The 101503-nt window shown below is 42.3% G+C and carries 113 protein-coding genes, 1 tRNA gene and 1 pseudogene; 86 read left to right on the forward strand and 29 right to left on the reverse strand.

Features of this window, described 5'->3' with window-relative positions; all coding sequences use genetic code 11:
* The 9 genes and pseudogenes from C7B70_RS09685 to C7B70_RS09720 all read left to right on the forward strand — a co-directional run.
* The coding region (locus C7B70_RS09685; RefSeq protein ID WP_106368851.1) for an efflux RND transporter periplasmic adaptor subunit at nucleotides 1–1453 on the forward strand (1453 nt) is incomplete at its 5' end.
* A gap of 2 nt (nucleotides 1454–1455) precedes the next feature.
* On the forward strand, nucleotides 1456–4587 hold the full coding sequence (locus C7B70_RS09690; RefSeq protein ID WP_106368852.1) for an efflux RND transporter permease subunit: 3132 nt from the start codon (nucleotides 1456–1458) through the stop codon (nucleotides 4585–4587).
* A 110-nt stretch (nucleotides 4588–4697) separates the two neighbouring features.
* Nucleotides 4698–5174 carry a hypothetical protein gene (locus C7B70_RS09695; protein WP_106368853.1) on the forward strand — a complete coding sequence of 159 codons (477 nt, stop codon included), beginning with the start codon at nucleotides 4698–4700 and terminating at the stop codon, nucleotides 5172–5174.
* Between the two features lie 26 nt (nucleotides 5175–5200).
* Complete coding sequence (gene rppA, locus C7B70_RS09700; protein WP_106368854.1) at nucleotides 5201–5953, forward strand: two-component system response regulator RppA; 753 nt, start codon at nucleotides 5201–5203, stop codon at nucleotides 5951–5953.
* Nucleotides 5940–7298 carry a two-component system sensor histidine kinase RppB gene (gene rppB, locus C7B70_RS09705; RefSeq protein ID WP_106368855.1) on the forward strand — a complete coding sequence of 453 codons (1359 nt, stop codon included), beginning with the start codon at nucleotides 5940–5942 and terminating at the stop codon, nucleotides 7296–7298. Before rppA ends, rppB begins: the two co-directional genes overlap by 14 nt.
* A 159-nt stretch (nucleotides 7299–7457) precedes the next feature.
* Entirely contained in the window at nucleotides 7458–7733 is a 276-nt protein-coding gene (locus C7B70_RS09710) for a hypothetical protein (protein WP_199192167.1), read from the forward strand.
* A gap of 115 nt (nucleotides 7734–7848) precedes the next feature.
* Nucleotides 7849–8037, forward strand: a pseudogene (locus C7B70_RS27660) (hypothetical protein); the annotation flags it as partial.
* A 116-nt stretch (nucleotides 8038–8153) separates the two neighbouring features.
* Nucleotides 8154–8357 carry an ABC transporter permease subunit gene (locus C7B70_RS28730; RefSeq protein ID WP_369831847.1) on the forward strand — a complete coding sequence of 68 codons (204 nt, stop codon included), beginning with the start codon at nucleotides 8154–8156 and terminating at the stop codon, nucleotides 8355–8357.
* Between the two features lie 8 nt (nucleotides 8358–8365).
* Nucleotides 8366–8698, forward strand: a complete 333-nt coding sequence (locus C7B70_RS09720; protein WP_199192168.1) for an amino acid ABC transporter ATP-binding protein — start codon at nucleotides 8366–8368, stop codon at nucleotides 8696–8698.
* Here C7B70_RS09720 and C7B70_RS09725 read toward each other — a convergent pair whose 3' ends face one another.
* The 4 genes from C7B70_RS09725 to glpX form a co-directional block, all read right to left on the reverse strand.
* Nucleotides 8699–9691, reverse strand: coding sequence for a pentapeptide repeat-containing protein (locus C7B70_RS09725; protein ID WP_106368856.1), 993 nt, complete (start codon nucleotides 9689–9691; stop codon nucleotides 8699–8701).
* A gap of 217 nt (nucleotides 9692–9908) precedes the next feature.
* Complete coding sequence (locus tag C7B70_RS09730; RefSeq protein WP_106368857.1) at nucleotides 9909–10577, reverse strand: hypothetical protein; 669 nt, start codon at nucleotides 10575–10577, stop codon at nucleotides 9909–9911.
* A gap of 153 nt (nucleotides 10578–10730) precedes the next feature.
* On the reverse strand, nucleotides 10731–12014 hold the full coding sequence (locus C7B70_RS09735; protein WP_106368858.1) for a glutamyl-tRNA reductase: 1284 nt from the start codon (nucleotides 12012–12014) through the stop codon (nucleotides 10731–10733).
* 62 nt (nucleotides 12015–12076) lie between these two features.
* On the reverse strand, nucleotides 12077–13114 hold the full coding sequence (gene glpX, locus C7B70_RS09740; RefSeq protein WP_106368859.1) for a class II fructose-bisphosphatase: 1038 nt from the start codon (nucleotides 13112–13114) through the stop codon (nucleotides 12077–12079).
* A gap of 200 nt (nucleotides 13115–13314) precedes the next feature.
* On the opposite strand from glpX, the gene grxC reads away from it, so the two are divergent.
* From grxC to grxD, 6 genes are all read left to right on the forward strand, one after another.
* The gene (grxC, locus tag C7B70_RS09745; RefSeq protein WP_106368860.1) at nucleotides 13315–13626 is read left to right on the forward strand and encodes a glutaredoxin 3; all 312 of its coding nucleotides are present in this window, start codon (nucleotides 13315–13317) and stop codon (nucleotides 13624–13626) included.
* Between the two features lie 5 nt (nucleotides 13627–13631).
* Nucleotides 13632–14117: a tRNA adenosine(34) deaminase TadA gene (tadA, locus tag C7B70_RS09750; protein ID WP_255409322.1), complete on the forward strand. Its 486-nt coding sequence runs from the start codon at nucleotides 13632–13634 to the stop codon at nucleotides 14115–14117.
* Between the two features lie 118 nt (nucleotides 14118–14235).
* A complete protein-coding gene (locus C7B70_RS09755) occupies nucleotides 14236–14955 on the forward strand; it encodes a 1-acyl-sn-glycerol-3-phosphate acyltransferase (RefSeq protein WP_106368861.1) in 720 nt (239 codons plus the stop codon).
* Between the two features lie 151 nt (nucleotides 14956–15106).
* Nucleotides 15107–15751 carry a hypothetical protein gene (locus tag C7B70_RS09760; RefSeq protein WP_106368862.1) on the forward strand — a complete coding sequence of 215 codons (645 nt, stop codon included), beginning with the start codon at nucleotides 15107–15109 and terminating at the stop codon, nucleotides 15749–15751.
* Between the two features lie 45 nt (nucleotides 15752–15796).
* Nucleotides 15797–16033: a BolA family protein gene (locus C7B70_RS09765; protein WP_106368863.1), complete on the forward strand. Its 237-nt coding sequence runs from the start codon at nucleotides 15797–15799 to the stop codon at nucleotides 16031–16033.
* 40 nt (nucleotides 16034–16073) lie between these two features.
* Nucleotides 16074–16397 (forward strand): Grx4 family monothiol glutaredoxin, encoded by a 324-nt coding sequence (gene grxD / locus C7B70_RS09770; protein ID WP_106368864.1) that lies wholly within the window; start codon nucleotides 16074–16076, stop codon nucleotides 16395–16397.
* Between the two features lie 198 nt (nucleotides 16398–16595).
* Here grxD and C7B70_RS09775 read toward each other — a convergent pair whose 3' ends face one another.
* The 3 genes from C7B70_RS09775 to C7B70_RS09780 all read right to left on the reverse strand — a co-directional run bounded on the left by C7B70_RS09775 (nucleotide 16596) and on the right by C7B70_RS09780 (nucleotide 18172).
* Nucleotides 16596–16850 carry a DUF6761 family protein gene (locus C7B70_RS09775; protein WP_106368865.1) on the reverse strand — a complete coding sequence of 85 codons (255 nt, stop codon included), beginning with the start codon at nucleotides 16848–16850 and terminating at the stop codon, nucleotides 16596–16598.
* Nucleotides 16851–16908: 58 nt separating this feature from the next.
* A complete protein-coding gene (locus C7B70_RS28305) occupies nucleotides 16909–17043 on the reverse strand; it encodes a hypothetical protein (RefSeq protein WP_255409323.1) in 135 nt (44 codons plus the stop codon).
* Between the two features lie 196 nt (nucleotides 17044–17239).
* Complete coding sequence (locus tag C7B70_RS09780; RefSeq protein WP_106368866.1) at nucleotides 17240–18172, reverse strand: LysR family transcriptional regulator; 933 nt, start codon at nucleotides 18170–18172, stop codon at nucleotides 17240–17242.
* A gap of 355 nt (nucleotides 18173–18527) precedes the next feature.
* Here C7B70_RS09780 and C7B70_RS09785 point away from each other — a divergent pair, with 355 nt between their 5' ends.
* The 4 genes from C7B70_RS09785 (at nucleotide 18528) to C7B70_RS09800 (ending at nucleotide 23751) form a co-directional block, all read left to right on the forward strand.
* Nucleotides 18528–19880, forward strand: a complete 1353-nt coding sequence (locus C7B70_RS09785; protein WP_199192176.1) for a CmpA/NrtA family ABC transporter substrate-binding protein — start codon at nucleotides 18528–18530, stop codon at nucleotides 19878–19880.
* Between the two features lie 66 nt (nucleotides 19881–19946).
* The gene (gene ntrB / locus C7B70_RS09790) at nucleotides 19947–20783 is read left to right on the forward strand and encodes a nitrate ABC transporter permease (protein ID WP_106368868.1); all 837 of its coding nucleotides are present in this window, start codon (nucleotides 19947–19949) and stop codon (nucleotides 20781–20783) included.
* Nucleotides 20784–20820: 37 nt separating this feature from the next.
* Nucleotides 20821–22830, forward strand: coding sequence for a nitrate ABC transporter ATP-binding protein (locus tag C7B70_RS09795; RefSeq protein WP_106368869.1), 2010 nt, complete (start codon nucleotides 20821–20823; stop codon nucleotides 22828–22830).
* A gap of 63 nt (nucleotides 22831–22893) precedes the next feature.
* Nucleotides 22894–23751 (forward strand): nitrate ABC transporter ATP-binding protein, encoded by an 858-nt coding sequence (locus C7B70_RS09800; RefSeq protein WP_199192169.1) that lies wholly within the window; start codon nucleotides 22894–22896, stop codon nucleotides 23749–23751.
* A 79-nt stretch (nucleotides 23752–23830) separates the two neighbouring features.
* Here C7B70_RS09800 and rsmH read toward each other — a convergent pair whose 3' ends face one another.
* Nucleotides 23831–24724: a 16S rRNA (cytosine(1402)-N(4))-methyltransferase RsmH gene (gene rsmH, locus C7B70_RS09805; RefSeq protein WP_106368870.1), complete on the reverse strand. Its 894-nt coding sequence runs from the start codon at nucleotides 24722–24724 to the stop codon at nucleotides 23831–23833.
* A gap of 139 nt (nucleotides 24725–24863) precedes the next feature.
* Here rsmH and C7B70_RS09810 point away from each other — a divergent pair, with 139 nt between their 5' ends.
* From C7B70_RS09810 to C7B70_RS09825, 4 genes are all read left to right on the forward strand, one after another.
* Nucleotides 24864–26048: an NAD(P)H-quinone oxidoreductase subunit H gene (locus C7B70_RS09810; RefSeq protein WP_106368871.1), complete on the forward strand. Its 1185-nt coding sequence runs from the start codon at nucleotides 24864–24866 to the stop codon at nucleotides 26046–26048.
* Nucleotides 26049–26207: 159 nt separating this feature from the next.
* On the forward strand, nucleotides 26208–27269 hold the full coding sequence (locus C7B70_RS09815; RefSeq protein WP_106368944.1) for a class I SAM-dependent methyltransferase: 1062 nt from the start codon (nucleotides 26208–26210) through the stop codon (nucleotides 27267–27269).
* A gap of 236 nt (nucleotides 27270–27505) precedes the next feature.
* Nucleotides 27506–28498, forward strand: a complete 993-nt coding sequence (locus tag C7B70_RS09820) for a 2-hydroxyacid dehydrogenase (RefSeq protein ID WP_106368872.1) — start codon at nucleotides 27506–27508, stop codon at nucleotides 28496–28498.
* 211 nt (nucleotides 28499–28709) lie between these two features.
* On the forward strand, nucleotides 28710–29129 hold the full coding sequence (locus C7B70_RS09825; protein WP_106368873.1) for a CAAD domain-containing protein: 420 nt from the start codon (nucleotides 28710–28712) through the stop codon (nucleotides 29127–29129).
* 61 nt (nucleotides 29130–29190) lie between these two features.
* Here C7B70_RS09825 and C7B70_RS09830 read toward each other — a convergent pair whose 3' ends face one another.
* The 3 genes from C7B70_RS09830 to petH all read right to left on the reverse strand — a co-directional run bounded on the left by C7B70_RS09830 (nucleotide 29191) and on the right by petH (nucleotide 32873).
* Complete coding sequence (locus C7B70_RS09830; protein WP_106368874.1) at nucleotides 29191–30135, reverse strand: S-layer homology domain-containing protein; 945 nt, start codon at nucleotides 30133–30135, stop codon at nucleotides 29191–29193.
* Nucleotides 30136–30210: 75 nt separating this feature from the next.
* Complete coding sequence (locus tag C7B70_RS09835; RefSeq protein WP_106368875.1) at nucleotides 30211–31497, reverse strand: homoserine dehydrogenase; 1287 nt, start codon at nucleotides 31495–31497, stop codon at nucleotides 30211–30213.
* Nucleotides 31498–31577: 80 nt separating this feature from the next.
* Nucleotides 31578–32873, reverse strand: a complete 1296-nt coding sequence (petH, locus tag C7B70_RS09840; protein WP_106368876.1) for a ferredoxin--NADP reductase — start codon at nucleotides 32871–32873, stop codon at nucleotides 31578–31580.
* 523 nt (nucleotides 32874–33396) lie between these two features.
* On the opposite strand from petH, the gene C7B70_RS09845 reads away from it, so the two are divergent.
* The 3 genes from C7B70_RS09845 to C7B70_RS09855 all read left to right on the forward strand — a co-directional run bounded on the left by C7B70_RS09845 (nucleotide 33397) and on the right by C7B70_RS09855 (nucleotide 37873).
* Nucleotides 33397–34401, forward strand: coding sequence for a phosphoribulokinase (locus tag C7B70_RS09845; protein ID WP_106368877.1), 1005 nt, complete (start codon nucleotides 33397–33399; stop codon nucleotides 34399–34401).
* 273 nt (nucleotides 34402–34674) lie between these two features.
* Nucleotides 34675–37404: a valine--tRNA ligase gene (locus C7B70_RS09850; protein ID WP_106368878.1), complete on the forward strand. Its 2730-nt coding sequence runs from the start codon at nucleotides 34675–34677 to the stop codon at nucleotides 37402–37404.
* Nucleotides 37405–37438: 34 nt separating this feature from the next.
* The gene (locus C7B70_RS09855; protein WP_106368879.1) at nucleotides 37439–37873 is read left to right on the forward strand and encodes a hypothetical protein; all 435 of its coding nucleotides are present in this window, start codon (nucleotides 37439–37441) and stop codon (nucleotides 37871–37873) included.
* Between the two features lie 62 nt (nucleotides 37874–37935).
* Here the strand turns inward: C7B70_RS09855 and C7B70_RS09860 are convergent, their stop codons facing one another.
* Nucleotides 37936–39930, reverse strand: a complete 1995-nt coding sequence (locus C7B70_RS09860; protein ID WP_106368880.1) for an AarF/ABC1/UbiB kinase family protein — start codon at nucleotides 39928–39930, stop codon at nucleotides 37936–37938.
* 216 nt (nucleotides 39931–40146) lie between these two features.
* Between C7B70_RS09860 and mnmG the strand changes: the two genes are divergently transcribed.
* Nucleotides 40147–42048 carry a tRNA uridine-5-carboxymethylaminomethyl(34) synthesis enzyme MnmG gene (gene mnmG, locus C7B70_RS09865; RefSeq protein WP_106368881.1) on the forward strand — a complete coding sequence of 634 codons (1902 nt, stop codon included), beginning with the start codon at nucleotides 40147–40149 and terminating at the stop codon, nucleotides 42046–42048.
* A gap of 23 nt (nucleotides 42049–42071) precedes the next feature.
* On the opposite strand, the gene C7B70_RS09870 is transcribed toward mnmG, so the two are convergent.
* On the reverse strand, nucleotides 42072–42536 hold the full coding sequence (locus C7B70_RS09870) for a hypothetical protein (RefSeq protein WP_106368882.1): 465 nt from the start codon (nucleotides 42534–42536) through the stop codon (nucleotides 42072–42074).
* A gap of 170 nt (nucleotides 42537–42706) precedes the next feature.
* Between C7B70_RS09870 and C7B70_RS09875 the strand changes: the two genes are divergently transcribed.
* Nucleotides 42707–43279 (forward strand): TIGR04376 family protein, encoded by a 573-nt coding sequence (locus tag C7B70_RS09875; protein ID WP_106368945.1) that lies wholly within the window; start codon nucleotides 42707–42709, stop codon nucleotides 43277–43279.
* Nucleotides 43280–43282: 3 nt separating this feature from the next.
* On the opposite strand, the gene C7B70_RS09880 is transcribed toward C7B70_RS09875, so the two are convergent.
* The 4 genes from C7B70_RS09880 to C7B70_RS09895 form a co-directional block, all read right to left on the reverse strand.
* Nucleotides 43283–43504 (reverse strand): hypothetical protein, encoded by a 222-nt coding sequence (locus C7B70_RS09880; RefSeq protein ID WP_106368883.1) that lies wholly within the window; start codon nucleotides 43502–43504, stop codon nucleotides 43283–43285.
* Between the two features lie 84 nt (nucleotides 43505–43588).
* Nucleotides 43589–44797: a glycerophosphodiester phosphodiesterase gene (locus tag C7B70_RS09885; RefSeq protein WP_106368884.1), complete on the reverse strand. Its 1209-nt coding sequence runs from the start codon at nucleotides 44795–44797 to the stop codon at nucleotides 43589–43591.
* A gap of 346 nt (nucleotides 44798–45143) precedes the next feature.
* On the reverse strand, nucleotides 45144–45668 hold the full coding sequence (locus tag C7B70_RS09890) for a DUF732 domain-containing protein (RefSeq protein WP_106368885.1): 525 nt from the start codon (nucleotides 45666–45668) through the stop codon (nucleotides 45144–45146).
* Between the two features lie 202 nt (nucleotides 45669–45870).
* Nucleotides 45871–46731, reverse strand: coding sequence for a hypothetical protein (locus C7B70_RS09895; protein WP_106368886.1), 861 nt, complete (start codon nucleotides 46729–46731; stop codon nucleotides 45871–45873).
* A 902-nt stretch (nucleotides 46732–47633) separates the two neighbouring features.
* Here C7B70_RS09895 and ligA point away from each other — a divergent pair.
* Genes ligA through C7B70_RS09910 form a run of 3 tightly spaced genes read left to right on the forward strand, consistent with a single transcriptional unit; the run spans nucleotide 47634 to nucleotide 52245 of the window.
* Nucleotides 47634–49655: an NAD-dependent DNA ligase LigA gene (gene ligA, locus C7B70_RS09900; protein ID WP_106368887.1), complete on the forward strand. Its 2022-nt coding sequence runs from the start codon at nucleotides 47634–47636 to the stop codon at nucleotides 49653–49655.
* A 23-nt stretch (nucleotides 49656–49678) separates the two neighbouring features.
* Nucleotides 49679–50620: a DMT family transporter gene (locus C7B70_RS09905; protein ID WP_106368888.1), complete on the forward strand. Its 942-nt coding sequence runs from the start codon at nucleotides 49679–49681 to the stop codon at nucleotides 50618–50620.
* A 2-nt stretch (nucleotides 50621–50622) separates the two neighbouring features.
* Nucleotides 50623–52245 carry an alpha/beta hydrolase gene (locus C7B70_RS09910; RefSeq protein WP_106368889.1) on the forward strand — a complete coding sequence of 541 codons (1623 nt, stop codon included), beginning with the start codon at nucleotides 50623–50625 and terminating at the stop codon, nucleotides 52243–52245.
* A 7-nt stretch (nucleotides 52246–52252) separates the two neighbouring features.
* On the opposite strand, the gene ndhN is transcribed toward C7B70_RS09910, so the two are convergent.
* Nucleotides 52253–52720, reverse strand: coding sequence for an NAD(P)H-quinone oxidoreductase subunit N (gene ndhN / locus C7B70_RS09915; protein WP_106368890.1), 468 nt, complete (start codon nucleotides 52718–52720; stop codon nucleotides 52253–52255).
* A gap of 551 nt (nucleotides 52721–53271) precedes the next feature.
* Between ndhN and rplC the strand changes: the two genes are divergently transcribed.
* The 33 genes from rplC to panB all read left to right on the forward strand — a co-directional run bounded on the left by rplC (nucleotide 53272) and on the right by panB (nucleotide 71804).
* On the forward strand, nucleotides 53272–53913 hold the full coding sequence (gene rplC, locus C7B70_RS09925) for a 50S ribosomal protein L3 (protein WP_106368892.1): 642 nt from the start codon (nucleotides 53272–53274) through the stop codon (nucleotides 53911–53913).
* 61 nt (nucleotides 53914–53974) lie between these two features.
* Entirely contained in the window at nucleotides 53975–54613 is a 639-nt protein-coding gene (gene rplD, locus C7B70_RS09930) for a 50S ribosomal protein L4 (protein WP_106368893.1), read from the forward strand.
* Complete coding sequence (locus C7B70_RS09935; protein WP_009634254.1) at nucleotides 54600–54914, forward strand: 50S ribosomal protein L23; 315 nt, start codon at nucleotides 54600–54602, stop codon at nucleotides 54912–54914. Before rplD ends, C7B70_RS09935 begins: the two co-directional genes overlap by 14 nt.
* A gap of 44 nt (nucleotides 54915–54958) precedes the next feature.
* The gene (gene rplB / locus C7B70_RS09940; RefSeq protein ID WP_106368894.1) at nucleotides 54959–55822 is read left to right on the forward strand and encodes a 50S ribosomal protein L2; all 864 of its coding nucleotides are present in this window, start codon (nucleotides 54959–54961) and stop codon (nucleotides 55820–55822) included.
* 57 nt (nucleotides 55823–55879) lie between these two features.
* On the forward strand, nucleotides 55880–56158 hold the full coding sequence (gene rpsS / locus C7B70_RS09945; protein ID WP_009634252.1) for a 30S ribosomal protein S19: 279 nt from the start codon (nucleotides 55880–55882) through the stop codon (nucleotides 56156–56158).
* Nucleotides 56159–56192: 34 nt separating this feature from the next.
* A complete protein-coding gene (rplV, locus tag C7B70_RS09950) occupies nucleotides 56193–56552 on the forward strand; it encodes a 50S ribosomal protein L22 (RefSeq protein WP_106368895.1) in 360 nt (119 codons plus the stop codon).
* 24 nt (nucleotides 56553–56576) lie between these two features.
* On the forward strand, nucleotides 56577–57329 hold the full coding sequence (gene rpsC / locus C7B70_RS09955; protein WP_106368896.1) for a 30S ribosomal protein S3: 753 nt from the start codon (nucleotides 56577–56579) through the stop codon (nucleotides 57327–57329).
* Between the two features lie 48 nt (nucleotides 57330–57377).
* The gene (gene rplP, locus C7B70_RS09960) at nucleotides 57378–57800 is read left to right on the forward strand and encodes a 50S ribosomal protein L16 (RefSeq protein ID WP_106368897.1); all 423 of its coding nucleotides are present in this window, start codon (nucleotides 57378–57380) and stop codon (nucleotides 57798–57800) included.
* A gap of 3 nt (nucleotides 57801–57803) precedes the next feature.
* Nucleotides 57804–58028, forward strand: a complete 225-nt coding sequence (gene rpmC, locus C7B70_RS09965; RefSeq protein WP_106368898.1) for a 50S ribosomal protein L29 — start codon at nucleotides 57804–57806, stop codon at nucleotides 58026–58028.
* A 6-nt stretch (nucleotides 58029–58034) separates the two neighbouring features.
* Nucleotides 58035–58313: a 30S ribosomal protein S17 gene (rpsQ, locus tag C7B70_RS09970; RefSeq protein ID WP_106368899.1), complete on the forward strand. Its 279-nt coding sequence runs from the start codon at nucleotides 58035–58037 to the stop codon at nucleotides 58311–58313.
* Nucleotides 58310–58684 carry a 50S ribosomal protein L14 gene (rplN, locus tag C7B70_RS09975; RefSeq protein WP_009634246.1) on the forward strand — a complete coding sequence of 125 codons (375 nt, stop codon included), beginning with the start codon at nucleotides 58310–58312 and terminating at the stop codon, nucleotides 58682–58684. The genes rpsQ and rplN overlap by 4 nt, the downstream gene beginning before the upstream one ends.
* Nucleotides 58684–59043: a 50S ribosomal protein L24 gene (gene rplX / locus C7B70_RS09980; protein WP_106368900.1), complete on the forward strand. Its 360-nt coding sequence runs from the start codon at nucleotides 58684–58686 to the stop codon at nucleotides 59041–59043. Before rplN ends, rplX begins: the two co-directional genes overlap by 1 nt.
* A 75-nt stretch (nucleotides 59044–59118) precedes the next feature.
* Nucleotides 59119–59664 (forward strand): 50S ribosomal protein L5, encoded by a 546-nt coding sequence (gene rplE / locus C7B70_RS09985; protein WP_106368901.1) that lies wholly within the window; start codon nucleotides 59119–59121, stop codon nucleotides 59662–59664.
* Nucleotides 59665–59682: 18 nt separating this feature from the next.
* The gene (gene rpsH, locus C7B70_RS09990) at nucleotides 59683–60084 is read left to right on the forward strand and encodes a 30S ribosomal protein S8 (RefSeq protein ID WP_106368902.1); all 402 of its coding nucleotides are present in this window, start codon (nucleotides 59683–59685) and stop codon (nucleotides 60082–60084) included.
* A gap of 46 nt (nucleotides 60085–60130) precedes the next feature.
* Entirely contained in the window at nucleotides 60131–60670 is a 540-nt protein-coding gene (gene rplF, locus C7B70_RS09995) for a 50S ribosomal protein L6 (protein WP_106368903.1), read from the forward strand.
* 2 nt (nucleotides 60671–60672) lie between these two features.
* Nucleotides 60673–61032, forward strand: coding sequence for a 50S ribosomal protein L18 (gene rplR / locus C7B70_RS10000; protein ID WP_106368904.1), 360 nt, complete (start codon nucleotides 60673–60675; stop codon nucleotides 61030–61032).
* Nucleotides 61033–61060: 28 nt separating this feature from the next.
* A complete protein-coding gene (rpsE, locus tag C7B70_RS10005; protein WP_106368905.1) occupies nucleotides 61061–61588 on the forward strand; it encodes a 30S ribosomal protein S5 in 528 nt (175 codons plus the stop codon).
* Nucleotides 61589–61594: 6 nt separating this feature from the next.
* The gene (rplO, locus tag C7B70_RS10010) at nucleotides 61595–62038 is read left to right on the forward strand and encodes a 50S ribosomal protein L15 (RefSeq protein ID WP_106368906.1); all 444 of its coding nucleotides are present in this window, start codon (nucleotides 61595–61597) and stop codon (nucleotides 62036–62038) included.
* 68 nt (nucleotides 62039–62106) lie between these two features.
* Complete coding sequence (gene secY / locus C7B70_RS10015; protein WP_106368907.1) at nucleotides 62107–63420, forward strand: preprotein translocase subunit SecY; 1314 nt, start codon at nucleotides 62107–62109, stop codon at nucleotides 63418–63420.
* Nucleotides 63420–63974: an adenylate kinase gene (locus C7B70_RS10020; RefSeq protein WP_106368908.1), complete on the forward strand. Its 555-nt coding sequence runs from the start codon at nucleotides 63420–63422 to the stop codon at nucleotides 63972–63974. The genes secY and C7B70_RS10020 overlap by 1 nt, the downstream gene beginning before the upstream one ends.
* Nucleotides 63975–64118: 144 nt before the next feature.
* Entirely contained in the window at nucleotides 64119–64343 is a 225-nt protein-coding gene (gene infA, locus C7B70_RS10025) for a translation initiation factor IF-1 (RefSeq protein WP_028954055.1), read from the forward strand.
* A 71-nt stretch (nucleotides 64344–64414) separates the two neighbouring features.
* The gene (gene rpmJ / locus C7B70_RS10030) at nucleotides 64415–64528 is read left to right on the forward strand and encodes a 50S ribosomal protein L36 (RefSeq protein WP_106368909.1); all 114 of its coding nucleotides are present in this window, start codon (nucleotides 64415–64417) and stop codon (nucleotides 64526–64528) included.
* 63 nt (nucleotides 64529–64591) lie between these two features.
* Nucleotides 64592–64972 carry a 30S ribosomal protein S13 gene (gene rpsM, locus C7B70_RS10035; RefSeq protein WP_106368910.1) on the forward strand — a complete coding sequence of 127 codons (381 nt, stop codon included), beginning with the start codon at nucleotides 64592–64594 and terminating at the stop codon, nucleotides 64970–64972.
* A 45-nt stretch (nucleotides 64973–65017) separates the two neighbouring features.
* Nucleotides 65018–65413: a 30S ribosomal protein S11 gene (gene rpsK, locus C7B70_RS10040; protein WP_009634234.1), complete on the forward strand. Its 396-nt coding sequence runs from the start codon at nucleotides 65018–65020 to the stop codon at nucleotides 65411–65413.
* An 85-nt stretch (nucleotides 65414–65498) separates the two neighbouring features.
* Entirely contained in the window at nucleotides 65499–66446 is a 948-nt protein-coding gene (locus C7B70_RS10045) for a DNA-directed RNA polymerase subunit alpha (RefSeq protein WP_106368911.1), read from the forward strand.
* A gap of 37 nt (nucleotides 66447–66483) precedes the next feature.
* Entirely contained in the window at nucleotides 66484–66834 is a 351-nt protein-coding gene (gene rplQ, locus C7B70_RS10050) for a 50S ribosomal protein L17 (protein ID WP_106368912.1), read from the forward strand.
* A gap of 8 nt (nucleotides 66835–66842) precedes the next feature.
* Nucleotides 66843–67673 (forward strand): tRNA pseudouridine(38-40) synthase TruA, encoded by an 831-nt coding sequence (truA, locus tag C7B70_RS10055; RefSeq protein WP_106368913.1) that lies wholly within the window; start codon nucleotides 66843–66845, stop codon nucleotides 67671–67673.
* Nucleotides 67674–67712: 39 nt separating this feature from the next.
* The gene (gene rplM, locus C7B70_RS10060) at nucleotides 67713–68168 is read left to right on the forward strand and encodes a 50S ribosomal protein L13 (protein ID WP_009634230.1); all 456 of its coding nucleotides are present in this window, start codon (nucleotides 67713–67715) and stop codon (nucleotides 68166–68168) included.
* Entirely contained in the window at nucleotides 68168–68584 is a 417-nt protein-coding gene (gene rpsI, locus C7B70_RS10065) for a 30S ribosomal protein S9 (protein ID WP_106368914.1), read from the forward strand. The genes rplM and rpsI overlap by 1 nt, the downstream gene beginning before the upstream one ends.
* 155 nt (nucleotides 68585–68739) lie before the next feature.
* Entirely contained in the window at nucleotides 68740–68982 is a 243-nt protein-coding gene (gene rpmE / locus C7B70_RS10070) for a 50S ribosomal protein L31 (RefSeq protein WP_106368946.1), read from the forward strand.
* 68 nt (nucleotides 68983–69050) lie between these two features.
* The gene (gene prfA / locus C7B70_RS10075; RefSeq protein ID WP_106368915.1) at nucleotides 69051–70151 is read left to right on the forward strand and encodes a peptide chain release factor 1; all 1101 of its coding nucleotides are present in this window, start codon (nucleotides 69051–69053) and stop codon (nucleotides 70149–70151) included.
* 44 nt (nucleotides 70152–70195) lie between these two features.
* Complete coding sequence (locus C7B70_RS10080) at nucleotides 70196–70981, forward strand: Rpn family recombination-promoting nuclease/putative transposase (RefSeq protein WP_106368916.1); 786 nt, start codon at nucleotides 70196–70198, stop codon at nucleotides 70979–70981.
* A 52-nt stretch (nucleotides 70982–71033) separates the two neighbouring features.
* Nucleotides 71034–71804, forward strand: coding sequence for a 3-methyl-2-oxobutanoate hydroxymethyltransferase (gene panB, locus C7B70_RS10085; RefSeq protein WP_106368917.1), 771 nt, complete (start codon nucleotides 71034–71036; stop codon nucleotides 71802–71804).
* 53 nt (nucleotides 71805–71857) lie between these two features.
* Here panB and C7B70_RS10090 read toward each other — a convergent pair whose 3' ends face one another.
* Nucleotides 71858–72130, reverse strand: a complete 273-nt coding sequence (locus C7B70_RS10090; RefSeq protein WP_009634224.1) for a helix-turn-helix transcriptional regulator — start codon at nucleotides 72128–72130, stop codon at nucleotides 71858–71860.
* A gap of 96 nt (nucleotides 72131–72226) precedes the next feature.
* Between C7B70_RS10090 and C7B70_RS10095 the strand changes: the two genes are divergently transcribed.
* Both C7B70_RS10095 and C7B70_RS10100 read left to right on the forward strand, forming a co-directional pair.
* On the forward strand, nucleotides 72227–72670 hold the full coding sequence (locus C7B70_RS10095) for a DUF4168 domain-containing protein (protein WP_199192170.1): 444 nt from the start codon (nucleotides 72227–72229) through the stop codon (nucleotides 72668–72670).
* Nucleotides 72671–72866: 196 nt separating this feature from the next.
* Nucleotides 72867–73838 carry a carbohydrate kinase gene (locus C7B70_RS10100; protein ID WP_106368919.1) on the forward strand — a complete coding sequence of 324 codons (972 nt, stop codon included), beginning with the start codon at nucleotides 72867–72869 and terminating at the stop codon, nucleotides 73836–73838.
* Between the two features lie 136 nt (nucleotides 73839–73974).
* Here C7B70_RS10100 and C7B70_RS10105 read toward each other — a convergent pair whose 3' ends face one another.
* Together C7B70_RS10105 and C7B70_RS10110 are read right to left on the reverse strand one after the other, a co-directional pair.
* Nucleotides 73975–74298 carry an MgPME-cyclase complex family protein gene (locus C7B70_RS10105; protein WP_106368920.1) on the reverse strand — a complete coding sequence of 108 codons (324 nt, stop codon included), beginning with the start codon at nucleotides 74296–74298 and terminating at the stop codon, nucleotides 73975–73977.
* Between the two features lie 32 nt (nucleotides 74299–74330).
* Entirely contained in the window at nucleotides 74331–75050 is a 720-nt protein-coding gene (locus C7B70_RS10110) for a pyridoxine 5'-phosphate synthase (RefSeq protein ID WP_106368921.1), read from the reverse strand.
* Between the two features lie 75 nt (nucleotides 75051–75125).
* Here C7B70_RS10110 and C7B70_RS10115 point away from each other — a divergent pair, with 75 nt between their 5' ends.
* Nucleotides 75126–75455 carry an S-layer protein gene (locus tag C7B70_RS10115; RefSeq protein ID WP_106368922.1) on the forward strand — a complete coding sequence of 110 codons (330 nt, stop codon included), beginning with the start codon at nucleotides 75126–75128 and terminating at the stop codon, nucleotides 75453–75455.
* Here C7B70_RS10115 and C7B70_RS10120 read toward each other — a convergent pair.
* Nucleotides 75441–76187 (reverse strand): ferritin-like domain-containing protein, encoded by a 747-nt coding sequence (locus tag C7B70_RS10120; protein WP_106368923.1) that lies wholly within the window; start codon nucleotides 76185–76187, stop codon nucleotides 75441–75443. The two genes, C7B70_RS10115 and C7B70_RS10120, sit on opposite strands and share 15 nt — an antisense overlap.
* A 90-nt stretch (nucleotides 76188–76277) precedes the next feature.
* On the opposite strand from C7B70_RS10120, the gene C7B70_RS10125 reads away from it, so the two are divergent.
* A complete protein-coding gene (locus tag C7B70_RS10125) occupies nucleotides 76278–76835 on the forward strand; it encodes a thermonuclease family protein (RefSeq protein ID WP_106368947.1) in 558 nt (185 codons plus the stop codon).
* A 1-nt stretch (nucleotide 76836) separates the two neighbouring features.
* On the opposite strand, the gene C7B70_RS10130 is transcribed toward C7B70_RS10125, so the two are convergent.
* Nucleotides 76837–78372 (reverse strand): ABC transporter permease subunit, encoded by a 1536-nt coding sequence (locus C7B70_RS10130; RefSeq protein WP_106368924.1) that lies wholly within the window; start codon nucleotides 78370–78372, stop codon nucleotides 76837–76839.
* A gap of 355 nt (nucleotides 78373–78727) precedes the next feature.
* Between C7B70_RS10130 and C7B70_RS10135 the strand changes: the two genes are divergently transcribed.
* The 5 genes from C7B70_RS10135 to C7B70_RS27670 all read left to right on the forward strand — a co-directional run bounded on the left by C7B70_RS10135 (nucleotide 78728) and on the right by C7B70_RS27670 (nucleotide 83135).
* Nucleotides 78728–80446, forward strand: a complete 1719-nt coding sequence (locus C7B70_RS10135; RefSeq protein WP_106368925.1) for an ATP-binding protein — start codon at nucleotides 78728–78730, stop codon at nucleotides 80444–80446.
* 374 nt (nucleotides 80447–80820) lie between these two features.
* Nucleotides 80821–81798, forward strand: coding sequence for an RNA polymerase sigma factor, RpoD/SigA family (locus tag C7B70_RS10140; RefSeq protein ID WP_106368926.1), 978 nt, complete (start codon nucleotides 80821–80823; stop codon nucleotides 81796–81798).
* A 242-nt stretch (nucleotides 81799–82040) separates the two neighbouring features.
* On the forward strand, nucleotides 82041–82643 hold the full coding sequence (locus tag C7B70_RS10145) for a hypothetical protein (RefSeq protein ID WP_146134027.1): 603 nt from the start codon (nucleotides 82041–82043) through the stop codon (nucleotides 82641–82643).
* Complete coding sequence (locus C7B70_RS27665) at nucleotides 82640–82873, forward strand: NAD-binding protein (protein ID WP_233220878.1); 234 nt, start codon at nucleotides 82640–82642, stop codon at nucleotides 82871–82873. The genes C7B70_RS10145 and C7B70_RS27665 overlap by 4 nt, the downstream gene beginning before the upstream one ends.
* A gap of 46 nt (nucleotides 82874–82919) precedes the next feature.
* Nucleotides 82920–83135 carry a hypothetical protein gene (locus C7B70_RS27670; RefSeq protein WP_233220879.1) on the forward strand — a complete coding sequence of 72 codons (216 nt, stop codon included), beginning with the start codon at nucleotides 82920–82922 and terminating at the stop codon, nucleotides 83133–83135.
* A 188-nt stretch (nucleotides 83136–83323) separates the two neighbouring features.
* On the opposite strand, the gene C7B70_RS10155 is transcribed toward C7B70_RS27670, so the two are convergent.
* Together C7B70_RS10155 and C7B70_RS10160 are read right to left on the reverse strand one after the other, a co-directional pair.
* Nucleotides 83324–84469, reverse strand: coding sequence for a site-specific integrase (locus C7B70_RS10155; RefSeq protein ID WP_106368928.1), 1146 nt, complete (start codon nucleotides 84467–84469; stop codon nucleotides 83324–83326).
* A gap of 136 nt (nucleotides 84470–84605) precedes the next feature.
* Nucleotides 84606–84677, reverse strand: a tRNA-Thr gene (locus C7B70_RS10160).
* Nucleotides 84678–84879: 202 nt separating this feature from the next.
* Between C7B70_RS10160 and argF the strand changes: the two genes are divergently transcribed.
* The 6 genes from argF to C7B70_RS10185 all read left to right on the forward strand — a co-directional run bounded on the left by argF (nucleotide 84880) and on the right by C7B70_RS10185 (nucleotide 91080).
* The gene (gene argF / locus C7B70_RS10165) at nucleotides 84880–85800 is read left to right on the forward strand and encodes an ornithine carbamoyltransferase (RefSeq protein ID WP_106368929.1); all 921 of its coding nucleotides are present in this window, start codon (nucleotides 84880–84882) and stop codon (nucleotides 85798–85800) included.
* Nucleotides 85801–86049: 249 nt separating this feature from the next.
* Nucleotides 86050–86655, forward strand: a complete 606-nt coding sequence (gene lexA, locus C7B70_RS10170; RefSeq protein WP_106368930.1) for a transcriptional repressor LexA — start codon at nucleotides 86050–86052, stop codon at nucleotides 86653–86655.
* A gap of 45 nt (nucleotides 86656–86700) precedes the next feature.
* On the forward strand, nucleotides 86701–88155 hold the full coding sequence (locus tag C7B70_RS10175) for a DNA phosphorothioation system restriction enzyme (protein ID WP_106368931.1): 1455 nt from the start codon (nucleotides 86701–86703) through the stop codon (nucleotides 88153–88155).
* A 54-nt stretch (nucleotides 88156–88209) separates the two neighbouring features.
* Nucleotides 88210–88383 (forward strand): hypothetical protein, encoded by a 174-nt coding sequence (locus C7B70_RS26950; RefSeq protein WP_199192171.1) that lies wholly within the window; start codon nucleotides 88210–88212, stop codon nucleotides 88381–88383.
* Nucleotides 88380–90455 carry an AAA family ATPase gene (locus C7B70_RS10180; RefSeq protein ID WP_106368932.1) on the forward strand — a complete coding sequence of 692 codons (2076 nt, stop codon included), beginning with the start codon at nucleotides 88380–88382 and terminating at the stop codon, nucleotides 90453–90455. The genes C7B70_RS26950 and C7B70_RS10180 overlap by 4 nt, the downstream gene beginning before the upstream one ends.
* Nucleotides 90439–91080, forward strand: coding sequence for a Uma2 family endonuclease (locus C7B70_RS10185; protein ID WP_106368933.1), 642 nt, complete (start codon nucleotides 90439–90441; stop codon nucleotides 91078–91080). The genes C7B70_RS10180 and C7B70_RS10185 overlap by 17 nt, the downstream gene beginning before the upstream one ends.
* A gap of 2 nt (nucleotides 91081–91082) precedes the next feature.
* On the opposite strand, the gene C7B70_RS10190 is transcribed toward C7B70_RS10185, so the two are convergent.
* The 3 genes from C7B70_RS10190 to C7B70_RS10200 all read right to left on the reverse strand — a co-directional run bounded on the left by C7B70_RS10190 (nucleotide 91083) and on the right by C7B70_RS10200 (nucleotide 93745).
* Nucleotides 91083–91898, reverse strand: coding sequence for a sulfite exporter TauE/SafE family protein (locus tag C7B70_RS10190; RefSeq protein WP_233220881.1), 816 nt, complete (start codon nucleotides 91896–91898; stop codon nucleotides 91083–91085).
* 80 nt (nucleotides 91899–91978) lie between these two features.
* The gene (locus C7B70_RS10195; RefSeq protein ID WP_106368934.1) at nucleotides 91979–92494 is read right to left on the reverse strand and encodes a VOC family protein; all 516 of its coding nucleotides are present in this window, start codon (nucleotides 92492–92494) and stop codon (nucleotides 91979–91981) included.
* Between the two features lie 411 nt (nucleotides 92495–92905).
* The gene (locus tag C7B70_RS10200; protein ID WP_106368935.1) at nucleotides 92906–93745 is read right to left on the reverse strand and encodes a fatty acid desaturase; all 840 of its coding nucleotides are present in this window, start codon (nucleotides 93743–93745) and stop codon (nucleotides 92906–92908) included.
* A 124-nt stretch (nucleotides 93746–93869) separates the two neighbouring features.
* On the opposite strand from C7B70_RS10200, the gene C7B70_RS10205 reads away from it, so the two are divergent.
* The 6 genes from C7B70_RS10205 (at nucleotide 93870) to C7B70_RS10230 (ending at nucleotide 101021) form a co-directional block, all read left to right on the forward strand.
* A complete protein-coding gene (locus C7B70_RS10205; protein ID WP_106368936.1) occupies nucleotides 93870–95027 on the forward strand; it encodes a TetR family transcriptional regulator in 1158 nt (385 codons plus the stop codon).
* A 15-nt stretch (nucleotides 95028–95042) separates the two neighbouring features.
* The gene (locus tag C7B70_RS10210) at nucleotides 95043–95897 is read left to right on the forward strand and encodes an HpsJ family protein (RefSeq protein WP_106368937.1); all 855 of its coding nucleotides are present in this window, start codon (nucleotides 95043–95045) and stop codon (nucleotides 95895–95897) included.
* Nucleotides 95898–96093: 196 nt separating this feature from the next.
* Complete coding sequence (locus C7B70_RS10215; RefSeq protein WP_199192172.1) at nucleotides 96094–96786, forward strand: DUF502 domain-containing protein; 693 nt, start codon at nucleotides 96094–96096, stop codon at nucleotides 96784–96786.
* Between the two features lie 38 nt (nucleotides 96787–96824).
* Entirely contained in the window at nucleotides 96825–97466 is a 642-nt protein-coding gene (nusB, locus tag C7B70_RS10220) for a transcription antitermination factor NusB (protein WP_106368939.1), read from the forward strand.
* Nucleotides 97467–97511: 45 nt separating this feature from the next.
* Nucleotides 97512–99107: a signal recognition particle-docking protein FtsY gene (gene ftsY / locus C7B70_RS10225; RefSeq protein WP_106368940.1), complete on the forward strand. Its 1596-nt coding sequence runs from the start codon at nucleotides 97512–97514 to the stop codon at nucleotides 99105–99107.
* Nucleotides 99108–99212: 105 nt separating this feature from the next.
* Nucleotides 99213–101021 carry a proline--tRNA ligase gene (locus tag C7B70_RS10230; protein ID WP_106368949.1) on the forward strand — a complete coding sequence of 603 codons (1809 nt, stop codon included), beginning with the start codon at nucleotides 99213–99215 and terminating at the stop codon, nucleotides 101019–101021.
* On the opposite strand, the gene C7B70_RS26310 is transcribed toward C7B70_RS10230, so the two are convergent.
* A complete protein-coding gene (locus C7B70_RS26310) occupies nucleotides 101018–101161 on the reverse strand; it encodes a hypothetical protein (protein ID WP_158260480.1) in 144 nt (47 codons plus the stop codon). The genes C7B70_RS10230 and C7B70_RS26310 overlap by 4 nt on opposite strands.
* Nucleotides 101162–101171: 10 nt before the next feature.
* Between C7B70_RS26310 and C7B70_RS10235 the strand changes: the two genes are divergently transcribed.
* Complete coding sequence (locus C7B70_RS10235; protein ID WP_106368941.1) at nucleotides 101172–101471, forward strand: hypothetical protein; 300 nt, start codon at nucleotides 101172–101174, stop codon at nucleotides 101469–101471.
* The last annotated feature ends 32 nt before the right edge of the window (nucleotides 101472–101503 follow it).

Here is a 101503-nt window from a genome sequence, read left to right on the forward strand (position 1 = left end):
AGATGTGTATAAGAGACAGAAAGTAGAGCCTGTAAAACAAACTACGCTATTAGTAGGAATCAAAACCACCGGACAGATTGAAACTCTACCTAGCAAAAAGGTAGAAGTTACTGCACCAATTCCGGGGACAGTTGTTGAATTGCTGGTAGAACCTGGGGCAGCCGTCAAAAAAGGTCAGCCCGTTGCGGTTTTATCCAGTCCCGAATTAGTAGAATTGCGCGTACAATCCCAGGAAAAACAAGCCGAAGCCAAAGCCGATTTGCAGCAAGCGCAAGCCGATTTAAACCTAGCAAAGCAAAATCTCCAACGTCAGCGTCAAATAGCTATTGCAGAAATTGAACAAACTCGCACCGAACTTAAAGTAGCTCAAGAACAATACGATCGCGATCGCGATTTAGTTAACGTAGGAGCGCTCCCCCGTCGGGAAATGCTCGAATCCCAAGCTCATTTAGCCGAAGGTAAGGCACAACTATCTAAAGCGAATAGCCGCCGGGAAGTATTAGAAGCTGAAGCCCAACTAAAACGCGCCCAATCGTCGGTAGAAGTTGCTAATTCTCGCATCAGTCTAAGTCATGCTGCCTACCAAATGCGGCTCAAGCAGCTAGGAAACCGTGCGAACGAGAAAGGATTAGTTGTAGTATCTGCTGCCATATCTGGCATAGTTAGCGATCGCACAGTTAGCCTCGGACAGTCGTTTCAAGATGCGGGGGGCAAGCTAATGACAGTTGTTAATGATAACCAGGTTTTTGCGACGGCGAATATCTATGAAAAAGATTTAAACCAAATTGCTCTAGGTCAAAAGGTAAATGTAAAAGTTGATAGTTTACGCGATAGCGCAAGCGCGCCCGGTAACGGGCTTCGCACTTTTAGCGGACAAATTACCCGCATTGGCTCAGTTGTAGAAAGTGAAACCAGAATTATCCCCGTCCAAGCGCAATTAGATAACTCTGATCGTCAGCTAAAGCCGGGAATGTTTGCCCAATTAGAAGTTTTAACAAACCAAACGCCCACAGCTATTTTGGCAATTCCTAGCAATGCAGTAGTGGAAGCTAAGGGTAAACAACTTATCTACATTCAAAATGGCGATGCTTACCAAAGCGCCGAAGTTAGGTTAGGGCAAACTTCGGGAAACATGGTTGAAGTAAAAAGCGGTTTATTTGAGGGCGATCGCATTGTTACCCAGGGCGGCAATTTGCTTTACTCCCAATCCTTACGCAGCGACAATAAAACCCCCACCGTTCATCCTGAAACTACCGTTAAAAAAGATGCAACGATTCCTTGGTGGTTGGTGATTCCGGCTAGTGGTGCGATCGCATCTGCTGCTTTTTGGGTAGGTCGTCGTACCTCACCCCAATTGATGCCAGTTATCGAAATTTCTGCCAATAAATCGCCCCTATGGAATGACAATCATCGCGTTACAGAAGCTCATGAATCAACCAAAAATCAAAAGTAATCATGCTCAGTACCATCATCAAATGGTCAATTGCTCGACGTTGGTTAGTTATTATAGCTGCGGCTTTAATCACCGTTTGGATTGTGCGCGTCGCTTCGCAAATGCCTGTAGATGTTTTCCCTAACTTTGCACCTCCCCAAGTCGAAATTCAAACAGAAGCGCCAGGACTTGCACCCGAAGAAGTTGAATCTCTGGTAACTTTGCCCATAGAAAGCGCGATTAATGGTACTCCTGGCGTTACAACGGTAAGGTCTTCTTCTGCTGTGAGTATTTCTGTAGTCAAGGTTATTTTTAATTGGGGAACAGATATTTATCAAGCCAGACAATTAGTAACGGAACGATTGCAACTTGCTGTAAATAAGCTACCCCAAGGAGTTGAACCGCCCCAGATTTCCCCAATTAGTTCTCCCATTGGGACAGTAATTAAGTACGCTTTTACGGTGGATGGAGAAACGCCAAATAGTTTAATGGAAGTGCGCCGAATTGTAGATTGGCAAGTTACGAATCGCCTTTTAGCAGTACCAGGAGTTAGTCAAATAGTAGTATTTGGTGGAGATGTCCGCCAGTATCAAGTATTGATCGATCCGGCAAAACTTAGCGCCTTTGATATTTCTTGGCAACAAGTGACCGAAGCTGCACAATCGGCTAATATTAACGCTCCTGGAGGCTATTTAACTAACTCCGACACCGAATTATTAGTACGGGGTATAGGACGCATTAGCTCGATTGAAGACTTGAAGCAATCAGTAATTACTGCTCGTGATGGTATCCCCATTAAGTTAGAAGATATAGCAGATGTGCAAATAGGGGCGGCTACTAAGCGCGGCGATGCTAGTTTAAACGGGCAAAAAGCAATTATCATAATTGTGAATAAACAGCCCCTTGCAGACACGCCAACGGTAACTCGTGCGATTGAAGATGCGATCACCGAGCTTAAATTAGGTTTACCCAAAAACATTAAAGTTACTGTTACTTTCCGTCAAGAAGACTTTATCGAAGCATCAATCGATAATGTCAGATCAGCGCTAATTGAAGGGAGCATTATTGTTGCTTTAATTCTTATCCCGTTTTTGATGGATTGGCGGACTTTAGTTGTAAGTCTTACCGCCCTTCCCCTATCGTTGTTATTGGGTTTACTAGCGCTGAACTGGTTGGGACAAGGACTTAATACAATGACCCTGGGAGGACTTGCAGTAGCTATTGGTTCGGCGGTTGACGATGCGATTGTCGATGCTGAAAATGTCCATCGTTCTTTGCGGGAAAACAAGTTTTCATCCCAAAAGCGATCGCCTTTACAAGTTGTCTTTACTGGCTGTCAGGAGGTGCGAGACTCTTTATTTGGCGCAACTTTAATTACTGTTGTGGTCTTTTCGCCAATTTTTGCCTTAGCTGGTGTAGAAGGGCGCATTTTTACACCGATGGGAATTGCTTATTTAGTCGCCGTTTTAGCTTCTAGTTTGACAGCACTTACCGTTACTCCGGCTTTGTGTGCGATTTTACTACCTTCTGGTCGCTTGCTGGAAAGAGAACCTTTTGTAGCAAGATTTTTTAAAGGGTTTTATCGTCCGCTTTTAAATTTTTCGATGCGTAACTCTAAAGTAATTTTAGCGATCGCTTTAGGAAGTTTAGTAGCTGCGATCGCTATCGTCCCCTCCCTAGGACGAGTTTTTTTACCACCATTTCAAGAAAAATCGCTGATTAATTCTGTAAATCTCTATCCTGGCGTGTCTTTGGAAGCTACTAACCGCGCTGGTTTTGCCATTCAAGATGCGCTAAAAGGCGATCGCGCTTTTGAGCAAATCGCTTTACGTTCTGGACGCGCACCGGGAGATAGTGATGTTGGCGGTGTCAATTTTGGCGAATTAGATGTTGAATTGAGCAAATTAGGGATAAAAAACCGGGAAGCAAGTATCGAAAAATTGCGCGCAGAATTTGCAAAATTGCCAGGAGTTGCAGCCAATGTTGGCGGATTTATTTCTCACCGCTTAGATGAAGTGCTGTCAGGAGTTAGAAGTGCGATCGCTGTTAAAATTTACGGTACTGATTTAGAACAACTCCGAACTATTGGTAGCCAAGTTGAAGAAGTAATGAAAACTGTTACCGGGGTTGTAGATTTGCAACTTGAGCCGCAAGTCCCTATTAGACAAATGCAAATTCAGTTTGACAGAGTGGCGGCGGCTCGTTATGGTTTAACAATTAAAGAACTAGCAGAAACTATCGAAACGGCTCTTAATGGGCGAGTAGTTTCAACAGTGTTAGAGCAGCAACAAACCTTTGATTTAGTAGTGTGGTTAAAAAAATCAGATCGCGGCAATTTGGAAGCGATTGGTAACTTGTTAATTAATACTCCGACCGATCAACAAATTCCTTTAGCTCAAGTTGCCAAAATTAGTTACGGTACTGGCCCAAATACAATTAATCGGGAAAATGTTTCGCGGCTAATTATAGTATCCGCCAATGCTACCGGGCGAGATTTGCGCTCGATAGTTGATGAAATTAGCGTAAAAGTCAAGCAACAAGTACAGTTACCTGCGGGTTACTTTATTCAGTACGGCGGTCAATTTGAATCGGAACAACGAGCCACGCAGAATATATTAGCTTTTAGTGCGATCGCCTTTGTTTTAATTACTGTATTAATGTATCTAACAGTAAAGTCTATTCCTTCAACTTTAATGATTATGATTAACTTACCTTTAGCATTAGTCGGAGGTGTAATTTCTGTCGCTTTAACGGGTGGGGTTATTTCTGTTGCTTCGCTAGTTGGGTTTATTACATTATTTGGCGTAGCAACTCGAAACGGCTTGTTGTTAGTTGATAATTACAATGCCAAATTTGTCGAGGGGATGGTTTTTAAAGAAGCAATAATTCAAGGCTCAATGGAGCGTCTAAATGCTATTTTGATGACAGCTTTCACCTCGGCTTTAGGTTTAGCCCCTTTAGTAGTCGGGAGTGGCGCAGGTAAAGAAATTCTCCAACCTTTAGCAGTTGTGGTGCTAGGAGGTTTATTTACTTCTACAGCTTTAACTTTATTAGTTTTACCAGCTTTGTACGCTCAATTTGGGAAAACATTAGTACCTCAAACAAAGCCAATTCAATCAGAAGATTTTACACTGCAAGATTTACCTATTCATTAAAAAGCAGAGTGAGAATTTATATAGTTTATAAAAGGAAAAAATCTCACCAAATTGCAAGTTACAGACCGTTTGAAACATTCTTCAATCATCAAAAAAATAAAGAGAAGCAAATGAACATTAAAACCAGATTAATTATTCTCAACAGTATCGGATTAATCTTTTTAGGATCTTGTAGCAAGAATATACCATCTACCTCTACAAGTAGCCCAAGTTCTTCCCCCGTAGAAGTTGTACAAAGTCCTTCTGTATCCCCGGAAACCAAACAATCCCAAGCATCTAAAGGAGGTCAAGTTGTAGAATCCAGTGGTTATCATTTAGAGTTTGTATCTGAAGTAGAAAATAATGGCACTCACCTAGATTTCTATCTGCAAAAAAGCGACAATCACGAAGCAATTTCTAATGCTAAAGTAACAGCGCAAATTCAGTTACCTGATGGTACGCAAAAATCCCTTCATCTCCCTTATGATGCTGGAGGTAAACACTATGCAGCTTTGCTCCCGGAAAAAGCATCGGGAGAATATAATATAGCAATTCTTTCGGACATTAGCGGCGAAAAAGTGAACGGTCGCTTTACCTTTAAACGCTAAATACTACTTTCAATTTGCTAGTTTTTATGAAAGTTCTTTTAGTCGAAGATGAGCCAGATTTGGGTGCAGCAATCAAACGTACCTTAAACCAAGAAAAGTATATCGTTGACTGGGTTTTAGATGGCAATGAAGCTTGGTATTGTTTAGAAAATCAGTGGACTGAATATACCTTAGCGATCTTTGACTGGTTGCTACCGGGGTTATCAGGATTAGAACTTTGTAAAAAACTGCGAAGCCCGGTAACGGGCGCGCTTGCGCTATCGTACAAACAAACTCTCCCGGTTTTGATGTTGACAGCTAAAGACAGAATGGAGGATAAAGTTGCAGGCTTAGACGCAGGTGCAGATGATTATTTAGTAAAACCTTTTGGGATGGTAGAATTGCTGGCGCGGTTACGAGCATTACAAAGACGATCGCCATCTTTTCAATCCCAACAACTACAAATCGGTAATTTAACTTTAGACTACGCTACTTATACTGTTTATATTCAAAATTCAACGGGCGATCGCCAATTTGTTACCTTAACTAGCAAAGAATTTCAGCTACTAGAATACTTTATGAAGCACCCCAATCGAATTGTTACCCGCGATCAAATTCAAAATCAGCTTTGGGAAATGAGCAATGAACCCCTAAGTAATGTTGTGGCGGCGCAAATGCGGTTACTAAGACGTAAACTCTCCCAAATAGAAAACGTTAGCTCTGATCGGGGGCTTGTACCCCATCGCCTAATTGAGACTATACACGGTATCGGCTATCGTCTCAATCATGAACCAAAATAGGCTTTTTCACCTCACTCGCTGGCGCTTGGCGGCTTGGTACGCCGTTGTTATGGGGTTTATCCTCGGATTGTGTGGTTTGGGGGTATATCAGGCTATAGTCCATGCTCATTGGCAAACTTTAGATCGAGAATTGGAGTCCGTCGCGGGAACTCTCCATGACAGTATTGAAAACACTTTGAAGCAACCGGGACGCTTAGAACCAACTACTCAGCAACTTTTACCAGAAGAAAGGGAAAAGCGCCATATTTTAGGAGCCATTCACCAAGGCGATTATTATGTAAGATTATTAGATAATTCAAATCAAATTGTTACGTTGGCAGGTTTTCAGCCTCAAGAATTGCGGTTAATTTCAAAAAAAGGTACTTGGCAAACCCTAAAAGATGCCCAAGGAAGCCGCTATCATCAAATTTCTTTAAGTCTGCACACTCAAAACAATATCTCTTGGGGATCTATGCAGATGGGACGAAGTCTCCAAGATATTGACAATTATTTAGCTAATGTCAAACTAATTTTGCTGTTAGGATTACCCATTGCGATGATTTTGGTAGGCGCTTCTAGCTGGTGGTTGTCAGGGTTAGCAATGCAACCAATTTATCAATCTTATCAACAAATTCAGCAATTTACTGCCGATGCTGCTCACGAATTGCGGACACCTTTAGCAGCTACCCAAGCAACGATAGAATCAGCTTTAAGACTTTACTCTTTTACATCCGAAACTCAAGATATATTCAGCGCCATAGAACGGCAAAATCGACGTTTAACTCAATTAGTTACAGATTTACTATTGCTGGCGCGGATGGAAAAGCAACCATTGTCAGTACAAAATCGATGTTGCTTAAACGATCTTGTCAGCGATTTAGTTGAAGAATTGGCAAGTTTAGCGATGCCTGCGGCGGGCTGCGCCTACGCCTCCCACATACAATTAACCTCTAAGTTCAAGCTAGACAAACCTTTGACTGTTTTAGGAAATGAATCGCAACTTTATCAAGTAGTTTCTAATTTAATTATTAATGCTATCCAATCTACTCCTAAAGGTGGTCGGGTGACAGTAACCTTAGAACGCAACCATAACTATGCTGTAATTAATATTCAAGATACAGGTATAGGGATTGACGCATCGGAGCAAAAGCGGATTTTTGAGAGATTTTATCGTGTAAATAGTGATCGCTCTCGTAATACTGGTGGTTCTGGATTAGGACTTGCGATCGCATCAGTGATTGTTCAAGCTCACAAAGGTAGTTTACAAGTACAAAGTCAATTGGGTAAAGGTAGCACTTTTACGGTGCGTCTACCTCTAGCAACCAATATCTTTCACAAGGATGATAACAAAGGCGAAGCCCGGTAACGGGCGCGCTTGCGCTATCGCTCGTTGCAGGATGAAAAGTAAGCAAATATGACAACTATAGACAATATTTTTTCTGACTATCAAGAACCATCCGCAGTTTTGACGGCTTTATTGCTAGAAATAGGCGAAGCTTTGCAATGCGATCGCATTTTTCTGTAATTGCGTAATCCTCAAACAAAATTTGGTAAGGTTGTAAACTGCTGGCGACGCACTCTAGAAATTCCCGATGTCAATGACTACCAGTGGAAACAAGAACCCGAATCTTTACACCATAAAGATCCCTTATTTGCGGCGGCTTTGCAGACCAAACCATCAGTTTATGTTAACTATGTTAACACCGCAAGTATTAACATAGTTAACAAAGATGTTGAGCAAAAAATCTTTAAACACTGGGCATTAGTTCATGCTCACTTGTGCAAAGATGGTCAATTATAGGTAATTTTGCAACCTTTGTTAGTTTAAAAAGTAGCAATTTAAAAACACCAGAAGATTTAGTGGAAAAGAAGTAGGCTTACAACTAGGCTCAACTCAACAAACAGCAGCCAAAAAATTTAAAAATGTCAAACTCAAATCCTTAAATAAAACTTCAGAAATTATCCAAGAAGTGAAAGCAAAAAGGATAGATGGAGCAGTTATTGAAGATACGAGCGCTAAAGGTTTTATCAACAATAATCCAGACTTAGAATTTACGACTATTACCAATGCTGGTAAAGATGAAATAAAGCGGCGAAATCGATAATTTAGTCAAATAATGGTAAACCTGTTGTTGCAACAGAAACTCTTAGCAATTCTGGCTTTAGTTTTGGCAAAATAGCTGCTAGTATTCCTTACATTATTGACGGTATCCGAGTAACACTGTTATTCACTCTACTAGCAGCGTTTCTAGGATTCCTTTGGGGGGGGGTAATACTGTCGTTATGCAAAATTTTGACCCTCAAGCCTTTACAGTGGTTTGTAAACGCTTACACATCGATTTTTAGAGGTACGCCGCTACTATTACAAATTACCTTAGTCTATTATGCAACACCTCAATTAACTCGAAAAAGTAGGTTTGAGTGAAAAAGCTGATGTCTACCCCTCTAAGCTATCAGGAGGACAAAAACAGCGCGACCGCCGTCGCCCGATCTTTGGCAATGACACCAGAAGTAATGTTATTTGACGAGCCAACTTCTGCCCTCGATCCTGAGATAGTAAAGGAAGTATTGCAAGTAATGAAAGACTTAACGCAAAGGGGGATTATAATGGCGATCGTTACTCACGAAATGGGCTTTGCTAGAGAAGTAAGCGATCGCATATTATTTCTAGATCAAGAAAGATTAGCTAAAGATGCGACACCTAAAGAGTTTTTCCACAACCCCCAATGCGATCAGGCTAAACAGTTTCTCGAAAAGATGTTGTAATCAATCACTTATCCTGCCATCCGGCATCGTAGCACCTTTTAAGTTGGCATTTGTTAAGGTAGCGCTGCTCAATTCTGCTCTAACTAAATTGGCATTACTCAAGTTAGCATTAGTAAAATTAGTTCTAGCTACAAAAGCATCAATTAAATAAGCATCGCTCAAATCGGCGTAACTTAAATTTGCTCTACTTAAGTCGATTCTATTTAAACTAGCCTTACTTAAATTCGCTCCTGTCAAATTAGCCCGGTTCAATTTGCCATCAGGAATTGCCGCCCCACTAAGATTGACATCCGTTAAATTTGTATCGATCATTGATACTCTTTCGCATCGAGCATTACTTAAATTTGCTTCATAAAGTATTGCTCCGTCTAAATTGGCATCATTGAGCAAGGCATAACTTAGATCAGCATTACTCAAGTCAGCGCAGCTAAGATCGGCTCCGCGCAAGTTAACTTCGTTAAAATTGGCATAGCGTAAATCAGCCCGTGATAAATTTGCCCCAGCTAAGTTTGCCCCGCGTACATCGGCTTTATAAAGTGTCGCTCCGCATAAATTAGCAACATAGTTATTTTTTTCTTGGCGGAGATTTGCCCCACGCAAACATACACCCGTCAAATTTGCCCCACTCAAATTGACATTACGCAAATCTGTATCAAGCATATTTGCATCTAACAAGTTTGCCAAACTCATATCAGCACTACGCAAATCTGCACCTTGTAAAACCGCGCCATGAAGATCAGCATCATGCAATTTAGCCGCCCGTAAGTCAGCTTGAGTGAGATTTGCACCGCTTAACTTTGCCCCAGTTAAATTAGCTTTGAATAGTTGCGCCCGATTGAGGAAAGCAAAAATCAAGTTTGCACCGTGTAAATCGGCTTGAATGAGGATAATACTAATTAAATCAGCAGCAAATAAATTAGCACCTCTCAAATTAGTACCGCTAAAATCTATCTCTCCGGCAGCATAACGCTTAAGAAGCTCATCAACATTCATAGTCCTGCACCTTTTGACGACCTACTTAGTATTCCCAAATTTGTTGAGAATGCAGGAAAAAATATTAAAAACTTTGACGTTGGTAATGGGTAATGGGTAATAATGAGCGGTTCCCAATGAGGAGGAGATAAAAGAGTAGAGACAGGGAAAAATCATCACACTTTCAGTAACGCCAAAACTTTTACTTGCTAGGCAACCTTTACGTTTAGGCATAAATTTATAGATAAAAAGGTTTCAAAGACTGGCTAATGACTTTAGCTACTTGAAGATTCTCATCAACTTCTTGCAAAATCCCCGCCGTAAGCTCTAGTTCATGCACAAGTTTGGTGAATGTTGGACAAAGATGTATTAAGCCAGAGATTAATTCATCAAGCTGCTGCGATTTGAGGCTTGCCCAGTCTTGGCTACTAAAAGTAAATTGCTCGTTTAGTGCAGAAAATAACAGAATTTTTGCTCTTAGTGGGTTGATGTTACTGATAATTTCTGCCCTGATTTTGTAGAGATCGTCAGGCTTAGTAGTTTCTTGTTGATTAAATTTTTGAGGTGCTGTCTCCTCTTGAAACTTAGCTAAACAAGCTTGGGTTTCATCTTCCTCAACAAAATATATTTTTTCTAGCTGACTAATAAGCACATCGGCTACTACCAAGTATTTCTTGGGCTTAGTAGTGGTTTCAGCCATGCCATAAATATACTTAGTTAGACTTGCAAAAGTTGGTTTTTTATTAAGTAATTCTTTGATCGAGCTTTGCCAGTCGACATCATCTATTTTACTTTGCTCGTTTTCCCAAACTTGCTGACAAAGGTAAAATATTAGTTTTTTCAGCCGTAGAGAATCTTCGTGTTGTTTTAAGTATTGAATAACTTGAGTTAATAAATCTAATTTCATCACACTAAAACATCGCCTGTCGCCTCGATTGTATCAGCGGCTACTTGATATTAGGTGTAGGAAGTATGAAGATTTGGGTGTTAAATGCGATCGCACCATAAATAATCCGTGCTGCAAATAGCAACACGGATTAAATTAATCTATTTTCAAGTGCTATGTAGCTTCGCGGACATCTAAGTTAAACAGCATTTGTAGCGATTGCATACACCGCCGTCTAGCTTCAATATCTTGCTCCGCTCGTAATTGCACCATCGGATCATGAAGAATTTTATTGACAATTCCGCGTGTCAAAGCTTCTACTACTTCTTGGTGCTTCTCGGCAAACTCCGAACCTAAACGAGACAAGGCTTTTTCTAACTCTTGTTCGCGAATAGCCTCCGCTTTGTCCCACAAGCATCGGATAGTTGAAACTGTTTCTAAACTACGCCACCAACTATCAAAAATTAAGACTTCTTCATCTAACAGCTTCTCTGCTTCCATCGCCATCTTGCGACGGCTGGCGTGATTTTGGGCGACTACAGCCTTCAAATCGTCCACGTTGAACGCTTGGACGTTTTCTAACTCTTTCGCGTCTCCATGGACGTTGCGCGGTACAGAAATATCAAACAACATCAACAAACGATTGGGTTCTAAAGCCGCCTCTAATTTGGCACGATCTAGCAGTGGCTCTGTTGCGGCGGTACTTGTAAATACTAAGTCTGACATCGCAACTTGCGCCATCATTTCGGACATCGGTTGAATTTGTAAAGTAACTTGACTAAATTGCTTGGCTAATTCTTCCGCCCGTGCGCGCGATCGATTTAAAATTGTGATTTCTACCGCACCTTTTGCCAACAAGTGCTGCACCAGTAGCCGCGACATTTTCCCTGCACCGATAATCGTTACTCGACAAGCTGCCAAGTTTTGAACTTTCATCTGGGCAAGTTCTACCGCCGCCGAACTGATAGATACCGCACCCGTGCCAATATTGGTTTCAGTACGAACGCGCTTACCCGCCGTAATTGCTTGTTTAAATAGCTTATTAAGAATAGATTTGATGCCGTTGTATTGCTGCCCTAGTTTGTGAGTTTGTTTGATTTGAGAAAGAATTTGCCCTTCTCCTAAAACCAAGCTATCCAAACCCGCCGAGACACGCATCAAGTGCATAACAGCATCTTCGTGGAGTAAGACAAATAAGTGTTGTCGCAACGCCAACAAGGGCAATTTGCTATGTTCTGACAAAAATTGATTGACTTCTCTAATTCCTTGCTCGGTTTCGCGAGTAACGATATATATCTCTAAACGATTGCAAGTGCTAAGTATTGCTACTTCCTCAACATGAGGATAACTACAGAGGTGAGCGATCGCGCTTTCCATCTGTGATTCAGGAATACTTAACTTTTCTCGAACTTCCACTGGAGCAGTCTTGTGACTAAGCCCCACGACAGCAATATTCATGTCTCCTCCAAGTATCGGCTAAGAGCAGATAGACAAACTATCTCCTCTTAGCCTTGTGCCTCTTACCGTAGTTGCAGCGACTTGACGTTATCGAATAGATGAATCGTATCGACAAAGCGTGCTGTTTGGGATTGGTTGGAAATGACTAGGCTTTGAGTTCTAGCGCCGCCACCAAAGAAGCGAACGCCTTCCATCAAACTACCAGGAGTAATACCGCAAGCGGCGAACAATATAGTATTGCCCGACGCTAGTTCATCAGCGTTATATACTTTATCAGCGTCATGAATATTCATTTCCTTTAAGCGATTTAGGTTGCCTTCCCTGCTTTCACCAATCAAACCAGTTTGGACTACTTCTGGATCGTAGATCAATTGACCCTGGAAGTGTCCACCCAAACAACGCATTGCTGCGGCGGAAATTACACCTTCAGGGGCGGCTCCAATACCCATAAGGGCATGAATATTAGTCCCAGAGAAGGCGCAGCAGATAGCCGCAGAAACGTCACCGTCACTAATTAGCCTAACTCTAGCTCCAGCCTTGCGAATTTCTTGAATTAAATCTGTATGGCGGGGGCGATCCATCACTACTACGACTAATTCCTCTATCGAACGGTTCAAACATTCGGAAAGAATTTTCAGGTTCTCAGTGGCGGATTTATTGATATCTACATGACCTTTAGCTGCTGGAGGTGCAGCCAATTTTCGCATATAAAAATCTGGCGCGGCAAATAAGCCACCTTTTTCGGCAATAGCCAAAACTGCCATGGAACCATTTTGACCGTAGGCAACTAAGTTAGTTCCTTCGCAGGGGTCAACGGCAATGTCAATTTCAATCAATTCGTCTGGGTTGCAGAATGCTTTGGCATCTTCGCGGGTACAAATACCCACTTCTTCGCCGATGTACAGCATGGGAGCATTATCGCGTTCGCCTTCACCGATGACAATGCGACCCCGCATATAGATTTTGTTCATCCGTTCGCGCATAGCCTCTACAGCCACTTGGTCGGCAATATCTTTTTCCCCTTTACCCATCCATCGAGCGCTAGCGATCGCTGCTTGCTCTACTACCTCGATAATCTCTAGCCCTAATGTATTTTCCACGAAGTCTGTCCTCTAAATTGCCGATGAAGTTTGGCGATTTCAGTTCTCAAGTCTACCAAAGCGCGGATACCACTTATAAAAAGTATTAACTAATCCTGTGTTAAGTTTTACTGCTAACTTTATTTACATCGGGTAAAAGGCGATCGCGCTTCTACCTATTTAGAATTTAGATGTAGACATCTTGCAGCCCCTAAAACACAATGTTAGATTTTCTTAACCCCGTCCTCAACCGCCACCCTGAGCGCATCAAAGCCAACGTAGAAATCTATACTTGGCAAACTTGCCCTTACTGCATCCGTGCCAAATTGCTGTTGTGGTGGAAAGGTGTAAATTTTACGGAGTACAAAATCGATGGCAATGAAGCGGCTAGAACCGCAATGGCGGCACGATCTAACGGTAAACGCAGCGTTCCCCAGATATTCATCAATAACCAACATACCGGGGGCTGTGACGACCTCCATAAGCTAAATTCTCAAGGTCAGTTAGATACATTACTTGCTCAAAGTGCCTAAACAAAGTGGATATTCAAATCGCCCCACCTTACAAGCAACATAGCTATTGGATGCAACAGGCGGTTTCTCTTGCCCAACTAGCAGGAGAAGCAGGAGAAGTACCTGTAGGGGCGATCGTGGTCGATGGTAATAACAATGCGATTTCCGCCGCCCAAAACTATCGAGAACGTCACCACGACCCTACAGCCCACGCTGAAGTTATAGCTTTGCGTTTGGCTGGTCAATACTTGCATTCTTGGCATCTAAATAATTGCACGCTTTACGTTACTTTAGAGCCTTGCCCCATGTGTGCGGGTGCTATTATCCAAGCACGGATTAAATTGCTAGTTTATGGTGCAGACGACCCTAAAAGTGGCGCTGTGCGTACTGTTTGCAATATTCCTGATAGTGATTGCTCTTACCATCGCTTAGAGGTGCTAGGAGGCATCTTAGAATCTAATTGTCGCCAACAATTGCAATCATGGTTTGCTCAAAAAAGAAAGTGTAGGTAATTACCCATTCCCAATTCCCAATTACCCATTCCCAATTCTTAAAGTGTCCTCATCAATCGAGACAATTACGATTAGAAAATTTAGGTTTAAATTAATCTAGTTTAAGCCCGCAGCCATCATGATGACGCAAATGGAACCCCAATCTCTAAACACTCCCAAAACTAGCCCCGATGAAGAAGTTGCCCTTTCTGCGCCGATTAGTTCTAGAGTTTCGCCTTGGTTAGCACCATTGGCGTATTTTTTCGGGTGTCGGGTTATTTTACCGTTGTATTTTGGCAAAGTTGCAATTTCTGGACAAGAAAATTTGCCGACTACAGGCCCGGTTATTTTGGCTCCTACTCATCGCTCTCGTTGGGATGCGGTAGTTGTACCGGGGGTAAGTGGTCGCCCAGTGACGGGTCGAGATTTAACTTTTATGGTGTCAGAAAACGAGGCTTCGGGGCTTCAAGGTTGGTTTGTCTGCCGTTTGGGTGGTTTTCCTGTCAATACTGACCGTCCATCAATTCGCACTTTGCGCTATGGCGTTGAGGTACTTTTGCAACAAGAAATGCTAGTAATTTTTCCTGAAGGTAATATTTTTCGTGATGGCTCTGTTCATCCCCTCAAGCCAGGACTTGCTCGTTTAGCAGTTAGCGCCGAAACTACTCATCCCGGCTTAGGGGTGCAAGTTGTACCTATGGGGATTAAATACAGCCAAGAGTATCCTCAGTCGGGAAGTGATGTTTCTATTTGCATCGGCGCTCCCCTAAAAGTGGCAACTTACAATCAGGGTTCGGTAAAGCAAAGGGCTAAACAATTAACCACCGATTTAGAAAATGCCCTTAAAGCTTTGATTTGAAATTTGGTTACAATAGGAACTAATAAAGTATTAATTAAGTCTTCTTTTGGGAAACTTTGACAGATAAAGCAGATTTGGTAAAAGCACCAATGAGAGTTAAGATACCCAAAGTTTTAATTGGTTCGATGTTCTCTCTGTACTTAGTTACGCTATGATATCTGCTGGAACTGTTCGCTTTTCGCCCCGTTATGCCTGTTTAACTTTTTTATCGTCGGTATTAGTTTTAATTATGCTAGTACCAGCTAATGCTCAAAGTGCGAAACCACAGCAACCGAAAAACTCTAATCAAACTCAACCAATCAATCCAACTAGCCCAAATGTACTTAGTCCCGATGCCCAAAATAACAGCGCATTGAGCGTACAAGGCGGACAACGTTTGATGAGCGAAGCAAGTTCTGCGGTTTCTGCTCAAGACTATCCTTTGGCTACTAAAAAGCTTCAAGATGCCCGTCAGGTCTTTAACCAAGTATCGAATTTTTATCAAGAATTAGCTACTAGCTTTTCAGGCATTGATAATCGCCTCGCGGATAGCCAGCGCAAAAAAGCCTTAGACACTGCTCAAATGCGCGATGATGCTACTTACCAACTAGCATTGGTACATCGGGCGCAAAATCAACCCGAACTTGCCGTACCTCTATTAGTTCAAATTATCCGCAGTCAAAACCCGACACGAGACTTGGGCAAAAAAGCTTATCAACAATTATTTGAGTTGGGATTTGTCGATGCTCCTTTTCCTGCTAGTAGTGGTGCTAGCAATCCAAGTAGCGATCGCCCAGCAAATCAACCCAATAAGTAGTTAAATTAGAAAGTAATTGAGCCGCAATATATTATAGGAACTGTGATGATTAGCCCGCAGCAAGTTGAGGAAATGATTAAAATGCGTCTTCCCGATGCTCAAATACAAGTTCAAGACTTGAAAGGCAGTGGCGATCACTATCAAGTTACAGTGGTTTCATCCCAATTTGTGGGGAAAGGACTTGTACAACAACACCAACTAATTTATCAGGCGTTGAATCAAGCCATGTCCTCAGAAGCTATCCATGCTTTGGCAATAAAAACTTCTATTCCTCAAGCTTAATTTCCTAGCACCAAGCCCTTTACAAAATAACAACAAAATTATGACCCCCCAAGTGCAAACACAAATTGATAATTTGCTCAAAGACAACAAAATTGTTGTCTTTATGAAAGGTTCTAAATTGATGCCTCAATGTGGATTCTCCAATAATGTCGTTCAAATATTGAGTACGCTCGGAGTACCCTTTGAAACCGTTGATATTTTGGCAGATAATGAAATACGTCAAGGAATAAAAGAGTATTCCAACTGGCCCACAATTCCCCAAGTTTACGTCAATGGTGAATTTATCGGCGGTTCAGACATCTTAATTGAAATGTACCAAAAAGGCGATTTACAGCAAATGGTGGAAGTTGCTTTAGCTTCTTAAAAGATGTTTTAGAAAATAGGATTCGTCGGGAAGCCCCCTAACTCACGTTAAAAAAGCGGGTATCGCTACTCTTCCCGCTTTTTTACTTCCCTCAAAAGACAAGTCTTTGCTGCCAATTAAAAATCCTCAAGATTATAAAAACCTTGAGGATTTTTTAGTGAGTTAAAAAGTTATCTTAAGTTTTGCTCAAAAACGCATTTAATAATAGTCCGCTTCAGTTTGCGTTTGAGGGAGTGGGGTTTCAAAGTTGAAGGGATCGTAAAGAAATCGCGTTGATTCTTCTTCTAGACGATGAATTAGATAAGCCTCAAGTACGTTAGTTTGGCGTAAAGCAGCTAAGTAACCATCTAGAAACAAGCGCAAGTCGTCAGAGCGATAACCTCGTTGCCATAACTCAACTAAAGCATCGGTTACTCTTTGATATAAACGGATAGTTTGAGTGTCTTGAAGCATAATTAAAAACTGAGTAGGAGAATATTAAATAGTGCATGGTGAAAATTTAATCACTTTTTTAGTTGATTGTTTCACATTGGCGGCAATTAATAGAGGCAATTACCTCTATTAACAACCCTTCAAGCCTAGGAATATAGCTAACCCCAGTAGCTAAGTAGAGCGATCGCAAGCGGTATAAGTCTATTGTAGTCAAATACTTGTGGTTATAAAATGTATCTATCGGGTTAGTCTTAAAGACGACTTATCAAAAATAGGTATAAAAACATTTAGCAGTAAATTTATATTGAAATTTCTGCCTAGCTGGGTACTTTCTAAGGGGAGATAAGGCAACAATTTTTTGAGTGTAAATTGGGAAATTTAACCCTCTAGAGCTACTAAAAAACTTGTTGTTAGCTCTGGGTAAGCTCTAAATCGATCTTTGCTATCATTTGCTTACCTTCGTTTAAAAGATACTCAAGAAAAGTGCTGGCAACTACAGACAATTGTTTGGTGGATGGGTAAACGATATACCAATGGCGTTGAATAGGAAAACCCTCAACATCCAAAATAGTTAATGGCCCTTTTGTACCTTCAAGGGCTAAAACATGGCGAGACAATACCGAAATTCCTAAGCCGCCGACGATCGCGTGTTTGATTGCCTCATTACTGCCAATCTCCATTTCTACATTCATTTCTACTCGGTTTTCGGCGAAAAACTGCTCTACAGCCATTCGCGTCCCCGATCCTGCTTCCCGGATAATAAAAGGCTCTTGGGCAAGGCGCTGTAAGGGAATATTTTTCTCGCCAGCTAGGGGATGATCCGAGGGTGCGATCGCAACTAAAGCATTTTCCAAAATTGGTCGCAGATTAATATCCAGTCCTTCAGGTGGTTGTCCGAGAATATAAAGATCGTCCACATTTTCACTCAAGCGATCTAGTACCTGTTTGCGGTTAGTGACTTGCAACGCGATTTTGATGCCGGGATAACGATGGCGAAACTGTCCTAGCAAACGTGGCACAAAATATTTAGCAGTCGTAATTACAGCTAGGCGTAGATTTCCCTGTTTTAGTCCCTTCAAATCTGCCAAAGTCATTTCTAACTGAGACATTTTTTCTGAGATATCTTTACAGACGCTTAAAACCTCCTTACCTGCATCTGTAAGGTAAATGCGCTTGCCTATTTGCTCAAACAACGGTATTCCTACCGCTTTTGTTAATTGCTTAATTTGCTGCGAAACGGTAGGTTGACTCAAAAACATTTCCTCTGCTGCTTTTGTAAAACTACCGGATCTGGCGACTTCTTCAAATACCTTTAACTGATGCAACGTTGCGTGTTTTAACATCCATTTTCCTGCCCATACTAAGTATTGACAGATTCTATCATCAAATCTAAATATAAACTTTTATCTATTGATCTCTAAGCGATACATCTCCATTTTTACTGCTTTAACTTATTTTCTATCTATATCTACGACTGATATAGCCACTATTTAGTTGATAAAGACAACTTATTCTACATAGGGTTTATCTATGGCAACGATAAAAAAAACAGTTCATGCCTATGTACATTTCGGGATATTGTCTATTTAATCGCCAAAAAAAAAGCCTAAAAGTTGCTTTTAGCAAGAGTTAGGACTCGCTGCCGAAATACCAGCAGAGGCGATCGCATTTACAGGAGGGGATTTTATGAATGACTTAATAAATCAATTTTCTCGGCGCAAATTTCTTTTAACTGCTGGAGCCTCGGCGGTAGGGTCGGTATTGCTCAACGGCTGCTTGGGAAATCCCCCCGATTCATCTGGCAATACTCAAGCACAACAGGTTTCGGCAGTTAATATTAGCCCCGAACAAGCACCGGAAACTACCAAGGTAAAGTTGGGCTATATACCCATTGTGGAAGCGGCTCCCTTGATTATTGCCCAGGAAAAAGGCTTTTTTGCTAAGTACGGCATGACCGGAGTTGAGCTTGCTAAACAAGCCTCGTGGGGGGCAATGCGTGACAATACAGAGATAGGCTCAAGCGGCGGTGGCGTTGATGGCGGTCAATATCAAATGCCAATGCCTCATCTAATAACTGAAGGAATTATTACTAAAGGCAATCAAAAAATTCCCATGTATCTCCTGGCGCAGTTAATTACGCATGGAAATGGAATTGCTGTTGCTAATAAGCATAAGGGGCAAGGGATGGGTTTAGACCTAAGCAAGAGTGGTAAACCAGTTGTTGACCAACTTAAATCAACAAAAAATCCTTTTTCCGCCGCTTATACTTTTGCCCAGGTCAATCAAGATTTTTGGCTCCGCTACTGGTTAGCCGCCGGGGGCATTAATCCCGATACTGATGTCAAACTAATTCCCGTCCCCGCAGCCCAAACTGTCGCCAATATGAAAACAGGGACGATGGACGCTTTTAGTACAGGAGATCCCTGGCCTTATCGGATTGTTAAGGACAAAATTGGGTTTATGGCAGTATTGACCGCCGAAATGTGGAAAAATCACCCCGAAGAATATTTTGCCATGCGCGCAGACTGGGCTGACAAAAATCCCAAGGCAACTAAAGCAATCTTGAAAGGCATTATGGAAGCGCAGCAATGGTTAGATAATTTTGACAACCGCGCCGAAGCTGCGACCATCCTTAGCGGACGAAATTATTTTAATCTTCCGACCGAAATTTTGGCAGAGCCATTTCAAGGCAAGTATGACATGGGCGATGGTCGGGTAATTGATGATAAATCGATGGCGGCGTATTACTGGAAAGATGAAAGAGGTAGCGTTTCTTATCCTTACAAGAGTCACGATCTTTGGTTTTTGACGGAAAGCGTGCGCTGGGGCTTTTTGCCTCCAGATACTTTGACAAATGCTAAGGCGCTAATTGATAAAGTCAACCGCGAAGATATTTGGAAACAAGCAGCGACGGAAGCAGGTATTGCTGCGGCAGATATTCCTACAAGTACATCTCGTGGCATTGAAACGTTTTTTGATGGTGTCAAGTTCGACCCAGAAAATCCAACAGCATATTTGCAGAGTTTGAAGATTAAAAAAGTAGCTTTGTAGAGACATTGCAATGCAACGCCTTGTTGCCAAAATTCATACTTATACAACTAGAGGAAAATACAGCCAATGACCACACTTCAAAGCCGACGACCTGCCAGAAATACCAAAGGTTGGGGTTCCCGCCTGAGCAAGCAACTTCCCGACCTGATACCGCCAATTATTGCGATCGCTATTTTTCTCGCCCTATGGCAGTTATTTTCTTGGACTCCAGGGGCAACTTTACCAGGGCCTATACAAGTTGTTCAAGATACTTGGGTATTAATTTTCTGGCCTTTTTATGATCGCGGTGGTACAGATAAGGGCTTATTTTGGCAGATTCTCGCTAGTTTGCAAAGAGTAGCGATAAGTTACACCCTAGCGGCAATTGTGGGCATTGGCCTGGGCATATTGATCGGCACAAATAAAATGATGTCCAAAGCTTTAGATCCAATCTTCCAACTATTGCGAACTGTACCACCTTTAGCGTGGGTTCCGATTGCTTTAGCTGCCTTGCGTCAAAACGAACCCGCCGCTTTATTCGTAATTTTTATTACCGCAATTTGGCCCATCTTAATTAATACAGCAGTGGGAGTAAAGCAAATTCCCACTGATTATAACAACGTTGCTAAAGTTCTCCAGCTTAATCGCAAAGAGTATTTCTTTAATATTTTGATTCCGGCGGCGCTGCCCTACATTTTTACAGGCTTGAGAATTGCGATTGGATTAGCTTGGTTGGCAATTATCGCCGCAGAGATTGTAATGTCGGGGATTGTGGGCATTGGCTTTTTTATCTGGGAAGCCTACCAAAATAACAACGTTAGTGAAGTGATATTAGCCTTAATCTACATCGGCGTTGTTGGTTTCTTGCTAGACAAAGCTATGGGTTGGATCGAAAACCGGATTTTGCCCGCAGAACCAAAGTAGATACAAAAGAAATTGTCCTCTAACTCCCTAATAACCTATGTCTGTTTTCGTTGCTGTCGATCAAATTGATAAAGTTTTTCCATTAACTGGCGGTGGTAGCTACATTGCCCTCAAAGGAATCAATCTCCAAATTAAAAAAGGAGAATTTGTCTCGCTTATCGGTCACTCTGGTTGTGGCAAATCTACTCTGTTGAATATGGTAGCAGGTTTGGATTTGCCTAGTGAAGGCGTTGTAACCCTAGAAGGACAAAAAATTACGAAACCTGGCCCCGACCGGATGGTAGTATTCCAGAATTATTCCTTGTTACCTTGGCGGACTGTCCGAGAAAATATTGCCTTAGCGGTGGACTCTGTAATGAGCGATTTGCCAGCAGGCGAGCGCAAAAGCATCATCGAGCAACATATAGATATGGTAGGTTTGCGTCAAGCCGCCGACAAGCAACCAGGACAGTTGTCGGGAGGAATGAAACAACGAGTTGCGATCGCGCGCGCCTTGGCTATTCGCCCTAAACTCCTGCTTCTAGACGAACCGTTTGGGGCTTTGGATGCCTTAACGCGGGGTAACTTGCAAGAGCAATTGATGAAAATTTGCGAAGAAAATCAAGTTACCGCCGTCATGGTTACCCACGATGTTGATGAAGCAGTGCTGTTGTCGGACAGGATTGTGATGCTGACAAACGGGCCAGAATCAAAAATTGGTCAGATTTTAGAAGTAGATATTCCCCGCCCTCGCAAGCGCATGGAAGTAGTAGAACATCCCAGCTATTACAGCTTGCGAAGTGAAATGATTTACTTTCTCAATCAGCAAAAGCGGATTAAAAAAATTCGGGCAAGAAAGACTGGTGCGATCGCCCGTCATGGTTTAGAAAAAGTTAATTTAGAACTTGGTTTTTTACCCTTAACCGCCTGTGCGCCCCTGGCTATAGCCAAAGAAAAAGGCTTTTTTGCCAAGCATGGCTTAGATGAAGTAACTTTAGTCCGCGAATCGAACTGGCGAGGAATTACCGACGGCATAGTTGGCGGTTATTTAGATGCAGCGCAAATGCCTTCCGGGATGCCCATGTGGTTGACTTTGGGCGGTCATGAAAACAAACCCGTCCCCATCGTTACGTCCTTAACTATGACCCGTAACGGCAACGCCATCACCCTAGCAAAGCGCTTTTACGACCAAGGGGTATATAGCTTGTCAGACTTTAAGGAAATGCTGCATAAAACTCCTCAAGGTCAACATCGTATGGGTATGGTGCATCCTTCTTCAATGCACAATTTACTATTGCGTTACTGGCTGGCGGCGGGAGGCATTGATCCAGACCGAGATGTAAAGCTATCAACCATTCCTCCGGCGCAGATGGTAGCTGACTTGCAAAATGGAAGTATCGACGGTTATTGTGTTGGGGAACCTTGGAACCTCCGCGCCGCCGATGAAAACATTGGCTTTACGATCGCAACAGATTTAGAAATTTGGCTAGGACATCCCGGCAAAGTTCTCGGTGTGCGCGAAGATTGGGCTGCGACTTATCCTAATACCCATATTGCCTTAGTTAAAGCTCTTTTAGAAGCCTGTCATTACTGTTCTCAGCCAGAACACGGTCAAGAAATCCGCGAGATATTAGCCGGAAGAGAGTATGTAAGTACGGATATAGCTTATATCCAAATGGGAGAGACAAATACATCTACTACTTGTAGCTTGGATCATCCGATGCGAGATTATGCCCACCATCAGTTTTATGGAGACTCAGGGGTCAATCGTCCCAGTCGTACAGAACAACTATGGATTATGACCCAACTCGCGCGTTGGGGTGATACTCCTTTCCCTAGAAACTGGGTAGAAATTCTTGAACGTATTTGTAAAGTAGGTGTATTTAGCACCGCCGCGCGCGAACTTGGTCTGGGCGATATTACTTACACTCGCAAAGCGATTCAATTGTTCGATGGTACGGTGTTTAACGCTGATGACCCGATCGCCTATCTCAACAGTCTAGCCATTAAACAAGATTTCTCCATCGCCGAAGTTGTCATCGACTCCCGCCCTACGGTGGCTGCTTAATTACAAAGTACAATTTTAAAACTAATACAAAAGACGTTCCGGTGGAACGTCTCTACTAAACCAATGCACAACCGTACTCTTGCTTATATCGATCCCAGCGCCAATACTTCCGCTCCAAAAACGACTCAAAACCAACCTTTTTTAGTAATTGAAGATGTCTCTAAGGTCTATCCCACGCCCAAAGGTACTTATACGGTACTAGAAGGAGTCAATCTCACCGTCAATGAGGGCGAGTTTATCTGCGTTATCGGTCACTCTGGTTGTGGCAAATCAACGCTGCTAAATATGGTTTCGGGCTTTACTACCCCTAGTAGCGGTAGGGTTGAACTTAATTCTGTAGCGATTACAAAACCAGGCCCCGATCGCATGGTAGTGTTTCAAAACTACGCTTTGCTACCTTGGAAGACTGCTTTTGAAAATGTCTACATTGCTGTTAATGCCGTGTACCCCAACAAACCAGAAGCAGAGAAAAGAGCGATCGTACGGGAACATTTGGCAATGGTAGGACTAACAGAATCCGCCGATAAAAAGCCGCCACAACTTTCTGGAGGAATGAAACAGCGCGTTTCTATTGCCCGTGCTTTAGCGATTCGTCCTCAAGTTTTGATTTTAGATGAGCCTTTTGGGGCATTAGATGCGATTACTAAAGAAGAATTGCAAGAAGAATTACTAAAAATTTGGAACGATCATCGCTGTACGGTGCTGATGATTACTCACGATATTGATGAAGCTTTGTTTCTTGCCGATCGCTTAGTAATGATGACCAATGGCCCGGCTGCTAGTATTGGGGAAGTAATGGATATTCCTTTTTCTCGTCCGCGCGATCGCACTCGGATTATGGAAGATCCCCAATACTACAAGTTGCGAAACTACGCCTTAGACTTTCTGTATCATCGGTTTGCCCATGATGATACTGATTAGAAGTACTCTACTAAATAGCTGTTTGTGACGAGTTAAAACTCGTCACTTTGAATAACTAATACAACGTATTGCTTTGGAATTAATCAATCTGTAATGCCTCTGCTACTCTTAATTTAGCCGAACGCGATCGCACATTATTTTCTAATTCCTCAGCTTGGGCAGTAATGGGCTTTTTAGTAATTACCTTCACTATTGTTGATTCGCGTAAACTGTGCTTGACGATTCGGTCTTCTAAGCTATGAAAGCTAATTACAACAATTCTCCCCCCCGGTACAAGAGAAATAGGAGCGCGAATTAGAAAATTCTCTATAGCTGTTAATTCTTCATTAATAACAATTCGCAGAGCCTGAAATACGCGGGTTGCGGGGTGAATCCTACCATAACGATACTGTTTTGGTACAGAATAGGTGATCGCCTCTGCGAGTTCTGTAGTAGTTGTAAAGGGGCGTTTTTCTACTATTCTTCTGGCGATGCGCCGCGATAGTCTTTCCTCGCCGTACTTAAAGAAAATATTTGCCAGATCGTTTTCATCCCAATCATTAATCACCTCTGCGGCGGTCAAATCTCGTCGTCTATCCATCCGCATATCTAAGGGTGCGGTATTGCGAAAACTAAAGCCTCGCTCTGCTGTATCAAGGTGGTAAGAGCTAACGCCCAAATCTGCAATTATTCCATCAAAAGAGGCGATTTTATATTCAAAGTCGGCAAAACTGCTTAAAACAAATTCAATGCGACTGCCATATTCCCCAAGACGTTGATTAGCTGCACTAATTGCCTGTTCGTCCCAATCTAAAGCTGTAACTTTAACATCGGGATAAGTCTGTAAAATTGCCTCACTATGACCGCCACCGCCTACGGTAGCATCTAAATAATGCCCCCCAGGACGAATAGCTAAAGCAGAAATTACCTCTTGACTTAAAACAGGTATATGAAAAAATGCCTGTAACTCGTTTTCCTCAACACCAAGCTCCATATAATTAAATAAGCGCTTACAAAATTAAACATCAAGCACTTAATATCTATAGTGCCTACTTACTTCAACTTACCGCTAATTCATAAGTATTTTTGGCGGAATCATCTAAATAAGCACTCCAACAGTAAATTAACCACCTATGGCAAGAATAGAAACTAGAACAGAACCCATGGTGCTAAACATGGGGCCTCACCACCCCTCAATGCACGGAGTGATGAGACTAATCGTCACTTTGGATGGGGAAGACGTAGTAGATTGTGAGCCTGTAATGGGCTATCTGCATCGCGGGATGGAGAAAATAGCCGAAAACCGCACAAATATCATGTACGTCCCTTACGTAAGTCGCTGGGACTACGCAGCCGGGATGTTTAATGAAGCGGTGAGCGTCAACGCGCCAGAAAAATTAGCAAATATTCCCGTTCCCAAACGCGCCAGCTACATTCGCGTAATTATGCTGGAATTAAACCGGATTGCTAATCATTTGCTATGGTTAGGGCCATTTATGGCGGATGTAGGCGCTCAAACTCCATTTTTCTACATTTTCCGCGAACGGGAGATGATTTACGATTTGTGGGAAGCTGCTACAGGCTACCGAATGGTAAATAACAATTACTTCCGTATTGGTGGAGTTGCGGTAGATTTACCTTACGGTTGGGTAGATAAATGCGTAGAATTTATTGAGTATTTTTACCCCAAAGTTGATGAGTACGAGCGCTTAATTACTAACAATCCCATTTTTAGAAGACGGGTTGAAGGTATTGGGACAATTGGCCGCGAAGATGCGATTAATTGGGGGCTATCAGGCCCGATGTTACGTGCTTCGGGGGTGAAGTGGGACTTAAGGAAAGTTGACCACTACGAATGTTATGACGATTTTGATTGGGATGTACAGTGGGAAACGGCAGGAGATTGTTTTGCGCGGTATTTAGTGCGGATTCGAGAAATGCGCGAATCGGTCAAAATTCTCCGTCAAGCAATTAAAGCGCTTCCCGGTGGCCCTTTTGAAAACCTAGAGGCTAAACGCCTAGCTGAAGGCGCAAAATCTGAATGGAATGGTTTTGACTACCAGTACATTAGTAAAAAAGTTGCGCCTACTTTTAAAATTCCCAAAGGCGAACATTACGCGCGCATTGAAAGCGGTAAAGGTGAGTTAGGAATTTACCTTGTTGGTGATGATAATGTGTTTCCTTGGCGGTGGAAGATTCGCGCTGCGGATTTTAATAACTTGCAAATTTTTCCTCACATTGTCCGAGGTGTAAAAGTTGCGGATATTGTGACAATTTTGGGTAGCATTGACATCATTATGGGATCTGTAGATCGTTAGAACCTTTGGGGCGTAATACTTGCGCCCCATTACAATTGTTTTTGTATTTCTGGTAGACCGTTGAGACTTGACTTAGAAAATAATTCTAATTTGTTGTTAACTGACATTATTGCTAATTGCATTAAGGTAAACGGCGGCGCTATTACCTTTGCCGAATTTATGGAGTTGGCGCTATACCATCCCCAGTATGGCTATTACACTACAAAAGCTGTAGATATTGGGGCGCAAGGTGATTTTTTTACGTCTCCACATTTAGGAAAAGATTTTGGCGAACTCTTAGCGGTGCAATTTGCCCAGATGTGGGACATTATGGGACAACCCGCAACTTTTACCCTGGTAGAAATGGGCGCAGGACAAGGTATTTTGGCTGTTGATCTTTTTAAATATTTGTACAAGCATTACCGCGAGTTTTTTAACTGCTTACAGTACATTATTGTTGAAGTATCCCCAGGCTTAAAACAGCAACAACAGCAGCTATTACAAGGTGTAGCTGATAAAGTTAAATGGTGCAGCTTAGAAGAAATACCTACTGATTCAATTATTGGCTGTGCTTTTTCTAATGAACTTATCGATGCGATGCCTATTAATTTATTTTCGCTGCAAGATGGGCAATTAGGAGAAATATATGTAACGTCCGAAAACAATACTTTTATAGAAGTAGTAAGCGCTCCCTCTACGCCAAAAATAGCTCAGTATTTCGACTTGGTAGGAATAAACTTAGGGCAATTAGCAAGTAACTACCGTAGTGAAATTAATTTAGCGGCTTTGGAATGGCTGACTACAATAAGCCAGAAATTGCAGCAAGGGTATTTGTTAACTATCGATTATGGCTACACGGCGGCGCGTTATTATAACCCCATGCGATCGCAGGGAACTTTGCAATGCTACTATCGCCACGGATACCATAACAACCCGTATATAAACATCGGCGAGCAAGATATCACGGCTCATGTAGATTTTACGGCTTTAGAGCGCTGGGGCGAACAGTGCGGCTTACAAAAGGTAGGATTTACTCAGCAAGGATTATTTTTGATGGCGTTGGGATTGGGAGAGCGAATTGCAGCAAATTCGACCGAAAACGCCAATAATTTAGAGCAACTACTTCAACGCCGCGAAACCTTGCATCAGTTAATAAATCCTCAAGGATTAGGTGGTTTTGGCGTTTTAGTCCAATCTAAAGGATTGTTGCCTAATATTCCTTTAAAAGGTATGATGGCTTAAAAAATTCTATTATCGTCTCACTGTACGAGCTTTTTTTGCTTTAAAGTCATTAAATTAAAACTGATACCGTTACAAAAAAGCCAATTATGACTCCCCACGATTTGTTTATGCTAGTGCTGCTGCTTTCTCCTGGACTCTTGCTCTCAGTGATAATTATGGTAGCTTTTGCAGCAGGTGGTTAATTTCAGTACAGATACTTTTATCTAAAATATCCAAAATAAGCTGGAGGTATACAAGTGAAAGTTGCTGTCTTCAGCACCAAGTCTTATGATCGCACTTTTTTAGAAGCTGCTAATACGCAAAGTAAGCACGAGTTAGTTTTTTTTGAACCCCGCTTAACTTGCGAAACCAGCGTATTAGCTACAGGGTCGCAAGCAGTTTGTGCTTTTGTCAATGATGAACTAAATGCTCAAACTCTTACCAAATTGGCAAACTTGGGCATAAAATTAATTGCGTTGCGATCGGCGGGTTTCAACAATGTAGATTTAATAAAAGCTGAGGAGTTAGAACTAACTGTTGTCCGCGTACCCGCCTATTCTCCCTATGCTGTTGCTGAACATACTATTGGCTTAATTCTTGCTCTCAATCGGCGCATACCTCGCGCTTACAACCGCGTCCGCGAAGGTAATTTTTCTTTAGAAGGGCTTTTAGGTTTCGATCTTAATGGTAAAACGGCGGGGATCGTTGGTACAGGCAGAATTGGCACGATTACAGCCCAAATACTCCAAGGTTTTGGGTGCAACGTATTGGCTTACGACAATACGCCTCCAGATAATCAAAACCTCGAATATGTATCGTTTCCGCAACTTTTGGCGGCGGCGGATATTGTTAGTTTGCATTGTCCTTTAACTCCTGAAACTCATCACCTAATCAACGCTCAAACAGTAGCGCAAATGAAAACAGGTGCTATGCTAATCAACACGAGTCGCGGGGCTTTAATTGACACCAAAGCGGTAGTTACTGGCTTAAAATCCGGTAAAATCGGCTATCTTGGCTTAGATGTGTACGAAAAGGAGGGAAATTTATTTTTTGAAGACTTGTCAAGTGCAGTCATTCAAGACGATCTTTTTGAACGTCTGCTTACTTTTCCCAATGTCTTAATTACCGGACATCAATCTTTTTTCACTATTGAAGCTGTGAAAAGTATTGCCGAAACTACTTTGTCAAATATCTCTGACTTTGAACAGGGTAATTGCTCTAATCAAGTGAAGCCAAGTCAACACCACTGAGGTATATACATCAACTATAGGAATAGAAACTAAAGTTTCAATTGCTAATGCTATCTACCTTGAAGTCGATGAATCATTTTTTGAGAGCTAGTAAGGTTAGACAATAGTTAAAACCGTTTTCTCTCTTTCCGAGGCGGTGCTGATAACCAAGATATTGCCTAGCAAACGATCTGGGCGTTGTCATTTCCAAAAATCAACACACTAAAAAATTATGGAATCCCAACTGCAACAAGAATACACCGATACCCAAAATATTAAGGTATCAGCCCCAGGAACTATGGTTACTATAGAGCCAAGTACAGATGATCAGTGGACGCGCGTAGGTTCTCAAGTTTCAGGGTTTTTAGCTCAATTACCCGAAATAATCGGCAATTTTTGGGAAAGTTACAAGCAGCCAATTACTAGCCTGGGATTAATTTTTGCCGCAATTATCACAGTTAAAGTCGTATTTGCAGTAATTGCTGCTTTAAACGATATTCCACTTTTAGCACCAACTTTTGAATTAGTTGGAATTGCTTACTCAGCTTGGTTTGTCAACCGCTACTTGCTTCAAGCCTCCCACCGTCAAGAATTGGCGCAAGAAATTGAAAAGTTGAAAGGAAAAGTAGTTGGTAGTCAACAACTGTCATAACTACCATAATCTTTCAAAATAAATAAGCGATCGCACTTATGGGATGTGCGATCGCTTATTTTTATTTAGTATTACCTACATAGGGCGAATCTATTGGCTGTAATTTACCTTGTTGTACCATCGCCTGATAAACTATTGCCGCTACTTCAGCGCGGGTAGCATTGCGGTTAGGTGCTAGGATATTGCGATCGGGATAATTGGCTATAAGCCCTGCATTTGTTGCTGCGGCTACTTTATCTTTAGCATAGTTGGGAATTTCGTTAGCATCCCCGTAAGATTGCAAAACTGATTGAGTCGCAGAAGCCGGAAGTTTTAAGCCGCTAGCAATTGCCACCAAAACTTGCACTCTGGGAATTTCTTGAGTTGGGCGAAAAACATCGCCGGGATAGCCTTGTAAAAATCCGGTGGTTGTAGCACTGTTAATTGCCGGAATACCCCAAAAATTAGTCTCAATATCCTTATATTTTGTTGTTCCGTCTACAGATTGATTATCGAAAGCATCTTGCAACAATGCAGCAAATTCCGCACGAGTTATTGTTTGATTTGGTCGAAAATAGTCTCCAGCATAGCCACTAACAACCCCACTTGCTGCTAAAGCATGAATATAGGGACGCGCCCAATAGTCCGGGGGAACATCAATAAAAGTAACTGGCGTTCCTGTTTTTGGTGTTGGGGAGGCTGCAACACTCCCATTAGGAACAACTACCACCGGAACTTGCGCTCGCCTTTGGGGGACTTCATCAGAGGCAATAGAAGGGCTAACGCTAGGGGCTAAGGTAGGTGCGGTTTCTACTTCTGCGGCTTGCGGGGAAGGAACCAGTAAAGGAGTAGAATTGCGATCGCTTGATAAAATGCGATCGAGGTTTATTGCTTGTGGATTGCGAGATAACGACCACCAAATAATCCCGCCAATAGCGCTAAAAGCAACCAAAATTCCGATAAAATCATCAAAACCTAAAGGTGTTTTGTCCGATGGCGAAGGATCGGGCGGTAAAGAATTTGTCATATTAGCAGCAAAAGAATATAGCCAAATTAAGCCACTAACTAGGGCTTTTGCGATACCTCTTTTGGGTAGGTTTTTTTACAGCACTCGTAACAAACTAGCAACGCTACTTATTGCAGGTAACGTGCGAATTTCTGCTAAAGAAGCATTAAAATCGCCTTCGCGGACATCATGAGTTACAACCACAATTTCCGCTAAATTATCGTGAATGCCTGTTTGTACCACCGATTCTAAGCTAACGCCACAGTTACCGAAACAAGTACCCAATTTACCAATTACCCCCGGATGATCTTGCGTCAGAAAACGGGCGTAAAAGCGGGTTACAAGATCGTCCATTGGCGACTTTTCGCAATATTCTTGATGAGAACAACTCATTAAAGGATGGGGTTTTGCTGTGCCAGTTTTTAGTACGGCTGCGATCGCCAATATATCCGCTACTACCGCACTAGCCGTTGCTCCCGCCCCCGCCCCCGGCCCAAAAAACATTACTTGTCCTATAGGGTCGCCTTCTACCAAAATTGCGTTGTACACCCCGTTAATGCTGGCTAAAGGGTGGGCTTGCGGGACTAAAGTCGGATGGACGCGTAAGGAGAGACTATTACTAGAGGGGGCTTTTTTGGCGATCGCTAAAAGTTTGATGACAAAACCGAGTTTTTCGGCGTAAGCTATGTCTGCCTTGCTAACATTGCGGATACCTTCACAATAAACATCTTGTAACTTAATTCGTCCACCAAAAGCTAAAGAAGCCAGAATCGCAATTTTATCGGCTGCGTCTAATCCATCTATATCCGCAGTGGGATCGGCTTCCGCGTAACCTAGTTGTTGGGCTTCGGCTAAAACTTCCGCAAAATCACTCCCGCGATCGCGCATTGCCGTCAAAATATAATTTGTTGTGCCGTTAACAATCCCTGTAACCGCCGTAATTCGATTTACACTCAAAGATTGCTTAAGTGGCGCAATAACCGGGATACCGCCGCCTACAGCCGCCTCTAACATCACGTATACCCCGGCGGCATTGGCTGCTGTAAAAATTTCATCGCCATAACGGGCAATTACGGCTTTATTGGCTGTAACTACGTGCTTACCATTGTTGATTGCTTGTAAGATGAGACTTCGCGCAGGTTCTAAGCCTCCTAGCAACTCTACGACTATATCTATCGCTGGATCTTTGACAATTGATTCTAAATCTGTAGTAATTACTTCCGCAGGCAAAGTTACAGCGCGGGATTTAGCTAGAGATTTTACCCCAACTTTGTACACTTCTATTTCTTTTAGCAACGCCTGCCGACCAGTAGGATCTAATAGCAGTTGAACTGTACCTGTACCTACCGTCCCTAAGCCCAAGATTCCTACTTTAAAAGCCACAATCTGTTACCAATATCACCAAAAACTATTGTAGGGGTGTATTTACCATACACCCCTACAAATCGACTAATTATTAGTATTTAGTAAGTTTCTACGTGCCAGCGACCAGCTTTTTTCATTGCTTTTTGATAATCAATCCAATTTACACCATCGGCTGCCGCCGCCGCCGATAGCGCTTCGTCAATACCGCCTTCCATACCTTTCAAACCGCAAATATAGGTGTGGGTATTTTCCTTTTGAATCAACTTCCACAAGTCTTGAGCGTGTTCTGCTACTCGATCTTGAATATACATTCTGCCGCCTTCAGGGTTTTTTTGTTCGCGGCTGATTGCGTAAGTCAAGCGGAAATTGTCGGGATACTGCGTTTGCATTTCCTCTAACTCCTCTTTATACAAAACGTTTGGAGTCGTCGGGATGCCAAAAACTAACCAGGCTAAACCCTTAAACTTATAGTCAGGGTTGGCTTCTTGTTCGTTCTTTTTGAACATCCGCCAGAGGTAAGCTCTAAAGGGAGCAATACCCGTACCCGTTGCAAACATAATTACATTTGCGTCTGTGTCCTCTGGTAACAACATTTCCTTACCAACAGGACCAGTAATTTTGACTTCTGAACCTACTTCTATATTACATAAGTGAGTAGAACAAACGCCGTAAATCATTTCGCCCGTTTCGGGGTGCTTGTATTCTAGCTGACGGACGCATAAAGAGACAGTTTTATCGTCAACGCGATCGCCATGACGAGTTGAAGCAATTGAATACAACCGTAACTTTTCGGGTTTGCCGTTTTTGTCCGTACCTGGGGGAATAATCCCAATACTTTGACCTTCTAGGTAGCGCAAATCACCCCCAGAAATATCAAATGTTAAGTGTCTTACTGTACCGATACCACCTTCCCCGACTAACTCTTCATTAGAGACACATTGACCGAGATAAGGAGCATTAGGGCGGTAAATATTGACAGGAACATCTTTGTGCTTATCAACTTTCGATTTTGCTTGAGTCATAGGTTTGCCTTCTTTTTCTGCATTTTGGGGCGTTAACTCATTTTCTCCCGATGCTAAAGAATTATTCTGTTCGCTCTTAGCAGTTAGAGAAGAATTACTTGGCTCACTTGCAGATGATGTTACTTGACCGTTCGGTTGATTAACATCTTGAAGGTGAATGTTAACAATTTTTCCGCCCATACGAGCAATGCGCTGCATCTCTTGATTCATGCGGCTATAAGGCACTCTAATAAAAATACTGCCACTATTACGAATCGCCGGAATCCTATTGTCATTTTCTTCGTTTTGACGGATACCTACTACTTCGTACAAAAAGACGCGGCTACCAGCTTCGGTATTAGCTGCCCGATCTGCGGCGCTTGAATTATACATTGCTTAAATCTCTCCGAACCGTACTTAACTTAATAAAAATTTCGAGCCTTGCTACTTGACTCATAATACCGGATACCCGGCGCTTAGAGTGCTGGGGCGGAAAGTTACGGTTGACAGGTTCGAGCAAATATCAAAATAAAAAGCGCTATTCTAAACTTTTTTTATAAAAGTGTGCAACAAAACCTTAGCATAGGTACTAAGGCAGACGATAAAGCTTGAGCTTTGGAGATTGTAAGAGAGATCCTATTTTGGTAAAATCTACAATAACAATAGTATTAAATACTTACCACAGCACAATTTGATTGTTTTTTATCAAAAAAGCAATTAGTACCGCATAAAAGTTCTAGTAGCTACTTGCGACTAGCGTTAACCAGGAATGGAGAACGAAAAACAGATAAAGCATAGCGGACTGCTTTATTGAGTCGCTACTTAATTCTTAGCCGCCTAGGTAAAGAAAAATAGCTACGAGACGTACAGCAAAGAAAATTTATTGATTTCATCATTTTGCCAGTAGAGGAAAGCTATGACAAGTTCGCCGGATAGAGTGGTATTAATTGGAGTTGCAGGGGATTCAGGGTGTGGTAAATCAACCTTTTTGCGTCGGTTAGCCGACTTATTTGGCGAAGAATTTTTGACAGTAATCTGCTTAGATGACTATCACAGTTTGGATCGCAAGCAGCGCAAAGAGACAAAAATAACCGCTTTAGATCCTAGAGCAAACAATTTCGATCTGATGTACGAGCAACTAAAAGCGCTCAAGCAAGGTCAATCAATCAATAAGCCCATATATAACCACGAAACCGGAGAAATAGATCCACCAGAAAATATAGAGGCAAACCACATTATCGTAGTTGAAGGGTTGCATCCCTTGTACGATGAAAGAGTCAGAAGTCTGTTGGATTTCAGCGTGTATTTAGATATCAGCGATGAAGTCAAAATTGCCTGGAAAATTCAGCGAGACATGGAAGAAAGAGGTCATCGCTACGAAGACGTACTAGCGGCGATCAATTCTCGTCGTCCAGACTTTACAGCTTACATTGAACCACAGAAAAAATTTGCTGACGTAGTAATTCAAGTATTGCCTACCCAATTACTCAAAGAAGACAAAGAGCGCAAAGTATTGCGCGTCCGCATGATTCAGCGAGAAGGGATAGAAGGATTAGAGCCAGTTTACTTGTTTGATGAAGGTTCAACTATTCATTGGACACCTTGCGGACGTAAGCTTACTTGTTCTTACCCAGGAATGCAAATGTATTATGGGCCAGATCCTTACAGTCAAGACAACGTATCTGTTTTAGAAGTAGACGGTCAATTTGACAACCTAGACGAAGTAATTTATCTAGAGAATCATTTGAGCAAAACTTCGACCAAGTATCAAGGAGAAATGACCCATTTATTGCTGCAACACCGCGAATATCCAGGTTCAAACAACGGAACGGGACTATTTCAAGTATTGACAGGCTTGAAAATGCGCGCAACTTACGAACGTTTGACAGCAAAAGAAGCCAAAATTGCCGCAAAAGTGTAAGTAGGTGCGATAAGGATGTTTTTTTAAATGCCACTTTAGGGAGATCCCCCCTAACCCCCCTTAAAAAGGGGGGAAAACATACAATTAAAGTCTTCCTTTTTAAGGGTGATGAGCGTGGGGATATAAACGAATAGCTACTGGTCGAAAACCTGGCAAAACATTTTTTGAGAATTTTTGAGGGACGCTTACAAAGCGTCCTTTTTTATGGCTATGGTGTGATCGGCGAATATGTCAAAATCTTAAATAACAGCTTTTTAACTTACTATTTCTGCCATGACCGCAAGTATTAACAACTTACCCATCATCTACGACCCCAAAATCGCCGAATCTAAATGGCAAAAGTGTTGGGACGATAACCAAGTCTACAAAGCTGACCCCAATCATACTGGCGAACCCTATTGTATTGTGATTCCGCCGCCGAATGTAACGGGAAGTTTGCACATGGGTCATGCGTTTGAAAGTACCTTGATTGATGTGTTGATTCGCTACCACCGAATGCAAGGGCGTAATACTTTATGGCTTCCTGGAATAGATCACGCTAGTATTGCTGTCCATACAATTTTAGAAAAACAGTTACGGGTTGAAGGTAAAACCCGCCAAGAGTTAGGACGGGAGAAGTTTTTAGAAAAAGCTTGGGCGTGGAAAGCAGAATCGGGAGGAACAATTGTTAATCAACTCAAGGGTTTGGGCGTTTCGGTGGATTGGTCGCGCGAACGTTTCACGATGGATGAAGGGTTATCTAAAGCGGTAGTAGAAGAATTTACGCGGTTGTTTGAAGAAGGGCTGATTTATCGCGGTAAGTATTTAGTAAATTGGTGTCCTGCTACTCAATCGGCGGTTTCTGATTTGGAGGTAGAAAAGCAAGAAGTTGATGGTCATTTATGGCACTTCCGCTATCCTTTGGTAGATAATTCGGGTTTTGTAGAAGTTGCGACAACTAGACCAGAAACGATGTTGGGCGATACGGCGGTAGCGGTGAATCCAACAGACGATCGCTATAAACATTTAATTGGCAAAATGTTAAAGTTACCGATTGTGGGGCGCGAAATTCCCATCGTTGCTGATGAATTTGTCGATCGCACCTTTGGTACAGGCTGCGTGAAAGTGACTCCCGCTCACGATCCTAACGATTTTGCCATGGGTCAGCGTCACAAGTTGCCGCTAATCAATATTATGAATAAAGACGGGACAATGAATGAAAATGCGGGAGATTTTCAAGGACAAGATCGATTTGTAGCTAGAAAAAAAGTAGTAGAACGTTTAAAAATTGAGGGTTTTTTAGTCAAGATAGAAGATTATAAGCATTCAGTCCCTTATAGCGATCGCGGTAAAGTCCCTATTGAACCATTACTATCTACTCAGTGGTTTGTCAAAATTCGCCCCTTAGCTGACAACACTCTAGAATTTTTGGATCAAAAATCTTCTCCTCAATTTATCCCCGAACGTTGGACTAAAGTTTACCGCGATTGGCTAGTAAAGCTAAACGATTGGTGCATTTCCCGTCAACTTTGGTGGGGTCATCAAATCCCAGCTTGGTACGCAGTTAGCGAAACTGGGGGCGAAATTGCCGATAATACCCCCTTTATCGTCGCCAAAACTGAAGCAGAAGCTCAAGAAAAAGCTATTTCTCAGTTTGGCAAGGGTGTCAAATTAGAGCAAGATCCAGACGTTTTAGATACTTGGTTTTCGTCTGGTTTATGGCCTTTTTCAACGTTGGGTTGGCCTGAACAAACCCAAGACTTAGACACCTATTACCCTACAGCTACCTTAGTTACTGGCTTCGATATCATCTTTTTCTGGGTGGCGCGGATGACTATGTTAGGCGGTCATTTTACGGGTCAAATGCCGTTTAAAGATGTATACATTCACGGGCTAGTATTAGATGAAAATGGCAAAAAAATGTCAAAGTCAGCTAATAATGGCATTGATCCATTATTGCTAATCGATAAGTACGGTACAGATGCTTTGCGCTATACCTTGGTAAAAGAAGTCGCCGGGGCGGGTCAAAATATCCGTTTAGAATATAACCGTAAAACTGACGAATCTCCCCCTGTAGAAGCGAGTCGCAACTTTACTAACAAGCTGTGGAATGCCTCTAGGTTTGTGATGTTGAATTTGGACGGTTTGACCCCGCAGCAGTTAGGACAGCCGGACACAGGCTTAGAAAGCGCCGATAAGTGGATATTGTCGCGTTTCCATCAAGCAGTTATCGAAATAAGTAATCTCATTAGTAACTACGGTTTGGGAGAAGCAGCGAAAAGTTTGTACGAATTTATCCGGGGCGACTTTTGCGACTGGTATATTGAACTTGTAAAATCACGCCTGCAACCTGAGTCAACCTCGCGCCAAGCCGTACAACAAGTTCTCGGTTACGTTTTAGAGGGGATTTTAAAACTGCTACATCCTTTTATGCCCCATATTACCGAAGAAATATGGCATACTCTGACGCAAAGTAGCGATCGCCAAATTTTAGGATTACAGTTATATCCTCAACCCAATCAATCCCTAATCGACTTGGAATTAGAAAGTAGTTTTGAACTAATTACTACTACTATTAGCAAAATTCGTAATCTCCGCGCCGATGGTGATATCAAGCCAGGGGCAAAAATTCGGGTAATTTTGCAAAGTGAAAATGCAACGGAACTTGATACCCTAACTCGCATCGGACAACTTCATATTTTGGACTTAGCCAAAGCTGAAAGCTTGGAAGTTCAACCGAAACAAGCTACTAACTCTTTAGGAAATGTTATTTCTGGAGTAGTGGGGACAGTAGAAATCTTGATTCCTCTAGCGGGTGTTGTAGATATTGAGGCATTACGAGGAAAATTGAGGAAAGCATTGAGTAAAGTAGAAACAGAGATACAATCCCTTTCTAATCGGCTGAATAATCCTAAATTTGTCGAGAAAGCCCCAGAAGAAGTAGTTAAAACTATCCGAGATAACTTACTTGAAGCTGAGAAACAAGCCGAAATTCTCCGCGATCGCCTTCAAAACTTAGACTAAACCACTATGGGCGTACCTAGCGCCCCTAAAACCCATGCTGTACCTAGCACAAGTCCAAAAACAAAAATTGTCAGGACAAGTAGAATTACGTCTACTCGCCCATCAACAAACTACCTATAAATGGGAAGTAGACGAACAAGAAAAACTAATTAGTGTCGCCGAGGCGATCGCCTTCCCTGAAGGAGTATTAGTTTTAATCGAACTCTCACCTCAAGGAGAAATGCTTAGTCTTCAAGATGCTGCAAATTGGGTGTTAGATTTGGTCAAAACTTACCTAACTAGCGGCGTTACTCCAGAGTTTTTAAAAGCTGAAACTGAGCGATCAGAACAGTGGCGACAGTCTCTAACCTTGCAAAATCAAGACCTTTCAAGGCGATCTTTAGAAGTAGAAGCTAGGCGTGAACAAATCCAGGCTTTAGAAGAAAGTTTTAAACGTGATAAAGAAAATGACAACTCTCCTGAAGCTTAGATTGCGATCGCATAGATTCCCCCTTAGAAAAGGGGGAAGATGAAATAGTAAAATCCTCTTTGTTAGGTTTTAATAATTACCGCAGTTTTAGCAACTCCGTTAGTTTCGCCTTTAACTAAAGTTTCTCGAATCAAACGCGCTACTACTTTACTTGTCAAACGCCCCGCAACTTGTCTTCCTATTTGTTGTACTCCTGGATTAGAAAGCAATTGCGGAATTTGAGAACTAACTTGTGTCGCGTCAAAACCGCGCGTTTCCTGCAAAATGCCCCAAATACGCTTAATATGCTCTAAAGTTTGTTCTTGTTCGGTACTAGCGGCGGGAACTGGCATAATTGCCATGGCTATAGGTTTAGCCCAAGGATTATTAAATAAGCGATCGCGTAAATTATTAGTAACGCTGTTCAAAGCATCTTTACTCAACGCATCGATACTTTTTGCTAGTTCATCAATTAAGTTATTGCGAATTAAAGCCCCTCTTTCTGACGATAAAAATTCTAAAGTCTCATCAAGTACCTGATTTAAGTTGTATTCATCACTGCTACGAGCATTTTTCAGCAAGTTTTCCAAACGATTCCAACGGAAACGACCATCTTTAAACAGCAAGTCGCGCAACGATTCCCGCAATTCTGGGGCTGGATCGGTTAGTAATCGCTTAGAAATATAAGGGTAGGCTTCACTAAGTACCTTGAAGTTGGGATCGATATAAATGGCGATTCCTTCTAAAGTGACTAGCGATCGAATAATTAAAGCGTAGTAAGCAGGTACGCGGAAAGGATACTCGTACATCAACGCCGATAACTGATCTGTAATGCTTTTAAAGTTTAATTCCGCTACACTAGCGCCCAAAGCATTCCCAAAAATTTGTCCCAAAGCCGGAACAATTGGTACTAAGTCTGTATCGGGTGTCAAAAAGTCGAGCTTGACGTAATCGCGGGCTAATCCTTCAAAATCGCGGTTTACCATGTGTACTACCGCTTCAATCAAGCCGTAGCGTTGATAGGGCTTGATTTCGCTCATCATCCCAAAATCTAAATAAGCTAATTGTCCATCAGGAGTAGCTAATAAGTTTCCTGGATGCGGATCGGCGTGAAAAAAGCCATGTTCTAGCAACTGACGCAAAGAACACTGAACCCCCACTTCAATAATGTACCTAGCATCAATTCCTTGAGCGCGGATAGCATCTACTTGAGTTAGCTTCGTACCTACTATCCATTCCATCGTTAGTACGCGACGGTGGGTATATTGCCAATAAATTTTTGGCACATAAACGTCTTTCAAATGCCCGTAAAGCTTGGCAAATCGTTCGGCATTTTCGCCTTCATTGATGTAATCCATCTCCTCAAAAATGCGTTCGCCAAACTCATCTAAAATTGCAACTAAATCGCTGCGTAAGCGCTTAATATTATTATTTGCCCAAGTTGCCATCCGGCGTAAAATGTACAAGTCTACGGCAATTGTTGCTTGCAAGTCGGGACGCTGGACTTTGACAGCAACCGTTTCGCCAGTTTTTAGCTTACCTTTATATACTTGCCCTAAAGAAGCCGCCGCGATTGGTTCGGGGGATAATTCGGCGTAAATGTTTTCTGGGCGATCGCCTAATTCTTCCTCAATAAACTGGTAAGCAATTTCGTTTGCAAAGGGCGGTATCTGGTCTTGTAGGCGCGTCAATTCCTCCAAGTACGCGGGGGACACCAAATCAGGGCGAGTAGACAGTGCTTGCCCAATTTTGATATAAGCTGGGCCTAATTTTGTTAGTAATTCTTTTAGCTGTACCGCCCGTTTAGGCTCATTGCGATCGCTTACACCCCTTTTTTTATCCCACCATACCCCCAGCGCAAAGCTTACCGAGGGAAATATAACTTTAAAAATCCGTCCAAATACTTCTAACGGTTTTTTCTTGTAATGAGCGGCTATAGTTTCTGGGTTGTAGCGCAACAACTCTGGCTTAACAACTTGTCCGTTTAAATGCTCAACTTCTAATGGTTTAACTAAAACTATTTGTCCTGGCGCTGCATCAACTTGAAATTCAACTAAATCGTTTGTCTTAACATTCATGAATATATAACCGCACTACCGCGACCATTAAGTATTGTAACAAATTGCTGCTAGAAGTTAATTTTTAATCGCACCTATCTTAATGAATCTACCGCAAGTATGTTTGGGCTGTTGTTTATTTTCACTTGCTGACTTGGCAATTTAGTCTAGCTAGAGATTGATTAATCCCGGTAAGCCGTGCCTCGTTTAAAATAAAAGTAAGTCTCTCTTAGAACAATGACGATCCCTGAATTTCAAGATACTTTTGATGTAATCGTAGTTGGCGGCGGTCATGCAGGGTGTGAAGCCGCCCTAGCCGCCGCTCGTTTGGGCTGTCGTACCTTATTACTTACCCTCAACTTAGATAAAATTGCTTGGCAACCATGCAACCCCGCCGTAGGTGGCCCTGCAAAATCGCAATTAACCCACGAAGTAGATGCTTTAGGTGGAGAAATTGGCAAAGTTAGCGATCGCACTTACCTACAAAAGCGCGTACTAAATGCGTCTCGCGGCCCGGCGGTGTGGGCATTACGGGCGCAGACAGATAAGCGCGAATACGCCCAAGTAATGAAAGGGATTGTCGAAAATCAAGAGAATCTCACTATCCGCGAAAGCATGGTGACAGACTTAGTAATCGGCGCTAACGATGAAGTTGTCGGCGTTGAAACCTATTTTGGCGTAGCCTTTCAAGCAAGTGCCGTAATTTTAACTACCGGGACATTTTTAGGTGGGCGAATTTGGGTAGGTAATAAATCAATGGCTGCGGGAAGGGCGGGAGAATTTGCCGCCCTTGGATTGACAGAAACCTTGAATAAACTAGGGTTTGAAACTGGACGGTTAAAAACTGGAACTCCCGCACGAGTAGATAAAAAGTCTGTCGATTACAGCAAGTTAGAACCCCAACCCGGCGATGAGGAAGTACGCTGGTTTAGTTTTGATCCTGATGTGTGGGTAGAACGCGAACAAATGCCCTGTTATCTCACTCGTACTACTGCCAAAACTCATCAATTAATTCGGGATAACTTACATTTATCCCCGGTTTACGGCGGTTGGGTAGATGCCAAAGGGCCGCGATATTGTCCTAGTATCGAAGATAAAATTGTCCGTTTTGCCGATAAAGAAAGCCATCAAATATTTATTGAACCCGAAGGGCGCGACATTCCCGAACTTTATATACAGGGCTTTTCGACAGGTTTACCCGAACCTATCCAATTGCAAATGTTACAGACCTTGCCAGGATTAGAAAACTGCGTCATGCTGCGTCCAGCTTACGCGGTGGAATACGACTATTTACCCGCAACCCAGTGTTTCCCAACTTTGATGACAAAAAAAGTTCAGGGGTTATTTTGTGCAGGGCAAATTAACGGAACTACAGGCTACGAAGAAGCGGCGGCGCAAGGCATTGTGGCGGGAATTAATGCGGCGAAATATTCCCAAAATCAGGAAATGGTAATTTTCCCCCGCGAACAAAGTTATTTGGGTACATTAATAGACGACTTGTGTACCAAAGACTTAGGAGAACCCTACCGAATGCTAACCAGTCGCTCGGAGTATCGGTTATTATTGCGATCAGATAATGCCGACGAACGCATGACACCTGTAGGTAGAAAAATCGGCTTAGTAAGCGATCGCATTTGGGATTTATTCACGCGCAAGCAAGCAAATATCACCGCCGAAAAAGAAAGGTTGCACTCCACACGCCTCAAAGAACATAGCGATATAGCAAAACAAATTGCTACAGATATTCAACAAACAATCAAAAACTCCATCACTCTAGCTGAGTTGCTACGTCGTCCGGGTTTCCATTACGCAAATTTGGCAACTTACGGGCTAAGTAACCCCACCCTTACCACCGCCGAAAAAGCAGGCGCAGAAATTGACATTAAATATTCGGGCTATTTGCAACGCCAGCAACACCAAATAGATGCAATTTCCCGTCACGCCAATCGACCGTTAGCAAGGGATTTAGATTACTCGACCATTGAGACTCTTTCTAAAGAAGCAAGGGAAAAACTATCTAAGGTAAAACCTTTAACTATTGGTCAAGCGTCTAGAATTGGCGGAGTTAACCCCGCCGATGTTAATGCTTTGCTTGTTTACTTAGAATTTGGCGATCGCAAAGCTACTCAGTTAGTTTGACCTTAATCTAAGCATAAGAAGGATTAGAAGCAAGTTTGCTGTCCCCAACGTAGTTGTTCAGGCCCAGGTTCTACACAGTTAGAGATAAAATTTTCTATTTTTCCACTGGAAAGCAAACCATAGGAATAGTGCCAGTCTGTTTGATATACAGCAAAAATCACCATGCTTACAGAACTACAGTTGTTAATAACTGATGCAGCTATTGATTTCATAAATTTGTCTGAATTCATAACTGATCCGGCGGCGCTTCCATTTAAAGCAAAGGTATATCGATAAGGGCGATTAGCCGGATAGTTTGAGTAAAATTTAGGTAAATTATCAGCAACATCTAGCACAACGTCTACGTTTCGACCTGTTTCAATCCGCTTTTGGGCAGAGGCAATTGTTGCCGTACAGCGATCGCTTGACTCTAATTTTTGAGCTTGCAGTGATGAAGGTAAAAATAAATTAGTTAAAGCAATCAATCCTATAGCAATAGGTCTACGCATACTTTTCAACTTTTAGTCAGGTTGTTAATAAGACGCAATTTATTTATTTTGGCTCCCTCTATGGCAAAAATATTGACAGTTCTTATCACCTATTACTTAAGCATTACAATCAATTACAGCTAAATTGCTAGGATAAAATCTAAATTCTTTAAGTTGTGGGGTTGATTGCAGTGGGATTATTTGATGATTTCAGCCGTTTTTTGGAAAGCCGTTTAGAAGAATTTTTAAAAAATAATCCCCATTTGGAGTTAGAAGCACTTTTAGAACAGTTGCGCGAACAGGAAGAAGACACTTTAAGACTAATTGGCGAATTGCAATTCCAAGAAAAGCGAAGTCAAGACGAAATCTTAGCCAAAGCCCAAGAAATTCAACGCTGGCATATTCGGATAGAAAAAGCAAAAACTGCTAATAGGCTAGATTTGGCGGAAGCTGCCCAACAAAGAGAAGCAACTTTACTTAGAGAGGGAAACCAACGCTGGGGACAAATGCAAGGTGTAAAAGAGCGTGTCACTCAAGCCAAAGAACTACTAAAGCGCATCCAACAGCGCCGCCAAGAGGTGCAAACCAAAGTCACCGAGTCTCAAGTAACTCGCAATACTTACGGGGCTTCTCAGCGCTTAGAAACCGACGGATGGAATCAAACTCGCACTCCTTACGGCGCACCCGATGAATTAGATGATGCGTTTCTGCGTTGGGAAACTCAAGACGAATTAGAGCAGATGAAACGGAATATGGGACGCTAATTATTATTCTGGCTCTTTGGGATTAGATTGTTTAATTTGCAAGAGCGCCAATACTTCATCTTTTAGCGGTAAAAAGAAGCCCAAGCGCTTATCAGTATTAGAAGCAACCGCCAAAACTGCCCCGCCGAAAATATAAAAAGGCAGTGGTATACTCAAGTGTTGCGCCCATTGGTAAAATTCGGCGATCGCAAATAACACAAAAAAACAAGATAACCAAACTTTCATAGTTTGTCCCAATTAGCTCAAATTAATATAACCTAGCTAATAGAAAATTGGGGTAGCACCTACAGATGCTACCCCAATTTTCTATTACTTAGCTCGACGACGCAACCATTGGAAAAATGGAATAACACCTACTCCTAGCATCGTACTTGGTTCAGGGACAGGTTCAGTTACGCGATCGCGCACACTAACAGCAATGTCTGGATTGTCGCTAAATACGCCATCAATACCCAAAGCAAAAAACTGTTCGTATTCTAGCTCCGCATTACCATCGTATTCAGGAGCTAAGAAAAAGTCTTCACTGCGGAAGGTGTAAGCATGGACTAGCAAGCCCGCAGCATGAGCATCGTCAATCAAGGTAGTAGGGTCTTGCAGCACTACATCTGCGGCACTAATTACCCCATCACCATTAAGATCGTCGGCGATGCCGTCTTTGTTTGCATCTACTGTTTCAGCAGGAATTATTAACCGCTTAAAAGGGCCTATACCATCAGCATATTGGGCAACTTCGGCTAATCCCTCAGTAGTTAATAAGTCGCCGTAAGTATCTGTACTTCCACTAGCAACAAAATCATAAGGTTGAACTATAGCCTCATCATACAACTGTACTAACGGTACTTCCGTTAAAGTCTCTAAGTATTGCAGATTGCCAACTTCAAAGGATTGAATAAATACTGCATCATTAGCATCGTTTAGATCGTTAGCAACGAGAGTAGCTACTAAAGGTTCCTCTAAAGATAATCCAATCGAATCAAAGTAAGTAGGGTGTTTGGTTTCTGGATAAATACCAATAGTCCGACCAGTTTCTAAGCTTTTTTTTGCAGCTAAATCGATTACTTCTTGCAAAGTTGGGACTTGATATAATCCGTCGTAGGTAGCTGAATCAGGACGAATTGCCGGAATGCGCTCTTTAGCAGTTAATGTTTTTAGTTCAGCTAAAGTAAAATCTTCTGTAAACCAGCCTGTAACTTCAGATCCATCGATAGTTTTAGTAGTTTGGCGATCGCTAAATTCAGTACGAGTAGCTACATCAGTAGTTCCAGAAATTTCATTTTCATGACGCGCTACCAAAATGCCGTCTTTAGTAGAAACTAAATCAGGTTCAATGTAATCAGCGCCCATTTCAATAGCTAATTCGTAAGAAGCTAAAGTATGTTCTGGACGATAGCCACTAGCCCCCCGATGACCAATAACGATTGGTTCTGCCCCGTTCAAAGTTGCGGCGGTAACTTTATTTGCGCCCAAAACTGTCAAAAATGTTGATGTTAGTATTGCTAAGTGGGAAAGCCGAATCATAATTACACTCCTCAAAATTAATTTCTTGGTTAAGACAAACAAAAGCTTTGGAAGCAAGTTAGATAATTGCTACCCGCAGTTCTGGTAGAAATGCTTGTACACCGTAAATATACTGAGGGAGGATTAAGGCTAAATTAATCGTGGTTTAAAGTTAGTAAGTTGTTGCTTAAATATCGCTGATGAAAAGTCAATGGCTGTGATTGTTGCAATTAAATTCTAAATTTATATCTTGATAGTAAAAAACGCTGCTCAAAAATTAGTTAAAGTTCGAGCAGCACTAGATTCTATTTGATACCTTAATTAGAGGAAATTACTGTAGTGTAGATGCGACCGCTAAAATAACTACTTATTGAGCAAACTTAGGACAGTAAAATTTAATTGCCAAAGAATCGATGATGTCTGATTCTGCTAGGGCAGTTTTTTGATTTCTGGGATCTTTAGTTTCGATAATTTTTTCATATTGCTCTGTCTTGATCTGCTCTAGGGGTACTTTGCTTTGGAGAGCGCTGCAAACACCCCGCGCTACTGCAATCGGATTTGGCGCTTCGTCAGTATCAGGTGATACTAAAGTTCGCTCATTTTGGTAAATTTCCAGTGAATTATTGTAGCTATCGAGAAAATCTCGATCAAGCTTAGATAGTTGCGTTTTAGTTTGGCGATCGCTACATAGATTACTTAAATCTAAAGTTGAGCCATTTGATTCTTGAATATAACAAATTGGCTTACCAATATCTAAGCTTGAAACTATAGGATACTCAGACGATTTATTCACAGAAAGCCCAAAAGCTACTTCCGCAGTTCTGGTTGAATCTAAAGCCACACAAACTACTACTGCACTCAAGCAAAATAATTTTTTAATCCCAGTAACCATAACTGTTACACCTTTACACTTCTCCTAACGTTCTGTCTATCGGCTCAAAGAGCGTAAGCTATTTGCCTTCGAGATCGGCTGACCCTGGCAAACACGATAGCTTAACTTCTTGGCATTTCAATAATTTTTAAATGAATAAGAATAACGGGGAACAAATATTACTTATCCCCGTTCTCTTAAGTTACGCACTCTTAATTTGAGGTTAAGGTTGTGGTGCGGAGAGCTTGCCAGAAACTGAAAAGAGGTTTGTGTTGACAATCGTTCTAACTGGGGTTCCGGCGGAGTTGAGTTCTTCAATTTTGAAGAAGTTGTTGCCCGTTGGACTTCCCGTTACTCTATGCTCGACGTTAGGGTCGCCGATATATCCTGCTGGCGCTTTAGGTGCAACGGCAGGATCCCATACTAGCCAAGGCTTACCGATTGGATTTAGCACTCTGCCTCGATTGCCAGAAGGTGCAAAAACATCCTTAAAGTTGCACGATGTTATTAACGAGATTGGACAGCCAAAGTCTTCAGTAACATTAATTTCAGCAGGCTTTCTTAAATCTCTCTGAGTTGCGGTTAAGACCTTAACGCCATAAGGATAAGTTACCCTATACTTCACTCCGTTCCTCAAGCCCAATCCTTGAACTCGAATGCGGGTGCGGTTAAAGACTATTTGATCGCCATCAATTACCTCATCATTACTAAAGGCCGCCTCCGTTGCCAATACTAATAATGCTCTACCCGTATTGTTTGTAACTTCAGCTTCCGCAGTCCACCAAAATGCTTCATCAGGAAAGTTGGATGCAGCAGGATCGAATGCGTCAACAGAGGGGGGCTTTGTCTGGTCTGGTGGTTCGGTCAAACAGTAGTTAGGTGGATTTGGACGGTCTATACTTGCAGCCAAACATAAGTCTAAACGTAAGCCAGTGGAGTCTTCGTACCACGCCGGGAAGTTACCAGTTTCTGGCTTCTCTATACCGATTTTAAATAACTCCGCCGAGGCGGGTGTGATATTTAAGCCTGTAGCAATAATTACCCCTGTAACACCCAACCAGAGGAGTTTAGATTTTTTTTTCATATCAGCCAGCCTTGTTATGTATCCTTTTTTACACGATAGTAGGTTTGCTTTTGAATGTCACCCTCTCAATATCAAAGAAACGTATAACTTATGTATGACTTATGTCTAACTCTTGCAGTTGTTATCTTTTTTTAACTTTATATTGCTATACCCAGCAGGTTTTAATAATTTTTCAACATATATTACCTTTAAAGCTGAAATGAACAAAAGCTGTGTTTCGTCTTTACATTCCTGTTTGTTCAAGTACAGTAAAAAAGTAACCACAGCTAGGAGAAGTTAATTTAAAACCTGGTTAAAGCTTAATAAAATATGAAATAACTATATAGTATTGATATCAAAGATTTAAAGAGTTAAGCTCTTTAAATACTTTCAGGGAAAGGCTTTTAATTGTTTTCATTGATAAATGATCCAAACCAAGACTGCAATATCTCTACTTTGTTAGCTAGGTTCCCACCAAGCACAAAAAGTAAAAGTAAGAATTGACTTTTTATATATTGTACGAAGTAAAAACGGCGTTGTTGTTACGTCATTATCTCTCCAGTTCGCTCTACCCCCTTAGCTCAATCAAATCCTATAAAATCTTGATTAAACTTACACAAATATTAATTATTATTTTATATAAATGTATGATTTATCTTTAATAGAACTGTTAAAAGTTTAATTTACGCTCTATCTAAGTAGGTAATCTTTTTTTAAGTATTTTTTGTAACGTTGTAAATATTACACAAGACAACAATACTGAGTCGATAGGATAACGCTGTTCTAGCTTAGTAATCAAAGCTACAGTTTTGCTTAATATCTCAACCAAAAGAATGATCCCCTAGCTGGATTACAGAAAAAGGTATATTTCCAGCAGTTAAACTAATCGGTAAGTAATTGTAGTAATTTAGGAGGAAAAGCTAGTGTCATTTCTGACACCAGAAATCCGTCAACGTGTGGAGGAATTGAGAACTCTAGTGCAGCAAGCAAGTTATGCTTACTACGTCCTTGACAATCCCACAATGGAGGATACGGTATACGATCGCCTGTACCGAGAACTGCAACAATTAGAAACCCAGTATCCTGAATTAGCCTCCTCGGATAGCCCCACAATGCGAGTAGGAGAGAAACCCGCTACTGGATTTAGCTCGGTACAGCACAAAATCCCCTTGTACAGCCTAGAAAATGCTTTTAATACTGAGGAGTTGCAAAACTGGGAAAAGCGCTGGCAACGTCAATTGTCTAGTATTGAAGTAGCTGAATATGTCTGCGAACTAAAAATAGATGGTTCTGCTTTAGCTTTAAGTTACGAAAATGGTCTATTGGTTAGAGGTGCAACTAGAGGAGATGGTGTAGCGGGAGAAGATATTACCCAAAATGTGCGGACAATTCGCTCAATTCCACTCAAATTACAGTTAGACAATTGCCCTTCTTTGGTAGAAGTTCGTGGGGAGGCATTTTTACCCTTAGATGTATTTCAACAGATAAATCAAGAAAGACTCGCCGCTCAAGAACAACTATTTGCTAACCCGCGAAATGCCGCCGCTGGGACGTTACGCCAGTTAAATCCCCAAATTGTCGCCCGACGCAAACTAGACTTTTTTGCCTATACCCTGCATATACCCGGACAAGACAATCTAAGTATCGCCTGTACTCAATGGGAAGCTTTAGAGTTACTGCAACAAATGGGCTTTAAAGTTAATCCTAATCGGACATTGTCCGCCACCTCTAAGGAAGTTGCCCAATATTACCAGCGCTGGGACACTGAACGGTTAAACTTGCCCTATATGACTGATGGCGTAGTTGTAAAACTAAATTCCTTTAGCTTGCAAGAGCAACTAGGATTTACGCAAAAATTCCCGCGTTGGGCTGTAGCTTTAAAATATGCTGCCGAAGAAGCTCCTACACGAGTTGAAAACATTGCCGTAAATGTAGGACGTACAGGAGCCTTAACCCCCTTAGCTCAAATGCGCCCGGTACAACTAGCCGGAACCACCGTATCGCGCGCTACGCTGCATAATGCCGATCGCATCCGCGAACTAGATATTCGCATCGGCGATACTGTAATTGTCCGCAAAGCTGGCGAAATTATCCCCGAAGTATTGCGCGTATTGCTAGAACTTCGCCCCCCTGATGCCCAAGTTTTTCAAATGCCCCAAAACTGCCCTGTCTGCAACCAGCCTGTAGTAAGAACTTTAGGCGAAGCGGTAACTAGGTGTGTAAATGCTTCTTGTCCGGCAATTGTTAAAGGTGCTATAGAACATTGGGTAAGCCGGGATGCGTTAGATATTAATGGTATGGGAGAAAAACTAGGACATCAATTAGTAGACAAAGGTTTAGTACACTCCGTTGCTGATATTTACGAATTGACTAATCAAAAGTTACAAACTTTAGAACGGATGGGAAATAAATTAGCAGAAAAATTAATAGCTGCGATCGCTCTTTCCAAAACTAAACCTTACTCACGGGTACTATACGGATTAGGCATTCGTCATGTAGGTAGCGTCAACGCCCAAACTTTAACCCAACAATTTCCTACTGTAGAACAACTAGCCCAAGCAGAAATTAACGAGATAGCAGCAGTTTATGGCATTGGGGTAGAAATTGCCGGATCTGTACACCAATGGTTTCGCATTGAAGCCAATCAAACCTTAATTTCTCGGCTACAAAACCTAGGTTTGCAACTAAAAGCTGAGATCAAGGAAACTCCGACAACTTCCTTAACTGGCAAAACCTTTGTAATTACTGGAACTTTACCTACTCTAAAAAGGGAAGAAGCCAAAGAGTTAATAGAAAAAACTGGAGCAAAAGTAACGGATTCAGTAAGTAAAAAAACTGATTACCTAGTTGTAGGCGAAGAAGCCGGATCTAAACTTGCCAAAGCTCAAAAATTAGGTATTACCTGTCTTGAAGAAGCTCAATTACTCGAACTTCTAAATAATTAATCTTCGTGCGCCCAAGTTCGTTTATGCAACTTCATCAAAATTCTGGTAACTGGCGCTTAGGGTTAGCCTTATCTTTACTAACAGTTCTCCTCTGGGGAATACTGCCTATCGCCCTCTCTATCGCCCTCCAAGCCGTAGATGTATACACTTTGACTTGGTTTCGATTTTTACTATCCTTTGCGCTATTAGTGATTTACTTAGGGGTACGCAACCAACTACCAAAAATTTCAACCCTGCGATCGCCTACTTTCAAATTACTAGCGACTTCTACTATCTTTCTCGCCATCAACTACTTGCTCTTTGTCCAAGGATTAGCCCAAACTTCCGCCAACAATGCTGAAGTTTTAATTCAAATTGCCCCGGTAATATTTGGACTTGGCGCGATCGCGTTTTTCAAGGAAAAATATACTGTACAGCAATGGATCGGTTTTGCTGTACTAACTCTCGGTTTTAGCGTCTTTTTTCACGAACAGTTAAATAATCTCCTTACCGCCCCTAGAAAATACCTTGTTGGTAGCGGTTTATTAGTCATCGCCGCCGTTGCTTGGGCAATCTATGCTTTAGCTCAAAAGCAGTTGCTACAAAAACTATCTTCCTTCAGCATCATGCTATTTATTTATGGCGGCTGTAGCGTGTTATTTGCCCCCTTTGCCAAACCGCAACTCATTTTTTCTCTAAGTCTTTTCCACTTAGCTGCATTGGTGTTTTGCGGCTTAAATACGCTGATAGCCTACGGTGCATTTGCCGAAGCTTTAGAACATTGGCAAGCATCAAAAGTAAGTGCTGTTCTAGCTTTAGCGCCAATTGTAACTTTAATATCTGTTGATTTCGTTTCCGCGATCGCACCGCAAGTAATTAAACCGGAAAATCTCACATTTTTAGGAATAATTGGGGCGATAATGGTCGTTTCTGGCTCAATGGCGATCGCTCTAGGCAAATCACCCCACCCACCAAGAAGCAGTTAATTATGCTCAAAGCATTACAAACTATTGCGATCGTATCTTTACTTCTACCTATTGCTTTACCCCGTCCAACTTTTGCTGCTCAAAGAATTTATGCGTCTTACGCAGCGTTAGAGCGATCAATTTCCATTGATGCTTTAGAACTATACGCCAAAAAAGGCATAATTAATGACGATTTAGCCGCCTATGCTAAGTATGCCAAACCCCAAGTAATGCAACAGTTGCGGCGAGTTTTAATCACACGGGTAAATTTAGAACCTGTTGCCATTTCGCAATTTTTATACACTCCTCAAGGGGAAGATTTACTGCAAAGAATTGGGCAAATTATTCAAACGGAGTCCCGACAAGCTGGCGTTTATGCCTTACGCTCCGCCTTAATTTTAGCCGCCGCCGATGATGAAGGATTGACATTATTAAATGTCTTGCGCCACTTTCCTAGCACCAGTATTCGGGTGGATTTAAGACGCAGCTTGCAATTTGCTGATGAAGTAGAAATTATTATTAATCGTACCAATCAAGCGATCGCATCTATTGCCAAACAAGCCGAAACTGAAGCAAGTAGTGCAGTAACAGATTTTTCTCAATTACCCGATCTTCGCACTAACGGGCGGTTTAAGTGGAATAAACAAACCCTAACCCTAAGCGATCGAAGGCGCGATCGCGTTTATATTGCCGATTTATACATTCCTGTAACTTCGCGCCCAGCACCAGTGATTGTCATCTCTCACGGTTTAGCTTCTGATCGCACTACCCTAGCGTATTTAGCCATCCACTTAGCCTCCTATGGCTTTGCCGTTGCTGTTCCCGAACATCCTGGTAGCAATACCGAAAAATTGCGAAGTCTGTTTGCAGGACGTGCTAATACCGCCGATGAACCTAGCGAGTTTATTAATCGTCCCTACGATGTTAGTTATTTATTAGATCGTCTCCAGGCTTTAGACGCAGACGATCCTACCTACGAACTCAACTTAAACCAAGTAGGAGTTATTGGACAATCTTTTGGTGGTTATACAGCTTTAGCTTTAGCTGGCGCTCCGATTAACTTTCCTCAACTGCAAAAAGACTGTGAAGATCGCGTTAATGCTTGGAATATTTCGCTATTACTGCAATGTCGCGCTTTAGCATTGCCTGTAACTCAATACAATTTGCGCGATTCCAGAATCAAGGCTGCGATCGCTATTAATCCTCTGAGTAGTAGCATTTTTGGTGAAGATAGCCTCAGCCAAATCAAAATTCCCCTAATGATTGTTAGTAGCAGTGATGATACGGTTGCACCCGCTTTATCCGAGCAAATTATTCCTTTTAGCTGGCTAACTACCGACAAAAAATATCTAGTTTTGCTAGAAGGTGGAACCCACTTTTCCACCTTGTCAGAACCCGATCCTAATACCTCCCCTTTAGCCTTACCCTTTCCCATTTACGGCGCTTATCCTAATTTAGTTAAGCGCTATATGAGAGCTGTGAGCGTTGCTTTTGCTTTCTCTTACGTCGCTAGCGATGCCCAATACTTGCCTTACTTAAGTTCTAGTTATACAAGTGCGATCGCTCAAAAGGTTTCCCCAGTTCGACTGGTTCAAACTTTACCCCCAGATTTGAACTTGCTCGTCGATACTAAGTTACCCAAATAACTCACGCTTACACTGCTTGATAACTTGCTTCTAAGGTATCTTTTAACGGCATCCAGCGAAAAAAGCGATCGCCACCTCTTTCAATCGCTATTTTTACCCTTGACTCTAATTGCGGCAAACTAGCTAAATACTCTACTTCCTGATTTGAAAGCAAATGCCCTTCCATCATCCACAATACTAGCCCCTTAGAGTTAGGCGGCAAATTTTCTAAATGGTAATTGACTATCGGTGGCAAGTAATAAACTCTAATGTCTTTTTTGCCCAAATGAGCGGGGCGTACTCCATGTACTCCCGTCAGATAAGCCGCCAAGTCTCCCAAACCACGAGCCGTCAATAGCAATGTTGTATAGCCCGCCGCCCGAATTCTCCGTTGGTAGCGTCCTTCATAACCGCCTTCTGGCGGCACGTACAAACCCAACGCCCCCGATTTTTCCAAGTCTCGAATCAGTTGCTTGCCAGTGGTAATTAGCGCCATTACTTTTGTTGTCAACTTACTTAATGTTTTTATTATCCCTACCTATGGAACTTTAAGTTACTGCTTAAAGATTTATTCTATTTATAGAAACTGTCAGCCTTACTAATTTACAAATCTTTGTTGCCAATTTGCTTAGACTCATCTAAACTATTAGATTGTGGTCAATATTGCTTAGTTCAACTGTAAAGTATGCCTTAGTTAGTCCGAAAAAAGCTCCTTTTATTCGCACTACATCAAACTAGGTACAACAACAGTCTAATTACACTCTAGCAGCCCAAAAGCCAGGAATAACAAGCCAAAGATTGATTTGTTATTAGCACAATAAGTGCGGGATACTAATCGAATTGATGCGTTTAAGTCCTCAAAAACAACTGGCAGTTGTAGAAGCGATTTCTTGCTAATGTTAGCAATTGCTGAACAATCATCAAAATAAGTGGATTTCGGGTGATTCTGAAATTCAATGTTGATCTGCGCGGCAACTAAAACAATTGTTGAACTCGCGCTACCAATCAAAACAAACCCATGCGTGAAAAATGGAGAGATAGTTACCCGTGTCTGTAGGTATCCTCGGCACCAAGCTGGGCATGACTCAAATCTTTGACGAAATAGGACGGGCTATCCCTGTAACTATCGTTCAAGCCGGGCCATGCACTGTTACCCAAGTTAAAACAACTCAAACCGATGGTTATAGCGCCATCCAAGTTGGATTTAAAGAAGTAAAGCCAAAATCGTTAAATAGACCAGAATTGGGGCATTTAAGCAAATCTTCAGCGCCGCCTTTGCGTCACTTGCGTGAGTATCGCGCTGATAATTCCAGCGAATTTACTTTAGGTCAGCAACTTACAGCAGAAATGTTTGCCGCAGGGCAAGTTGTCGATGTCACAGGTACAAGTATCGGTCGGGGTTTTGCTGGTTTTCAAAAACGGCATAACTTTGGCAGAGGGCCCATGTCTCACGGTTCCAAAAACCACCGAGCGCCCGGATCTATCGGTGCGGGTACAACCCCTGGTCGTGTATATCCCGGCAAAAAGATGGCGGGACGATTAGGCGGTAAGCGCGTCACTATCGGCAAGCTGATCGTAGTTAGAGTAGATCCAGAACGCAACTTGTTATTAATCAAAGGGGCAATTCCTGGCAAACCTGGCGCATTACTAAGTATTTCGCCAGCTAAAAGGTTAAAACGCTCCACTTAAAAAGTAAAAGTCAAATTGACGGCTCAAGGCGCAAGCTTTAGCTGTTACGAGGAAAGCCAATATGGTTGATTGTGTAGTAAAAAATTGGCAAGGAGAGGAAGTCGGGCAAGCAACTTTAGAATTAAAAGTTGCTAAAGATCAAACCGCTTCTCACGTTGTCCACCGCGCCTTAGTGCGCCAACTAGCAAATGCTAGACAAGGTAATGCTTGTACAAAAACTCGCGCGGAAGTTCGCGGCGGTGGTCGTAAACCCTGGCGACAAAAAGGTACAGGTCGAGCTAGAGCAGGATCGATTCGTTCTCCCTTGTGGAGAGGCGGCGGCGTAATTTTTGGGCCGAAGCCAAGAGATTTTGAGACAAAAATGAACCGCAAAGAGCGCCGTTTAGCGCTGAGAACGGCATTTTTTAGTCGTACCGATGACATGGTTGTAGTTGAAGAATTTGCCGATCAATTCTCAAGACCAAAAACTAAAGAATTGACCAGTGCGATCACTAGGTGGGGAATTGAAAGCAGCGCCAAAATTCTCTTAATCGTCACCGAACCAAACCAAAACATTTATTTATCAGCCCGTAACGTTGCTGGTTTAAAAATGTATCCGGCTCACCAGTTAAATATTTACGACGTGCTAAACGCCGACAAAATTATTACAACTGCTGCCGCTTTAGCAAAAATTCAGGAGGTTTATAGTGACGCAGTTTGACGAGCGGAATCTACCGGACATAGTGCGCCGCCCGATTGTGACTGAAAAAGCTACCCTGCTGATGGAGCAAAACAAATATACATTTGCTGTAACTCCTAATGCTACCAAGCCCGCAATTAAAGCCGCAATTGAAAGTTTGTTTCAAGTCAAAATTACTAAAGTAAATACCTATATGCCCCCCCGCAAACAAAAGCGAGTAGGCAAACATACTGGGTACAAACCGCAATATAAAAAAGCGATCGTTACTTTAGCTCCTGGAGACGAAGAAAAAATCAGACAAGCGCTGTTCCCCGAAGTGTAGTCATGGCTGAACAACTCCAAACTTAAAACTCAAAACTACTAATTATGGGTACTCGTTCTTATAAACCATACACTTCTAGCACTCGCCAATGTACTGTTTCCGACTTCTCGGAAATTACTAAAAGCGAACCAGAAAAAAGCCTAACTTACACCGTTCATCGTCCTAAAGGTCGCAACAATCGCGGTGTAATTACTAGCCGTCGTCGGGGTGGCGGACACAAGCAACTTTATCGCACCATTGATTTTAAGCGTGATAAACATAATATTCCGGCAAAAGTAGCAGCCATTGAGTACGATCCCAATCGCAACGCTCGAATTGCTTTGCTGTTTTACCGAGATGGGGAAAAAAGATATATTATTCATCCCGCAGGTTTAGCCGTTGGGACAATGATTATCTCTGGGCCCGATTCGCCTTACGAAGACGGAAATGCCTTACCTTTATCGAATATTCCTTTGGGTACAAGCGTCCACAACGTCGAATTAACTGCTGGTAAAGGCGGTCAAATCGTGCGTGCGGCGGGTGCAAGCGCTCAAGTAGTAGCAAAGGAAGGCGATTACGTCACCCTGAAGCTACCATCTGGAGAAGTGCGGCTAATTCGCCGCGAATGCTACGCAACTCTAGGACAAGTAGGCAACGCCGAAATGCGAAACCTCAGCGCTGGTAAAGCTGGGCGCAATCGCTGGAAAGGTCGCCGTCCCAAAGTTAGAGGTAGCGTCATGAACCCCGTAGACCACCCACATGGAGGTGGTGAAGGTAGAGCGCCTATTGGTAGACCGGGTCCGGTTACTCCTTGGGGTAAACCAACCTTGGGTTACAAGACTCGGAAGAAGAAGAAAGCTAGTAGCGCTCTAATTATCCGTCGTCGGCGCAAATCCTCGAAACGTGGTAGAGGCGGTAGAGAGTCTTAAATCAGTTTTGTTCATTTCAAAACTAACAACTAATTACTCACTTCAAAACATTAAATTATGGGTCGCTCACTAAAAAAAGGGCCTTTTGTAGCCGATAGCTTACTCACCAAAGTAGAAAAGCTAAATGCCAAAGGTGAAAAACAAGTAATCAAAACTTGGTCGCGTGCTTCTACAATTTTGCCGCAAATGGTCGGTCATACGATCGCAGTCCATAACGGCAGACAGCACATACCAGTTTTTTTAAGCGAACAGATGGTTGGACACAAATTAGGCGAATTTGCCCCAACTCGGACGTTTCGCGGTCACTCCAAAAGTGACAAAAAAGCCGGGAGATAAAGCTTTTAATCTCTAAAAGCTACAGGAGAAAATTATGGCTACAGATCAAAAAGAAATCAAAGCGATCGCCCGTTATATTCGGATGTCACCTTTTAAAGTGCGTCGAGTTCTCGATCAAATTCGTGGGCGATCGTACAGGGAAGCATTAATAATTCTTGAGTTTATGCCTTATCGCGCCTGCGATCCAGTGCTGAAAGTATTGCGGAGCGCCGTCGCCAACGCAGAGCATAACGCCGGACTCGACCCCGCCGAACTAAAAATCTCTCAAGCCTTTGCTGACCAAGGGCCCGTACTTAAACGTTTTCAACCAAGAGCGCAAGGTCGGGCATACCAAATCCGCAAACCAACGTGTCATATCACTGTGACCGTTGCTGTAGGCGAACCAACAAAATAATCATCACTCAAGGACTTATTATTTGTGGGACAAAAGATAAATCCAGTCGGTTTCCGCCTGGGTATCACTCAAGAGCATCGTTCGCAATGGTTCGCCGATCCTCAGCGCTACCCTAGCCTGCTCCAAGAAGACTACAAGTTGCGGCAGTACATAGAAAAAAAACTCGGTCGGCTGGCAGCTAACAACGCTGGAATTGCCCAAGTTAAAATCTCTCGTAAAGCCGACCAAATCGAGCTAGAAGTTAGTACGGCTCGTCCTGGAGTGGTCGTAGGTCGTGGCGGTACAGGTATTGAAGCCTTGCGTACCGGGCTTAACGAACTACTAGGGGGCAATCGCCAAATTCGGATCAACGTGGTAGAAGTGCCTCAAGTTGATGCCAATGCTTACTTGATCGCCGAGTACATCGCCGGACAACTAGAGCGCCGGGTTTCCTTCCGTCGCGTAGTGCGCCAATCGATCCAACGCGCTCAAAGGGCTGGGATTCAAGGGATCAGAATTCAAGTCGGCGGTCGTCTTAACGGCGCAGAAATTGCCCGGACAGAATGGACTCGTGAAGGCAGAGTACCTTTGCATACTTTACGCGCCGATATAGATTACGCCTACTGTACCGCCAAAACTATTTACGGCATCTTGGGTGTAAAAGTGTGGGTCTTCAAGGGTGAAATTATCCCCGGACAAGAACAAACACCCACTCCTGACGACACTAACGGGCCGCGCCGTCGTACTCAACAACGCCGCCGCCCACAGTTTGAAGACCGCTCTAATGAAGGAAATTAGTAAGCTATTTACTAATTTTCGCCCCCTGCCCACTTCCTGATTAATGTCATGTTAAGTCCAAGAAGAACAAAATTCCGCAAACAACAACGCGGACGAATGAGAGGACTAGCTACTAAAGGTAGCACCCTAAACTTTGGCGATTTTGGCTTGCAAGCTCAAGAACCCTCTTGGATTACTTCAAGGCAAATTGAAGCAAGTCGTCGAGCTATGAACCGTTACTTGCGTCGTGGTGGCAAAATCTGGATTCGGATTTTCCCCGATAAGCCTGTAACTATGCGCCCCGCCGAAACTCGGATGGGTTCGGGTAAAGGTTCTCCCGAATTTTGGGTAGCTGTAGTCAAGCCAGGACGAATTTTATTTGAAATTACTGGTGTTCCTGAAGCTACAGCCCGTGAAGCTATGCGTCTTGCTTCCCACAAATTGCCAATTCATACCAAGTTTATTATGCGCGAACAATTGGAGGAAGTATAAATAATGGCACTTCCAAAAATTTCTGAAGCTCGAAGCTTAAACGACGAGGAATTGAACGAGGAAATTACTACCGTCAAAAAACAACTGTTTCAGTTGCGGCTACAAAAAGCCACCAGACAGCTAGAAAAACCTCACAAATTCCGCCACGCCAAACATCGGTTAGCGCAGTTACTAAGTGTAGAACACGAACGGAAACTCGCAACTACCGCAGCCGCAGTACCAGAGTAAGTAATTATGGCAGTCAAAGAAAGAGTTGGCTTAGTGGTGAGCGATAAAATGCAGAAAACGGTGGTAGTTGCCATCGAAAACCGCTCTCCTCATCCTAAGTACGGCAAAATTGTAGTCCGCACCCAGCGTTACAAAGTTCACGACGAAGAAAATAAATGTGTAGTGGGCGATCGCGTCCGCATTCAAGAAACCAGACCTTTGAGCAAAACTAAGCGCTGGGTTGTACTAGATATCCTTAATCGGACGGTAGCTACTACTGCACCCACAGAGGAGGCGCAACCGTGATTCAACCCCAAACTTATCTCACCGTCGCTGACAATAGCGGCGCGAGAAAATTGATGTGTATCCGCGTTTTGGGTGGTGGCGGTGGTAATCGTCGTTACGGCAACGTAGGCGATGTAATTATTGCCGTTGTTAAAGATGCTAGTCCCAACATGGCTGTAAAAAAATCCGATGTCGTCCGCGCCGTCATAGTGCGTACTCGTAAAGGCATGAACCGTGATAGCGGGATGTGTATACGTTTTGACGATAATGCCGCCGTGATTATTAACGCCGATGGCAATCCTAGAGGCACTCGCGTCTTTGGACCTGTAGCGCGGGAACTAAGAGATAAAAACTTTACTAAAATTGTTTCTCTGGCTCCAGAGGTACTGTAATGGCAACAACTAAGCAATCAAACAAGCTACCTCAACGGTACAAAATGCACGTCAAAACTGGCGATACTGTGCAAGTAATTGCTGGTAAAGATCGGGGCAAAGTCGGCGAAATTGTCCAGATTTTTCCGAAAACAAGCAAGGTGACAATTAAGGGCGTGAATATTAAAACAAAACACGTCAAACCCCAGCAAGAAGGCGAATCTGGTCAAATTGTCACCTCTGAGTTTCCTATTCATAGCTCAAATGTGATGCTGTATTCGACCAAGCAAAACGTAGCTAGTCGGGTTTGCTATACCTTTAACGAACAAGGGCGCAAACTACGGATGCTCAAAAAAACTGGTGAAATACTCGATAAGTAGTAGTCTCAGCTTTTGGCTAAGTCCACTCAAATCTATTATCAACCCTGACCAAGACCAGGGAAAAAGTGCAAAACTATGGCAACTAGACTCAAAAGCTTATATCAGCAAACAATTGTTCCCAAATTAGTTGAGCAATTCCACTATCCAAATATTCAAGAAGTCCCCAAAGTGATTAAGGTCACGATCAACCGGGGTTTGGGAGAAGCAGCGCAAAACGCTAAATCTTTAGAAGCTTCTTTGAAGGAAGTAGCTGTAATTACCGGACAAAAACCTGTGGTCACTCGCGCTAAAAAGGCGATCGCCGGGTTTAAAATTCGTCAAGGAATGCCTGTCGGTTTGATGGTGACATTGCGCGGCGATCGGATGTACGACTTTTTAGACCGCCTAATTGGTTTATCCCTACCTCGTATCCGCGACTTTCGCGGTATTAGCCCCAAAAGCTTTGACGGACGCGGTAATTACACCTTGGGCGTAAGAGAACAAATAATATTTCCCGAAGTGGAGTATGACAGCATCGATCAAGTTCGTGGCTTAGATATTTCAATTATTACTACAGCCAAAACAGACGAAGAAGGTCGCGCTTTGCTTAAAGAAATTGGAATGCCTTTTCGAGATCAATAAAATTGTAAAGAGGAAACGATGGCGGCTAACGACACAATTGCAGATATGCTGACGCGCATCCGCAACGCCAATATGGCACGGCATCAGGTAACGCTTGTGCCAGCAACAAAAGTAACTCGTAATATTGCTAAAGTGCTGCAAAGCGAAGGCTTTATTGCCGAAGTTGGCGAAGAAGGTGAAGGAATCAAATGCAACTTGACGATCGCTTTGAAATACAAAGGTAAAAATCGTCAACCATTAATTAATGCTTTAAAGCGGATTAGCAAACCAGGTTTGCGTGTCTACGCCAACCATAAAGAGCTACCGCGCGTATTAGGTGGCATCGGCATTGCGATTATTTCCACTTCAAGCGGCATCATGACCGACCGCGAAGCCCGCCGTCAAGGACTAGGGGGCGAAATTCTGTGCTACGTCTGGTAGAACCATTAGCGGAACTATTACCGCTAATAAATAGGAGTAAGTAGTTATGTCTCGAATTGGTAAGCTTCCCATTACTGTACCCAGTAAAGTCACTGTCACGATTGACGGGCATTTCGTCGCGGTTAAAGGGCCAAAAGGCGAACTTTCCCGCATCCTTTCTAACGAAGTAACGGTAGAACAAGAAGGGGATACCCTACTTGTTAAGCGGCGCGACGAATCCCGCCCCGCCCGACAAATGCACGGTTTATCGCGTACTTTAGTTGCCAACATGGTTGAAGGAGTCTCCCAAGGATTTCAGCGCCGTTTGGAAATTCAAGGCGTAGGCTACCGCGCTCAAGTTCAAGGTCGTACCCTAACTTTAAACGTAGGCTACAGCCATCCGGTAATTATTGAACCACCCGACGGCGTGACAATTGCTGTCGAAACAAACACCAACGTCATAGTTAGTGGTTTTAACAAAGAAGAAGTAGGCAATACCGCCGCCAAAATCCGCGCCGTGCGTCCTCCCGAACCTTACAAAGGTAAAGGTATTCGTTATGCCGGAGAAGTGGTTAGACGTAAAGCTGGTAAGACAGGTAAGAAGTAAAAATGAAACTCACTCGCCATCAATCAAAAGTCCGCCGACACCGCCGCGTTCGTGGCAAAGTTTTCGGCAGCCAAGAACGCCCTCGTTTGGCAGTTTTTCGCTCTAATCAACATATTTATGCTCAAGTCATAGATGATACACAGCATCAGACTATGGCTGCCGCTTCTACTATTGAAACGGCAGTAAAGTCTTTAGAATTAGGTGCAAGTTGCGCCGCTTCTACTGAAGTCGGGAAACTCATCGCCGCTAGAGCCATAGAAAAAGGCATCTCCAAAGTTGTATTTGACCGGGGCGGAAACCTCTATCACGGTCGGATTAAAGCCCTAGCAGAAGCCGCACGGGAAGCTGGGTTAGATTTTTAAAGCCAATATCTACTAAGGAATACAAATTATGGCAACCGAACGGCGCAAAAATAAGCGCACTAAAGAAAAAGAAACTACTTTCCAAGAGCGGGTAATTCAAATTCGCCGCGTTAGTAAGGTAGTTAAAGGTGGTAAAAAACTTAGCTTCCGAGCCATTGTAGCGATCGGCAACGAACGCGGTCAAGTTGGCATTGGTGTCGGTAAAGCTGGAGATGTCATCGGCGCTGTTAAAAAAGGCGTAGCGGATGGCAAAAAACACCTAATTGATGTGCCAATTACTAAAAGTAACTCTATTCCCCATCCTACAAATGGTGTCGGCGGTGGCGCAAAAGTTATGATGCGTCCGGCGGCTCCAGGAACAGGAGTAATTGCTGGTGGAGCCGTCCGTACTGTATTGGAATTAGCTGGGGTTCGCAATATCTTAGCAAAACAACTTGGCTCAAATAATCCGCTCAATAATGCACGAGCGGCGGTTAATGCGCTTTCTACTCTCCGCACAATGTCTGAAGTAGCTAATGAGCGCGGCGTACCCATTGAAAATCTTTACACTACTTAACGTAATATGCGATTAAACGATGCCAAGCCACAAAAAGGCTCAAGAAAACGCTCTAGCCGTCTAGGGCGAGGAATTGCTGCCGGACAGGGAGCTAGTGCGGGTAAGGGGATGCGCGGACAAAAAGCTCGTTCTGGTAGCGGTACTAGACCCGGCTTTGAAGGTGGACAGCAGCCTTTATATCGGCGCGTTCCTAAGTTGAAGGGCTTTCCGCTCATTAACCGGAAAGTTTACACTACAGTTAATGTCTCTAAACTTGCCGCTTTAGCTGCCAATACCGAAGTAAACGTTGCTTCTTTAAGAGCCGAAGGGATTCTGACGGCATTTAAAGGCTCGTTGAAAATATTGGGAGATGGCGAACTAAGTGTACCGCTTACAGTTCAAGCCGCCGCTTTTACAGCATCGGCAAGAAGCAAAATTGAAGCGGCTGGGGGCAGTTGTCAAGTAGTGTAACCAGGCTAAGTTTTTAGCACGTTTTAGCCTTTAACAACGCAGTGCCAAAATAATTTAAAAGGTACTTTATGATTAGTCGAGATAAAGCCCCAACTGCTCAAGAAACTTTTATGCAGATGGCACAAACCGCCGGACTTAGAGGACGGCTGTTTGTCACTATTGGGATATTAATATTGGCGCGTCTTGGTGTATTCATACCCATACCAGGAATTAACCGTGAACAATTTACCCAAGCTGTACAAAACAATAACGCGATTATTGGCTTTTTAGATATCTTTTCCGGTGGCGGACTTTCTACCTTGGGCATCTTTGCTTTAGGCATTTTGCCCTACATTAACGCCTCGATTATTATTCAATTGCTAACGGCGGCAATCCCAGCTTTAGAAAATTTACAAAAAAATGAAGGGGAAGCTGGGAGACGGAAAATATCGCAAATTACCCGCTATGTTTCTTTTGGTTGGGCAGTTTTGCAGAGTAGTTTTATTGCTGCTATTTGGGTACGTCCTTTTGCGATCGTACCGGGGCCAGCTTTTGTGATTCAAACAGCGATCGCCCTAATTGCAGGTTCTATGTTCATTATGTGGGCATCAGAACTAATTACCGAGCGCGGTGTTGGTAATGGCGCATCTTTGCTGATTTTCGTCAACATTGTTGCAGCTTTACCCAAATCCTTGGGCGATACTATTACTTTTGCTCAAACTGGTGGTAGAGCCGCCGTAGGTAGGGTTGTTGTCCTCCTATTGGTGTTTTTAGTTACTATTGTTGGCATTGTTTTTGTTCAAGAAGCCAGTCGCAAAATTCCCATCCTTTCCGCTCGTCGCCAAGTTGGGAGAAAAGTTCAAGAAGAACGGCGCAGTTACTTGCCTCTACAGTTAATTCAGGGGGGAGTAATGCCAATTATTTTTGCTTCTAGTATCTTGATTTTGCCAGCATTTTTAGCTAACGCAACCGGAAATGCAACTTTAAGCAACATTGCCACTAACTATCTTAGTCCTGGTGGTTCCGCTCCTTGGGCTTACGCTTTAGTTTATTTAGTTTCCATTGTTTTCTTTAGTTATTTCTATGCGTCTTTGATTGTTAACCCTGTCGATATGTCGCAAAACTTGAAGAAAATGGGCGCTAGTATTCCAGGTATTCGTCCAGGAAAAGCAACCAGCGAATATGTAGAAAGGGTTCTTAATCGCCTAACTTTACTCGGTGCGTTGTTTTTAGGAACAGTGGCAATTATCCCCACGGCGGTAGAAAGTGCGGTAGGTGTACCAACTTTTAGAGGGTTGGGCGCAACTTCCTTGCTAATTCTCGTCGGTGTGGCAATTGATACGGCAAGGCAAGTTCGCACTTATGTGATCTCGCAGCGTTACGAAGGAATGGTAAAACAATAGTGGCAAGATTGATTTTTCTGGGTCCACCTGGTGCTGGTAAAGGAACTCAGGCTTTAGCGTTGGCTGAAAAATTGCAGATTCCCCATATATCTACGGGCGATATTTTGCGTCAGGCGTTGACAGCGCGATCGCCTTTAGGCATTACTGCGCAAAGTTATATGGATCGTGGTGAACTTGTCCCAGACAATTTAGTTCAAGCAATGGTCGAAGAACGCCTCCAACAAAGCGATATTAATTCCGGTTGGATTTTAGATGGGTTTCCCCGCACTGTCAGCCAAGCAGAGTTTTTAGCCGAATTACTGCAAAAACTCGGTCATGGTAGCGTTCAAGTCATCAACTTAGATGTACCAGACGATATTTTGATTGAGCGGCTTTTAGGTCGCGGTCGTCCTGACGATACAGAAGATGTGATTCGCCGCCGTTTGGAAGTCTACCACGCTGATACTAAACCTTTGATTGGCTTTTATAGCGATCGCCAACAACTTGTTTACGTCAACGGCAATCAAACCCTAGAAGCGGTTAACACCGATCTCCATCAAGTGATAACCGCTTGACAAATCCACTTTAATTTGATATCAAACTTTAGCCCGATGCTAGATAAGATATATTAATAAAAGGTGGAATTGTTTTAATCGTTATGCTATACCGCCCTTAGCTGTGGGTAGTTCAACAGCCAGTAGAATTGAGGAAAATATCACTTGTCTAAACAAGATTTGATTGAAATGGAAGGCACGGTCACAGACTCGTTGCCGAATGCGATGTTTAGAGTATCGCTTGATAATGGCTTTGATGTGTTGGCTCACATCTCAGGGAAAATTCGTCGTAATTACATCAAAATTTTACCAGGCGATCGCGTCAAAGTTGAATTGACACCCTACGACTTAACTAAAGGCAGAATTACGTACCGCTTGCGGAAAAAGTAGTTAAATCAAATTGTTTAACATTTCTTTCTATAAATGTGGTATAATTTAGAGTTTGTAATAAAGCAACAGCAATGAAAGTTAGAGCTTCAGTCCGTCGAATTTGTGAAAAGTGTAACGTTATTCGCCGTCGCGGTCGAGTAATGGTAATTTGTACTAACCCAAAACACAAGCAGAGACAAGGTTAGACCGTTAAATACAAAAATTATTTATCGAGTTTTTTAGCACCGCCAAATTAGGGAGAAAAAAACGTGGCACGGATTTCTGGTGTAGACCTTCCGCGTGATAAGCGCGTCGAAATCGGTCTTACTTACATATATGGAATTGGATTATCGCGGTCAAAGAACATTTTGACAACTACCGGGGTAAATCCAGATACTCGGATTAAAGATTTAAGCGACGCTGACGTTACCGCCTTACGGGGTGCGATCGAAGGTTACCAAGTTGAAGGAGACTTGCGCCGCTTAGAATCAATGTCGATCAAGCGGTTAATTGATATTGGAACTTATAGAGGTCGCCGCCATCGGATGGGTTTACCCGTACGCGGACAAAGAACTCGTACCAATGCAAGAACCAGGCGCGGTAGACGGCAAACCGTTGCTGGGAAGAAAAAAGCACCCAGTGGCAAGTAACACAATTAGTTCCTTTACTCAGCATTATTTAGCTTACTTTCAGTTATGGCGCGACAAACAAACAAAAAACCTGGAGCTAAAAAGCAAAAGCGCAACGTCCCCAACGGCATCGCTTTTATCCAGTCTACTTTTAACAACAGCATCGTCACGATCGCCGATCAAAATGGCGATGTAATTTCTTGGGCATCTGCCGGATCTAGCGGTTTTAAAGGCGCGAAAAAGGGAACTCCCTTTGCAGCCCAAACCGCCGCCGAAAGTGCCGCCCGTAGAGCCGTAGACCAAGGAATGCGGCAAATAGAAGTTATGGTAAGCGGGCCTGGATCGGGTCGAGAGACAGCAATTCGAGCCTTGCAAGGAGCAGGACTTGAAATTACGCTAATTCGGGATATTACCCCGATTCCTCACAACGGTTGCCGTCCACCCAAGCGCCGTCGAGTCTAAAAAAGCCCTATTACTCTATAGGCATCAACAAGTAAAGGTAAATACTCTGCCCAATAGTGGCAGCTAATATAAGGGAGGTTACTCCGTGGCGCAATATCAAATTGAATGTGTCGAGTCTAATACACAGGAACACCGTAGTCTATATAGTAAATTTGTCCTGGAGCCTCTCGATCGCGGTCAAGGCACTACGTTGGGTAACGCTCTAAGGCGAATCTTGCTGTCAAACCTAGAAGGTACGGCAGTTACCGCCGTTCGGATTGCTGGAGTGAATCACGAATTTGCGACCATTCCCGGAATGCGGGAAGATGTATTAGAAATCCTGATGCGGATGAAAGAAGTAGTTTTAAAAAGCTACTCCTCTCAACCCCAAATTGGACGACTATTAGTTACCGGGCCAACCATAGTTACCGCCGCTCACTTTGACTTACCTTCAGAAGTCGAAATCGTCGATCCTAATCAGTATGTAGCAACCTTAGCAGAGGGTGCGAAACTAGAAATGGAATTTCGCATCGACAGAGGTAAAGGCTATCGGACAATCGAACGTAGCCGCGATGACGCGACAGCCTTAGATTTTCTCCAAATTGATGCCGTATTTATGCCCGTTCATAAAGTCAACTACAGCGTTGAAGATGCCCTTGTAGATGGCTCGGCGGCAAAAGATCGGCTAGTTTTGGAAATTTGGACAAATGGCAGCGTGACCCCCCAAGAGTCGCTCTCGGCAGCAGCTAGTATTTTAGTTGAATTATTTAATCCACTAAAAGATATTTCTTTAGAGGCAATGCAAGACGAGTTGCCCACTGATGAAGATCCTACTAGCCAAATTCCCATTGAAGAATTGCAATTGTCGGTTAGAGCTTACAACTGTCTCAAACGAGCGCAAGTAAACTCCGTTGCCGATTTATTGGATTACACCCAGGAAGATTTGCTAGAAATTAAAAACTTTGGTCAAAAATCTGCTGAAGAAGTAATCGAAGCCTTGCAAGTTCGCTTAGGTATTACTTTACCTCACGAAAAATCACCTAAGCCTAGCTAGATCCGTCCACCTTCTAACTAATTACTCCCTAATTGTTATGCGCCACCGCAATAGTATCAGCAAACTTGGCAAACCCGCCGACCAACGCCGCGCTCTATTAAGAGCTTTGACTACAGAATTAATCCGGCATGGTCGGATTACGACAACTAAAGTTAGAGCCAAAGCCCTGCGCCAAGAAGCAGAAAAAATGATTACTTTAGCTAAAGATGGCTCTTTAGCTGCTCGTCGTCAAGCGATGGGCTTTATTTACGACAAGCAATTGGTTCATGCTTTATTTGAGCAAGTTCCAACTCGCTACGGTAGCCGCAATGGTGGCTATACCCGCATTTTGTCAACGATGCCCCGTCGTGGCGATAATGCACAAATGGCAATTATTGAACTTGTGTAAGTTAAAACATGGTTGCCTTGCTGTACCAAAACCCTAAACAAAAAGTCGCCTTGGTAATTCAATACTTAGGTACTCATTTTTATGGCTGGCAAAGGCAACTACAGCAACGTACTGTGCAAGGGGAGATTGAAAAAGTCCTAAAAAAGGTTTTAGGATATCAAGTCACTTTGCACTGTGCGGGAAGGACGGATACAGGGGTTCACGCTGCTGCTCAAGTTGCCCATTTTGAGCATGATAGCTTGATTCCCTCCCAGCGCTGGGCATCGGTGTTAAACGGTTACTTACCCAGTGATATTTTGATTCGGGCAAGTGAGTCCGTTAGCGAGTCTTGGCACGCTCGTTTTAGCGCCCAGTGGCGGCGATATCGCTACACGCTTTATACAGACCCTAGACCCAACTTGTTTGTTAGTCCGTTTAGCTGGCATTATTATTATGCGCCTTTAGATGAATCAGAGATGCAAGCGGCATTAAAAACCCTGCTGGGAACTCATCATCTAGCCGCTTTTCACCGGACAGGCTCAAGGCGATCGCATTCTTGGGTAGATGTGCAACAAGTAAAGTGCGATCGCGCTTTAGACTTTATTCATATTGAAATTCAAGCAAATGGGTTTTTGTATGGCATGGTGCGGCTGCTGGTAGGGCTACTGGTGCAAGTAGGTACAGGCAAGCGGAGTCTGGATAACTTTACCGAGCTTTGGCAGCAAGAGCGCCGGGAAGAAGTAAAACACGCCGCCCCCGCTTGCGGTTTGTGTTTGCTAAGAGTTGGCTATGAAGACTCTCCTTTTCCGCCAGAAGTCTGGTATGACACCATGCCTAAATTAGTTTTGCCCTCAATGTAAGGCAGCGCTACTCAATTAAATTTTACAGGATACTTAAAAATGGAAAAAACTTATCTTCCACCCCAAGACACTATCAACCGCGACTGGTATATAGTTGATGCCGCAGACCAACGCCTCGGACGACTAGCTAGTGAAATTGCAATGGTTTTACGCGGCAAAAACAAGCCCGAATTTACTCCTCACATGGATACAGGCGGGTTTGTAATTGTCGTTAATGCTGAAAAAATAGTAGTTACAGGCAAAAAGCGCACTCAAAAGCTCTATCGCCGTCACTCTGGGCGACCAGGGGGAATGAAAACTGAGACTTTTGCTAAACTTCAAGCCCGGATTCCTGAGCGGATTATTGAGCAAGCAGTTAAAGGAATGCTACCTAAAAGTAGTTTGGGTAAGCAACTATTTACGAAGCTAAAAGTCTATGCTGGTGGCGATCATCCCCATTCGGCACAACAACCTCAAGAGCTAAAAATTCAAACAATTCCCGGAGCAGATAAGTAATGCAAGCAGTAGAAGCTAATAGCGGTCGCGCAGTGTACTGGGGTACAGGTCGCCGCAAATCATCGGTAGCACGGGTACGTCTAGTACCAGGTAGCGGTCAATTGACCGTTAATAACAAACCAGGCGAGTTATATTTTCAGTTCAACGCTAATTATATTTCTGTCACCAAAGCACCCCTAGAAACTTTGGGATTAGAAAATGAATATGACATTTTAGTAAATGCTCATGGTGGTGGCTTGACTGGGCAATCAGACTCAATTCGCTTGGGAGTTGCCCGTGCTTTATGTAAGCTCGATCCTGACAACCGCCCACCTTTGAAAAAAGAAGGCTATCTCACCCGCGATCCACGAGCCAAAGAGCGGAAGAAATACGGATTGCACAAAGCTCGTAAAGCTCCTCAGTTCTCGAAGCGTTAAAAATCTAAAGTTTTGGGCGTTGATGAATTCAGGGCGCGGAAATAACTTTGCATGATTTCAAAACCAATGCTAGAGACGTTGCATTGCAACGTCTCTACAAACCTGACAATAGCGATCACAGTTACAATAAATTAAGTAAATTCCTCACTAAAACAATGGCAAAAGCAGATATTCATCCTAAGTGGTATCCCGAAGCAAAAGTTTATTGCAACGGCGAAGTTGTAATGACTGTAGGCTCTACCAAACCAGAATTACACGTTGATGTATGGTCGGGAAATCACCCTTTCTATACTGGTACGCAAAAGATGATTGACACTGAAGGGCGTGTTGAGCGGTTTATGCGTAAGTACGGCATGATGGAAACTGAACCAGAAACAGCCCCAGAAGATAAAAAGTAGCGTTGGTTAGTTTAAAGCAAACTGTTAATCTAACCTATCCTGCTTGAATAATTACGCGACTTCTCGTTATGGCTGAAACTTACCTATTAGACAAACTAAAGTCCGTTGAACAAACCTTTAACGAACTAAACCGCCGCCTTGCCGATCCTGAAGTTGCTAGAGATCCTAATGAGACGCAACGGGTGGCAAGGGCGCGTTCTTCCTTGGAACCAGTAGTTAATAGCTATGAAGATTGGAAAATTGCCACCGAAGAATTAATTGGCGCTCGTCAGGTATTTAAAGAATCAGCCAGCGATCCTGAATTTCAAGAGATTGCCGCCAGCGAAGTTCAGGAATTAGAAGCTAAATTAGAGCAACTAGAAATTCGCTTGAAAACGTTGCTCTTACCGCGCGATCCCAATGATGACAAAAACATCATGCTAGAAATTCGTGCCGGAACTGGTGGCGATGAGGCTAGTATTTGGGCAGGGGATTTAGTGCGGATGTACTCGCGTTACGCGGAAGTTCAACACTGGAAAGTAAAGTTAGTTAGCGAATCTCTAGCAGAAATGGGCGGCTTTAAAGAAGCTGTCTTAGAAATTCAAGGCGACCAAGTTTATAGCAAGTTGAAGTTTGAAGCTGGCGTTCATAGAGTGCAGCGCGTACCATTAACTGAAGCAAGCGGACGAGTACATACTTCTACCGCTACTGTTGCGGTTATGCCCGAAGTGGACGATGTGGAAATACACATTGATCCTAAAGATATTGAAATGAGTACCGCTCGTTCTGGTGGTGCTGGGGGGCAAAATGTCAACAAAGTAGAAACTGCTGCCGATTTGTACCACAAACCTACAGGTATTCGGATCTTTTGTACTGAAGAACGCAGCCAGCTACAGAATAAAGAACGGGCGATGCAGATTTTACGGGCGAAACTGTACGAAATGAAGTTGAGAGAACAGCAAGAAGCTGTAACTTCTATGCGGCGACTTCAAGTTGGAACCGGATCGCGCTCAGAAAAGATCCGCACTTACAACTACAAAGATAACCGCGTTACCGACCACCGTTTGGGACAGAACTTTGTGCTTAATCCAGTCATTGAAGGGGATTTAGAAACCATTACCCAGTCTTGTATCTCTCAAGATCAGCAAGAGCGGTTGGCAGAATTAGCAGCTTCTAGTTCTGGAGTATAAAAAATTGACGCGCAAGTTTTGCTGTAAAATAAGGCAATTGTAAGGTGAAAACTGACAGCCTTTTTTATCGCTTGTTTCAGGAATTTCCTGATATCTTTTTTGAACTTATTGGTATTACACCGGAAATTGCTAGTAATTATCAATTTTCATCGGTGGAAGTCAAGCAAACTGCTTTTCGGATTGATGGGGTTTTTCTGTCGAACCTTGAAAGTAATCGCATTTACTTCGTTGAAGTCCAGTTTCAGCCCCAGCAAGAATTTTATTCGCGGTTTTTAGCGGAAATCTTTTTGTATCTGCGGCAAAATAAGCCCGAAAACGATTGGAGTGCGATCGTTTTGTATCCTAGCTCAAGCACAGACGCAGGCAATATCAAACATTACCGAGAATTTTTTGATAGCGGACGAATTAGACGCATTTATCTTAACGAGTTAAGCGGTGAGGTTTTTGATAACTCGATAGCAATTAAAACTCTAAAGTTAATAGTTGCTCCCGAATCAAAAACTGTTGAGCAAGCAAGAGAGTTAGTAGAACGAGTCAGGCAACAAGACGACCAATTACAACAGGAAAAATTTGTACAATTAGTAGAGACAATATTGGTTTACAAGTTGCCTAATATGAGTCGGGAGGAAATAGAGGCAATGTTTGAGTTAAGCGATCTGAAACAAACAAAGGTTTATCAAGAAGCAAAACTAGAAGGCATAGTAGAAGGCAAGCTCCAATCTGTGCCAGGATTCTTAATACTAGGTTTGACTGTAGAACAAATAGCACAGGCGCTAGGTTTGAGCGTACAGCAAGTTAGACAAGCTGCCCAAAATCAAACCCCAGAGTAAATGTAGTTAAGGCAAATTACTTGCACCTCAATCCTGTCGTTACAGCAATAACATGGCAATTACTCCCCAGCAATTGATTAAATGGAAACAACAAGGGCGACCAATTGTTGCCTTAACTGCTTGGGATTACGTTTTTGCTCAGTTATTAGACAATGCTGGGGTTGATTTAGTGTTAGTGGGCGATTCTTTAGCCACAATTTTAGGTTACGAAAATACTTTACCTGTAACCTTAGATGAAATGCTGCATCATGCTAAAGCTGTGCGTCGTGGAGTAAAAAAGGCTTTACTTGTTGTCGATTTGCCGTTTTTAACCTACCAAGAAAGTCCTCAACAAGCTCTACATTCGGCGGGACGAGTATTGAAGGAAACAGGCGCTCAAGCGGTAAAGTTAGAAGGGGGTTATCCCGCAATGATTGAAACTGTTGCCTATTTGGTGCAAGCAGGGATTCCTGTAATGGGTCATGTTGGTTTGACTCCCCAATCTATTCATCAGTTGGGATTGCGACAGCAGGGCAAAACCGAGGAAGCTGGAGAAAAAGTTTTAAATGAAGCGCTCGCACTGCAACAAGCTGGAGCCTTTAGTATGTTATTAGAACATATCCCCGCCTCTTTAGCTTTACAAATTACCCGAAAACTAACTATTCCTACAATTGGCATTGGTGCGGGGGTGCATTGTGACGGTCAAATTTTAGTTACCGCCGATTTACTTGGTCTTTTGGAGCATCAACCACCTTTTGCGAAAAGCTATATTAATTTACGCGCCCAAATTAACTCCGCAGTGCAGAATTTTGGGCAAGATGTTCGAGAAGGTAAATTTCCTTAGTGGTTTTGCAAGCAGACAAAAGGGAATAAATTTTCTGGCTGCTTGCTTTTATACTAAGAGATGCGATCGCTATGGATGGGCAAAGTACAACAATTGACTTCATCTAGACAAACTTTACCCCACTGCAATGCCCACCGGACTAGCTCTACTCGGTTATTTGCTCCCGTTTTGTCAAGAATATTACTAATATGATTATCGACAGTACGTTTACTAATTTCTAACTCGTCAGCTATTTTTTCGTTAGTTAAGCCAGCAGCTACTAATTCGATTATTTGCATTTCCCTGTCTGACAGAGATGCCGGGGTTTGAGACTCGCTAATCGCCATGACTTAATTTTATTCCTTTAGTATATTTACTTATTAGTATCCTTCTTAATTCTAGAGGATGCTTGCAGAGTCAGACTTTGCGCTAGAAGTAATCCCATGACAATTTTTACTCTTTTGGCGATATCCATGCTATCTCGTACTGTAAAAATTTCCTTATTAGTATTATTTTTTACTTTTGCTTTACTAATAAATACTGGTACAGGCATTGCTGAAGTATCTGTACAAAAGACTTTGCCGGAAACTACCCAACTTCGTCCATTACTAGATGCAACGACTATTCCCGCCGAAAAAGTAAATAAGTTTGTGCAGGCATATTTGCAAGTTTGGCAGCTAATTTCGCGTCGCGAAAGCGAGTTACAAGCGGCAGAAACAGAGTTGGAATCGTTGCGGATCGCCCAAGAAATTGAAACTGAGGCGTTGGCAATTATTGAGCAAGCAGGTTTGACAAACCAAGAGTATCTACAGCTATTGGGACTTGCTAATATTGATCCAGAATTTGGGGAAAGGGTCGCAACGGGGTTACAAGAAGCTAAAAACTAATGGACTTGCTGAATTGGTAATGGGTAATTGGTAATTGGTAGTAATTTCAATGCACAACTCCCAGTGCGGTAGGAATGAAAGGGACAGGAGATCAGAAAAGAAAAATTATTACTCTTTGAGCAACGCCAAACTAATTTATTAGTCAATTGAGGCTAATACGTCAGATAATAGCCATATTCTGCCGATCTATGTTGCTATGAGCAATCCTCGCATACTTTGTCTTGGTGAAATTTTATTCGATTTGCTTGCCGATCAAATTGGGCGATCGCTCGATCTAGTCGAATCTTGGACACCCTACCCCGGCGGCGCACCCGCAAACGTTGCTTGCGCGTTGACAAAATTAGGCTCCACTTCTGGCTTTATAGGCTGCATTGGTGAAGATGAGCCGGGAAATCAATTAATTCAAGTTTTACAAGCTTCAGGAGTTGATGTAAGGGGCGTACAGCGACACAAAACTGCCCCCACAAGGCAAGTTTATGTAGTGCGGACAGAAGAAGGCGATCGCATTTTCGCCGGATTTGGTGACTTAGACACGACAGAATTTGCTGATACCCAGTTGCAAGCAGAGCAATTACCTGAAAAGCTATTTGCAGAAGCGGATTTTTTGGTATTGGGGACGATCGCCCTTGCTTATCCCCACAGCCATACCAGCGTCTATCGCGCTCTACAATTAGCAGAACAGTACAGCGTAATGGTAGTTTTAGATGTCAACTGGCGATCGGTGTTTTGGCAGCAAAATGTAGACACTGCTCGGCAAATTATTCAAAAAATATTTAATAAAATTGACTTCCTTAAGCTTTCAAAGGAAGAAGCACAATTGCTATTTGACAACACAGATCCCGGCGCAATTACTTACCGTGTAGAAACCTTGGAAGGAGTGATAATCACTGATGGCGAAAATGGTTGCAGTTATTGTCTATCGCAAAATGAAGGGAAAGTCCCCGCTTTTTCTGTTCCTGTAGTCGATACAACAGGAGCAGGAGATAGTTTTGTCGCGGGTTTTGTCCATCGACTCGCACAACTTGGGATTAGGAATCTTAGCGATCCAGAAATGGCAAAAAAAGTAGTAACCTATGCTAGTGCGGCGGGAGCATTGACAACGTTAAAACCCGGCGCGATCGCATCTCAACCAACGGCGGCAGAAATTGCAGCTTTTTTAGGTTACTAGCAATTGTTAACAATTCTGGCATTGCTGAATTCAGTCTAAGAACCAATGCTAGAGACGTTGCATTGCAACGTCTCTACACCAACATTTATATATTTAAACTTGATAGCCCACCTTTTAAATAGGATGGTAATCGACTTTAGGCAGCTACTATTGAAGCTAAAGGATCACCAATCGTACTAGAAGGTGCAGAAAATTCCCCGGTCAGCACGTACTCTAACCGCAATTTAAGCCAAGTAATAAACTGCGGATTAGTTGAAATAATTGCTGTTGGTTGTGGTGGACATTGAGCTTTAATTGCTGCCATTTCTGGCGCTTCTAAAAAAGCTGGTTGCTTGACTAACCAAAAATCAATAGTTTTTTCGTTTTCGTGATAGTTGCGAGTACGTTCCGTTAACACCTCGTCAATGGGTTCTTCCATTAAAAAGCGATCGCTCGCCAACACATAGTAATACGTCTGCATAGTTCTAATCGCAAAAATTTGATTTTAACCTATTACTTTCCTTGCATTGCTTGCTTCATTTCTCTTACCGCTCTTTCAATTCCTACCAGTGCAGCGCGGCTAATAATCGTATGACCAATATTAAGTTCTTCCATCCCCGGAATACAAGCCACTGGGTAGACATTCCAGTAAGTTAGCCCGTGTCCGGCGTTGACGCGCAAACCAGCCTCTATTGCTTGCGCGCAGCCTTTAGCTAGTATAGTTAATTCTTTTTGACGATTAGCTTCATTTTTTGCCTCTGCATACTGTCCTGTATGCAATTCAATAAATTTAGCCTGTACCTTAACTGATTCGGCAATTTGCGCCTCATCCGCGTCAATAAACAAACTGACAGGAATACCCGCAGATTGCAATTTATCTACTATTTCACCAATGCGATCGCTCTGAGCAACAATATTTAACCCACCTTCGGTAGTCACTTCTTCCCGTTTTTCGGGGACTAAAGTTACATAATCAGGTTTGACCTCTAGAGCAATATTTACCATTTCATCGATAGCCGCCATTTCTAGATTGAGGTGCGATCGCACAGTTTGCCGCAATAAATGCACATCCCGATCTTGAATATGTCGCCGATCTTCGCGTAAATGGACAGTAATGCCATCTGCACCCGCCAATTCTGCTAGAACCGCCGCCGCTACTGGGTCAGGTTCTACAGTGCGCCGTGCTTGCCTAATCGTGGCAATGTGATCGATATTTACTCCCAGCGTAAGCAATTTCTATCTCCTGTTTGTGTCAATTTTTTATCGCCCAAGGCAGAATAAAAAGTAGGCTTTTAATACATTTGTTCTATGAAACTGCAAATTTTAGCAACCCTAACGATACTTGCCACAACGTCACTTAATTTCCCTGTCAAAGCTCAATCAGTGCCGCCAACTTCAGATAATCGAGTTTTAAACGCTTGCGTCCAAAACCAAGCCGAAACCTTACCCGTACCTTTTAGCGATGTCTCTCCCGACCATTGGGCTTTTAAAGCTGTAATGACGATGCACTATTGCGGGGCTTTCCGCCAAGCTACGCCTCCAGCTTTATTTGAGCGATTAAAACCGACTCAAAGCCAACAGGCGCAATCTCAAGCGGAAAACTCACCGCAAGCAAAGCCAAATCTAAACGGCGGCTAAATCGGGTACATTAACGGGGGTTTCTTCTTGGGGGAAGCCCTCTTGAACTAAGGTAGGTGGTTGTCCCTTTGGCTGCAATAAGCCACCAATCATCGCTAACATCGCGTTTACTTTGCGATCGCGCCACTGGGCTACTAACTTCTGCACGTCCGCCGTACTCATCCTTCGCTGCATTGCTTCGTAGAGGTAAGCTGCATGAAGAGTCTCATCACTAGCAACGCTAAGTAGGCTCTTTTTGAGGTTGCGACTTGTGGCTTCATCATCGGGAAGAACTTTCGCCATCCGCGCAAAGTCTTTACTAGCATCTAGTTCCAAAATGTAGGTACTACCCAGAAATACATCCCAGTTTATATTTTCTGGTTTGAGTTGCTCGGAAGTATAGCCTGCGAAGAAATTATCGAAAAAAGGACTGCGCTGGGTAGATTCGGCGGTTTTTGGCTTGCTTTTAAAGTCAATGACTTGTTTATTTATTTGCTTCAAAGCATGGGCAAATATTTGTCCGTGCCTTTTTTCATCTTCGGCGTGTTGGGCTAGTTTCTCCGCCATCCAAGTGTCGCCTTCATTCGCCGCGCGATCGCTAAGTTTTTCTAGCATCGGTACTGCGCCAGATTCTGCAAGCTGAAACATTGCCAGCGTATTTGGGCGAGTTTGAGGATCGCGGATTTGACGGGCGGTAAAATAAGCAACGCCACTAGACCCGACTAGGTGCAAAATGTGAGTAATCAAGCTCATGAGTGTTTGCGCTTAAAAGTAAAGAGTCTACTTTACTTATGCTATCTATCGACTATTAAAATTGCACGCCCTGAAAGAAAGTTGCCATCTATGAAAATTCTGCAAAGATTGTTCTATTTATGTTTAACGCCCATTTTTATACTCGCTTTGCAAGGCTGTAATCCCCAGAACGCAAATCAATACTCTGTTAAGCGTGTCAGTGACGGCGATACGATTACTTTGACAGACTCTAGCGGCGCAGATGTTAAAGTCCGCTTTGCTTGCGTTGATGCGCCGGAAATTGCCCATACTAAATCCGAAAAACTTAGTAAAAAAGCTATAGATAAAGATCAGTTTAAATGGGGAAACCAGGCACAGATGCGAGTTGAGCAGTTAATAAAGCTTAAAGGCGATCATGTTACTTTAACTATCACCGATACTGATCGCTACGGGCGTAAAATTAGCGAAGTTCGTTTAGGCGATCGCACTTTTGTTCAAGAAGTCCTCGTTCGTGAAGGTTTAGCCCTCGTTTATCGTCCTTATTTGAAAAACTGCCCTAGCGCCGTAGCCATTGAACAAGCCGAAACTGAAGCTAAAAGCAATCGTCGCGGTGTTTGGAGCGATGCTAAGTTTGTTGAGCCTTGGGCTTATCGCCGCCGCAAAAATTAATTTAATTTGAAAGCTGATTTTTGGGTAGCTTTACTTTACGAGTAACAGGATTAAACCACTGTTCTAAACGACTAAAAACTTGAGAGGAGAAAATAGTTAGCACCAGATAAATAAAAGCAACCGCCGCATAGATTTCAAAAGAGCGGTAATTAGTAGCAACAATTAGTTGACCGTTGCGAAACAACTCTTCAAAGCCAATTACCGCCACTAAGCTAGTATCTTTGAGCATACTAATAAACTCATTGCCCAATGGCGGTAGCATCCGCCTTAAGGCTTGGGGAAAGACAACATAGCGCATAGTTTGATTAGAACTCATCCCCAACGACTCCGCCGCCTCCGATTGGCCCATTTCAATAGACTGAATCCCAGCGCGGACAATTTCGGCAATATAAGCCGTACTATTGAGGCTCAAAGCAATTACCGCCGCCGTCCAACGATTGAGATTGAAGCCAAAACCAAGCTCTTGAGAAATTGCAGGTAAGCCAAAATAAATCATAAAAATCTGCACCAGTAAAGGCGTACCTCGAAAAAAATCTATATAAGCCCTCGCCGCCCATCGAATAGGTAAAATCTGAGAAAGGCGAATAATTCCCAGTAGAGAGCCACCTATCAAGCCTAAAATTACTGATAAAGCCGTAAGTTGTAACGTCACCACAGCGCCGCGTAGCAGCAATGGTATTGCAGTTGAGATCGTTGTAAAAGCAGACTGACCCGTTGTAGATTGAGTTTGAAAGGGCAATCTTTCCGGTAATTTTGGAGGCTGAACCCCAAACCATTTTTGATAAACTTGGGCGTAGACACCATTACCAAGCAGCTTTGCCAAACCGCGATCAATTAGCGCCAAATTAGGGGAGTTTTGAGGAGTAGGAAAGCCAAAATACTCCTCGGTAAGTAGTTTTCCCACCACTTTAACCCCTTCAACATTTCCCGAATTAATCGCGTACAAAATTACTGGCTCATCATGCAGCAAAGCATCGACATTACCATTTAGCAACTCCCTAATCGCTGTTGGTGCATCATCAAAACTGCGAACTTTCGCCCCAGGAATAGCCGCCGCCTTTTGCGCGCCTGTCGTGCCAATTTGCACAGAAATCCGCTTATTATTTAAGCTTTCAAAGCCTGTAATACTTTGGTCATTAGTACGGGTTGCGATCGCAAGACCTGATCTAAAATAAGGACGAGAGAAGGAAACCGTCTTAGCCCTTTCTTCGGTAATTGTCATCGCCGCCACCGCCGCATCAATGGTACGCGCTTGCAACGCCGGAATCATCCCCGCAAAAGGCAAGTTTTGATAAGTAATCTTAAAACCCGATACGCGCGCGATCGCATTCATCAAATCCACATCAAAACCTTGCAATTCTCCCGTGTCGGTTTGAAACTCAAAAGGTGGATAAGTTCCTTCTACGGCAATTGTGAGGGTTTTATCTGCCGCCAAAGAATTAGAATTAGTACAACCAGAAACCAAAATCAAACAAACTAACCCCGCCAATATTTGCAGCCACCAGTAGCTAGTTTTTTTGCCATTCCTAGAGTTCATTAAAAACCTAAGCTAATAAATTTATAAGAAACAATACCACCAACGCGCGGGTATCCTCACTCTTGCAAGCAAAAAAGCTGTAAAGTTTTCCCTTTCGCAAAATTGTGACAGATAAGCCGGGTGGGACGCTCCTTTTGAGAAATTATCTGTTTACGATGACTTGCATAACTACTTTTAGTTTTTCGGGGCGCTTTGCTAAGTAAAAACTAGCTGCTTATTAAGCAAAGAGAAAAAGTATCCAAACTTTAACTCATTCCAGGGGCTAATAGTAGTACAAAAATATTATTAAGGGCTGACAGCTTGCACTCATTGGCTTTAAGATAAGCCAATAACCCACGCAGTGCAAGTAAGCCGCATGAATTTGGGACAGCCATTAGGTTCAGTTACACAAGGATCGCTCAGTGAAGGATTAGAGGTGCGCTTGCATCCCGATGTTTTGGTAGAAGATATGCGCGTCGGCAAATTTCTTGTCGTCGAAGGCATAAAATCGCGTTTCTTTTGTATGTTAACGGATGTTTCTCTAGGAACCTCTAGCCCACGAATTGTCGCCAATCCGCCCTTACCTAGCGACGACTTTATGCGCGAAGTTTTGGCTGGAAGCGGTACTTACGGAACTATCGACCTCACGCCGATGTTAATGTTTACCCCCGAATCGGAGGAACCAGTTTTTAAGAAGAATGGCAAAGAACCAAACAGTGTAAGCGGATTAGGTTCCTTTCAAGCCCAAAGTAGCAGCAATATGGAACTGCTACCCGTCAAAACTATTCCCAGCCACTTTAGCCAAGTTTACGATGCCAGCGAACGAGATTTTAGAGCGGTATTTGGCTGGGAAGACGATCCCCAAAAGCGCAACTTTGCGATCGGTCAACCTCTTGACATGGACGTACCGATATGTATAGACCTAGATCGCTTTGTAGAGCGTAGTAACGGCGTATTTGGCAAGTCTGGAACAGGTAAATCTTTTCTCACTCGCTTACTTTTATCGGGGATTATTCGCAAACAGGCGGCGGTAAATTTAATTTTTGATATGCACTCAGAGTATGGCTGGGAAGCAGTATCAGAAGGCAAGCAATTTAGTACCGTTAAAGGCTTGCGTCAATTGTTCCCTGGCAAAGTTCAAGTTTACACCCTCGATCCTGCTTCTACCAAGCGCCGAGGGGTACGCGATGCCCAAGACCTGTATTTGAGTTACGACCAAATTGAAGTTGAAGACATCATGCTGGTACGCAACGAATTAAACCTGTCTGAAGCAAGTTTAGAAAATGCCATCATTCTGCGTAACGAGTTTGGTAAGTCTTGGATTACCCAGCTTTTAGCAATGGGTAACGAGGAAATAGAAATGTTTTGCCAAGAAAAGCGGGGTAATAAGTCCTCAATCATGGCTTTACAGCGCAAACTTATCCGCTTAGAGGATCTTAAATATATGCGGACTACTTGCCCGCATAACTATATAGATAAAATTTTGGCTTCTTTAGATGCTGGCAAGCACGTAGTAATTGAATTTGGTTCTCAGTCAAATATGCTTTCCTATATGCTGGCAACCAACACTATATCTCGGCGTATCCATCAGTCTTACGTCCACAAAGCCGAGAAATTCCTACAAAGCAAAAATCCGTGCGATCGCCCACATCCCTTAGTAATTACTATTGAAGAAGCTCACCGCTTTCTTGATCCTGCTACTGTCAAGCAAACTATTTTCGGGATTATTGCCCGTGAAATGCGAAAATATTTTGTCACCTTATTAGTTGTAGATCAACGTCCATCAGGGATTGACAACGAAGTAATGTCCCAAATTGGTACGAGAATCACCGCTTTACTCAACGACGAAAAAGACATTGAGGCTATTTTTACCGGAGTATCTGGCGGACAAGCCTTACGCAGTGTTTTAGCAAAACTTGACTCCAAGCAACAGGCTTTAATTCTCGGTCATGCCGTACCCATGCCTGTAGTCGTCAGGACACGCCCTTACGATCAAACCTTCTATACAGAAATCGGCGATGTCGCTTGGGAAGAAAAGCCCGACGAGGAAGTATTTGCCGCCGCCCAACTCGCCCAAGCCGACCTGGGATTTTAGCCCTTGGTAATATCTCGCCATCAGTTAGCCATAATCAGTACGGTTATCCGGTGGCTCTAATGCACGTATTTTAGCTCAAGTCAAGTCATCATATATAAGTAAGCGTGATCGCCTCTCTAATTGACGAGCGCTCAATGTACAAATAACTAAATTTATAGTAAAATAAAGTCATATCGACTTCGACTAAATGAATTTCAGAGCAACCATGCTCAAGCAAAGGGGAAACTTATCCTAACAAGCCAGCGTCTCTACACCTTCTGTAGGATGTACGTGTAAGCACTAATTAGTTAACGTTCAGTTATAAATAAGTATTTCTTCCCGTTTCGTTCTAGCCCTTTAGTATTCAAACTGTCTACGGAGTTGACGCCGCACAAATGCCCACAGTTAACACCACTACTGAAAAAACCAAGTTTACAGCAGATATGGTTCGTACCTATCTGCGAGAAATCGGCCGCGTACCCCTGCTTACCCGCGAACAAGAAATTGTTTACGGCAAGCAAGTACAACAAATGATGTCGCTCCTAGAAGCTAAAGAAGTGCTGGCAAAGGAACTACATAGGGAACCAACGGCTGATGAATGGGCGACCAAAGTAGAAATCGTCGCCGAGGAGTTGCCAGAAACTATCAAGCGGGGTACAAGAGCCAAGCAAAAAATGATTGAGGCGAACTTGCGCCTGGTAGTGGCGATCGCTAAAAAATATCAAAAGCGGAACATGGAATTTTTGGACTTAATCCAAGAAGGTACTATGGGATTAGAGCGCGGGGTAGAAAAATTTGACCCCCTGCGCGGCTACAAATTCTCTACCTACGCTTATTGGTGGATACGCCAAGCAATTACTAGGGCGATCGCTCAACAAGCCCGTACCATCAGGCTACCGATTCACATTACCGAAAAGCTGAACAAAATCAAAAAAGTGCAGCGCGAACTAGCACAAAAATTAGGGCGCAGTCCTAACGCTAACGAAATAGCCACGGCTTTAGAACTAGAACCCGCCCAAATCCGCGAATATCTGAACCTTGCTCGTCAACCAGTATCTTTAGATATCCGGGTTGGGGATAACCAAGATACCCAATTGCAAGATTTGTTAGAAGATGATGGCCCATCCCCCGACCATTTTATGACGCAAGAAGCCTTACGTCACGATATAAATACTTTACTCGCCGAGTTAACGACTCAACAGCGCGAAGTAGTAAGCTTGCGTTTTGGTTTACTTGATGGTAACGAATTATCTTTAGCAAAAGTAGGTGAAAGACTCAATCTCAGTAGAGAACGAGTACGTCAGTTAGAGCATCAAGCTTTAGCACACCTGCGCCGCCGTCGTGAAAATGTGCAAGAGTATATTGCAAGTTAGAAAGTTGTCATTTTTAATTGGATAACTTGCGTACCTCCTATTACTTAGGAGGTATTTTTTATGATTAAGTATTTCGTTAATTATTCGAGCATTTCCCCCTATAGGTTTGTAAAAAATTAAGCTTTTTTACGGAAAGCAAAGTATCCCTTTTGAAGTATCAATAATGCCTAACTAATTGGGTATGCTGTAATTATGGCTGAACCTCCACCCCCCAGCTTAGAGCTAGATAATAAAAAGGAACGATGATGATGCTTAACTATATTGATAACTTGTTTTTAGGACGGCATCACAGCAAAGCTCCCTTAGCCAGCTTACTAATAGTTCTAAGTGTTTTTACTGGAGTGGCTACGCCAGCGTTAACCAAAGAATTAACGAGGGCTGACCAGTATAAAATTTCAGTTTTAGGAGAAGATTTAAGTAAAAACACTTACGAGCCTAAAGGCAAATTGCCGCAAAAGGATGGTGTTTACTTGTACGGTCAATCACCAGAACCGCAACAAATCGGACAGGAATATATAGTTATTGAGGTAAGTAAGGGTAAAGCCGTCGGTGCATTTTATCTTCCTAGCTCAGAATTTAACTGCTTTAACGGCACCATTGAGGCGGGAAAATTGGCTTTATTACTAGCTAATGGCCCAGAAACCGAAGCTTATCCTGACACTATAGGTAGTAATACGGAGGAGGAACAAGTAGCCATAGTAGGCGATCACTCTTTAGGCGAAAATAGTAGTAATGAGATTACTACTCCTTACTCGGTAGCCTTGCAAAACTATCATCAGCTACCGCAAGTTAGTGACAGCGACAAGCAGATTTTGGCAGCTTGCAAAAGTAATTATCAAGATTGATCGAACTAGCACTCAACCAAGCAGAGGCGGAAAACATTCCTTTTTTCTTGAGTAGTGCTTTAGATCCTGAAGGGTTGGAAGAAGCAAGGCTTAGTTCGATGGGTACTTTTATCGCGATGACGAGTAATGGCGAGGTGAATTTTGTTTTGGCGCAAAGAGCGGCGGAAGAATTTAAGCCACCCAGAGTTTTAGCAGTGTTTCCCCGCGATCCATTAGTGAATAAAGATTAATCAAGCCTTTCTACCAGAATTAGCGATTAAAACTTGGAATGATTATTTGACCAATGGTAGGGTTAAGTTAGGTGCTACAACGCTGATGGAGTTGGGGTTTGCCTTTCAACAGGCTCATTTTCAAGCATTGACTAAAGCCGGGGAATTAGTGCCATTATTGAGCGAAAGAGCAGGGCGAAGTCAAATAGTTTCAGCAAGTGATGAATGGATTGAAGGCGATCGCATTATTTATTTACTGCACGATCCTACACCTTTATTATGAAAACGTTTATTAGGGGAGCGGCAATTAAGTCGTTTAATTTTGGAGAAGTTAGCGGCAATCGAAGAAGTTCCGATGATTTGAGCGCTTGCAATGAAAAAACTAGGACTTGGGGGATAAAAATAGAGGCACAATCGCTTGCAAAAAACTTTTGCTAGTGGAAAGTACCATAGCGAAGTTAGGGCAAGTTTTCAAATTTTGGGTACGGCAACTTTTCTAATAGTACCTGCATAACTTTCCATAATTACTTGCGGCGAGTTACCAACCCATTTAGCAATTTGGGGAATACTTACATCCGCTTCTAGTGCCATAGTGACAAACGTATGGCGAGTTTGATAAGGCTTGCGGTATTCATAATTCAAAGATTTTATAATTGTTTTCCAAGCTCTATTTCTGAAATTATGCGTATCGATCCATTTACCTTCAGGGCTAGGAAATACTAGGCTTCCAGGCTTGAATGTCGAGCCTTTTTTTATTTCATCTAGTAGTTCTAGTAATTGAGCATTAACAGGGAATGTCCGCTTGAATTGAGTTTTCAGCCCGTCTTTAAGTACAAGTCCATCAACGCTACTAACTACCGCCTGCTGGAAGCAGATAGATTTATTGGTAATGTGTTTCCATTGCAGAGCGATTACTTCACTAGGTCTAGCACCTGTAAGAAATAAAAACTGCACGTAGTTAGCATAATGTTTGTAATAGGTATTATCTTTAAAAGCCGCAATAATCGCATCTCTCTCCTCTTTACTAAAAGGATTGATATCGTCATCCTCGGTGCTGAGTTTTTTTAGTTTAATTTCTTTTGCTAATCCCTCAAAAGGGTTGGTAGTAATGAGGTTATTTGCGATCGCCCAATTACAGCAAGCTGATAGCTGTACTAATAAGCGTTTAGCGCTATCAGTCGGAATGTTTAGTACAATCCAGTCAAAAATTTGTGGAGCCTCTTCTATCCGTTTGTGCGGGCATTTTTCTAAATATCTCTCTTGCAGCACGTAGGTACGCCAAGTACCAGGAGCGCAATCTGGCTTTTTGAAAGCTTGATACTTTTCCCATAGTTCAGAAATTTTTATCTCTTGTTTGGGCTTGATATTGTGTACTACGGCTAAATGAACTTGCGGTTTGTATTTAGCTAAGGTGAAATCAAAATTGTTATTTAAAATATCTGCTTCTATTTGGCGGATTTTTTGTTCGGCAATTTTGCGATTGAGCTTAGTATCGTTCATTTCCAAGCTCAAGTAAGTTTGCTTGCCATTAAAAAGACTTCGCGGTAGTCGTAAGCGTAACCTGTTATGAAGCGAGTCTAAAACAATACTGCCCTTAGAGTGTTTAACAGATTCCATATCTGATTGTAAACTCAGCAGTTCTACTTTAGCACGATCATCAAACGATCATCAAAATAGTCAATAAAGTGTATTTATTTTGAGATCAGCTTTATATCAAAGTCTCAAAAGTCTTTCTGTATAAGAGTTTCAAAAAAGCTGGTGACAAGATTTGAACTTGCGACCGGCTGATTACAAATCAGCTGCTCTACCCCTGAGCTACACCAGCACAAGAAATCAATATAACTAATTTATGGCTTTTTGGCAAGCTATAAGAAAAATGTGACTAAACAAGCAGGCTTGCTTTGATAATGTTTGATAATGTTTAAACACAGTCATTTTGCGGCACAGGTGGGTCAACGAGCAATAGATTCTCGCTCTGGGTCAAAAAAAAGACTCGAAACCTATCGTTTACTCAATTTAAGACAAACATGGCAGCGTTGAAAGGACGAGATTTATTAAGTTTGACAGATTTGACTAGCGATGAAGTTACTGAACTCTTGCTGCTTGCAGCACAGCTAAAATCTGGACAGGTAAATATTCGCACTAATAAAGTTTTGGGATTACTTTTTTATAAAGCTTCTACTCGAACTAGGGTAAGTTTTTCTGTAGCTATGTATCAATTGGGCGGACAGGTAATAGATCTCAATCCAAATGTAACTCAAGTTAGTCGAGGCGAACCCGTTGAAGATACAGCTAGAGTTTTAGACCGTTACTTAGATATTTTGGCGATTCGGACTTTTGAGCAGCAACAATTAGAAACTTTTGCTAATTATGCCAATATTCCGGTAATTAATGCCTTAACCGATTTAGGGCATCCCTGTCAAATTTTGGCAGATTTGCTCACAATTAAAGAATGTTTTGGCGAACTTTCGGGATTAACTTTAACTTATTTGGGTGATGGAAATAATGTTGCTCACTCTCTACTATTAGGCTGCGCTTTAGTAGGTATGAATGTGAGAATTGCTACACCTGATGAGTATCAACCAAATCCGCTAATTGTTGAAAAAGCCCGTAGTATTTCCGCAGATAAAACAGAAATAACTATTACCCAAGATCCCATAGCTGCGGCGAAAGGAGCGGATGTACTTTATACCGATGTTTGGGCAAGTATGGGGCAAGAAGCGGAGGCATTAACACGTATCCCGTTATTTCAACCTTATCAAATCAACGCGCAATTATTAAGTGTTGCCGATAAAAAAGCGATCGTTTTACACTGTTTACCAGCCCATCGTGGCGAAGAAATTACTCATGAAGTCATGGAAGGAGTGCAATCAAAAGTTTGGGAGCAAGCAGAAAATAGAATGCACGCTCAAAAAGCATTACTGGCAAGTTTATTAGGTGCAGATTAGGGCTAGGTAATGGGTAATTGGTAATGGGTAATTGGTAATAATTTCAATGAACAATTCCCAATGCGGTATGAAGGAGGAGGAGACAGGAGAGTAGAGACAAAGAAAAATCATCATACTTTCAGCAACGCCCAGATTAGTAAGAGTATTTATCAAAAAAACTAATTTTTCTTTTGATTATTTTGTCAGTGAGGGCATTTATGTAGTACGAATGTTCTAGAGGCATTTTTATATTCCGCCCCTTGCATATTCATGGAACCCTTAACTGAAGCTCAACAACAATTGTATAACTGGTTAGTGAATTATGTTCACGATTACCAGCACTCGCCATCAATTAGACAAATGATGCAGGCGATGCAATTAAAATCGCCTGCGCCCGTACAAAGTCGTTTAGAACATTTACGCGCCAAAGGATATATAGGATGGACAGAAGGTAGAGCTAGAACAATTCGGATTATTCAAAGCGTTCGTGCGGGAGTTCCGGTTTTAGGTGCGATCGCAGCAGGTGGTTTAATTGAACCATTTACTGACACCGTAGAGCAAATAGACTTTTTGCATCAGGTTGTACCACCCCAAACCTTCGCTCTGCGCGTCATGGGTGACAGTATGATCGACGAACATATTACCGAAGGCGATCTAGTATTAATGCGTCCTGTACTAGAGCCAGATCAGCTAAAAAACGGTACAATTGTCGCCGCAATGGTTGATGGACACGGTACAACATTAAAACATTTCTATCGCTTTGGAAGTCGCGTAACGTTAAAACCTGCCAATGCTAAATACACGCCGATAGAAGTAGACGCAATTCAAGTACACGTCCAAGGCGCACTAATTGGAGTTTGGCGCGGTTATAACTAAAGGTATGAAATATTACTTTAAAAATTAACCGTACTAGCTCTGATCATGTACCTAACGCAGAATCAAACCCAGCGACAGCCCAATTTACTCCAGCGATTAGTTAAGGAAAATCGTGGCAATTACCGCGTTACAACGCAACATGGATGTCCGCGAATACCGTTAACAATTCAATTGCGACAGTATCAAAAGCAAGCCGTCGCTAACTGGTTTATTAATTCTGGTAGGGGAACACTGAAAATGGCAACGGGTAGCGGTAAGACTATTACTGCTTTAGCGATCGCCTGCGAACTATATCAGAAAATTGGTTTGCAGGTATTGCTGGTAGTCTGCCCTTACCGCCATCTAGTCAGCCAATGGGCGCGCGAAAGTGAAAAGTTTGGGTTAGTTCCCGTTTTAGCTTTTGAAAGCGTCACTGGCTGGCAAAGTCAGCTATCCACCCAACTTTACAATGTCCGGGCGGGAAACCAAGCTTTTGTTACTGTAATTACGACAAATTCAACTTTAATGGGGGAAGGTTTACAATCTCAGCTAAAATACTTCCCCGAAAAAACTTTAATAGTCGGCGATGAAGCCCACAATTTAGGCGCGCCCAAACTAGAACAAAGTTTACCTCGCAACATTGGCTTACGTCTGGCTTTATCGGCTACTCCAGAGCGCTATTTTGACGTACAAGGTACAGAATTTATCTTTGACTACTTTGGCAAAGTATTACAACCGGAGCTTACTTTAGCTGACGCGATTTCTCAAGGGGCTTTAGTTCACTACCTTTATTATCCCATTCTTGTAGACTTGACAGAACCGGAAGCTTATGCTTATGCGCGATTAACTACTAGAATTGGTTGGATACTAGCCTCGAAAGAAAACATCAAAAATAACGAAGCTTTAACAGCATTATTGATGCAGAGAGCAAGATTAGTAGGTTGCGCGTCTAACAAATTAGTAGCATTAAAACAGTTGATGTGCGATCGCCTGCATACCCATTACACTTTGTTTTACTGCGGAGATGGCACAATTGAAGGCGCTGTTAGTAACGAGAACACCCGCCAAATCGCCGCCGTTGTCAAGCTTTTGGGTGCAGAGTTAAATTATCGAGTCAATACTTACACCGCCGAAACCCCGTTAGCACAGCGCGAAGAATTACGCCGACAGTTTGAAAACCAAGATTTACAAGGATTAGTAGCAATTCGCTGTTTAGATGAAGGGGTAGATATTCCCGCCATCCAAACCGCCGTAATATTAGCTAGTAGCAGCAATCCGCGCCAATTTATTCAGAGGCGAGGAAGAATTTTGCGCCCCTATCCCGGCAAACAACGCGCTACTCTATTTGACATGATAGTTATACCACCCCAGTTAGATCGGCAAACTTGGGAAGTAGAGCGCAACTTACTAAGAAAAGAATTAAAAAGATTTATAGAATTTGCCGACTTAGCAGACAATGCAGGGGAAGCCAGAAGCACTTTACTAACGTTACAAAAAGAGTACGGATTACTAGACCTGTAAGCTTAGTTAAAATAATACATTCATTCTTTGAATTTGGTGCGTTTAGATACCAACATGAATCAAGAAACTAATATCAACGACATTCAAGCACCGATTACAACTGCGCCGCCGGAAGTTAGGAACATTATTGAAAAAGTATTGCAAGCTGAGAAAGATAAACTATACATGAAAAGTCCTTGGAATATTAATGACGATATTCTCAAAATTATCAAGGAAGAAGTGCAATGAAATTGATGTCAATTCAATTAAATAATTTTCGTCAATTTTATAGCATGACACCGGAAATTATTTTAGCAGGCGGAGAGCGAAACACAACGGTTATTCATGGTAACAACGGCGCGGGAAAAACAACCTTACTCAATGCTTTTACTTGGGTGTTATATGAAAAGTTTACCGCCGCCTTTGGGGTAGAAGATCAATTAGTAAATAAACGAGCAATTAGCGAAGTACAAATAGGCGAATCTGTTGAATGTTGGGTAAATCTTGTTTTTGAACATGATGGCAAACGCTATCGTTTTAGACGCTCTTGTTATGGTTATAGAACTAACGATAAAATTGAGCATACCAAAAGTAAACTATCTCCTTATATAGCCGCCGATGATGGAAGATGGGTAGTATCTCACCAACTAGCTGAAGACATAATTGGGCGAATTTTACCAGAGACATTGTATCAATATTTCTTTTTTGATGGCGAAAGAATCGAACGTATTGTTCGAGATGAAAAAAAGGGGGAAATTGCCGAAGCTACTAAAGAATTATTAGGAATAAAAGTATTAAATCGTGCAGTAGAACATTTAAAAGCTGCGAGGAGAACTTTGGAAGATGAATTAAAAATAATTGGTGATTCAGAAACCAAAAAACTCTTGAAAGAACAAAAGAGTTTAGAAACCAAAATTAACGAACTCTTAGCACGACAAAAAGAAATATCTACAGAGTCGCAGTACCAAGAAGAAATAAGAAAAAATATAGGTGAGCGTTTATTAGAATTAAGTGGCGCGGGAGAACTTCAAAGTCGGCGCGACCAATTAGAACAGCAAGGTAAGTTACTTAAAGAACAATTAAAACAAGCAAAAGACATCTTAAAAAGAGTAATTTCTACACGAGGTTATACAGTTTTACTATCTGATGTCACCGCCGAGTTTAGAAACATTATTGATGGTTTAAGAGAAAGAGGAGAATTGCCTACAGGAATTAAGCGCCAGTTTGTCGGAGATTTGTTAGAACAAAAACGTTGTATTTGTGGTGCAGAGTTAATAAATGGTACTCACGCCCATCATTTAGTAGAATCTTGGCTAGACAAAGCAGGTTCTTCAGATGTAGAAGAAATAGCTATTCGTATGGGAGCGCAAGTAGATGAAATTGATAAACAAGTCCCTGAATTTTGGCAAGAAGTAGACCGTCAGCAAGATAATATTAAACAGTACAGAACAGATATATCAACGTTAGAAAATGAGTTAGATACTATTAGAGAAAAATTAATAAATTACCCAGACGAGGATATACAACAGTTACAAAAACGCTTAGATATTACAGCATCAAAAATTTGTGACCTAATTTTAGAACAAGGAGCAAATCAGCAAAAAGTAGATGATTTAACAATTGAAGTAGGAGAATTAGTTAAACAAGTTTCTAAGCAAAAGATGAACGAACAGAAACAAGCTTTAGCGCAACGCAGAATTACAGCAGCGCAAGAAGCTACTGAATGTTTAATTGAAGTTAGAAAAAGATTAGAGCAACAATTTCGTTTATTATTAGAGCAGAAAGTACAACAGATATTTGCTCAAATATCCTTTACTCCTTACATACCAAAACTAAGCGAAAAGTATGAATTAACATTAATAGAAAATACTACTTGGCAAAATGCCACCGTTGCAGCTTCCACAGGTGAAAATCAAATACTTAGTTTATCTTTCATTGGCGCAATTATTGACCGAGTGCGAGAATGGAGCGAAAATAAATTGCTAATGGTTTCTGACAGTAGTACCTTTCCCATAGTAATGGATTCACCTTTCGGTACTTTAGACGAAATGTACAGAAGGCAAATTGCCAAAACAATTCCTAACTTAGCAAATCAATTAGTTGTATTAGTGACGAAAACGCAATGGCGCGGCGAAGTTGCTCAAGAAATGGCAAATTATATAGGTAGAGAATACATACTTACCTACAATTCTCCTAAGTTAGATTGTGAAGAAGATTCAATTGTAATAGGTAGCGATCGCTATCCTTTAGTTAAACAAAGTCCTAACGAGTTTGAATATACTGAAATCATTGAGGTACAACGTCATGATTATAGCTCCTAGTTTGCAACTAGAAACAAATATTTGGGTAAAATCTAGCCCAGAACAATTTTTAGCAATAGCTGATAAATTAAGTCACCTGAAGGCTAAAATTTATTATCATCGAGGTTACATGAGGGTTGAAATGTCACCAGTGGGACCGCTTCATGCCAGACAAAATTCTATAATTTCTAAAGTTATTAGTCTTTATGCTACTGTCAAAAATATTCGCATTGTTGAATTAGTCAATGCTAGTTTTCGTCAACTAGCTATAAGGGAATTTCAACCAGACTTATCTTACTACATTGGTGCAGATTTTGAGTTGCCACCTCGGACAAATACACCAATTAATTTGAATGAATTTAGCCCACCTAGATTAGTAGTAGAAATTGGTGCGTCATCAGTAAATGATGATTTAGGAACAAAGCGATTACTTTATGAAAGTTCAGGTATACAAGAATACTGGGTAATCGATGCAAGTTCAGATAATGTTATTGCTTTTTCTATTTCTGAAGGACGTAGCGGTACAGTTGAAGAATCGTTAATATTACCGGGACTGGCAATTTCCCTTGTAGAATCAGCCTTAAAACGTAGTCAAACCGAAGATGATGGCGCAATCAATCGTTGGCTATTGCAAACCTTTAGCTAACGTTAGCTGGCTGACCCTTGATAGCTCAACCAAGCTCGATAAAAAATATAAATTGATAGTATTCCCAAAAAGCTGCGAAATACGATACTAACAACATGATCGGGCAACTTTGGCAAAACGCGGGTACTAATTTGCGCCCCTATCAACCCACCACATCCTAAGATTATTCCTTGAATAAATAGTACGTTTCCTGCATAAGCTTGGGTTACAGAGGAAGATACCGCCGTGCTAATAATTACCCCTAAGCTAGTTTGAATTGCCAGTTTAATCTGTTCTCCTAAGAGTAGCATTTGCAAAGGAACCATAATGACACCTCCACCTACACCAAATAAGCCTGCTAAAAGACCTCCCGCTCCTCCCGTTGCTATTCTAGCGATAGTTGGATTAAAGGGGGTTTTATCGGTATTTCCTTTCGCAAGTAATTGTTTCCGCAATTGTACTAAATAAATATTAGTTAGTAGTAAAAGTCCGAACAAAGCTAGTAATAGATAAGGGGGAATATTAATTGCTAAAACTACGCCTAATTGAGCAGTAAATAAAGCTGAAATTCCTAAATATAAAATTTTTTTTAAGTTAAAATAACCCATACGCCAATTTTGAATACTGCCAGAAACCGAAGTAATCACAATTGCTAAACTACTGGTAGCTGTAGCTTTAATTGGCTCATTACCCAAAGATACTAAAAGTGGTACTAATATCACACCTCCACCTATACCTAATAAGCCTGCCATAATTCCTGAAACTAGCCCACCAATAGCTAAAATTAATATATCTGTTGGATTCATAATATTTAATTTAACTACAATTGAAAAGAGCATTATATAAATTAATGCTCTTCCTGAACAATTTTTCTATTTGTATATCTTGTAACCAAGAATTTTTAAAGGCAATGTTACACTTAAGCCCAAGTTCCTACAGACGCTTTGGTAAAAGATTTAATTTCAATTCCATGACCTGACGGATCTTCGATAAATATTACGTGTTGTTCGTGTCCTGTATTTAAGAACCGAATGCGAGGTTTTTTGACGAAAGTAGTATTATGAGCAATTAAACGCTGTTTAACTGTTTCAAACACTTCATAGCTTAAAGCTGCGCCAAAATGTGGTACGGGAACATCTTCAGCATCGACTTCTCGTTGAATATTTTTAGCACTGTATCCTGGTACTTCATGGCAAGTGAGTTGACATCCGTAGAAGTCGAAATGTACTGATGTTTTTGAAGCCCGGCGCTCTTCAATTCCCAAAACATTGGTGTAGAAATGACGCGCTTCTTCCATGTCATTTATACATAGTGAAAGATGGAAAGGGAACATCTTTGTAGTCTGCCTATCTTGATATTCACCCTTCAGTTGTTCTTGTGTAATCTGATCTAAATCGCTATCAGTAAAACTTGACAGATTTTGAGTTGCAACCATAATTACTCTCTACTTACAAACTTAACAATCACTACTAAACTATCGATTAGTTGAATTTGATTCAGCATTTTTACTTGCCTAAGAATAACAGAGTTAAAAAGTTTTTATGCTCTGCTGAATCTACTTGAATTTAGCTTTTTTATCTAAGGATGATAACAGTAGATTTACTTAAATTAAGTTTTGTTGCAAAAATTTTGCATGCTGTTATTGGCTTGCTAGTTGATATTTTAAAAAGTGTCTCTGTGATAATACTTAAATTTTTATCAAAATTACCAAAATTTAGAAAATAGTTTTGTCAAATTGTTAAGTATTTTTGGGCAACTACCAATAAAAAAACCACCCGATTGTAAAACATCGGTGTGGAATCTAGTTGTATTGCTGCACAAAGATTGAACAAACGCGATCGCAATTCTATCTCGTTGGTGGCATCGAAACTTTTTTAGCCAAGCCAAGTAGTTGCAAAGTTTTAATTGCCCACCAAGTTACATCGATTTCCCACCAACGTAATCCGGCTTTAGCGACCTTGGGGTAAGCATGGTGGTTATTGTGCCAGCCTTCGCCATAAGTCAGAATAGCAGCCCACCATAGATTGCGGGAATCGTCCTTAATGTCGGGGAAATTGCGATAGCCGTAAAGGTGCGTTGCTGAATTGATTAACCAGGTACTATGCCAAAGGATTACAGACCTTAAGAAAATGCCGTAAATTACGAAAGGCAACCCACCACAGAGGTATAATATTGCAGCTAAAGGAATCTGCAAAAACAAATGGTAGCGATTTAACCAACGGTAGAAAGGATCGCGCGCTAAATCTGGAGCAAATTTACTGTATTGTTTATAGTCAAAAAACTCTGGGCGCGGGTAGAAAAGCCAGACAATATGACTCCACCAAAAACCACGTCTGGAAGAATAAGGATCTTTTTCTTCGTCTTCGGTGTGGGCGTGGTGCAAACGGTGTCCTGCTACCCAAAAAATCGGCCCCCCTTGAATTGCCAATGCGCCGATAATTGCGATCGCATATTCTAATAATTTTGGTACTTGAAAGCTACGATGGCTTAGTAATCGGTGATAACCCAAACAAATTCCAATACTACCAAACAGCCAATGGAGAAATAATGCTACTCCCAAGGCTGACCAAGAGAAACACCCCACCGCCAACACCGCTAAGATGTGAAAAGCTGCAAAAAAACCAATACTAATCCAGCTAAGAGGAAGCGGTGGCTTACTCTCAGTTATTACTGAGCGTGCTGTCATAAATTTCCCTATATAAAGATTGCCAGCGCCAGAAGCGCTATATTAATTAAAACCATTGCAAGTGCTGCTTACATTTCTAGTTTAACAACAACCTTTTCAAAATGCAAGCATTACTTACATTTTTATGTCTACTCAAAATTCCACCAGACAGAAATTAATAGACGCAGCCTTGAAGCTGTTTACTTCTCTTGGAGTTACAGAGACTACAACTAAAGCCGTAGCGGAATTAGCGCAAGTAAACGAAGTAACCTTATTTCGGCATTTTGGCAATAAACAGGGATTAATGTTGGCGGTAATGGAAGAATCCGCAGCCTTTAAGCAACCAGGGGAATTATTACTTATTCCCGCCCAAGGAGATAGTTTAGGAGAAGCTGTAGCCCAATATGCGATCGCGTTTCTTCAATCTGTAGCCCAAGCACCGGAATTATTACTATCTTTAATCGGTGAAGCTAGGCATTATCCCCCCCAAAATCGCCAAGCTCTAAGCAAAGGAATAAACGAAGCAAATAGTTACTTGGCAAAGTATCTCGCCGCCGCTATAGAAAAATCCCCCAATTGCGGATTAGCCCCAGAAAAATTAGCAAGTATGCTCCTTGCAGCATTATTAGGCTACTCGGTGATTGAAAACACTTGTCCTGAACAACAATTGTGGCGCGATCGCACTGAATTTATCGACGATTTGGTATTATTGCTAAAAGCTGAAACTACAGAACTTGCCATCAACGATTTACCCGCTTCTGTAGTCCACGAGATTTTACATAGAGCCAAAAAAGCGCAATTGCGTGACTACGCTTTGATATACGTTTTATTTGGCTCTGGTTTGTCTAAACAAGAAATAGCCAGTTTAGAAAAAACGCAGCAAATTAATGAAAGCGATCGCCATTTATTGCAAATAAACTCAAGACAAGTACCCGTCAATCAATGGATAATGGGCAAACGTTATGGCTCATATACCCGAAATCCTTTAACTGGTTGGCTTAGAAGCCGCACTGGCGAGCATCCAGCGTTATTTGTTAATGATGCAGGGTTGCCAATGTCTGCTTTAGATATAGATTTGTGTTGGCAAAGATTAACAGAAAACTTGTTGACACCGGAAGGGCGATCGCCAATCATTGAGCAAGCGAGGCAAACATGGTGTGTGGAAATGTTGAGTAAGGGCATGACATTAGAAAACTTGAGTATGCTTACAGGTTTGCATTTAAGCAAGCTCCAGCCTTATGCTCGTAGAGTTAAAGAAAAATTAGCCTTAGAACAAGCTATCGATCTTGATCGCAAATCTTAAATTTACTGAAAACCAATGAAAGCTATCAATAATTCTCAATCCCCTTTTATTACCCAGACTTTAAAACTGGTGGGGGTAGTATTAATCTTGTCTTTTCTATTAGACTTTGTAATTCTTGCTTTTCCGGCGGGAGAACGAGACGCTTTGTGGCAAATTGGTTTTGCTACAGCTACTGTAGATCGGGGGATCACTCCCATAATTGGACTAGCCTTTTTGATGGTAGGCTACTGGTTCGAGCGCAGTAATAATAATACCTTAACTCAGCCCCCATCGTGGTTGAGCTTGAAATTTTGGGCGCTATTATTATCTAGTTTGTTGGGATTGCTGTTTTTGGTAATGATTCCTTTGCACATCAATAATGTAAATAGCGAAAGCGTTAGAGCCGTAGAGCGCATCAATGAAAATTCTTCCCAAGAAGAAGCCAAGTTGCAAAACGAAATCAGCCAAGCGCAAGCTCAGTTAGGCGATCCCAATGTCCGCACTAAGCTAGAATCTGACAAAAATAAATTTAAAACCCAAGTTACAGCTTTACTGCAAAACGAACAACAGTTTAATCAAGCCATCAATAGTGATCGCACTCCCGAAAATGAAAAAAAACTCCTGCGCCAATTTAAAGCTAACCCCAATGCTTTAGAGGACTTTTTAGCCCAGCAAAGCGATCCGGTTGCTCTGGGGAGTAAAAGACTCGCTCAACTCCAAACGCAAAAGCAAAAGTTGATAAATCAAGCAAAACAAGAATCCTTACAATCTAGTATTAGAATGACTGTCCGTAGTTTATTGATATCGATTGCTTATATTTTTATTGGCTGGATGGGTTTAAGAAGTCTACTTAGCGCCAAGAAATCGCAGCAAAACCCAAGCGAAACCTAATTTAACTTACAATAAAAATAATTGTGACGATTTTTGAGCCTGAAGGTGTATATATGCTGAGTATATGTAACTAAAAGTAATTTTTAGCGATAACCCTAAGACTTAAACTAAGAACATAGACTTTATTTAATCGTTGGGTTTTAAATGCGTGTCAGTAAAACCTCAAAAGCAATTATTCAAGGAGAGTGAGCAATTAGTGCTCGAACGCTTCAAACAAGATTTAAAAAATGACTTAATCGCCGGATTATTAGTAGTAATTCCCCTGGCTACTACAATTTGGCTTACAATTACGATCGCAACTTGGGTTGTAAACTTTCTCACGCGGATTCCCAAACAAATAAATCCCTTTGACGACCTGAACCCAATATTAGTAACTTTGCTAAACTTGGGAGTTGGGTTAGCAGTACCTTTATTGTGTATTTTGCTCATTGGCTTAATGGCGCGCAACATAGGCGGACGGTGGTTGCTAGACGTGGGCGAAGATGTACTAGAGGCGATTCCTTTAGCCGGAGCCGTTTATAAAACTTTAAAGCAACTACTTGAAACCTTACTTAAAGACACTAACGGCAAATTTCGTCGCGTGATTTTAGTAGAGTACCCCAGACCAGGAATATGGGCGATCGCTTTTGTTACGGGCAGCATGAGTAATGAAATTCAAGCTCAAATGGTGCGCCCGGTAATAAGTGTATTTATTCCCACAACTCCAAACCCAACGACCGGATGGTATGCAGTAGTTCCCGAAGACGAAGTAATCAATTTATCCATGTCGATTGAAGATGCTTTTAAAGTAGTAATTTCCGGCGGGATTGTCGCCCCCAACACCCTAATAAATTCCTTACCCGAAAACGAGCTAAAACTCGAAGTACCCCACACAGAAACAATTTTATAGACATCGCCCTTTCATAAAAATCCTTTCCGATAATTGCTATGCAAACCCAAACACCTCGCCGAATTGCCAGGGAACTCGCGCTATTGAGCTTGAGCCAACGCACACAATCACTAGAGCAGTTAGAAAATCAAGAAATATCAGATTTACTCCTAGCCGCCATCCGCACGCTTACTACCGAAGCCCAAGACGCGCTAACAACAGCCTCCTCAGAATTACAACGCAGTAGTGATCGCTTACTTAGCAGCGAAATTCGCGCCGCCGATGTAGAATCAGCACGGGTGATGGTGAACGAAGCAGTGGAAGTTACCCAAAGTGCGATTAATCGCTTGGGTGTAGCCTTAGAAATGCCAGAGTGGATCCAACTTGCAAACCAACAAGAAGTCCGCAGTTATACCATTAGTGTTGTGGGAACAGTTAGCGCCAAAGTCAAGCAAGTAGATGAAATATTAGGGGCAGCTTTAGTAGATTGGCAAGTACATCGGTTAGCCAAAATTGACCGCGATATTCTCAGAATTGCGATTTCCGAAATCTTATTTTTAGGTATACCCGATCGCATTGCCATCAACGAAGCGGTAGAACTTGCTAAACGCTACAGCAGCGATGAAGGACATAAGTTTATTAATGGTGTAATGCGCCGCGTCACAGAGCAACTAAAAGCTCCCACCGCTCCAGCTTCTTAATCTGTTCTAGATTCCTTCGACCGTACCTCCCCAATTTAAGTAAAAATGGTTTTTAATTGGTTCCGCCGTCAATTTAACGATAAAGATACTCCTACCCCAGAAGAAGAACCTGATGTTACTCTGGCGGAGGTAGAACCAGAAACGCCCACAGCTTCTGAGGAAGACGTTGCGGCGGAATACTTAAAATGGGCTAAAGCGGCTTACCAAAATATTCAACAACAGCAACAAGAAAGCGTTGAAGTTGACAGCAAATCAGCCACCTTACAAGAAGATGTTATTACAGAGGAATCTACAGTAGAAGTAGAGCCAGCAACTCTAGTTTCGCCAGTAGACGAACCAGATTCAGAACCTATAGCGGACGAACCAGATTCAGAAACGCTAGTTACTGAAGAAATCAAAGCGGATGAACCAGATTCAGAAACAATTATTCCCCAAATTGACGAACCAGAGGCAGAAACGCTAATTGCTCCCCAAGAGATAAAAATAGCAGCTAAGGAAGAAACAACCCCCCTACCATTTTGGGCGCAAACTGAAGCCGACAGACTAGCAAGAATAGAAAGGCTTAAAGCTACGGCCATTGAAGAAGTTGAACCGGAAGTATCGCCACAAATTCAACCTAAAGAAGAATTATTAGTTGCCTTTGATGAAGGGTTTTTGTGGTCATCGGAAATCTTAGCGGCTCAAGGTCGCCTTCCTGAAGATGTATCTTTAGAAGAAATTACCTGGCTCAAAAAACTCCGGCAAGGCTTAGATAAAACCCGCCGCAGTATAGTTAATCAACTTAAAGCAATTGTTGGTCAAGGGCCCCTTAATCAAGCGGCTGTAACCGAAATAGAAACCTTACTATTGCAAGCCGATGTGGGGGTACAAGCTACCGATTACATTATTAATGCCCTGCAAGAGCGACTAAAACAAGAAGCTTTACCTGCCGACGAAGCGATCGCCTATCTTAAACAAATTCTCCGCGATATGCTCGATCGCCCTTTTGAAAAATATTCCCGCACCTTTATACCTGAAAAAGACACCTTAAATATTTGGTTAATGACGGGGGTTAATGGCGCAGGTAAAACTACAACTATTGGCAAACTCGCTCATATTTCCCAAAAATCTGGCTACAAATGCTTGATTGGCGCGGCGGATACCTTTCGAGCGGCGGCGGTGGAACAGGTGAAAATTTGGGGCGCAAGAAGTGGAACAGAAGTAATCGCCAATCCTGGACAAAATACCGACCCCGCCGCCGTAGTATTTGATGCGATCGCCGCCGCTCAATCTCGCTCTATAGAATTATTGCTAGTTGACACGGCGGGACGCTTGCAAAATAAGAAAAACTTGATGGATGAACTAAGTAAAATTCGCCGCATTGTCGATAAAAAAGCCCCCGATGCTAAGGTTGAATCGCTCTTAGTTTTAGATTCTACTCTCGGTCAAAATGGACTAAGACAAGCAGAAGTTTTCGCGGAAGCAGCACAGTTAAGCGGGGTAGTTTTAACTAAACTCGATGGAACGGCAAAAGGTGGAATTGCCATAGCTGTAGTACAGCAGCTTGGTTTACCAATTCGGTTTATAGGTGCGGGGGAAGGAATAGAAGATTTGCGACCCTTTTCTAGTTACGAATTTGTGGAAGCATTACTCAGTAGTTAGAAATCCCTTAATTTTCTGCGTCCAGTGATGCTCTAAACTAAAAATTGCGAAGCCCTGCGTGCGCGCTTGCGCTATCGCCAAACAGTTACAGATAGGTTACGAGCAATGCGACTTTCAAAAATGTTATTTGTTACTTTGCGGGAAGACCCCACAGAGGCAGAGATTCCCAGTCACAAATTATTACTAAGAGCGGGTTATATTCGTCGCATTGGTAGCGGTATCTATGCTTATTTGCCTTTAATGTGGCGCGTATTGCAAAAAGTCTCGGCGATCGTGCGCGAAGAAATGAACGCAACAGGAGCGCAAGAATGCTTGTTACCTCAAATACAACCTGCGGAATTGTGGCGCGAATCTGGGCGCTGGGATACTTATACTAAAGCCGAAGAAATTATGTTTTCGTTGACCGATCGCCAAGATCGGGAATTAGGCTTAGGGCCCACCCATGAAGAAGTAATTACCACTGTCGCCCGTGAAACAATCCGCTCTTACCGTCAATTGCCCGTACATCTCTACCAAATTCAAACTAAGTTTAGAGATGAAATTCGCCCCCGCTTTGGCTTGATGCGCGGACGAGAATTTATTATGAAAGATGGCTACTCTTTTCATACTGATACCGAAAGCCTGAAAAAAACTTACGATGATATGCACCAGGCGTATAGTAATATACTGCGTCGTTCGGGTTTGGCATTTCGAGCCGTACAAGCCGATTCTGGGGCAATTGGCGGTTCAGGTTCGCAAGAATTTATGGTGTTAGCGGAAGCTGGCGAAGACGAGGTACTTTATACCGAAGATGGAGAATACGCAGCTAACGTTGAAAAAGCTGTATCTTTGCCTCCATCTGCTTCAAATTCACCCTTTACAACTTACGAAAAGCGCGAAACTACAGGTACAGACACAATAGAAAAAGTCTGCAAGCTGCTCAATTGTTCGCCGACAACCTTAGTTAAAAATGTCCTTTATCAGGCAGTTTATGACAATGGCACGACAGTTTTAGTTTTAGTTAGTATTCGTGGCGACAGAGATATTAATGAAGTTAAGCTGCAAAACCATTTAACAAGTCTAGCTGGGCAATACAGCGCTAAAAACCTCCTGGCTTTAACTGTTCCAGATATAGAAGCACAAAAGAAATGGGCAGCTAAATCTTTACCTTTGGGTTACATTGCGCCGGATATTAGCGACGATTATATAAAGAGCGATCGCACTATTCACCCCAAATTTTTACGCCTAGTCGATGAAACCGCCGCCTCACTGCAAAACTTTGTTACTGGCGCAAACGAATCTAATTACCACGTAGTCGGCGCTTCTTGGGGGCAACAACTCCCTAAACCATTACAAGCTATAGATTTACAAAAAGCAAGAGCAGGCGACTTCTCAACCCACAATTCTACCCAAACCTTACAAAGTGCTAGAGGCATTGAAGTTGGGCATATTTTTCAACTAGGGACGAAATACTCGCAAGCCTTGGGAGCTACCTATACAAACGAACAAGGGGAGGAATTGCCTTTAGTGATGGGTTGTTATGGTGTGGGGGTGTCACGCCTAGCACAGTCGGCGGTAGAGCAATCTTACGATAAAGATGGCATTATTTGGTCAGTTGCGATCGCGCCTTATCACGTCATTATCTGTATTCCTAATATTAGCGACACCCAGCAAGTAGAAACAGCAGAAAAACTCTACACTCAATTAAACGCCGCAGGAATTGAAACTTTATTAGATGATCGTAACGAACGGGCAGGAGTTAAGTTTAAAGATGCCGATCTAATTGGTATACCCTACAGAATCGTTACCGGGCGCAGTTTGAAGGAAAATAAAGTAGAAGTAGTGGAAAGAAAAAGCCGCCAATCTCAAGAAATCCCCATTGATGAAGTTGTCTCTACATTGAGTCAGTGGATTAAAGCCGCCCTGATTGCTTAAGATGTCATGCAATTTCTGGTAATTTTTATATCTAGCTTATTTGGTTTAGTTTCGCCTACAGGCTTAGTTGCCGAAAAGGTGACAAGTAATACTGTGCGATCGCGCAAGCGCACCCAGTAACGGGCTTCGCAATTTGCCAAAGTAGAATTTTTGCCCAATCTTCTGCGATTACAACTAGAGCTAACTGAGGCAAACGCCCCGCCCTTAGCGATTAAAGTAGAGATGGGACTAAATATTATTGCTGGGCGACAAATCCAAATTGTTGACCCTATAGTATACGTAAACCAGGAGAAAATACCCCAAGAGATTGTTGATGCAATCGCTATAAACCTCAATAAACAAATCTTTCTCGCCAATTTAGAAGCTTACGGCATTCAATCTAAAATTTTAAAGTTAGCGATCGCACAAGAACAATTAAAGTGCGATTCGTTGGTTAGTGAATCACGGTAATCAGTCCGTACATAACTAACCCAGCCAAGACT

The sequence above is a fragment of the Chlorogloea sp. CCALA 695 genome, assembly GCF_003003885.1.
Taxonomy (GTDB): domain Bacteria; phylum Cyanobacteriota; class Cyanobacteriia; order Cyanobacteriales; family Chroococcidiopsidaceae; genus Aliterella.

What these genes read in the sequence shown, in the direction of transcription:
- C7B70_RS10100 (WP_106368919.1), top strand. Translation starts at nt 72,867, where the DNA reads ATGAGCAATCCTCGCATACTTTGTCTTGGTGAAATTTTATTCGATTTG.
- C7B70_RS10095 (WP_199192170.1), top strand. Translation starts at nt 72,227, where the DNA reads ATGACAATTTTTACTCTTTTGGCGATATCCATGCTATCTCGTACTGTA.
- rsmH (WP_106368870.1), bottom strand. Translation starts at nt 24,724, where the DNA reads ATGGAGCTTGGTGTTGAGGAAAACGAGTTACAGGCATTTTTTCATATA.
- C7B70_RS09890 (WP_106368885.1), bottom strand. Translation starts at nt 45,668, where the DNA reads ATGGTTACTGGGATTAAAAAATTATTTTGCTTGAGTGCAGTAGTAGTT.
- lexA (WP_106368930.1), top strand. Translation starts at nt 86,050, where the DNA reads ATGGAACCCTTAACTGAAGCTCAACAACAATTGTATAACTGGTTAGTG.
- C7B70_RS09830 (WP_106368874.1), bottom strand. Translation starts at nt 30,135, where the DNA reads ATGACAAATTCTTTACCGCCCGATCCTTCGCCATCGGACAAAACACCT.
- C7B70_RS09880 (WP_106368883.1), bottom strand. Translation starts at nt 43,504, where the DNA reads ATGAAAGTTTGGTTATCTTGTTTTTTTGTGTTATTTGCGATCGCCGAA.
- rplQ (WP_106368912.1), top strand. Translation starts at nt 66,484, where the DNA reads ATGCGCCACCGCAATAGTATCAGCAAACTTGGCAAACCCGCCGACCAA.
- C7B70_RS10090 (WP_009634224.1), bottom strand. Translation starts at nt 72,130, where the DNA reads ATGGCGATTAGCGAGTCTCAAACCCCGGCATCTCTGTCAGACAGGGAA.
- C7B70_RS10210 (WP_106368937.1), top strand. Translation starts at nt 95,043, where the DNA reads ATGAAAGCTATCAATAATTCTCAATCCCCTTTTATTACCCAGACTTTA.
- rpsH (WP_106368902.1), top strand. Translation starts at nt 59,683, where the DNA reads ATGGCGGCTAACGACACAATTGCAGATATGCTGACGCGCATCCGCAAC.
- C7B70_RS09690 (WP_106368852.1), top strand. Translation starts at nt 1,456, where the DNA reads ATGCTCAGTACCATCATCAAATGGTCAATTGCTCGACGTTGGTTAGTT.
- C7B70_RS09825 (WP_106368873.1), top strand. Translation starts at nt 28,710, where the DNA reads ATGGAATCCCAACTGCAACAAGAATACACCGATACCCAAAATATTAAG.
- rplP (WP_106368897.1), top strand. Translation starts at nt 57,378, where the DNA reads ATGTTAAGTCCAAGAAGAACAAAATTCCGCAAACAACAACGCGGACGA.
- mnmG (WP_106368881.1), top strand. Translation starts at nt 40,147, where the DNA reads ATGACGATCCCTGAATTTCAAGATACTTTTGATGTAATCGTAGTTGGC.
- ftsY (WP_106368940.1), top strand. Translation starts at nt 97,512, where the DNA reads ATGGTTTTTAATTGGTTCCGCCGTCAATTTAACGATAAAGATACTCCT.
- rplX (WP_106368900.1), top strand. Translation starts at nt 58,684, where the DNA reads ATGGCAACAACTAAGCAATCAAACAAGCTACCTCAACGGTACAAAATG.
- C7B70_RS09810 (WP_106368871.1), top strand. Translation starts at nt 24,864, where the DNA reads ATGGCAAGAATAGAAACTAGAACAGAACCCATGGTGCTAAACATGGGG.
- rpmJ (WP_106368909.1), top strand. Translation starts at nt 64,415, where the DNA reads ATGAAAGTTAGAGCTTCAGTCCGTCGAATTTGTGAAAAGTGTAACGTT.
- C7B70_RS10180 (WP_106368932.1), top strand. Translation starts at nt 88,380, where the DNA reads ATGAAATTGATGTCAATTCAATTAAATAATTTTCGTCAATTTTATAGC.
- rplV (WP_106368895.1), top strand. Translation starts at nt 56,193, where the DNA reads ATGGCTACAGATCAAAAAGAAATCAAAGCGATCGCCCGTTATATTCGG.
- C7B70_RS10115 (WP_106368922.1), top strand. Translation starts at nt 75,126, where the DNA reads ATGAAACTGCAAATTTTAGCAACCCTAACGATACTTGCCACAACGTCA.
- rpsK (WP_009634234.1), top strand. Translation starts at nt 65,018, where the DNA reads ATGGCGCGACAAACAAACAAAAAACCTGGAGCTAAAAAGCAAAAGCGC.
- C7B70_RS09795 (WP_106368869.1), top strand. Translation starts at nt 20,821, where the DNA reads ATGTCTGTTTTCGTTGCTGTCGATCAAATTGATAAAGTTTTTCCATTA.
- secY (WP_106368907.1), top strand. Translation starts at nt 62,107, where the DNA reads ATGATTAGTCGAGATAAAGCCCCAACTGCTCAAGAAACTTTTATGCAG.
- C7B70_RS10145 (WP_146134027.1), top strand. Translation starts at nt 82,041, where the DNA reads ATGATGATGCTTAACTATATTGATAACTTGTTTTTAGGACGGCATCAC.
- C7B70_RS09780 (WP_106368866.1), bottom strand. Translation starts at nt 18,172, where the DNA reads ATGTTAAAACACGCAACGTTGCATCAGTTAAAGGTATTTGAAGAAGTC.
- rplR (WP_106368904.1), top strand. Translation starts at nt 60,673, where the DNA reads ATGAAACTCACTCGCCATCAATCAAAAGTCCGCCGACACCGCCGCGTT.
- grxC (WP_106368860.1), top strand. Translation starts at nt 13,315, where the DNA reads ATGTTAGATTTTCTTAACCCCGTCCTCAACCGCCACCCTGAGCGCATC.
- C7B70_RS10105 (WP_106368920.1), bottom strand. Translation starts at nt 74,298, where the DNA reads ATGCAGACGTATTACTATGTGTTGGCGAGCGATCGCTTTTTAATGGAA.
- rplE (WP_106368901.1), top strand. Translation starts at nt 59,119, where the DNA reads ATGGCAACTAGACTCAAAAGCTTATATCAGCAAACAATTGTTCCCAAA.
- C7B70_RS10230 (WP_106368949.1), top strand. Translation starts at nt 99,213, where the DNA reads ATGCGACTTTCAAAAATGTTATTTGTTACTTTGCGGGAAGACCCCACA.
- C7B70_RS09855 (WP_106368879.1), top strand. Translation starts at nt 37,439, where the DNA reads ATGCTGTACCTAGCACAAGTCCAAAAACAAAAATTGTCAGGACAAGTA.
- C7B70_RS09755 (WP_106368861.1), top strand. Translation starts at nt 14,236, where the DNA reads ATGATGACGCAAATGGAACCCCAATCTCTAAACACTCCCAAAACTAGC.
- C7B70_RS10185 (WP_106368933.1), top strand. Translation starts at nt 90,439, where the DNA reads ATGATTATAGCTCCTAGTTTGCAACTAGAAACAAATATTTGGGTAAAA.
- C7B70_RS09845 (WP_106368877.1), top strand. Translation starts at nt 33,397, where the DNA reads ATGACAAGTTCGCCGGATAGAGTGGTATTAATTGGAGTTGCAGGGGAT.
- rppB (WP_106368855.1), top strand. Translation starts at nt 5,940, where the DNA reads ATGAACCAAAATAGGCTTTTTCACCTCACTCGCTGGCGCTTGGCGGCT.
- C7B70_RS10155 (WP_106368928.1), bottom strand. Translation starts at nt 84,469, where the DNA reads ATGGAATCTGTTAAACACTCTAAGGGCAGTATTGTTTTAGACTCGCTT.
- C7B70_RS09720 (WP_199192168.1), top strand. Translation starts at nt 8,366, where the DNA reads ATGTCTACCCCTCTAAGCTATCAGGAGGACAAAAACAGCGCGACCGCC.
- rplM (WP_009634230.1), top strand. Translation starts at nt 67,713, where the DNA reads ATGGAAAAAACTTATCTTCCACCCCAAGACACTATCAACCGCGACTGG.
- C7B70_RS09860 (WP_106368880.1), bottom strand. Translation starts at nt 39,930, where the DNA reads ATGAATGTTAAGACAAACGATTTAGTTGAATTTCAAGTTGATGCAGCG.
- C7B70_RS09735 (WP_106368858.1), bottom strand. Translation starts at nt 12,014, where the DNA reads ATGAATATTGCTGTCGTGGGGCTTAGTCACAAGACTGCTCCAGTGGAA.
- prfA (WP_106368915.1), top strand. Translation starts at nt 69,051, where the DNA reads ATGGCTGAAACTTACCTATTAGACAAACTAAAGTCCGTTGAACAAACC.
- C7B70_RS10120 (WP_106368923.1), bottom strand. Translation starts at nt 76,187, where the DNA reads ATGAGCTTGATTACTCACATTTTGCACCTAGTCGGGTCTAGTGGCGTT.
- C7B70_RS26950 (WP_199192171.1), top strand. Translation starts at nt 88,210, where the DNA reads ATGAATCAAGAAACTAATATCAACGACATTCAAGCACCGATTACAACT.
- petH (WP_106368876.1), bottom strand. Translation starts at nt 32,873, where the DNA reads ATGTATAATTCAAGCGCCGCAGATCGGGCAGCTAATACCGAAGCTGGT.
- ndhN (WP_106368890.1), bottom strand. Translation starts at nt 52,720, where the DNA reads ATGGCGCTAATTACCACTGGCAAGCAACTGATTCGAGACTTGGAAAAA.
- C7B70_RS10195 (WP_106368934.1), bottom strand. Translation starts at nt 92,494, where the DNA reads ATGGTTGCAACTCAAAATCTGTCAAGTTTTACTGATAGCGATTTAGAT.
- rplO (WP_106368906.1), top strand. Translation starts at nt 61,595, where the DNA reads ATGCGATTAAACGATGCCAAGCCACAAAAAGGCTCAAGAAAACGCTCT.
- rplD (WP_106368893.1), top strand. Translation starts at nt 53,975, where the DNA reads ATGGTTGATTGTGTAGTAAAAAATTGGCAAGGAGAGGAAGTCGGGCAA.
- C7B70_RS10140 (WP_106368926.1), top strand. Translation starts at nt 80,821, where the DNA reads ATGCCCACAGTTAACACCACTACTGAAAAAACCAAGTTTACAGCAGAT.
- truA (WP_106368913.1), top strand. Translation starts at nt 66,843, where the DNA reads ATGGTTGCCTTGCTGTACCAAAACCCTAAACAAAAAGTCGCCTTGGTA.
- rpsQ (WP_106368899.1), top strand. Translation starts at nt 58,035, where the DNA reads ATGGCAGTCAAAGAAAGAGTTGGCTTAGTGGTGAGCGATAAAATGCAG.
- rpsE (WP_106368905.1), top strand. Translation starts at nt 61,061, where the DNA reads ATGGCAACCGAACGGCGCAAAAATAAGCGCACTAAAGAAAAAGAAACT.
- C7B70_RS10205 (WP_106368936.1), top strand. Translation starts at nt 93,870, where the DNA reads ATGTCTACTCAAAATTCCACCAGACAGAAATTAATAGACGCAGCCTTG.
- C7B70_RS10135 (WP_106368925.1), top strand. Translation starts at nt 78,728, where the DNA reads ATGAATTTGGGACAGCCATTAGGTTCAGTTACACAAGGATCGCTCAGT.
- C7B70_RS09815 (WP_106368944.1), top strand. Translation starts at nt 26,208, where the DNA reads ATGGAGTTGGCGCTATACCATCCCCAGTATGGCTATTACACTACAAAA.
- argF (WP_106368929.1), top strand. Translation starts at nt 84,880, where the DNA reads ATGGCAGCGTTGAAAGGACGAGATTTATTAAGTTTGACAGATTTGACT.
- rpmC (WP_106368898.1), top strand. Translation starts at nt 57,804, where the DNA reads ATGGCACTTCCAAAAATTTCTGAAGCTCGAAGCTTAAACGACGAGGAA.
- grxD (WP_106368864.1), top strand. Translation starts at nt 16,074, where the DNA reads ATGACCCCCCAAGTGCAAACACAAATTGATAATTTGCTCAAAGACAAC.
- panB (WP_106368917.1), top strand. Translation starts at nt 71,034, where the DNA reads ATGGCAATTACTCCCCAGCAATTGATTAAATGGAAACAACAAGGGCGA.
- C7B70_RS10190 (WP_233220881.1), bottom strand. Translation starts at nt 91,898, where the DNA reads ATGCTCTTTTCAATTGTAGTTAAATTAAATATTATGAATCCAACAGAT.
- C7B70_RS10125 (WP_106368947.1), top strand. Translation starts at nt 76,278, where the DNA reads ATGAAAATTCTGCAAAGATTGTTCTATTTATGTTTAACGCCCATTTTT.
- C7B70_RS09765 (WP_106368863.1), top strand. Translation starts at nt 15,797, where the DNA reads ATGATTAGCCCGCAGCAAGTTGAGGAAATGATTAAAATGCGTCTTCCC.
- rpmE (WP_106368946.1), top strand. Translation starts at nt 68,740, where the DNA reads ATGGCAAAAGCAGATATTCATCCTAAGTGGTATCCCGAAGCAAAAGTT.
- rppA (WP_106368854.1), top strand. Translation starts at nt 5,201, where the DNA reads ATGAAAGTTCTTTTAGTCGAAGATGAGCCAGATTTGGGTGCAGCAATC.
- C7B70_RS10200 (WP_106368935.1), bottom strand. Translation starts at nt 93,745, where the DNA reads ATGACAGCACGCTCAGTAATAACTGAGAGTAAGCCACCGCTTCCTCTT.
- C7B70_RS10130 (WP_106368924.1), bottom strand. Translation starts at nt 78,372, where the DNA reads ATGAACTCTAGGAATGGCAAAAAAACTAGCTACTGGTGGCTGCAAATA.
- rpsI (WP_106368914.1), top strand. Translation starts at nt 68,168, where the DNA reads ATGCAAGCAGTAGAAGCTAATAGCGGTCGCGCAGTGTACTGGGGTACA.
- rplF (WP_106368903.1), top strand. Translation starts at nt 60,131, where the DNA reads ATGTCTCGAATTGGTAAGCTTCCCATTACTGTACCCAGTAAAGTCACT.
- C7B70_RS09905 (WP_106368888.1), top strand. Translation starts at nt 49,679, where the DNA reads ATGCAACTTCATCAAAATTCTGGTAACTGGCGCTTAGGGTTAGCCTTA.
- C7B70_RS09800 (WP_199192169.1), top strand. Translation starts at nt 22,894, where the DNA reads ATGCACAACCGTACTCTTGCTTATATCGATCCCAGCGCCAATACTTCC.
- C7B70_RS10175 (WP_106368931.1), top strand. Translation starts at nt 86,701, where the DNA reads ATGTACCTAACGCAGAATCAAACCCAGCGACAGCCCAATTTACTCCAG.
- C7B70_RS09760 (WP_106368862.1), top strand. Translation starts at nt 15,107, where the DNA reads ATGATATCTGCTGGAACTGTTCGCTTTTCGCCCCGTTATGCCTGTTTA.
- C7B70_RS09870 (WP_106368882.1), bottom strand. Translation starts at nt 42,536, where the DNA reads ATGCGTAGACCTATTGCTATAGGATTGATTGCTTTAACTAATTTATTT.
- C7B70_RS09910 (WP_106368889.1), top strand. Translation starts at nt 50,623, where the DNA reads ATGCTCAAAGCATTACAAACTATTGCGATCGTATCTTTACTTCTACCT.
- C7B70_RS09695 (WP_106368853.1), top strand. Translation starts at nt 4,698, where the DNA reads ATGAACATTAAAACCAGATTAATTATTCTCAACAGTATCGGATTAATC.
- C7B70_RS09725 (WP_106368856.1), bottom strand. Translation starts at nt 9,691, where the DNA reads ATGAATGTTGATGAGCTTCTTAAGCGTTATGCTGCCGGAGAGATAGAT.
- C7B70_RS09895 (WP_106368886.1), bottom strand. Translation starts at nt 46,731, where the DNA reads ATGAAAAAAAAATCTAAACTCCTCTGGTTGGGTGTTACAGGGGTAATT.
- C7B70_RS09730 (WP_106368857.1), bottom strand. Translation starts at nt 10,577, where the DNA reads ATGAAATTAGATTTATTAACTCAAGTTATTCAATACTTAAAACAACAC.
- C7B70_RS09850 (WP_106368878.1), top strand. Translation starts at nt 34,675, where the DNA reads ATGACCGCAAGTATTAACAACTTACCCATCATCTACGACCCCAAAATC.
- ntrB (WP_106368868.1), top strand. Translation starts at nt 19,947, where the DNA reads ATGACCACACTTCAAAGCCGACGACCTGCCAGAAATACCAAAGGTTGG.
- rpsS (WP_009634252.1), top strand. Translation starts at nt 55,880, where the DNA reads ATGGGTCGCTCACTAAAAAAAGGGCCTTTTGTAGCCGATAGCTTACTC.
- nusB (WP_106368939.1), top strand. Translation starts at nt 96,825, where the DNA reads ATGCAAACCCAAACACCTCGCCGAATTGCCAGGGAACTCGCGCTATTG.
- rplB (WP_106368894.1), top strand. Translation starts at nt 54,959, where the DNA reads ATGGGTACTCGTTCTTATAAACCATACACTTCTAGCACTCGCCAATGT.
- C7B70_RS09885 (WP_106368884.1), bottom strand. Translation starts at nt 44,797, where the DNA reads ATGATTCGGCTTTCCCACTTAGCAATACTAACATCAACATTTTTGACA.
- C7B70_RS09775 (WP_106368865.1), bottom strand. Translation starts at nt 16,850, where the DNA reads ATGCTTCAAGACACTCAAACTATCCGTTTATATCAAAGAGTAACCGAT.